Here is a 102723-nt window from a genome sequence, read left to right on the forward strand (position 1 = left end):
GGACGACCGTCGAGGTCGTCCGGCCCCGGCGGTTCCGTGTCCGGCTCCTGAGAACGGTCAGTGAGGCCGGTCGTCCGGGCCCGTGTTCAGCCAGGCGCCGATCCTGGGCAGGGCCTCGGGGCCGCTGTCCTCCTCCACCGACGCGGCGAGGTCCGCGATCGTGACGGCGGCCAGCGACGCGCGCCACGCCGCGTCGGCGGCTCCCATCGCCCGGGCGATCGGGCACCGCTTCGTGCACTGCTCCGGCGGCGTCCCCAGCGGTCCGCGCTGGCGTATCTCGGTGCAGACGAACGCGGGGTTCGCCCCGTCGACGGCCTGCACCACGTCCAGCAGGCTGACCTCCTCGGGCTTCCTGGTGAGGACGTAGCCGCCGGTCTTGCCCTGGATCGAGTGCACCAGGCCCGCGCGGGACAGCGCCTGCATCTGCTTGGCCAGGTAGCTCGGCGACACGTCGTGCAGCGCGGCCAGCCGGGCCGCCGGCACCGGATCACCGGCCGCGGTCAGCACCACGCAGCAGTGCAGCGCCCACTCCACGCCACCGGACAGTTTCATGCCACCTCCACTTGACTCGGACACAGGATATCCGAGTAATATCTCGGATATCAGGTATCCGAGTTTGCGGGGGCTCGGCTCACGGACTCGCGAAGGAAGGCGCACCATGAAGATCACCGTCATCGGCACCGGACTCATCGGCTCGCAGTTCGCCACCGAGCTGACCGCACGAGGCCACGAGGTCACCGCCGCGTCCCTGTCGTCCGGCGTCGACCTGCTCACCGGGGCCGGCCTCGACGGCGCGCTCGCCGGCGCGGAGGCAGTGGTGAACGTGACCAACTCCCCCACGTTCGACGAGAAGTCGATCGAGTTCTTCCGGACCACGGTGGGCAACCTCCTCGCCGCGGGCGAGCGGGCCGGCGTACGCCACCAGGTGGTCCTGTCCATCGTCGGCGTGGACCAGGTCCCCGAACTGGACTACTACCGCGCCAAGACGCTCCAGGAAGAGCTGCTGCGCAACGGTCCGACGCCCTACTCGATCGTGCGCGCCACCCAGTTCTTCGAGTTCATGGAGCCGACCATGTCGTGGACCTCGGACGAGACCGCGGTGCGGCTGCCAGCGACGCCGCTCCAGCCGATCGCCAGCCGCGACATCGTCGACGTCCTCGCGGACGTGGCCACCGGCACGCCGCTCGACGGGATCCTCGACATCGCGGGCCCCGACACGTTCACGCTCGACGAGATCGGCCGCATGACGCTGGCCGCGCGGGGCGACCGGCGCCCCGTCGTCGTCGACGACCAGGCCGGCCTGTTCGCCGCCGTCCACGGAGACGTCCTCACCCCGGGCCCCGGCGCCCGCCTGGCACCGACCCGCTACCAGGACTGGCTCAAGGGCTGACACTCCCGGCGGCGCGCGGAACGGCGCCGCACACCACGGGCACTCCGGACCGGGCAGGGCGCGCTGGGTTGTCGAGCGCGCCCCGCCCGGCCGGGCAGGGGATTCCAGGGTTTACGGCTGTCCCGGGTCGTTGGGGTGGGGTTCGAGGGCGGTCACGGTGAGGGTCATCCACGGGCGCAGCGGGAGGGTGCCGAGCACCTCGTCGTGCAGCTCGCGCTCGTCGGCGGCGCGCCAGAGGCCGATGCTCCGCAGTTCGCCGACCGGGCGCCAGAGGCGGGCCAGGTGGCCGGCGGCGGCGAGTTCGCGGGCGCGGACGGCTTCGGCGGCCCGGCGGCGGTCGACCTCGGCGGGGGCGGTGCCGTCGGGCACGGTGGTGGTGATCTCGACCAGGAACTCGCGCATCGGACTCCTCGCTGGACGCCCCGGCGAAGGGCCGGGGTGCTGTGGGGTGCGCCGCGGTTCCGGCGCACCGTCGTGACCTCATGGTGCGTCGGAGCCGGCGGGGACGCCACGAGCGGCGGGGCTGGCTGGCCGGTGCGCCGGCCGTGCTCGACCTGCGCCGTGCCCACCGCGGCCGGGGCACGGCGGCGGTGGGCACGGCGGCCGGTCAGCGGTCGGTGTGGACCCCCGCGGTGTGGACCTCCGCGGTGTAGCCGCCCGGGAACCGCACCATCGCGCTGTCCCGGCCGCCGGCGGAGACCGGTCCCCACAGCACGGACGCCCCGGCGGCCTTCGCCCGCGCCAGGGTGGCGCCGAGGTCCGCCACGCCGTAGCCGGTGAGCTCGCGGCCGAAGGGGTACGGCAGGTGGCCGTCCGTCACGGCGACCGTCGTGGTGCCGAAGCCGGAGGTGAGGCGCAGCAGCCGGTAGGTGGTGCCGGGCAGTCCGATCGCGGCGCCGTCGGCACGGCGGTCGTCGGAGACGATCCGTCCGCCGGTGAAGGGGAGGAAGCTGCGCAGGAAGGCGCCGACCTCGTCCGGTGACAGGTAGAGCCGGTTCTCCGGCACGCTGGCCAGTTCGGGGTAGGACGGCGGCGTGGTGTGCACGTAGAGCTGGGCGTTGACCCCGCCGGGGAACCGGATGACGGCGTCGCGGCCGATCGGGTCGGCGAAGGGTGCCACGGTCACGGCGGCGCCGTCGGCCCGGGCGGCGCGGACGGCCTGGTCGAGGTCGGTGACCAGCCAGCCGGTGCGCTCGGTGCCGAACGGGTACGGGACGGGCGTGGTGAAGTCGAACACGGACAGCGTGCCGACCGGGGAGATCACCAGCTCGGAGAGCGTCCGGCTGGGCGTGGGCGTCACCTGTGTGGCGTTCGGCCCGATCGTCGTCCCGCCGAAGGTGGCCACCCAACTGGCCGCGAACGCCTGCTCGGTGCCCGGTTCGACGTACACGTGGGTGGAGTCGTACTGCGGGCCGACGGCCAACTGCCGGTGCGAGGCGGTCGGCGTGGCCTGGGTGCCCTGGGCCAGTGAGGCGGTGGGGACCGCCGTCAGCGCGACGATGGCCGCCACCAGCAGGACCAGCCGTCGGGTGAGGCGTCGGGTCAGGCGTCGGGTCGGGCGTCGTTTCATCGGGTGACCTCCCGGTCATGGTGCGCACCCGGCCTCCGAGCGAGGGACACACCGGGCGCGCGGTTGTCGTGGGTACCTTTCAGGCCGGTCCCCGCCGTTCAGCCCGTCGGCGCGGCCCAGGGCGCGTCGGGGGCCGAGACCCGGTGGGCGGCCACCGCGGTGGCCAGGAGCAGCAGGGCGGCGAGGGCGAGGGCCGCGGCGAGCGGTCCGTTCAGGACCAGGGCCGCGCCCGCGAGGCCGCCGAGCAGCATCGCCAGCGCGGAGAGGATCCGGCGCCCCGGCCGCGGTGCCGCGCCGCCGGCCGGGGTCGAGTCGGCGGCGAGGCCGGTCAGGGTGAGGGTGAGGACGGTGGTGGTCAGGTCGGGTACGGCGAGCCTCCGGACCACCGCGTTCTGCAGCCCCATGGCCAGGCCCAGCAGGACGATCAGGGCGTAGTCGGCGCCGCCGTCCGCGATCGCGGCGGTGACGGCGGCGCCGGCGGTGAGGACGGTCTGGGTGCCGGTGGCCGCGGTCAGCAGGCGCCCGCGGTGGGCCGCCAGTCGGCTGCCGAGCCGTCCGCCGGCGAGCGCGCCGGTCAGGAACGCCGCAAGGGAGACCAGCGAGGCGGTGGCCGACAGGCCCGGGGCGCCCGCCAGGGCGAAGCCGAGGAAGACCACGTTGCCGGTCATGTTGGCCACGAAGACGTGGCCGAGGCCCAGGTAGCTCACCGCGTCGACCACCCCGGTGGTGACCGTCAGCAGCAGCATCAGCGGCGGCAGCGGACCGTGTCGGTCGGTGCGCGGCGGGGCGACGGCCCGCAGGGCGTCAGTCAGCAGGGCGCGCACTGGCGGTGGCCTCCTCGGGCGTGGGCGGGCGGTGCAGGGCGAGCCGGGTGAGCAGCCCGCTCGCCGGGCCGAGCACCAGGGCCGCGACCGACAGCCAGAGCGGCCAGGCGCTCAGGCCGGCGGCGTGGTCCACGGACCAGCGGCCCGGGCCGGTGAGGGCGAGCGCTCCCGTGACGACGACCAGTACCAGCGGGTACTCGTAGCCGTCGTCCTGCACCCAGAGCCCGTGCGGCAGCTTGACGGTGATCGCCACCGTCATCACGCCCATGGCGACCATGGCCGCCGGCGGCGTGAGCGCGCCCAGGGCCAGGAACAGGCCCGAACCGATCTGCCCGGCGCCCGCGGCGAGCGCGGTGAGCGCCCCGCCGCGGAAGCCGTCGTGCCGGAACTCCTCGGTGCCGCCGGCGAGGCCGCGGCCGCCGAGGCGGTGGCTCACCTTCTGTGTTCCGTGTCCGGCGATGAGCAGGCCCACCACCACGCGGAGGATCAGCAGTCCGGTATCCATCGTGTCCTGTCCCTGGTCCCTGTTCTGATGCGGTGTCGCCGGAGCGGGTCAGCCGGCGGCGTGCTCGCCGATGACGGCCTGGGCGTAGACGACCCCGAGGCCGTACGCGCCGGCGTGCTCCTTGACGATCTCCATGACGGCGCCGTAGGTCTCCGTCCGGGCCCAGTCACGCTGGAGTTCGAGCAGCACCTGGACCCAGGTGACCGGCACCGCGCCGGCCTGGGTCATCCGCTGGACGGCGTGCTCGTGGGCCTGCGGGGAGACGCCGCCGGAGGCGTCGGTGACGACGTAGACCTCGTAGCCCTGGTCGATCATCGACAGGACCGGCAGGACCAGGCAGACCTCGGTCCACAGGCCGGCGATGACGACCTTGCCGCGCCCGGTGGCCTTGACCGCCTCGACGACCGCCTCGTCCTCCCAGGCGTTCATCGAGGTGCGGTCGAGGATCTCGGCCTTGGGGAAGACCGCGGCCAGCTGCGGCAGCAGCGGGCCGGAGAAGGACTCGGCGGCGACGGTGGTCAGCACGGCGGGCACGTCGAAGGCGCGGGCGGCCTTGGCGAGGCCGACGGTGGCGTTGATGATCGCGGTGCGGTCGCCGCTGCCGGTGCCGAAGAACATCTGCGGCTGGTGGTCCACGAACAGCACCACGGCGTTGTCGGGGGTCAGCAGGTCGGGGCTGGGGGTGGCGCGGACCTGGGTGAGGTCGACCATGACGGGGTTCCCTTCGGTTGTTTCGGTGAGTCCCCCGCGCGGTGGTCCGCGCGGGGCTGGGGCAGGTGGTGAAAGTGGTCAGAGGAGGAAGCAGGGGTCGAACGGCTGGTGCTGTCCGGCCGCGAGACCGCGTTCGACGCGCCACCGGCGGTGCAGCTCGGACTCGGCGACGACCTCGCCGAGCAGCTCCGCCTGGCGGGCGCCCGCGGCGGAGGTGCTGCCGGAGGTGCTGCCGGAGATACGGCCCGAAGTACCGCCCGGGGGACGGCCGGAGGCCTGGTAGCCGCCGAAGTGGGCGACCGGGCTCCAGTCCGGGCTGACCGCCGGGAGTTCCTCGTCCATGCCCTCGTACTCGGCCGCCGCGTGGACGATCCGGCCGCCGACGACGGTGAGCAGGGACTCGATGGCCGGGATGTCCGGCTCGGGCACGGTGAAGTAGTCCTCGGACAGGACCGCCAGGTCGCCGTAACAGCCGGGCCGCAGCACACTCTTGACGTCCTGCTCGCCGGTGAGCGCGGCGCCCGCCGTGGTGTACATCGCGAGCGCGGTCGCCCGGTCCACCCGGTTCTGCGGCGGCCGGATCGCCAGGCCGCCGACCGTGCGGCCGGAGACCAGCCAGTGCAGGGCGACCCACGGGTTGTACGAGGACACCCGGGTGGCGTCGGTGCCGGCCGCGACGGCCAGCCCGCGGTCCAGCATCGCGCGGATCGGCGGCGCCTCGGCGGCCGCGCCGAAGCCGTACCGGCGGGTGAACGCCTCGCCCTGGAAGGAGAGCCGGTTCTGCACCGAGAGCGAGCCGCCGAGCGCCGCGATCCGGTCGAGGCTCTCCGGGGAGACGGTCTCCGCGTGGTCGAACAGCCACCGGTTGCCGGCCGGGAAGAGGCCCTCGGCGGCCAGCTTCTCGAACACCGCGAGGTCGCGCCGGATCGTCTCGTCGTAGGTCGCGTGCAGCCGGAAGCCCCAGCCGTTCTCCATGAGCAGCCGGACGGCCTTCTCGAACTCGGCTTCGTAGCCTTCGAGTTCGGGCCGGGGTTCGGCGAAGTTCTCGAAGTCGGCGGCGGCCCAGGTGAGGTTCTCGCCGGCGCCGTTCAGCCGCAGCCACTCGTCGCCGTCCCCCGGGCGGACCGTCTCGATCCACCGGGCGAGGTCGTCCAGTTCCTGGCCCGCGGTCTGCGGGAACAGGTGGTAGGCGATGCGCAGTGAGAGCAGCCCCTCGCGGGCGAGTTCGGTCACCGTGGCGTAGTTCTCGGGGAAGTTCTGGAACCCGCCGGCGGCGTCGATCGCCGAGGTCAGCCCGAAGCGGTTCAGCTCGCGCAGGAAGTGCCGGGTGGACGTCCGGCGGTCCTCGCCCTCCAACACCGGGGCCTTGGCCAGCGTGGAGTAGAGGACCAGGGCACTCGGGGCGGCCAGCAGCATGCCGTTGGGCTCGCCGCCGCGGCCCCGGACGATCCGGCCGCCCCTCGGGTCGGGGGTGTCCCGGGTGTAGCCGGCGGCCTTCAACGCCGCGCGGTTGAGGATCGCCGACTGGTAGAGGTGCAGGACGAACACCGGGGTGTCCGGCGCGGCCTCGTTCAGCTCGGCGGGCGTCGGCAGCCGCCGCTCGGCGAACTGCTCCGCCGACCAGCCGCCCACCACCCGCACCCACTGCCCCGCGGGGGTGCGGGCGGCCTGCTCCCGCAGCATCGCCAGGGCCTGGCGCAGCGAGGTGACGCCGTCCCAGCGCAGCTCCAGGACGTAGTTGAGGCCGCCCCGGATCACGTGCAGGTGCGCGTCGTTGAGCCCGGGCACCACGCGCCGCCCGAGGGCGTCCACCACGGTGGTGGCCGGTCCGATGAGCGGGGCGACGTCCGCGTCGTCCCCGACGGCGGTGATCAGGCCGTCGCGGACGGCGAGGGCGCCGGCCTGTGGACGGCGGGCGTCCCCGGTGTAGATCTTCGCGTTGCGGACGACGACGTCGGCGGCGTCGTCGACCGCGCGGGGAACCAGCCCGCCGACCGGCATTGCAGGCACCTCGACAACCTCCTGTGACGGGTTCGGGCCGCCGCACCGGTGCGGGCGGCGACGTGGATGTCCGAGCGGGCGGAGGTCACGGGCCCGTCCCGCTCGGACACATGACAGGACGTTAGGTCGGCGGTCCGTACCGGACTTGGCTCCCAGCGCACCGTCTCCGTTCCGACAGCGCACCGCCCCACGGTGCGCTGTGGAGCGATGCGCCGTCGGGCGGTGTTTCGTCGGCGGACTCGCCTTCGGACGGCCCCCCGGACGTCGCGGGTCACCCCCGGCGTCGGCAAGGGTCGCTCAACTCGTCAGCCCCCGTGGGATGTTGCTCACCCGGAGGTCGATCGGGGGCATGTTGAGCGCTACCCTGAGCCACGACTCCGATGAGCGGGATCGGCCCTCGGGGGTGCCGGGTCAGCCGGCCGGGCCGGGCCGGGTGCCCGGTGGCGGCAGTTCGAGCAGGGCCCTGGCGCGGCGCTCCGTCAGGATCGGGATGAACGCCCGGACCTTGGCGTCGCGCAGTTCGGCGTAGGCGCCCGCGACGAGGGCGTCCACGGTGGCGGGGTCGGCCGCGGGGTGAGCGGACTTGAGCCGGGTGGCGACCAGCCGCATCGCCTCCGCGTCCTCGGGCGAGGCCCAGGTCACGGTCGCCACGTCCGCCGCGACAGCCACGTCCGACACGTCCGGCCGCGGCAGGTCCGGTCGGCCGCCCAGTCCTCCACCGCCGCCGTCCGCACCGAGCCCACGCCCCTTCGCATCCGCCTGAGAGCCGACCCCCGTCTCCAGCATTCTCCGACTGCCCGGACCGGAGCGCCTGCCGGTGCCGGGTAGCGCTCACTCCCACGCCCGGATCGGCCACCGCCGCCGTGACGGGACCCACCGCGCTTGAGAAACGGACCAGCGGTCCGTATGCTACGAATCAAAGCGGACCGTTGGTCCGTTTCATGCCGTCGAGCAGAACGGAAACCTTGACCATGACAGTGCCGATGACAGCCGCGGAGCTGTACCACCACGGGTTGCGACTGCTGCTGGAGAAGGACGTCTCCGGCTGGGTGGACCTGTGGGACGAGGACGGCGTGCTTGAATTCCCCTTCGCGCCCCAGGGCTGGCCGACCCGCCTGGAGGGCAAGGCCGCGGTCGGCGAGTACATGCGGCACTACCCCGACCACATCGACCTGCACGACTTCCCCGAGGTGACGATCCACCAGACCGTCGCCCCCGGGACGATCGTGGTGGAGATGCGCGGGGTCGGCCGCCTGGTGGCGACGGACAGCCCCTTCGACCTGACCTACATCGCCGTGGTCACCGTCAAGGACGGGCGCATCACCTCCTACCGCGACTACTGGAACCCCCTCGCCGTGGCGCAGACCGGCGCCGACTTCCTGGCAGCGACCCGATGAACGCACCCGGCACCACCCTGGTCATCGGGGCCACCGGCACCACCGGCCGCCGCGTCGTCGCCGGACTGACCGCCGAGGGGCATCGCGTCAAGGCCGCCGGCCGGACCGCCGCCGCGGTGACGGGAGCCCGGGCCGTCCGCTTCGACTGGGACGTTCCCGCGACCTGGAGCGAGGCCGTCGACGGCGTCGACCGCGTCTACCTCGTCCCGCCCATCGGATCCGCCGAGCCGGCCGCGGTCATGCTGCCCTTCCTCCGCCAGGCCCGTGCGGCCGGCGTGCACCGCGCCGTGCTGCTCAGCTCCTCGGCGATCCCCGTCGGCGGTCCGGCGGTGGGCCGGGTCCACCAGGAGCTGCCCGGCCTGTTCGAGCAGTGGGCGGTGCTGCGGCCCTCCTGGTTCATGCAGAACTTCACCGGCTCCATGCCCCACGCGCGCAGCATCCGCGAGGACGGCGCCGTCCTGACGGCCACGGGGAACGGCCGCGTCGGGTTCGTCGACGCCGAGGACATCGCCGCCGTCGCCGTCCGCGCCCTGACCGACGACCGGTCCCCCGACACCGACCTGGTCCTGACCGGGCCGGAGACGCTCAGCTACGACGACGTCGCCGCGACCGTCGCCGCGGTCACCGGCCGTCCCGTCGTCCACCGGCACCTGACGTACGAGCAGCTGCGCGACCGCTGGGCGGCCGAGATACCACCGGCCTTCGCCACCATGCTGGCCGGCATGGACCGCGCCATCGCCGCCGGCGCGGAGGACCGCACCACGGACACCGTCCAGCGCCTCACCGGCCGCCCCCCGGGCACCTTCCGCGCCTTCGCCGAACGGGAGCTGTCCGGAAGCCGTTGAGGTCCACGACGGTCCGCCGGCCGGAGGAGGAGCGCGGGGCCACCCGGGCGCCCGCCGGCCGGCGGTAGCGCGTATCGTCGGATGGCGCGACGGCACCATCCGACCCGCTTCGCGCCACGCGCGCCCACCGGACACCGTGAACCCGCCCGGGGGCCGCGACAGGCCGAGGACGAAGGAGGAAGCGTGGCCCAGCGCACGGAGCGCGAGGAGCGCACTGACCGTACGGGGCGCACCGACCGTACGGGGCGCACCGAGCGCGCGGACGCCCTGCGCAACCGGGAGGCCGTCCTGGCCGCCGCCGACGCGCTCTTCGCCGCCAGCAGCAGCCCCCACAGCGTGTCGATGGACGACATCGCGGCAGCCGCGGGCGTGGGCAAGGGCACCCTCTTCCGCCGCTTCGGCGACCGCGCCGGCCTGATCGGCGCCGTCATCGCCTCCCGCCTGGAACCCCTCCGGAAAGCACAGGACGCGGCGGCGTCCGCACCACGGCAGCGGGTGCTGGACCTGCTCGACGCCGCGCTGCGCTTCAAGATCGAGAACCGGAACCTGATGGCGGCGGCGGAGGGCGCCGGACTCGGCAGCCCCTACCAGGCCGCGCACTACGCCTGGTGGCACGAGACGCTCCGGGCGGCCCTGGACCAGGTGCCCGGCGTCCGCGCCGCGGACTTCACCGCCCACGCCCTGCTGGCCGCCCTCCGCGCGGACCTCGTGGCACACCTGATCGACGATCGGAAGATGACGCCCGAGGCCCTGCGCTCCGCGCTCGCGGCCCACCTCGACAACGTCCTCGGCAGCAGCTCCGGTCCGCCGGAGTCCACGCCCAAGGAGGCCTGAGGGGCCGGCCCCGCTCCCCAGACCGCCGGCCGGGGGTGCTCAGCCGCCGTCCCGGACCGCGGTGAGGCACTGCTCGCAGAGGTCCGCCAGATCGAGTCGGCCCTCGTGCCCGGCCCAGATCTCGGTGGCATCGGCCTCAGGAAGCGGGGACGGGCTCCAACCGGTAGGCGTCCCCGTGGGCGACCACGCGGCCGGCGGTGGGCGGGGCGAAGTGGGTGCCGAGGAGGAGGGTGTCCGTGCCGACGAGGGAGCCGAGCAGCGTGCGGCGGGTGGCCTCGGACTTCCGCGGGTCGATGTCGACGCAGGCGCCGATGGCGGGGTGGGCGAGCTGGACGGGGTGGTGGACGCAGTCGCCGGAGATCAGCGCCGTCTCCCCCTGGCTGGTCAGTTCCACCGCGACGTGGCCGGGGGTGTGGCCGGGGGTCGGGATCAAGCGCAGGCCGGGGGCGATCTCGGCCCCCTTGTGCGGGACGTCGACCGTGCTCAGCAGACCCGCCCGTTCGACCGGGATCACGGAGTCGCGGAACATCTGTTCGCGTGCCTCCTCCATGTCGTACGTGGCCCAGAACTCCCGCTCGGCGCGGGAGGTGAGGTAGCGGGCGTTGGGGAAGGTGGGGACCCATTCGCCGTTCACCTGCCGTGTGTTCCAGCCGACGTGATCGGCGTGCAGGTGAGTGAGGATCACCAGGTCGACGGAGTCCGGGGGGAAACCGGCGGCGGTGAGGCGCTCCAGGAAGTCGGTCCGCAGGTTGTGCCAGGCCGGGTTGGCCCGCTCCTTGCCGTTGCCGATGCCGGTGTCGACGAGAACGCGCAGCCCGTTCACGACGAACGCGAAGCTGTGGCTGTCGATGTGCAGGCTCCCGTCCCGGCCGGCGAAGTGGGGGTGCAGCCAGTCCTGGGCGGTCACCACCTCAGGGGTGGCGTCGGGCAGCAGCCAGGGTCCGGTCGCGGGCGGCAGGGCGACCTCGTCGACGCGGTGGACGGTGACGCCGCCCACGGTCCAGGAGGGAATGGGGGTGGCGGCGGGGGAGGTGTGCATGGTGTGTCGGTTCCTTTGTTCTCTTCAGTGGGAGCGGTCGGCTTCGGGGCGGGCCGCCCCGCGTCGTGACGCGGTGAGCGCCGCCAGGGCCGCTAGGGCCAGGAGGGCGGCGGTGATGGCGTAGGCGTGACGGTGACCGTGGGGGCGTCGGACATGACGTCGGGCATGGGACTCCTTCCGCAAATGCAACACATTTGCTTTAGTGCGACCATAGGGCCTACGGTCGCACTAAAGCAAACTGTTGGCTTTTAGTGCGGGGGCGCTTCGCTGCCACGCCCCCTGACCAGGAGAAACCACGTGCCCTCCGCTGAACTCACGCCGCCCGAGGCCGCCCGCTGGGCCGCCCGTGCCGGACTTCCGCTGCCCGACGACCGCCACGCCGCGGTCGCCGCCACCGCTGACCACATCCACTCCGTCGTCGCGGTCCTGCGCGAGCTGGACTTCGGGGACACCCCGCCCGCCAGCGCCTACCGCGCCGGAAAGGAGAAGCACGATGCAGCCGTATGAGCTGACCCTGGCCGACGCCGCGCAGCAGATCCGGGCCCGCCGGCTGTCCCCCGTCGAGCTGGTGGACTCGGTCCTCGACCGCATCGACCAGGTGGACCCGCACGTCGGGGCGTACGTCGCGGTCACCGCCGAGCAGGCCCGCGGCGCGGCGCGGGAGGCCGAGCAGGAAGCGGCCCGCGGCGTGTTCCGGGGGCCGCTGCACGGCGTCCCGGTCGCGCTCAAGGACCTGATCGACGTCGCCGGTTCGGCCACCAGCGCCAGCTCCCGGGTCCGGGCCGGCCACCGCGCGGCCGCCGACAGCACGGTCGCCGCCCGGCTGCGGGCCGCAGGCTCCGTCCTGGTCGGCAAGACCCACACCCACGAGTTCGCCTACGGCCTGACCACCCCGCAGACCGGCAACGCCTGGGACCGCGGCCGGGTCGCGGGAGGCTCCAGCGGCGGGTCCGCCGTCGCGGTGGCGGCCGGGGCGGCGACCTTCGCCCTCGGCACCGACACCGGCGGGTCGATCCGGGTGCCCGCCGCGCTGAACGGGGTCGTCGGCTTCAAGCCCACCTACGGGCTGGTGCCACGCCACGGCGTCACGTCGCTGTCCTGGTCACTGGACCACGTCGGACCGGTCACCCGCACCGTCGAGGACGCAGCCCTGGTCCTGACCGTCCTCGCCGGGCACGACCCGCGTGACCCCGCCGCGCTGGACACCCCCGCCGTCGACTACCGGCCGGAACCGGAGCCGGACCTGACGGGCGTGCGCGTCGGGGTACCGCGCAACTACTACTTCGACCATGTCGACGCGGAGGTGGAGACCACCGTCCGCCGGGGCATCGCGCAGCTGGAGACGCTCGGCGCCCGTCTCGTCGAGATCGACATCCCGATGACCAGGTACATCCAGGCCACCCAGTGGGGGCTGATGGTGCCGGAGGCCACCGCCTACCACGAGGGCACGCTGCGTACGGTCCCCGAGCTGTACCAGGCGGACGTCCGCATCCTCCTGGAGGCCGGTGAGCTGATGGGCGCGGGCGACTATCTGCGTGCCCAGCGCTCCCGGACGCTCATGCGGGAGGAATGGGCCCGCGTTCTGGAGAAGGTCGACGTGATCGCCGCCCCGGCGGTCCCGATGACCGCGGTGAAGGCCGGTCAGGACAGTGTCACCTGGTCCGACGGCACGGTCGAGAGCGTCTCCGACGCCTACGTGCGTCTGTCCTCCCCGGCCAACATCACCGGAGTACCCGCCCTGTCCGTCCCGGTGGGCCACGACACGGCGGGCCTGCCGATCGGCATGCAGCTGCTCGGACGGCCCCTCGGCGAGCGGCAGCTGCTGCGGGTGGGCCACGCCTACGAGCGGACGCAGTCCGCCCGACCGCTCGCGCCGACCGCCTGAGAACGGCATACGGGCCGGGCCGGAACCGTCCGGCCCGGCCCGGCCTGTATGCGTTCGGCTCCGGTCGGGATCAGGACCGGATGCCCGCAGCGAGGAGATCGGCAAGGGGGGCCTGGCGCCGCCGTCGAGCCGGCATGCTCCTCCTAAACGCAATATCCGTGCTTTAAGATGGAGTCATGAGTCGCAAGCCGATGGCGCGCCCCGGCGGGCGCAGTGCACGGGTCCAGGCTTCGGTGCACACCGCCGTCCGCGAACTCCTGTCGGAGCAGGGCCGCGACGCGGTGACCGTCCCGCTGGTCGCCCAGCGCGCCGGAGTCACCCCCTCGACGATCTATCGCCGCTGGGGCGACCTTCAGGAGCTGCTGTCGGACGTCGCGGTGGAGCGCCTGCGGCCCGACACAGCGCCGGAGAACCACGGCGACCTGCTGTCCGACCTGACGGCCTGGGCCGAACAGTTCCTCGACGAGATGTCGTCCCCCTCCGGCCGCGCCTACATCCGTGACGCTCTGCTCGGCGACCGGGACGGCAGCAACGCCGGCCGGTGCTCGGCCTACGCGGCCGAACAGATCGACGTCATGCTCGCCCGCGCGATCGGTCGCGAGGAGAAAACCCCCGACGTCGAGACGGCGATGGATCGCGTGGTCGCCCCCATGATGTACCGCATCCTCTTCCGCCCGGCCGGACTCGACGCCGCGTACGCCCGTCGGCTCGTGACCGACCTCCTCGACGCCGGCGAAAAACACCCCCTCCCATGATCCCGCGCAGCACGAGGAAGTCGGGTACGTGCCGGCGTGGACGGCCGTCGACGGCAGTGGACAGGAGGAACGGCCGGGCGAAGAGGGCCGTCAGCCACCGGTCCCGCGAACGTCACCGTCACCATCGGGGAAGCGACCTTCGGCATCACCGGTGACCGGCGCCACGGCACGGAGACGGTCCAGCCCGCGGGATCGGCCCAGTGCTCAGCGCCGACATGGGACCCGAAGGCCGACTACGACAAGGGGGCGGTCGTCACGCACAAGAACCACCGCTGGGTCGCCCAGTACTGGGCCGACAAGGGCGGTGAACCGGGCGTCGCCCCGGTCTGGAGGAACATCAGCCCCCACGACTGACCACCGACAGAGAAGCATGATGAGGGTGCCCAGAGGACGGTCGTGCCGACCGTCCTCTGGGCACCCTCATCGCCACCGGCGAGCAAGGACCCCGCCAAGCGCCGCGGTGTGCTCTTCACCAATCCGGGCGGCCCCGGCGTCCCGGGACTCGGCTACCCGACGGCCCTCGTCGCCGCGGGGCTGCCGAAGGACGTCGTCGACTCCTACGACCTGATCGGTTTCGACCCGCGGGGCGTCGGCCGCAGCACGCCGGTCACCTGTGACCTGACACCGTGGCAGCAGCAACGCGGCAGCAGCAACGCGGCAGCTTCCCGCCGTACGCGCACACCGCGGCCGACGTCGCCCGGGAGGCGGAGAACGCGCGGGCCGTCGCCCGGCAGTGCGCCGCCTCGCGGACCGGGTGGATGCTGCCGCACACCACCACCGCGAACACCGCACGCGACATGGACCGGATCCGCGCGGCGCTGGGCGAGCCGAAGGCCTCCTACTTCGGCACCTCCTACGGCAGTTACCTCGGCGCGGCCTACGCCTCGATGTTCCCCGAGCGCGGCGACCGGATCCTGCTCGACAGCAACCTCGGCCGCCGGAGTCTTCACGTACAAGACGGTCCAGCAGGGGGCGGCCACCAGCATGGTCGCGGCCGTCGCCCCGGAGTTCGCCCACTCCGGGGGCCACTACCTCGACGACGCGCGAGAGGCCTACACCGTGCCGAACGACGCCGACCTCGCGCAGCACCCGCACGGTGTCAAGGAATGGGCGCTCGATCCCGCCGTCGCCGAGCGCCTCTGGGCGGTCTCGACCGACCTGCTCCGCGCCTGAGCTCTCGAGCCTCTCGACGCCGCGACACCCCGCGTCGATCGCGGGCTCGGCTGAACGGGAAACCACCGCGAAGACGCTCGTCGAAAAAAATTCTGCGCGGATACGTCCGCCGTGTCGATCCGCGGTCGCGCCGTTCGACCTGGGAGTGAGAGGGTCGACAGAACGACCCTCCCCGAACAAGGAGAACGGCCATGGCGAAGTACATGCTGATCATGCGGGGCACGGACGAGTCCGTGGCCAAGATGATGGAGACGCCCTTCGAGGAGATGCTCGAAACGGTGGGCCGCTTCAACGAGGAGCTGATCCGGGCGGGCGTGCTCGTCGCCGCCGAGGGGCTGGACGACCCGTCCCAGGGCGTGGTGGTCGACTTCGACGGGGAGACCCCGGTGGTCACCGACGGCCCGTACGGTGAGACGAAGGAGCTGTTCGGCGGCTTCTACCTGATCGACGTCGCCTCCAAGGAGGAGGCGGTCGAGTGGGCCAAGCGGCTCCCGGCCGTCGCCGGCTCGAAGTGCGAGGTCCGCCGGGTGCCCGGTATCGAGGAGTTCCCGCAGGACAACGAGTGGATCGTCAAGGAGCGGGCGTGGCGCGAGCGGACCGGCCAGCTGTGACACCCGAGGCCGCCGACGGCCCGCCGGTCGCCGAATCGGCGCGGCGGGCCGTCGAGGCCGTCTGGCGGATCGAGTCCGCACGGATCGTCGGTGCGCTGGCCCGCTACACGGGGGACTTCGCGCTCGCCGAGGACGTCGCGCAGGAGGCGCTCGCGGAGGCGCTCGTCGCCTGGTCGCGCGACGGGGCGCCGGCCAGTCCGGTGGGCTGGCTGCTGGCGACCGCCCGGCGGCGGGCCATCGACGCCTTCCGCCGCAGGTCGGCGCTCGACGAGCGGTACGCCGCGCTCGCCGGCCCGCTGGCCGACGGCGAACTCAGCTCGGGCGCGGCCGGCGCGCCCGAGCGGGCCGACGACCTGCCGTGGGACCCCGACCGGGTCGACGACGACGTCCTCGCGCTCATGTTCACCGCCTGCCACCCGGTGCTCTCGCCCGAGGCCCGGGTGGCCCTCACCCTGCGCGTGGTGGCCGGGCTGTCCAGCGAGGAGATCGCCCGCGCCTTCCTCGTGCCCGTACCGACCGTCCAGGCCCGGATCACCCGGGCGAAGAAGACCATCGCCGCGGCGCACGTCCCGTTCGAGCTGCCGCCGCCCGAGGACCGGCGCGAGCGGCTCGGCGCCGTCCTGAGCGTCCTGTACGTCATCTTCACGGAGGGCTCGACGGCCACGGCCGGCGAGGACCTGCTGCGCGTCGACCTCGCGTACGAGGCCGTGCGGCTGGCCCGGATGCTGGCCGCCCTGCTGCCCGCCGAGCCGGAGGTGTACGGCCAGCTCGCGCTGTTCGAACTCACCGCCGCGCGCTTCCCGGCCCGCACCGGGCCCGACGGAGAGGCGGTGCTCCTGGAGGACCAGGACCGCCGCCGGTGGGACCGCTCGGCGATCCGCCGGGGCCTGGCCGCGCTCGGCCGGGCCTCGACCCTCGGGCGGGGCCTCGGACCGTACGGTCTGCAGGCCTCGATCGCCGCCTGCCACGCGACGGCGCCCTCGGTACGGGAGACCGACTGGGAGCGCGTCGTGCTCCTCTACGAGGCGCTCGGCCGGGTGGCCCCCTCACCCGTCGTCGAGCTCAACCGGGCCGTGGCCGTCGCGATGGCGAGCGGGCCGGAGCAGGCGCTGCGCACGGTCGACGAACTGGCCGTCTCCGGCCGCCTGTCGGGGTCGCACCTGCTCCCGACCGTACGCGGCGAACTGCTCACCCGGCTCGGCCGCACCGCCGAGGCCCGGGCCGAGCTGGAACTCGCCGCCCGGCTGTGCCGCAACACCCGCGAGCGGTCCGTACTGCTGCGCAAGGCGGCCGCGCTGGGGTGACGTCCTCGTGGGGCGGCCCCGGCGGACCGCCGGGGCCGGCCACGGCCCCCGAGGACCCGTTGTTCACGCGTCACAGGTGGGCGCCGTTCACACGGCGGCGCGCGCCTGGTCGAGGTCCACGACCTCACCGTCAGGCCCGAACTGGTCCAGGTCGCCGCCCGGCGCCTCGATGCGTCCGGCGGCGGCCGGACCGCCGGCCTTCACCGGGTCGAACCCGGCCGCCCGGATCAGCCGCTCGGCCGTCGCCGCGGCGCGCTCGCGATCGCGTCCTGCACGGAGGCGGCGCGGGCGAGCGGCGCGGGCGAGCGGCCCTAGCTCGTCCGCGAGTTGAACTTTTCGTGGCGCGGATTGGTCACCCGCACGGGCGCGCCGCCCGGTCGGCAGCCGACGCCGCTTCCGCCGCAGGACCGAGGGGCTGCCCCGGGCTCGGTGTCCGGCAGGACGACGGATCGGACGGGACCGGACAGGCGAATCAGCACCAACGCTTGGGTGTGTCCCCGGTCCGAGGGCGCCGAGCGGCCCGCCGACCGGCGGATGCTGGGGGCTTCACCCCCTCGCTGGAAGGCACCGTCATGAACGAACCGCACCCCGTCATCCCGCGGTACCGGCGCTCCGGTGCCGTCGCCGCCGTCCCGGCGCGGCCGCGGAGCCTGGCGGGCACGCGGTGAGCGCGGCCCGCTTCGACCTGGGGCTCGCCGGGCAGCGCGTCGTGGTCACCGGCGCCGGCCGCGGTATCGGGCTCGCCGTCACCGAGGGCTTCCTGGCCGCCGGGGCCCGGGTGGTCGCCGGGAGCCGGGGACGCACCGACGCGCTGGACGAGCTGATCCGGCAGGGTGCCGAGCTGACCGTCGTGGAGGTCGACCTCGCCACGCCCGAGGGCCCCGCCGAGCTGGTCGCCGCCGCGGTCGCCGCGCACGGGGGCGTCGACGTCCTGGTGAACAACGTCGGCGCGGTCCGGCCCCGACTCGACGGCTTCTCCGCCATCACCGACGCGGACTGGGACTGGACGCTCACCCTCAACCTCATGACGGCGGTACGGGCCACCCGTGCCGCGCTGCCGCACCTGACCGCCGCCGGCGACGGCAGGATCGTCACCGTCTCCTCCCTCAACGCGCGGCTGCCCGACCCGCTGGTCCTCGACTACAGCGCCGCCAAGGGCGCCCTCACCAACTTCTGCAAGGCGCTGTCCAAGCAAGTCGGGCCGCAGGGCGTCCGCGTCAACTGCGTGAGCCCCGGCCCGGTCGAGACCGCGCTGTGGAAGGGCGCCGAAGGCATGGCCGCGACCGTCGGCCACCGTCTCGGCGTCGATCCGGACGAAGTCGCCAGGAACGCCGGGGCCCAGGCCGCGACCGGCCGCTTCACCAGGCCGACCGAGGTCGCCGACCTCGTCCTGTTCCTCGCCAGCCCCCGCTCCGGCAACGTCACCGGCGCGGACTTCGTCATCGACGGCGGCATGATCGACGGCCTCTGACCCCGCGCGGCATCAACCGCCACCGGAACCGCACCGCGAACACCCCCGCCGCACTCCGCTCGATCCGCGTCACCCGCCCCGACCGCGCCCCGGTCCACGTGACCGACTCCAGGAGCCCGCACTTCTTCACGCTGGAGTGCGGTGCCTTCGCGGTCGCGGTGCCCCGGAGCGGGTCAGGCGCTTCTGCACCCGCGCCGCCGCCGGGGCGTTCCTCCGACCCGTCCCGTCGACGTCGGCGGGATCGCCGACGACGCCCTGTCACTGCCCCGGGTCCAAGTGATCGACCTGATCAACACCGCCTATCGGGAGTCGGGTATGCGGGCCTTCCACTGACGCCGGTCCGGTCGGCTCTCGGGATCCCGCTCACCGCCATCAGCGCGCGGACGTCGGCCGTGACCTCGCCGAGGCCCCAACTCACGGGCTCCGCCCCGTCCGTGTGCCGGATCACCCGCCCGTGGCCCCGGCCGCCTGCGGCAGCGGCAGGACCCGGGCGACGAGGAGGGCGATGTCGTCGTTGCCGCCGCGGTGGCGGAGGGCGCCGAGGAGGAGGTCGCAGGTCTCCTCCGGGGATCTGCGGGGCCCGCCGAGGAGGTCGGTGAGGGCCGCGAGCCGTACGTCGATGTCGTGGTCCCGGGTCTCCACCAACCCGTCGGTGTAGAAGACGACTTCGTCCCCGGTCGCGAGGTCGACCGGGGTGTCGTCGAAGGCGACGCCGCCGACGCCCAGGGGTGCGCCGGTCGGCAGGTCGAGCAGGGCCGGCGGGCGGCCCAAGCGGGTGTGGACCGGGGGCAGGTGACCGGCGTTGGCGATGCGGCAGCGGTGGTGGCGGGGATCGTAGAGGGCGTAGACGCAGGTGGCGATGGATTCCCCGAGGCCGGCGGCGATCCGGTCCAGGTGGGTCAGCACGGCGGCGGGCTCCAGGTCGAGGCCGGCCAGCGTCCGTGCCGCCGTACGGAGTTGGCCCATCGTGGCGGCGGCGGTGATGCCGCTGCCCATCACGTCGCCGACGACCAGGGCCGTCCGGTCCGCGGGCAGCGGGATGACGTCGAACCAGTCGCCGCCGACCTCGCCGACGCCGGGGGCCGGCTGGTAGCGGTAGGCGACCTCCAGCCCGGGCGGCTGCGGCGGCGGGCCGGGCAGCAGGTGCCGTTGGAGGGCGAGCGCGGCGTGGCGCTGGCGCTGGTACCAGCGGGCGTTGTCGATGGCGACGGCGGCGCGGGCGGCCAGTTCACCGGCCAGGACCACGTCGTCGTGGTCGAACGGCTGCTCGGTGCGGGCGCGTTTGAGGTCGAGTGCGCCCAGGACCCGGCCGCGGGCGCGCAGCGGCACGGCCAGGTAGGAGTGGATCCCGGCCTGGCGGAGCAGTTCCACGCCCTCCTCGTCGCGGGCGATGCGGGGCAGGTCACGGTCGGTGACGTGGGCCAGCAGGACCGGACGGCCGGTCCGGACGCAGCGGGCGACCAGCCGGGTCGCGTCGTAGCGGGCGATCTCCCCGACCGGGTCGGCGGCCTCGGCGGCGGGCGTGGGGTGGGCGGCCTTGACCGCGAGGGCCCGGAACAGGGCCGGGCGGTTGCGGTCCGTCGTCGGCTCGCTGTCGGTCAGGACGTCCTCCAGGATGTCGACGGCCGCGATGTCGGCGAACTCCGGCACCAGGACGTCGGCGAGCTCGCGGGCGGTCACATCGAGGTCGAGCGTGGTGCCGATCCGCTCGGAGGCGTCGGCGATCACGGTGAGGCGTCGCCGGGCCGCCGCCGCGGCACTGGCCGCCCGGTGCTGCTCGGTGACGTCGAGGACCGAGACGGCGACGCCGAGCACCCGGTGGGCGGGGTCCTCCAGCCGGTAGAAGGACCCCGACCACGCGTGTTCGACCCCCGGGTCGGCGGGGGTGCGTCCGGTGGTGAACTGGTTCAGCAGCGGCCTCCCGGTGGCCAGCACCTCCCGCATGGCCGCCTCGATGGCCGCGGTGTCCAGGAACGGCAGGGCCTCCCGGACGGTACGGCCCAGGCACTCGGCGGCGGGCAGGCCGTTGATGCGCTCCAGCGCCGGGTTGACCAGGACGAAGCGCAGGTCGGTGTCCATCAGCGACAGCCCGATGGGCGACTGCTCCACCAGGCGCAGCGACAGCGCGAGGTCCCGCTCCAGGCGCCGCAGCGTGGCCTGGTCCGAGGCCAGGCCGAGCGCGTAGAACCGGCCGTGCTCGTCCTCCAGGCGCATGTTCCGGAACTCGGCGAGCAGCGTGGACCCGTCCTTGCGCCGCACCGGGAAGACCCCGGCCCACGCCCCGCCGCCGGCCATCACCCGCGCGAACAGCTCCAGCACCAGGTCCAGGTGCCGCTCGTCGACCAGCACCCGGGCGGCAGGGCGCCCGAGCGCCTCGGCCGCCGGATAGCCGAACAGCTCCTCGGCCTGCGGACTCCACAGCGCGATCCGCCCCTCCGCGTCCAGCACCACCGCGGCGACGCCCAGGACGTCCAGCAGGCCGCCGGCCTGCATCGCCGGATCCCGCCCCGGCGGCGCGGCACCCGGCTGCCCCGCGTGTCCGGCTCCCATCCGGCCACCTCCTCCCGCCACGCTCGAAGGGTCGGATCCACTCCATCGTCCCGCCTCGAACCCCGACCGCCAGCCGGGCGGATCCGGCCCGCGGGCGGACCTGGCCTTCGGGCCCCACTCCCCCGTGCCGCACAGCGCGCGGGCCGGGCCGGACGGGCGGGTTGCCGCATCACCGTCCGGCCGGTCCCGGCGGGCACTATCCTCGGGTGCATGCCGAGCCCTGATGCGCTGCTTGTCGACATCGCCGCCATGGTGGAGTCCGAGCGCAGCAACCAGATGCCCCTGACCGTGGTCGTCCCGGGAGCGGTCATCACCGGCCGTCTGGCGCCGGAACGCCTGTGGCACGAGCGGGTGGCCGAAGTCCTGGCCGCCTCCGACCACCTGAAGCCCTTCGCCGCGCTGTTCACGGCACCCGCCGCCGAGGGCGGAGAGACGGGTCCGCGCCCCGGCCGCCCCACCCACCTGCACCTGCACGTCGCCCGCATCCTCCAGGGCAGCTACGGCCTGCCGCACACCGGGGGCATGTACCGCATCGCCATCGCCGACGTGAGCAGCTGGACCGTGGGAGACCTCAGCTACTCCGACCAGTGACACCTCGGCCGCCGGCCCCCACCCGGGCGCGGGCCGGCGGCCGCACCCGCGCCCGGGCGAGGCGCCGGAGTGATCTGTTCGAATCGTCCGGGTGAGGGGCCGGGGCACGACGACCGGAGGCAGCAGCGGAGGGGATACGGGAGACACCCCTGCTCGTCCCCGTTCCCCCGGAGGAAGCGTTGAGAAGAACGCGAGCCCTGACCGTACTGATCGCCCTGATCCTCTCCCTCGCGGCGCCGCCCGCCGCCGCCCGGGAGTCCGGCCCTCCCCCGGCGCGCCCGCCCGCCGCGCCGGCGGAGGTACTCACCCAGGTCATCGGTGATCCGGTGGCCGTGCCCCGGAGCAACGTCCACGTCTTCTACGAAGCGAGCGTGACCTGCCCGGCCGGGCAGACCCCGACCGGCGGCGGACCGAAGGTCTCCCCCTACGACAACCCGCTGGAGATGATCAGCTCCTACCCCCGCGGCAACGGCTGGGTCGTCACAGTGGACGGCGGATCGGACGTCGACGCGACCCTGTGGGCGACGGTGATCTGTTCCACGGAGCCGCACACCCAGGTCTCCAACGGGCCCGTCACGATTGCGCCGCAGAGCGAGGGCGGCCTCTCGGCGACCTGCCCGGCCGGCCAGTACGCCACCGGGGGCGGCGGGCTCGTCGACCTCGGAGTCGTCCATGTCTACGAGTCCTTCGCCGGCGGGAACGAGGCGAACGACCGCTGGACCTACTACATCAACAACCCGGCCGGTAGGCCCCTGGAGTTGAGGCCCTTCGTGATCTGCTCGACCTCGCCCCATCACCACTACTGGGGCGACGGCACGAAGCTCCCCTTCTCCCACGGGACCGCCCACGACCTGAAGTACTGCCCGTCGGGCACGGTCACCGGCGGAGGCGCGCTCGCCATCGGAACGGCGGTCTACGAGTCCAGCTTCTGGGGCAACGGCTGGCTGGCCCAAGCCGTGAACTACTCGGGGGACCATCCGGAAGTGCGCGCGAACGTGGTCTGCAAGGACTGAGTCGAACGGATCGATACGGAGTGGGAAGTCAGCGGATCCGACGTCCCACTCCGTCGTTGAAGCCCGTCATCAGCACATGAGACGGCCCGGCGGCGAGAGCGCCGCCGGGCCGCTGGTGCGTCGTGCGGTCACTCGCAGGCGACGCCGTCGCCGTCGCGGTCGAGTGCCGGGCGGTAGCCCGCGTCGCCCCGGTGCAGCGGGGCCGCCCCGGCCGCGCGGGCCGCGGCGCAGTTGGCGTAGTACGCCGCGCCGCCGCCGGAGGACGAACCGCCGCCGGTGCCAGCGCTGGTGGAGCCGCTGGTGGAGCCGCCCGAGGTCGTGCCGCCGGTCGTGGACCCACCCGAGCCACCGGTCGTCGAGCCCCCGCTCGTGGACCCTCCGCTCGTCGAGCCGCCGGTGGAGCTCTTGCCGGAGTGGGGTTCGCAGGCGACGCCGTCGCCGTCCGCGTCGAGATCCGGGCGGTAGCCCGCGTCGCCGCGGTGCAGCGGGGCCGCTCCGGCCTTCTCGGCCGCCGTGCAGTTCTCGAAGTAGACGGCGGTCGGCGCGGCCGGGGTGGGCGTCGGCGCCGGGGGCAGCACGGGGGGCGGAGTCGGGGTCGGGGTCGGCGTGGGCGTCGGGGTGGGCGTGGGCGTCGGGGTGGGCGTCGGGGTCGGCGTGAGCGTCGGGACCGGCGCCATCGCCGCGGCGGGCGTCGCGGTGGCCGCGGCCGGCTGGGCCGAGGTGCCGGGGTTGGGCTTCGGGTCCGCCAGGACTGCCGCCAGCCAGATCAGGCAGTAGATCCCGCCGATCACGCTGACCGCGATCTTCACGGGCCGCTGCCAGAGCGAGGTCCACACCAGCGCCAGACCGATGGGCGGCACGAAGAGCAGGGCGATGACGATCACCGCGGGTCGACGCCACCACGGGCGGGCGGGAGCGGCGGCCGGCGGCGGGTACGCGTAGGTCATTGCGCCATCAGATCACCGCCTGCACACCTCCCGAGCCAAAATAGATCACATTTCAACTACAACCGGGCCGGACTCCGTGCCCCGGCCGCCCGGTCCCCTGTGCCGGGCGGACGGGACACGGAGTCCAGTGGTCGTCAGGAGTGGGCTTCCGCCGGCCGTCCCTGTTCGAAGCGGAGGTAGCGTTCGACCGAGCGGGCCAGGACCCCGTTGCCGTCGGCGGCGACGACGCCGTCCCACCAGGCGCCGTAGATCCGCTCGAAGCGGTAGCCGCCGAGCAGTTCGCCGGCGGCGCGCACCGCGTCGGGGCGCTCCGGGATGTGGTTGGCGTAGCTGTACATGATGCTGACCCAGCGGCGGTCCGGGCAGACGTTGACGACGTCGCCGCTGAACAGCGCGCCCTCGCCGGTGCTGTCGTGCATGACCGTGCTGCCGGGGAAGTGCACGCCCGGGTTGATCAGCGTCAGTTCGTCGGTGAGCCGGTGGGTCCGTCCGTTCCAGAACCGGATGGCGGGGTCGGGGCGGGCGACCCACCGGCGGTCGGCCTCGTGCAGGTGGACGGGGGCGTCGAAGGCGTGGGCCCAGTCGACCATGGCGGAGTAGAAGTGCGGGTGGCTGACGGCGATCGCGCTGATGCCGCCGAGCGCCCGCACCTCCTCGATCATCGCGTCGTCGAGGTAGGGGACGCAGTCCCACAGCACGTTGCCGGAGGGGGTGCGCAGCAGCAGTGCGCGCTGGCCGATGGCGAAGGAGGGGGTGCAGCCGATGCCGAGGACGCCGGGGCCCTGTTCCTCGAAGCGGCCCTGGTGGCCCTCCTCCCGCAGCTCGGCCAGGCTGGTCCACCGCTGGCCGTCGGGCCTGACGTACTGGCGCTCGTCCAGGCAGACCGGGCAGTCGGGGCGCGGGGCGGCGTACTGGGTACCGCAGGTGCGGCAGACGGGCAGGGTGAGGCCCGCGAGTTCGGTGCGGTCACTGAGGCTGCTGGGGCCATCGAGGCCGCTGGGGTCATTGGGGTCATTGGGGTCAGCCACGGTCGCCTCCGGCGGCGTCGGTCAGGTCGGTCTGGTCGGTGAGGTCGGTCAGCGGGTGCGGGCGGACGGGCCGCCAGCCGAGTTCGGTGACGGCTCGGCGGCCGGCGACCACCTGATGGAGGGCCAGGGCCTCGGCGAACGGCGCGCCCACCGCCTCGGCGGCCCGCTCCACCGGCCAGGGCTCGGCCCGGCCGGTGCCGCCCGCGGCGACGTCGGCGGCCGCGGCCAGGGCGGCGACCGGCACCGCCCGGTGGGCCACGCCGTGCAGCACGCTGCCGGCCTCGGCCTTGGTCAGGGTCAGCGCGAACAGGTCGGCGAGGTCGTCCACGTGCACCATCGGCCAGCAGGTCGCCGCCGAACCGACGTAGCGGCCCGTGCCGTGCTCGCGCGCCCAGCCGGTCATCAGGCCGGGGATGCCGCCGCCGCGGCCGTACACGATGCCGGGCCGCACCACGACGGCCCGCACCTCGTTCCCGGTGCTCGCCAGTACCCGCCGCTCGATCCGCGGGCGGTGGCCGACGATGGGGATCGCGTTCACCGGCGCGTCCTCGTCGACCGCCTCCGCGCCGGTGGCGCCGAGCACCCACACGCCGCTGGCGTAGACGAACGCCCGGCCGCTGCCGTGGAGTTCACCGGTCAGCGCGTCCGCGGCCGCCGCGTCCACCGCCTCGTCGCCGGTCGGGGTGGCGAGGTTCAGGACGGCGTCGATGTCGTCGGTGACGGCGGCCCGCAGCGAGTCCGGGTCGGCCAGGTCGCCCACCCGTACCGGCACCTCGGGCGCGAACCGGCCCGCGTCCCGTACGAAGTGGACCACCTGGTGGCCGTCCGCCGTCAGCCGCCGCGCCACCGCCGATCCGACGTAGCCGGTGGACCCCAGCACAAGTACCTTCACATCCGCTCCCGTTCGCGTTCCCGATCGCAGGCAGCCGGCGGCCGCCCGTACGGTGGGCACCCGGTACGGACGTCGCTTCGGCGCTGCCGACGCCAGGAGAATCTAGGGCCGTTCCTTCGACCCCGGTCGACCTTGCGTGCGCGATCGCTCGACTCCGCGTGCACCGTCCGTGCCCAGGGCGCGCCGGCGGTGCTCGGTGGGCGTGCGCCCGAACTCCTGACGGAAGGCGCGGCCGAAGACGGTCGGACTGGTGAAGCCGGAGCGGACGGCGATCGTCTGGACCGGCAGGTCGCGCAGCTCGGGGCGGGCGAGGTCGTCGCGGCAGCGCTCCAGCCGGCGGCGCCGGATGAGGGCCGCGACGCCCTCGGGCTCGTCCCGGAACAGCGCGTAGAGGCTGCGCAGCGAGACGTTGAGGCGGGCGGCGACCACGCCGGGGGTGAGTTCCGGGTCGCCGAGGTTGCGTTCGATGAAGGTCTTGGCCTGTTCCAGGGCGGCGCGGGCGCGCACCTCGGGCCCGGTGGCCGCGAGGGCGCCGAGCTGGTCCGCCAGGTAGGCCGTGGCCAGGTCGAGGGCCACCCGCCCGAGCACCGGGAGCTCCTCGGGCCGGCAGTCCGGGCCGTTGTCGCGCACGCTGGTCATGAAGTCGGCCATCACGGCGCCGAGCCCGGTCCGGGGCAGCCCGGCGACCACCAGCCGGTCGGCCCGCTCGGCCCGGAGCGCCAGTTCCGACCTCGGGATCTGCAGCATGACCACCCGGGTCGGGCGGTCGTCACCGCTGTTGTCGCAGGCCAACGGAGCCGAGGTGTTGGTGAGGACGAAACCGTCGACGACCGGCCCGGACTCCCGCCCGAACTGGCAGGTCCTCATCGCGCTGACCTCGACCAGGGCGAGCTGGTACTGCTCGGGATCCCCGCGCCTGATGTGGGCCGGGGTGCGGCGCGACCGCAGCGGCGAGAACTCGTACGCCGACAGCTTGGCCGTCCCCAGGTCGAGCTCCCCCAGCCAGGCGTCGAAGTCCCCCGCCCGCTCGGTGTCGATCGCCACGGGCATCAGATCCGTGGACACCGTCTCGGTGAACCACTCGAACCTGTCCTCGACCGGCACGTCGGCCGCGGACACACTCGTCCACATCCCCACTCCCCCCGTATCACAACGATCTTGATGATACGTCCGGCGAACGGGCGGACGGGCTGACGGGCTGACGGGCGGGCTCCGGACGGAGGGGTATCGCCACTCCACTCTTTGCTACTGGCCGGTAATTTGGCTGATCATCATCTCCTCTGCGGCTTCATCAGCTCGCTAGGCTCCGGCAGTCGAGCGGTTCGAGCACAGATGGAGCACGTGATGGAACGACCCACCCCCAGCCGTGGACGCCGGACGGCGAGCGCCGTCCTCGCGGCGGCCCTCGTCCTCGGCGGGGCCGCCGTCGCCCGGCCCGCCGTCGCGGACGCGTCGCCCGCGGCTTCGGTGGGGGCCGGGTCGTTCCGGCTGGCCGACATCCCGGCGAAGGACGGCGTCGTTCTCAAGGCCGACGTGTTCACCCCGGCCGCCGGGACGCCGTGGGCCGATCCGCGCGGGCGCTACCCGCTGGTGGTGCAGCCGGCCAGCTGGGGACAGAACGACCTGGAGTACGTCGCGCAGGGCCGGGCGCTCGCCGCCGAGGGGTACGTCGTCGTCACCTACACGGTGCGGGGCTTCTGGGGCTCCGGCGGGGAGGTCGACGTCGCCGGGCCCAAGGACGTCGCGGACATCTCCACGGTGATCGACTGGGCGCTCGCGCACACCCCCGCCGACCCGGACCGGATCGGCATGGTCGGGCTCTCGCTGGGCGGCGGCCTGACCCTGCTCGGCGCCGCCGCCGACCCGCGGATCAAGGCCGTCGCCTCGCTCAGCGGCTGGGCCGACCTCACCGACTCGCTCTACAGCGGGCAGACCCGGCACCTCCAGGCGGCGGCCGTGCTCGCCGGCATCCAGGCGCCGACCGGCCGCAAGAGCCCCGAGTTCGCGCGGGTCCTGGACGACCTGTTCGCCGACCGCGACCTGCCCGGGGTCGTCGACTGGGCCGACGCCCGCTCCCCCGCCCGCCGGCTCGACCGGATCAACGCCAACGGCACCGCCGTCCTGATGGCCAACGCCTGGGGCGACAGCTTCTTCAACCCCAGCCAGGTCACCGACTTCTACCAGCGGCTGACCGGCCCCAAGCGCCTCGAACTGCGCCCGGGCGACCACGCCAGCCAGGAGTTCACCGGACTGCTCGGCCTGGACAACGCCACCTGGAACAGCGCGCGCCGCTGGCTCGACCGGTACGTCAAGGGCGACCCGGCCGCGGACACCCGCACCCAGCCGGTCCAGCTCGACGTCCGCCCCTCCGGCACGACCGAGAGCCACCCCGACTGGCAGTCCGTCAGCTCCCGGACCGAGCGGCTCGCGATCGGCGCCGACGGCCTCGCGGCCGCCCCCGGCGGTCCGGCCGTCGGTCCGGCCGACGCGGACTGGCGGACCACCGTACTCGGCGACACCCCCTCCGGCGCGAGCGGCGGCCTCGCCCTGCTGTCCGGGCTGGTCGACCAGACCGTGCACCAGCCGCCCACCGTGGTCGTCCCGCTGCTGGCCCGCCCGGCCGCCGTCGTCCGCCAGTCGCAGCCCTACCCGCAGGGCCTGTCGCTGCGCGGCGCCGCCCGGGTGCACACCACGGTCACCTCGACGGCCCCGCAGGGCACGGTCGTCGCCTACCTCTACGACGTGGACGCGCTCGGCATCGGCCGGCTGGTCTCGCACGCCCCGCGGAGCTGGTCCGGGCGGACCCCCGGACAGCCCTTCCCCCTGGACCTCCCGCTCTTCACCACGGCGTACGACCTGCCGGCCGGCCACCACCTGGCCCTGGTGCTGGGCACCCGGGACGCCCTGTACGGCGGGGAGACCCCGCTCGGCTCCCGGGTCACCTTCGGCTCCTCCGCCGCCGACCCGGCCACCCTGACCCTGCCGGTGCGCTGACCGTCCGGCAGCCTTGTCGCCCGTCGTCCCGGGGCGTGCCGGGACGACGGCATTCGGCCACTGTTCAGCACCGCGTGACCACCTGGATGACCTGCGACAAGGTTCGGTTCCTAGCGTCTGGGGACACCCCACTCGCTTTGGAGCGATCATGCACGAATTCCACCCGTCCGACGCGTGTGCCTGCCCCCGTACCGCGGACCTCGACGGGCACGGGACGGCGGCGGCGAGCCGGCGGCGGTTCCTGCGCGGGGCCGGGCTGTTGGGGGCCGGGGTGAGCGCGGCGGGGCTCGGCGTGTTCGGCGCGGCCGGTCCGGCAGAGGCGGCGGCCGACGCACCCAAGCCTCCCCGGGACCGCACCCGCCGGAACGGCTGGGAGCCCGATCCCGACAGCCGGCGGTTCACCTTCGTCGTCATGCCGGACACCCAGTACCTGTTCGACGAGGACCGGATCCACCCCGCCCCGCTGGAGGCGTCCTTCCGCTACGTCCTCGACGGCGGGACGAACCGCGAGGGTGGCGGGGACGACAACATCGTCTTCCTCGCCCACCTCGGCGATGTCACCGAGCACGGACTGCCCACCGAGTACGCCGCCGTGACGAAGTCCTTCGCCATGCTGGACGACGCCGGCGCCGCGTACGGCGTGCTCGCGGGCAACCACGACGTCCGGTCCTCGACCGACGACCAGCGGGGCAGCACCCCGTACCTGCAGACCTTCTCCCCGGCGCGGGCCGCCCGCACGCCCGGCTACCGGGCCTCCAGCCCCGACGGGTACAACACCTGCCACGTCTTCAAGGCGGCCGGCCGCGAGTGGATGGTCCTCTCGCTGGACTGGCGCCTGTCGGACGCGGGCTTCGCCTGGGCCAACAGGATGATCGCCGCGAACCCGAAGCTGCCGGTCATCCTCACCACCCACGAGCTGGCGTACGCGGACGACAGCGGCAAGGCGACGCTCTCCGACTACGGGCACCGCCTCTGGGACAAGCTCGTCAGCGGCAACGACCAGGTGTTCCTCACCGTCAACGGGCACTACTGGCCGCCCGGCCGCACCGTCCTCAAGAACAAGGCCGGGCACGACGTCCACGTCCACATCACCAACTACCAGGACCGCTACTACGGCGGCGCGGCGATGATCCGCAGCTACCGGTTCGACCTCGACCGGAACACCGTCGACGTGTCGACGTTCTCGCCCTGGATCCTGGAGACGGCCGCCGAGGAGCGCAACGCCCTCGCCGCCCAGGAGGCCGAACTGACCTCCGACGTCGACCGGTTCTCGATCCCGATCGACTTCGAGCAGCGCTTCGCCGGCTTCGCCCCCGCCCCGCGCCGCCCGGCCCGTCCCGCGAGTGACCTGCTCGTCCGCGACACCCTCGCCTACTGGCGCTTCGACAACGGCGGCAAGGCCGGCACCGGGCTCCCGGACCGGCAGGTCGTCCGGGACCTCAGCGGGCAGGGCAACGACCTGGTCCGCCAGGCCACCCCGGGCGCGCCCGACACCGCGCTCACCTGGTCGTCCGACCACCACCCGGACCAGCCCGGCCACGGCAGCCTGCTCTTCGACAGCCGTAACAAGCCGCCGGTCGGCGCGTACCTCGAGACCGTGCCCACCGCGCCCGTCAACCGCGAGACCTTCGAGCGCGGTTACACCGTCGAGGCGTTCTTCAAGCTGCCCGCCGACTGGTCCCCGGGGCAGAACGCGTGGTCGGCACTGCTGAGCCGCTGGGGCATGAGCGGCGAGGCGGGCAAGAGCGGCGACTCGACCGACCCGCAGGAGCCGGTCGTCACCCTCAGCCTCTCCGACGCACCCGCCCTGCAGTGGTGCGTCTACCCGCTCAACCAGACCGGCGCCTCGACCTGCTGGGGCCACCAGCTGCCGCTGGACCACTGGTGGCACGTCGCCGTCGTCAACGACGGCCGGCTCAACCGGATGTACGTGGACGGCTGCGAGGTGGCCCGCAACCCGTCGACCCCGGCGGTCGGCCTCACCGCCCTCGGGCGGCCGTGGATGCTCGGCGGGTACGAGTACGCCGGCGTGCTGGACAAGATCCTCCACGGCTGGATCGGCGACGTGCGGATCGTGCGGCGTGCGCTGTCGACGGAGGAGTTCATGATCTCGTGACGCCGGAATGCCCCGGGAGACGCGGGAATGACGCCGCGCGCCACCGCGCCCCACCTCGTCGGTTGTGCGAAGCAGCGGCTCCTCCGGGCTCAGGCCCCGGGCAGGTGGTGTCCGTCGACCATCGTCCGTACCGGCGGCGGCAGCCAGTCGTCGACCGGGGCCTGGACCCCGGAGAGCTGCCGGAGGACGTCGGACGCGGTGGGCCGGCGGCCGGGGTCGTGGTCGAGGCAGCGCGCGATGATCCCGGCCAGCTGGGTGGGGAGCATGCCCAGGGCCGACTCCAGCGACGTGCCCTGGGGGAAGGGCGCGGCGCCGGCGGCGTGGCAGAGCACCATGCCGAAGGCGTACAGGTCGACGGCCGAGGTGACCGGTGCGCCGGAGAGCTGCTCGGGTGCGACGAACCCCGGTGTCCCGATGACGAAGCCGGTGGAGGTGAGCTGGGTGCCGTCGGCGAGCTGGGCGATGCCGAAGTCGATCAGCCGCGGGCCCGTCCCGGAGACGATGACGTTGCTCGGCTTGAGGTCGCGGTGGATCACCCCGCTCCCGTGGATCTCGGCCAGCGCCTCGGCGATGCCGGCCGCGAGCGCGTGCAGGGTCCGTACGGGCACCGCGCCGTGCCGCTGGAGGACCTCCTGCAGCGACGGGCCCGGGATGTACTCGGTGGCCAGCCACGGCGGATCCCCGTGCGGGTCCGCGTCGACCACGGGGGCCGTGTGGAACCCACCGACCGTGCGGGCCGCCTCGACCTCCCGGGCGAAGCGCCGCCGGAAGCCGGGGTCGACGGCGAGCTCGGGGTTGATGACCTTGACGGCGACCGGGCGACCGCCGGGCGTCAGGCCCAGGTAGACCGTGCCCATGCCGCCCTGGCCCAGCCGCGCCGTCAGCCGGAACCGCCCGAGACTGCCCAGGGCGGGCGGGGCGGGCGAAGCACTTTGTACGGGCCGGTGGGCGGGCGGGGCTGCCCCGAACACGGGCGGTGGGCCGACGCCCGGAGCGTGCCGCGGCGCCGCGAGGAGGCCGGCGTGCTCCTGCTCCGCGTGCCGTCGACGCTTCGCCCGCCGACGCGCCGACCTCACCGAGACCGTGACCGCCAGCACCAGGACGACCAGGGAGACCAGGACCACCGGTTCCATCCGAACTCCCCTGCCACCGACCGACAGTGGCCGCGCACCGTGCCACCCGACGGAGTCTCCCAGATCCGCCGCACACCGCGACAGGGATTGGGGACATCGGTGCGCGGGCCGTTCCGTCAGCCGAGGCGCTCGGCGGCGTCGGGGCCGACGTGGAACATGCCGGTGGGGCTCGGGGCGAATCGGACGCGTACGGGACGGGGTGCCTCGGTCATGGACGCAGGGTAGCGGTGACGGGCCGTGACCGAGGGCGATTTTCCCTGGCTCCGCGCCGAGGACCCGACGGCTACGGGTGGACCTCGGGACCCGTGGGCGCGGGTGCCCGGTGGTCGGTGGTGCGGCGGGCGCGGAGCGGCAGCCGGCGCAGGGCGGCGTCGAGGGCCGCGGCCGGGTCCGCGGGGCCGGTGGTCGTCGGGTCGGTGGTCGTCCCGTCGGCGGCCGCCCGGCCGGTGGAGCGCCAGGCGATGTGGCCGTCGAGGCGGACGAGGACGGCGCCGTCGGGGGCGGTGCCGGTGAGGGCGGCGAACTCGGGTCCGGGGTCGGCGTGGCGCAGGCCGGCGGTGTCGGCGGGGCGGTGCCAGGCGGGTGGGCCGAGGAGGATCCAGTCCCCGGCGGGCAGGTCGAGGGTGGAGCGCGTCCGGGCGGGGTCGGTCCAGGCGTGCGGGAGGCGGGTGCCGGGGCTGCCGTCGAGGTCGGTGGCGACGGGGTCCGCCGGGTCCGCCGCGCCGGTGAGGACGGCGGTGGAGCGGTAGCGCTCGCCGAGGCCGTGCGCGGCGGGGGTGGTCCAGTCGGGGTCGGGTGTGGGGCTGCCGGGGGTCATGGCCCGGGCGTTGGCGCCCGAGGCGGCGACGGCGTGGACGGCCGCGGGGTGGCGCTCGTCCTGGTAGGTGTCCAGCAGGGTCTCGTCCGCGCGGCCGCCGAGGACGGCGCCGAGCTTCCAGACGAGGTTGTGGACGTCGGCGATGCCGGTACTGGCGCCGCGGGCGCCGGCCGGGGGCATCTGGTGGGCCGCGTCGCCGGCGAAGAACACCCGGCCGGCGCGCAGCCGGTCGAGGGTGCGTTCGCGGGCCTCCCAGGGCAGGACGCTGACCACCTCGGGCTCGGCGCCGGGCACCCCGAGGACGTCCCGCAGGATCTGCTCGCACCGCTCGGGCGGGTAATCGGCGGGGCTTTCGACGGCCGGGTCGTAGCGCAGGTGGAAGGCCCAGCGGGTGCGGGCGTCGATGGCGGTGAGCATGCCTCGTACGCCGGGGCGTGCGATCAGGACGACGCTGAACTCCCTGTCCCGGACGAGCTGTTCGAGGTCGGCGCGGAACAGGATGTTGAGCTGGTGCCCGTGGCTCGGGCCGTACGTCGAGGAGACGCCGAGTTCGTGGCGCAGCGCGCCGCCGGCGCCGTCGGCGGCGATCAGGTAGTCGGCGGTGACGGTCTCGGTGGCGCCGGTGGCCAGCTCCGTCAGGTCGACGGCGAGGTGGTCGCCGCCGTGGCGCAGGCCGGTGCGCAGCGTGCCGAAGCGGATCTCGGCCGGTCGGCGGCGGGCCGCCGCGAGCAGGACGGGTTCGACGGCGTCGAGGGTCGCGCGACGGCCGGTGGCCGGGCTCCAGCGGGCCATCGCGGCGGGGGCGAAGATGCTCGCGGGCCGGTCCCCCGGGTTCGGTCGGCGCGGGACGTCGGCGAGGGCGGTGGCGAGGTCGGGGCCGCGGTGGAGCCCTTCGGCGCGGGCCAGTGGGGCGCCGGCCTCGCGGACGGCGTCCGCCACCCCGAGTTCGCGGTAGATCTCCATCGCGCGGGCGTTGAGGCTGCGGGCGCGCGGGTGGTCGTGGGTCGCGGGGTGGGCTTCGACCAGGAGGGAGGGCACGCCGTGGTGGGAGAGGGCGAGGGAGGCGGTCAGGCCGACGATGCCGCCGCCGACGACGAGGACGGGGTAGTGCTTGCCGGTGTGCATGGGCTCTTTTCCGGGGTGGTGTTGAGGCGGGTTCAGGAACGGCTACCGGTGCGGCCCGGCAGGAGCAGGGAGGTGAGCGCGCCCAGCAGGCTGAGGGCCGCGGCGGCGAGCAGCGCCGCGCGGGAGCCGTGCAGGAGGGCGGTGGCGGTGGCCGTACCGGAAGCCGCGGAAGCCGCGGTGTCGGCCGTGCCGCCGGTGACGGACTGGGCGATGGCGCCGAGCAGGGCGAGGCCGAGGGCGCCGCCGAGTTGGCGGGAGGTGTTGAGCAGGCCCGAGGCGAGGCCGGCCTCGGCGGGCGGGACGGCGGCGGTGGCCGCCGTGGTGGCGGACATCAGCATCAGGCCGAGGCCGGATCCGGTCAGCAGCAGCGGGCCGAGCAGGTCGGCGGTGTAGCGGGGGTCGGCCGGCAGGGCGGCGAGCCACAGCAGTCCGGCCGCCGCGACGGTGCCCCCGTACAGCGGCAGTCGGCGCGCCCCGGCGTCCAGCAGGCGGCGGGAGATCAGCGCGGCCGCGGCCAGGCACACGCCCATCGGCAGCATCGCCAGTCCGGTCTGCTGGGCGGAGTAGCCGAGGACCTGCTGCATCAGCTGGGAGACGAGGAAGAGCGACGCCGTCAGGCTCGAACCGAGCAGGAGGACGACGAGGTTCCCGGTGGTGACGCCGGGCAGGCGGAAGACCGGCAAGCGGACCAGCGGGTTCGCGCTGCGCGCCTCGACGCGGACGAAGACGGTGAGCAGCAGGGCCGCGGCGGTGAGGGTGGCGAGGGTGGTGGGGGACGTCCAGCCGCGCTCACCGCCGCGGGTGAGGCCGAACAGGAGCAGTCCGACGCCGGTGGTCGAGACGAGGGCCCCCGGCAGGTCGAGGCGGCCCAGGGAGCCGCGGACGTCGGCGGGCCGCAGGCAGAGGTGGACGGCGGTCAGCAGTGCGATGCCGATGGGCATGTTGACGTACATCACCCAGCGCCAGCCGGCGTGTTCGGTGAGGACACCGCCGAGCAGCACGCCGAGTGCGGCGGCCGACGAACTCGACGCCGCCCAGGCCGACATGGCGCGTCGGCGCAGGTGTGGCCGGTCGGCGGTGGCGGCGAGGACGACCCCGAGGGTCGAGGTCGCCAGTGCCGAGGCCCCCAGGCCCTGGGCGGCGCGGGCGGCGATCAGGGCCGGGCCGTTGTCGGCGAGTCCGCCGAGGGCGCTGGCGGCGGTGAACAGCACCAGGCCCGCCCGGAGGGTGGCCCGGCGGCCGAAGAGGTCGCCGGCGCGGGCCGCGAGCAGGGTGAAGCCGCCGAGCACCAGCAGGTAGGCGTCCACCACCCAGCGGGCGGCGGCGGATCCGAGTCCGAGGTCGGCGCTCATCGCGGGCAGGGCCACGTTCACGATGGCGCCGTCCGTCACGACCATGAACGACGCGGTGCAGGCGATCGCCACGGCCGCCGCGACGGGGAGGCCGGGCCGCAGCAGGCGCGGTGGCCCGGGCGGTGGCGGGCCGGCGGGCGGCGGCGCGGCGGGCGGAGGTGGTGCGGCGGGGTCGCCGGCGGAGGAGGGCAGGGGCATGTCGACTCCTAACCTGAACAGTGTTCTAGTAGAACGGTGTTCAGGTTAGGGTAGGCTCAACGGCGTGTCAACGCGGGTGGCCATGGTCCGGAAGCCGGCCCAACCCGCCTTCCCAGCAAGGAGATCCGCGTGCGCCTGCACCGCGAGGACGTGCTCGCCGGAGCCCTCGGCCTGCTCGACCAGGACGGCCTGGACGGGCTCACCATGCGCCGCCTCGCCACGTCCCTGGGCGTCGGCCCCAGCGCCCTGTACTGGCACTACCGCGACAAGCAGGCCCTGCTGGAGGCCATCGCCGAGGAGATCATGAGCGGCGTCGCCGACGTCGACCTCGCACTGCCGCCGCGCGAGCGGACCGCCGAACTCGCCCGGCGCCTGCGGCGCGCCCTGCTCACCCGCCGCGACGGCGCCCGCGTCCTGTCCGGCACCTACGTACGCCGACCCAACACCCTCCGCTTCGGCGAGGTCGCCGTCCAGACCCTCGCCGCCGCCGGGGTGCCGGAGACGGAGACCGCGCTGGCCTTCTTCACCGTCCAGGACTACGTCCTCGGTCACGTCATCGAGGAACAGAGCCGCGAGCACCAGTTCGCCACCACCGACCGCACCCCGACCCCGGACGCCGCCGCCACCGGCGACTACCCGGCCATCGGTACGGCGATCCGCCACTGGGCCGCCCACACCCCGGACGACCGCTTCGAGTACGGCCTGCGGCTCCTGCTCGACGGCCTCGACCGCCGCACCGGCGCCTGACCGCCTGCCGCCCCGCGGCCGCCCTCCCCATGCCGGACAGGTGAGCACGGCCGAAGACGGCCCACGGCGGTTGCCGCCGTGGGCCGTCTTCGGCCGCTGCCTCACCGCACCGCTCGTCCGCTTCCCGCGCGAAGGCCCCGCCCATCGGATCGGCGGACGACAGCGAGACGGCTCGTCACACCTCGCCGGTCGGCCGCAGTTCGCGTTCGAGGGCGGAGAGGGCGAACGCGTCCGCGGAGGCGTGCTGCCAGCGCGGGCGTCCGAACATCACGTCCCCGGAGAGCCCGTTGAGCATGGCCACGGCCCTGATGACGAACTCGGTCGGGTCCACGTCGGCGAACCGCCCCAGGGCCCGGCCTTCGAGGAGGATGGCTTCCAGACGCTCCTCCCACGCGTCGGAGAGCGCGGTGAGGAGCTGCCGGCCGGCGTCGTCGTGGTGCTGGGCGAGCACGTGCGTCCACAGCGCGTAGCGCTCGTCACCCTGGTGGCGGGGCAGGTAGAAGCGGACGAACAGGGCCAGCTTCTCGGAGGGGGAGGCGGCCTGGTCCGCGGCCTGCTGGAACCGGGCCAGGAGGTCCGCTTCGCTCCATGCGAGGACTTCGAGCAGGAGGCGGTCCTTCTTGCCGAAGTGGTACAGGATGTGCCCGGTGCTCATCCCGGCCCGCGCGGCGATGTCCGACATCCGCACGGCGGCGGGGCCCTTCTCGGCGATGGCGCTGATCGCGGCCCGCATCGCCCGTCCCCGCGCTTCGTCGCCGCTGGGCTGGCGCTTCCGGTCGGCCGAGGCCAGGGCCGGCTGCGGGGTGGCACCGGGCTCCGCGTTCGGCGCGAGCCCGGTCGTGCCGTCCGGCGAGCGGAGTGGCTGGGGCCGGGCGGGCTCGGTCTCTGGCGTCGGCATGGCCTCACCTCGCGTCTGGGGATCTAGATCCGTAGTCTAGACTGAAAATCTAGACAGTGCGATTGGAGCCCGAAGGCCGCGTGAGCGCGGTCCCGACGCCCAGTGACTCCGCTTGTCCGACCCACCCGCCTGTCCGACCCACCCCCCCTCAGGAGGCACCCGCATGACGCGCGGATTCGACGTTGTGGAGACCTGTATCGCCGACCTGCGCGCGGCGCTGGAGAAGGGCGAGACCACCTCGGTCGACCTGCTCGACGCGTACCTCGCGCGGATCGACGCGTACGACCGGCCCGGCACCGCCACCGCGCTCAACGCGATGGTCGTGATGAACCCGGACGCCCGCGCCGAGGCGGAGGCCTCCGACGCGCGCCGCGCGCGCGGCGAGACGCTCGGCCCGCTGGACGGCATCCCGTACACCGCGAAGGACAGCTACCTCGCCAAGGGCCTGACGGCGGCGGCCGGTTCCCCGGCGTTCGAACACCTCGTCGCCCAGCGCGACGCCTTCGCCATCGAGCGGCTGCGCGCGGGCGGGGCCGTCCTCATCGGCCTGACCAACATGCCGCCGATGGCGAACGGCGGTATGCAGCGCGGCGTGTACGGCCGCGCGGAGAGCCCGTACAGCGCCGACTGGCTCACCAGCGCCTACGGCTCCGGCTCCTCCAACGGCTCGGGCACCGCGACCGCGGCGTCCTTCGGGGCCTTCGGCCTCGGCGAGGAGACCTGGTCCTCGGGCCGGGCACCCGCGTCGTACAACGCGCTGTGCGCCTACACCCCCAGCCGCGGCGTGATCTCGGTGCGCGGCAACTGGCCGCTCGTCCCGACCATGGACGTCGTCGTCCCGCACACCCGCAGCATGGCCGACCTGTTCGAACTGCTCGACGTCGTCGTGGCCGACGACCCGGAGACCCGCGGGGACCTGTGGCGGGCGCAGCCGTGGATCCCGCTGCCCGCCCCCTCCCAGGTGCGTCCCGCCTCGTACCCCGCACTCGCCCCCGCCGACGCCGCGGCGGCGCGGGCCGCCCTCGCCGGAAAGCGCGTCGGCGTCCCCAGGATGTACATCAACGCCGACCCGGACGCCGGGACGAACCCCGGCGGCGGCATCGGCGGCCAGACCGGGCAGCGGATCGACACCCGCCCCTCGGTGATCGCCCGGTGGGAGGCGGCTCGCCGCGACCTGGAGGCGGCCGGCGCCGAGGTGGTCGAGGTCGACTTCCCCGTCGTGTCGAACTACGAGTCCGACCGCCCCGGCGCGCCCTCGCTGTCCACCCGCGGCCTGGTCGGCGCCGACTTCCTCACCGTCGAGATCGAGGACCTGTCCGCCTGGGCCTGGGACGACTTCCTGCGCGCCAACGGCGACCCCGCGCTCACCACCCTGACCGAGGTCGACGGCGACCGCATCTTCCCCAAGCACCCGGGCGAACTCCCCGACCGCTACGCCGGCTTCGACGACACGATCGGCGACTACCCGCGCTTCGTCCGCGAGCGCCCGTACGCGTCCTTCACCGACATGCCCCACCTGGAGGAGGGACTGCGCGGCCTGGAGGAGACCCGCCGGGTCGACCTGGAGCTGTGGATGGACGGACTCGGCCTGGACGCCGTGGTGTTCCCCGCGGTCGCCGACGTCGGCCCCGCGGACATGGACGTGAACGAGGCCTCCGCCGACCTCGGCTGGCGCAACGGCGTCTGGGTCGCGAACGGCAACCTGGTGCCCCGTCACCTCGGCATCCCCACGGTGACCGTGCCCATGGGCACCATGACCGACACCGGCATGCCCGTCGGGCTGACGTTCGCGGGCCGCGCCTACGACGACAACGCCCTGCTCGCCCTCGCCGCCGCCTTCGAGGCCACCGGCAACCGGCGCACGGAGCCGCCCCGCACGCCCCGGCTGGCGGCGGAGTGACCTGAGGACGTCCGGGAGGGCACGAAGTCGCGGGGGGGGTGCCGCAGCGGAACGTGAGCGGCGGGCCTCAGCCGGCCACCCCGAGCCCCGCTCCCGTTACGGCCGCACAGCGGTCGCACGGGGGCGGGTCTCGTCCTACCCGGCCGGGGCCGTCGCCGGGGAGGCCGGCGCCAGGGGCCCGTCGTGGCGGGCGCTGGCGCGCCAGTCGGCGACGCGGACCAGGGTTTCGAGGAAGGCGAGGCGGAACGGGCCGAGACCGGGGGCGTCGCGCAGGGACAGGGCCCGTTCGGTCCAGGCCGCCGGGAAGGCGGCGGTGCGCAGGGTCCGGGCGGGGAAGTGCTCGCCGGTGGACAGCCGGATCGGCGGGGTGCGGTCCCCGTCCGCGACGCCGAGCAGCAGTGGGGCCTCGTCGCCGCGCGGGCGCACGGTGAGCCGGACCTGGCCGTGGTGGGCGGCGGCGAGGTACGTCACGAGCGGGTGGTGACCGCCCTCCCAGAGCAGCAGGGCGCTGACGAGCTCGTGCCGCAGGTAGGGGCGCGGCGAGTGGTAGGGCGGCAGGGGGTCGGCGCCGTTCCTGGACTTGGCGAGCAGGCCGCCGGGTGGGTCGGTGCGGCCGGCCCGCAGCTTCTCCTGGAAGGCGTCGTGGCACTTGCCGAGGTCGTGGAAGCGGGCCGCCTCGACCACGGCCTCCCGCAGGCCGGTGGGGAGCGCGGGCAGCGCGGCGAGCAGCGACTCCGCCTCCTGCGCGGTCTCCTGGAGGTGCTGGTCGAGGCCGACCCAGGCAGTGCAGCCGTAGGCCGGCCGCCCGGGGACGGCGGCCTCGCAAGCCACCGGGGCCGGACTCGCCGGGGTCCAGCCGCGGTCCGGGAGGTAGCCGCCGGTGCGGGCGTCCAGGAGCAGCCGGACGCCGGGCCGCAGGTCCTCCGGCCGCGCGGGGCGCCAGCGGCGGTCCAGGGTGTCGCGCAGCCAGGCCCGCCCGGCGGGAAGCCGCCGGAGCTCGCCGAGCGGCACCGGGCAGAGTTCGGCGCCGCTCGGGTCCGGCTCGTCCTCGCCGGGCTCGGCGCGGTCCCAGGCGCGCCAGGCGACCAGGGCCGGGAGCGAGTCGGCCTGCGCCGGGTCGCGGATCCAGTGGTCCACCCCGGCGGTGTCCCCGGCGGTGTCGTCGGCGGGCGAGTCGAAGAGGGCCAGGACGTCCTCCCGCCCCGGCCCGGGCGGCGCAAGCGGTACGGGCTGTACGGGCGCCGCGGCCGGCGCGTCGACGTCGGCCGTCAGCAGCTCGCCGGGGGTGACGGCCCGGCCCTCGTGGGCGGTCAGCCAGCGCGCGGTGGCCGCGTCACCGCCCTCGGGGGGCGTGCACCACAGCAGGTCGCCCCCGTCCGGGTGCTCGCCGTGGCGGTTGCAGCGGCCGGCGCGCTGCACGAGCGAGGCCCAGGGCGCGAGTTCGGTGACCAGGGTGCGGCTGGAGAGGTCGAGCCCGGCCTCCAGGGCGGGGGTGGCGACGAGGACGAGGTCGCGCGCGCCCTCGGCGGCGGCCAGGGCACGGTCGAGGTCGGCGCGCCGGAAGTGCGGGTGCAGCAGCAGTGCCTCGCACCTCCGGGCGGCCAGGGCGGCGTGCACGGCCCGGGCCCGTCCTGGGGAGTCGAGCACCACGACGGTCCGGGTGCCCGGCACGTGCGCGGCGGTGACGGCCTCGGCGAGGGCGGTGACGTAGCGCCCCGGCGGAAGGTCGAGACGGCCGATGCGCCGCACCGTCCCGGTCGTGTCCGGCGCGCGCACCGTCCTCCCGCCGAGACCGCCCGGCCCCCGGACCGACGACATCCACATCGTCCCGGTCGCCGCAGCCGTCCCCAAATCGTCTCGTAGACACTGGAGTTGCACACCGGTGGCCAGACCGGGCCCGAGCAGGCGCGCCTCGTCGAACACCCACTGGGCGTCGGTGTGCAGCAGCGCGTACGAGACCGGCGCCATCGTCGGCGCGTCCGCGTAGCCGCGCATCAACGCCCGGCTGAGCACCATGTCGTGGGTGCCGACCAGGATCGCGCTGCGCTCGGGGCGCCGCAGCCAGCCGCCCTCCTGCGCCGCGGCGCCCGCGAGCAGGTGCAACCCGACCTCGTCCGCGCGGCCCAGGCGCGCCAGCCACTCCCCGATCCGGTCGACGGCCTGGTCGGCGAGGCTGTGCCGGGGCAGCACGTACACCAGCCGGCGGGGCGTGGCCCCCGGCGCGGCGATCAGCCGCCGGTACAGCCACGGCAGCACGGCGGCCACCGTCTTGCCGGCCCCGGTGGGCGCCTCCAGCAGAGTGGGCAGTCCCTCGGCGGCCAGCGCCGACTGGTAGGGGTAGGGGGTGAAGCCGGTGGCGGTGCGCGCGAAGGTCTCGTAGGTCTCGCAGGTCTCGAACTCGGCCGTCATCGGGCCAACCTACGGCCAAGCCGGTCCGGTGGACAGCACGGGGACCGGCGGACGGCTCGTCCCGTGGTCCACGCGCCCGAGGGCGTCATCATCGAATCCTCATCCGGCCCCGGCCAAGCTCCTCCCACAGCAGAACGGTGCGAACGGGCGGAGCTGGACGGTGCGGAAATCCCTTCTCGGCAGGGCCGGCTGGTCGTCCGTCGTCCCGGCGGCGGCCCTGGTGACGGTCCTGGCCACCGGGGCGGCGACGGCGGCCCAGCTCGTCGCGGACGCGGGCGTCAGCCCGGCCGGCGTGGTCTGCGAGCGCCTGCGGGTGGTACGGCACCACCGGCTGGTGGCACAGCACTGCCCTCCCGCGCCGGACGAGGGCGCTCACCTCGGCGCTCACCTCGGCGCTCACGACGGCGCTCCCGGCGAAGCGCCCGGCGGCACGCCTCACCCGCCTCATCGAATCCTCAGGTTCCCCCTGTGATGCTGTTCGCGGTCGACGGCGGCGCCTCCCCGGTCCCCCACGGAGGGGGAGGCGCCCCGTCGCCGCGGCCGACGGCTCCGCCGCAGGTCACGGCTATCCTGGCCGGCATGCGCGTACTGGTGGTCGAGGACGACGATGACCTGCGGTTCGCCGTGGCCGCGGCTCTGCGCGGCAGCGGCCTGGCCGTCGACGAGGCCGGGGACCTGCCGGCCGCGGACGAGGCGTTGTTCGTGACCGCCTACGACTGCGTGGTCTTCGACCGGATGCTGCCCTCCGGCGACTCCGCGGCCTACGTGCAGCGGATGCGCGCGGACGGCCGGACGGTGCCGGTGCTGTTCCTCACCGCCCGCGACACCGTCGCCGACCGGGTCGAGGGCTTCGCCACCGGCGGCGACGACTACCTGGTCAAGCCCTTCGCCGTGCCCGAACTCGTGGCCCGGGTACGGAACCTGTGCCGGCGCACCGCCGTCGCCCGGCCGCCCGTGGTGCGCTGCGGCGGGCTGGAGATCGACACGGCCCGCCGTACGGTGCACCGCGACGGCGTCCTGCTGTCGCTCACCACCAAGGAGTTCGCCGTCCTGGAGACGCTCGCCGCCCGCCCCGCGGAGGCGGTGCGGCGCAGCGAGCTCGTCGAGCGCTGCTGGGACGAGCTGACCGAGCCCAACTCCAACGTGGTCGAGGTGCTGGTGTCGCAGCTGCGCCGCAAGCTCGGCGAGCCGCCGCTGATCCACACCGTGCGCGGGGTCGGCTACCGGCTGGAGGAGCAGCCGTGAGACGGGACGGGCCGCGCAGGGGGCAGCGGGGGCGCAGGCCCCCGACCCCGGCGGGCCGGATCCGCCGGCTGCGGCGGCGGATCACCCTGCTGTTCGCCCTCGTCAGCGCCGCGGGCCTGGTCGGCATGGCCGTCATCGCGGTGCACGCCGACGACTCGTCCTGGCGCGCCCAGGTGGACGCCGATCTCAAGCTCAGGACCAGCGAGTTCTCCGCCGACCTGCGCTACGACGAGCAGGGCGCGCTGGAGTACCCGGATCCGAAGGAGGGCGTCTACGACTGTCCCCCGGTGACCCTGTTCACCGGCACCGGTGGCCAGGTGACTCCCCTGGCCGGCCCGCACCGGCCGTGCCTGGCCGTCCCCGGACCGGCCCTCCAGGCGGTCGCCGAAGCGGCCGGCCGGGACGGGGACCTCGTCCGGGCCACCGTCACCGCGGCGAACGGCCACCGGCTGCGGCTGTCCGCCCAGGCCTTCACCGGCCCGGCCGCGGAGAACGCCGACGGCGTGGTGGTCGCGGCCGTGGACACCTCCGGCAACCTGGACGACCACGAGCGGCTGACCGTACTCCTCGGCGTCGCGTGCGCCGTCCTGGTCGCGGTGTCGGCCCTGGCCGGCCACTGGCTCGCCGGGCGGGCCGTCCGGCCGGCGCTGACCGCGCTCGACCAGCAGGAGGCGTTCTTCGCCGACGCCGCCCACGACCTGCGCACCCCCGTCACCTCCATGCGGCTGCTCGCCGAGACCGGGCTGCGCGGCGAGGCGGACGGCCGGGAGGTGCTGCGCCGCACCCTGCGCCAGTCCACCCGGATGAGCGAACTGGTGGACGACCTGCTGACCCGCGCCCGGCTGATGGCCGGTGCCGTCCCGCTGGACCGGGAGCCGCTCCGGCTCGACCAGCTGGTCGACGCGGTCGTGGCCGACACCCCGGCCGAGGGGCACCGGGTGACCGTCCGGGCCGAGCCGGTGGTCGTGCTCGCCGACGCGTCCCTGCTGCGCCGGGCCGTCGCCAACCTGCTGGGCAACGCGCTCGCCCACGGGCACTCCCCGGGCGAACCGGCCGACGTCGAGGTCACCGTCGGCGCGGACGGCACCGTCGCGGTGGACGACGCCGGCCCCGGTGTTCCGCCCGAACAGGCGAAGTCGCTGTTCGAGCGCTTCCGCAGCGGCGCCGGCTCCAGCGGCCTCGGGCTGTCGATCGCCGCCTGGGTCGCGCACGCGCACGGCGGCTCGCTCGCCGTGGAGCGCGGCACCCGCGGCGGCGCCCGCTTCCTGCTGCGCCTCCCGGTCCAGAAGCAGCCCTGACGCCCTGACCCGGTCTCCGGTCCGGAGGCAGCCCTGACCTCCCGGGACGGGCCGGCCCTCACCGATTCCTCAGCTTGGCCCGGCCACACTGCCCGCAGTCCCCGCACAGCGAGCAGCGAGCATGGACCGTGCCCCTCCGGCCCTTCGGGACGGGGAGAGGAGGGGCACGGCAGGAAATCGGACACATGACCCAGGTAAGGGCACACTCCGTCGGCGATCTGGTGGCCGGACGGTTCGAACTCCTGGCGCGGTTGGGTGCCGGCGGCATGGGCACGGTGTGGCGCGCCCACGACCTGCTCCTCGAACGCGAGGTCGCGGTGAAGGAGATGCGCTCCCCCATCGGCTCCCCCGCGGTCTCCGCCACGGGCTCCCCCACGGACTCCCCCACGGACTCCTCCGCCGAGGAGGACCCGAGCCGGGCCGTCCACACGCGGGCGCGGGTCCTGCGGGAGGCGCGCGCCCTCGCCAGGGTGAAGCACCCGAACGTGGTCACCGTCCACGAGGTACTCGACCAGGAGCCCTGCCCGTGGCTGGTGATGGAACTGGTGACCGGCCGTTCCCTGGACGCCGTCCTGCGGGACGGCCGGCTCGGTCCCGTCCGGGCCGCCCGCATCGGCCTGGACCTCCTCGGCGCCCTGCAGGCCGCGCACGCGGCCGGAGTCCTGCACCGGGACGTCAAGCCGGGAAACGTCCTCATCCGCCAGGACGGCACCGCCGCGCTCACCGACTTCGGAATCGCGGCCCTGCAGGGATGGCAGACACTCACCGCCCCCGGCGACATCGTCGGATCCCCGGAGTACATGGCCCCGGAACGGATCTGCGGCGGCGCCGTCGGCCCGGCCTCCGACCTGTGGTCCCTGGGCATGCTGCTGTACGTGTGCGTCGACGGCGACAACCCGGTCCGCCGCGACTCGGTGTGGCAGACCCTCCTGGCCGTCTGCGACCTGCCCATCCCGGCGCCGCCGGCCGAGGCGGGAGCGCTCGCCGAGGTGATCGGCGCCCTGCTGGCCCGCAGGCCGGAGGACCGCCCCTCCGCGACCCGGCTCGCCGGCCTGCTGGCCGCCGTCGCCGAGAGCGAGGCGCGCACGATCACGATCACCCGTCAGCCGACCCCGACGCTCGTCGAGGGACCGGCCGAGGCGGCCGCCGAGCTCCCGGCCCCGGCCCCCACCCCGGCGGCCCCGCGCGGGCGCCGGCGCGGGCGCCGCCGGCTGTCTCTCGTGCTCGCGGCCGTGACGGGCGCGGCTCTCGCGTCCGCCGCCGCGGTCACCCTGCCCGCCCTCCGGCACGGTCCCGCGCCCACCGCGGCCGAAGCCGACAGCGAGGCCGACACCACCAGTGACACCAACGCCGACGCCCGACCGCCGAGCACCGGAGGAGACGGCTGGATCGCCCAACTGGCCCGGATCCCGCACACCGCGGGCCCAGACCGGCGGGACCGGGAACTCACGGCGCTCCAGCGGCAGGTGCCCGGCGCCACCCTGCTCGACAGCGACAACTGGCCTTCGCTGCCCCCGGGTTACTGGATCGTACGGGCCCCCGGCAGCTTCGCCGACGGCTACGAGGCACTCGACTTCTGCACCGACCACGGCGGCGGGCAATGCTCCGGCCGGTACCTCAGCGGCAGCGCCGCCGACCGCGGCTACCTCTGCGAAGCCACCCCCGCCCCGGACCCCGCCACCTGCCGCCGCCCCGGCGACCGGGCCTGAACGTCGCCGTGCCGGGCCCGGCTCCCCACCGCCCTCAGCAATTCCTCACGTCGCCCCGGCCATGCTTCTGCCCGTACCCGAACGCCCCGAACACCCCGAACACCCCGGACGAAACGGAAGCAGCGCAGTGCACGGAACCGCCCGGCCCCCGCACCACCCCACGGACGCCCCGACCGACACCCCCGCGGACGCCCGCACCGCGGGCGCCCCCGTGGCAGGCGCCCGACGCGGCGGCGCCGTACGGTTCGGCGTCCTGACCCTCGCCGTGGCCGCGCTGGGCGCCACCGCGCTCACCGGCTGCGGTCCCGACCGGGCGCGGCAGCACATGGCGTTGTCGGCGCCGCCCGCGGCCACCGAACCGGCCGACCGGCCCGCCCTGCGGTCCTTCTACCAGCAGAAGCCGGCCTGGAGCGCCTGCGGCGACCTCCAGTGCGCGACGCTGACCGTCCCCATGGACTACGACCACCCGCAGGACGGCAAGACCTTCACCCTGCCGCTGGTGCGCGCGGCCGCCACCGACCCGGGCCGCCGGATCGGGTCGCTGGTCCTCAACCCCGGTGGCCCCGGCGGCTCCGGGGTGGAGACCGTGAAGTCCGGCGGCGCGGACTCCTTCGGCAAGCAGGCCCGGGCGCACTTCGACCTCGTCGGCTTCGACCCGCGCGGCGTGGCCGGCAGCAGGCCAGCCGTGGACTGCACTCCGCCCGACAGCGCCCCCGACCGCGCCCCGGACGGCGCATCCGACCAGGCCGCGGACGGCACCGACGCGACCGCCTCCCCGCTCTACCCGCGCACCGACGCCGAACGCCGGGCCGCCCTCGCCGAGGCCGAACGCACCACCGCGGACTGCGTCGCCCGCAGCGGCGACCTCCTGCCGCACGTCGGGACCATGGACGCCGCCCGGGACATCGACGTCCTGCGCGCCGCCCTCGGCGACGACAAGCTCACCTACCTCGGCTGGTCCTACGGCACCTGGCTCGGAACGGCCTACGCCGAGCAGTTCCCGCACCGGGTGCGCGCGCTGGTCCTCGACGGCGCCGTCGACCCCGCCCTCGACTGGTCCCAGCGCGCCCTCACCGGAGGCCGCGCCTTCCGCAAGGCCGTCGACGACTACGCCGACAACTGCGCGAAGGTCGTCAAGCGCGGCTGTCCCGCGAACACCCCGGACGGCATCCGCCGGCTCGTCGCCGACCTCTACGCCAAGGTGGCCCGGCACCCCCTGCGGATCAAGGGCAGCACCGACCGCCTCGACGAGAACACCCTGCACAGCGCGATCGTCCTGTCGATGTACACCCCGGAAGCCCAGTGGCAGGACCTCTCCGACGGGCTCACCGCCGCCGCCAAGGGCGACGGCGGCAAGCTCGCCGCGGTCGCCGGGGCGACCGCGACCCAGGGCGACGACTCCTCCGACGCCGCCCCGGACGACCGGCCCCGCGACAACAGCAGCGACATCCTGACCGCCGTCAACTGCCTCGACGTGCCGCACCCCGTGGACCCGCAGGCCTACTGGGAGGTCCTCGACCGCGCCCACCAGGAGTCCGGCGTCTTCGGCAGCTCCGGCGTCCTCGCCGAACTCAACTGCCGCACCTGGCCCGCCGGCCCGACCCGGCCCCACCGGGTCGAGGCCGACGGTGTCCCGCCCGTCCTGGTCATCGGCACCACCGGCGACGCCGCCACCCCGTACGAGGACGCGAAGAGCCTGGCCTCCCAACTGCCCGGCGGCATGCTGCTGACCTACCGCGGCCTCGGCCACACCGCCTACGGCCGCGGTAGCGCGTGCGTCACCGACGCGGTGGACGACTACCTCGTCCGCCTCACCCCCCTGCCCGCGGGCACCACCTGCTGACCCGCGCCGACCGCCGCCGAGCGCGCCCATCGCGGCGGCCCGATGCGGCGCGGGTCCGTAAGCAGGTCCGTACCCGGATCCGGACGCGGGTCCGTGCCCGGGTCCGGGCGGGCGTCGGTCGGGGCGGTGACGGGGTGCGGGTGCTTCGCGGCGTCGACGGCTCCGGGCCCGTGGAGGGTGAGCTCGAAGTCCTGGTGCGCCTTGGCGTCCAGGGCCAGCGGCACCCGGATGTGCCCGGACCCGGCCAGGCGTCGGACCGCGGTGCGGCTGAGGCCGAGCCCGAGCATGAGCAGCCGCTCGACCCGGACCGGCACGGGCAGCTCGAAGCCGACCAGCACCGTGAGCGGTGTCGGGTCGTCGAGTGCGTAGAGGGGCGTCCGGGTCTCCAGCGCCCAGGTGCCGGTCCAGTCGAGGCGGTAGCCGTTCCGGGTGGCGAGCGACGCACTCATCGTCAACTCGCGTACCACGGCGGGGTCGTTGTTCTCGTACGCCACCAGCCGGGCGGGATCCAGCGACGAGACGTGGACGCGCTCGTGGACGGGCACCTTCGAGGTCCGGTCGCAGGCCGCGCAGCTCAGGAGCAGCCAGACGTCGAGGAGTTTGCCGCTCGCGTTGACCCGGACCTTGCCCGAGGGACGGTGACGGGTGCCGGAGCAGTCCGGGCAGGGTCGTACGACAGCGGGCAGGGCGGACTGGCGCACGGCCCAGAGGGCCTTGCGGTCGGTATTCATATGGTTGTGGTCGCCTTCAGGACTCAGCAGGAGCTCTCGCGGGCCGGCCGCGGCTCCTGGGATATGACGGATGCACACGAGGGCGCGGGTCGTCGCCTCGGAGCCGAGTGGTCAGGCTCAGAGGTCGACCGCGCGACAGGTCGGTCGTTGCTACGTGGCAGCCGTTACTTGTCCATGCGGCGATCATGCGCGTGGCCGCGCCCGGCGGGCAACTCATTTTCCGCCGGGCGCGGGCCGGGGAGCCTCAGCCGGACGACGTCGGCGACCCGGTCACCTGGTCACCCGGTCAGCCGGTCTTCCCGATGGCCTGGGTGAGCCAGGTGAACACGGACGGCACGAGGGGTTCCCAGGTGGAGGTCAGGTGCGGGCCGCTGACCTCGACCGGGGTGACGGCCGTCGGGGCCTTGGCGTTCTTCTGCAGCGCGAGGGCGTCCTCGTACCCGTCGCCCTTCTTCCCGGTCGCGTACAGGAGGACGTCCGGCGGCGTCTGCGCGTGCTGGAGCAGGTAGAGGGGGTTGGAGACCTCGCGCAGGTGCGCGTCCTTGGCGGTCAGCGAGGCCGGCTCCCCCATCGGGTCGTTGTACCCGGACAGGCTGACGGCGGCGTGGTAGCGGTTCGGGTGCGCCAGCGCGAGCCGGGCGGCGCAGTGCGCGCCCGCCGAGTAGCCCGCCACGGCCCACCGCTCGGGGCCGGTCTCGGCGCGGAAGTTGTCGAGCACCATCTGCGGCACGTCGCGCGCCAGCCAGGTCTCGGCGTTGACCTTTCCGGGCACGTCCGCGCAGCCGGTGTCGAGGTGCGAGCCGAGCAGCACGACGCGCGGGGCGACCAGGATGAACGGCGCGATCTGACCGGACTTCATCAGCGGCGCCAGCTGCTTGGAGACGTTCATGCTGCCGAACCAGGCGCTGGACGAGCCGGGGAAGCCGGCGAGCAGTTCGACGACCGGGAACTTCCGGTCCTTGAAGGCCGGGTCGTCGTACTGCGGCGGCGTCCAGACCAGGACCTCGCCGTCCACACCGGAGACCCGCCCCTTCAGGTCGGTCGTCCGCACGTCCTTCGGCACGGCCTTGTCGTCCACCGGCCCGAACTGCTGGACCACCTTGGGCTGCTCGGGCCCGTTCGCGGCCGCCGTCGCGTCCGCCGCGGGCGGGACGGGAACCGCCCGGACGTGGTTCCCGGTCCCGAGCAGGTCGTCCCAGGTGCCGTACAGCTGGTTGTCGTTGTTGACGATCACGAACACCAGCGTCACGGCCGTGAACTGGGCGAACGCCACCAGGAGCAACCGCGCCCCGAAGCGCAGTGGCCGCGGCCCGCGGACCCGGTTCCACAGGTACATCAGAAGTCCTATGGAGAGCGGGACGAGGAGGACCGAGAGGACGAAGAACGTGGTGCCTGTCAGTTTCACGTCACCTGATACGTGCCGGTACGGCCGTTCGGTTGCGTCCGCCCGCGCACACCCGCTCGACGGTCCCACCGACCGCCCGGTTCGCCGCCGCCCGCGGGGTGGGCGGCGGCGGGCGCGGTGGGGTCAGGCGGACTTGGCGGTGGCGCGGACGCCGAAGTGGACGTAGCGGGTGCCGTCGGCGAGGGCGTAGAAGACGACCGGGATCCAGGCGTCCTTGTCGTTGCGGCGGCCGGCGAAGACGGTCCTGTCGGGGGTGTCGGAGACGGGCGTGAGGTGCCAGACCAGCGGGTCGAAGGTCCCGGCGAGGCCTTCGACGCCCTCGTACCGCAGGTCCAGCACACCCTCGCCCGCTTCCGCATCCGCGGACTCGGTGCGGGCGGTGATGGTCATCAGGAAGCCCTCGCGCTTGTAGCGGCCGGTGAAGGGCTCGGTGTCGACGGCCGGGGGCGGGTCGGCCGGTCCGAACGCGGGCATGGCCACTCCGGCGAACTCGGCGCTCAGTTCGCAGCACAGGGCCTCGTGGACCTTCGGCGCGGCGCCTCCGCCGTTGGTCAGCAGGGCGATGGCGAGGCCCTTCTCCGGGATGGCCCGCAGGTAGGCGAGCTGGCCGAAGGTGCTGCCGTCGTGGCCGAAGCCGCGGGCGCCGTCCCATTCGAACAGGCCCCAGCCGAGGCCCCAGTGGGCGCCGAGGAACCACTGGTCGGGCATCTCCACCTCGCGGGTGAGCATCGCCTCCACGGCCGCGGCGGAGAGGACCCGGGTGCCGTCCGGCGCGGTCCCGCCGTCGATGAACATCCGGGCGAAGCGGACCACGTCGGCCGCGGTGGCGCTGATGCCGCCGTACGGTCCGGCGGAGCGGGGCAGCATGTTCCACAGCGGGGTGGGGGTCGGGACCTCGCCGGGCTCGCCCATGTGCCCCATCGCGGCGCGGAAGCGCAGCACCTCCTCGGGCAGCGTCATGGTGTGCTCGAGTCCGAGCGGGTCGCAGATCAGCTCCTTGAGCGCCTCGTCCCAGCTACGGCCGGTGACCACCTCGACGATCCGGCCGAGGACGTTGTAGGCGGTGCTGGAGTAGGACATGGTGGCGCCGGGCGGGTTGGTGAGGCCGACGTCGCGGGCGCCGTCGACGTAGCGGGCCAGGCAGTCGTCGCCGCGGCCCGTGTCGTTGACGTAGTCCCCCTCGATCCCGCTGGTGTGGTTGAGGAGTTGACGCGGGGTGATGACCCGGGCGGCCTCGGCGTCGGCGAGGGCGAAGTCCGGCAGGACCGCCGTGACGGGTGCGTCCAGGTCGAGCTTGCCGGCGTCGGCGAGGCTCAGGACGAGGGCGGCGGTGTAGCCCTTGCTGACCGAGCCGATCTGGAACACCGAGTCGGTGGTGGTCTCGACACCGGTGCCGGTGTGCAGGACGCCGCTGGCCAGTTCGTGGACCTCACCGCCGGTGAGCACGGCCAGCACGGCGCCGGGGATGCGGTGGGCGGCGAGCAGCTCGTCGAGCCGGCGCTGCCAGTGGGCGGTGTCGAACGCCGCCGTGGCGGGCGTCCTGCCCAGCGCCCGGTCCACGGCCTGCGCGGCGTCCCGGTTGGCCCGGTCCACGAGCTTGGCGACCTCGCGGTCGACGTTGTCCGAGAACTCCTTGTAGCTGTCCTTCGACACTGTTCCCCCTCCGTGGTGACAGGTGGTGAAGGGTCACCCCACCCGTTCTAACGGTGTTTGAAACGATCTCGGGAGGACCCTGGTTCCCGCTGCGAGACCGTCAGTTCCCGGAAGGCGCCGAGCCCGTGGCGGTGAGCACCGAACCGGTGGCGGTGAGCACCGGGCCCGCCGCCGTGAGCGCGGTGCCGGTCGCGGTGCGCAGGTGGACGGCGGTGCGGCCGGTGCGCCGGGTGGCGACCAGGCCCGCGGCGCGCAGGGCGCCGAGGTGCTGGGAGACGGCGCTGGGGGTGACGCCGAGCCGGGTGGCGAGGTCGGGGGTGGTCAGGGGTTCGCCGAGGGCTTCGAGCAGGGTGGCGCGGGTGCGGCCGAGGACCGCGGCGAGGCCGGCCCGGGTCGCGGCGGGCTCCTCCCAGAGCAGGCCGACGCCGGCCGCCGGGTAGCGGATGGAGGCGGCGGTGCGCGGGTCGTGGTCGACGATCACGTCCGGCCAGGCGAAGACCGAGGGCATCAGCACCAGGCCGTGTCCGCCGGCCTCGACCGTCCAGGCGGCGCCGGAGCCGCGGCGCCCGTGCACCACCAACTCGCCCTCGCGCCACACCACGTCGCCGTGCAGCTGGGCGAAGAGCCCCTCCACCCCGCCGTCCACCAGGGCCACCGCCCGGCGGCCGAGGTCGGCGTCGAGGACGGCGCGCATCCGCCCCCAGTGCGGGGCGATCAGCCGGGCGTGGCAGCGCTCCAGGAGGTCGGCGGTCCCGCGCAGCAGCTCGGCCGGTCCGGGCAGGTTCGCGGCGCGGCCGCCCAGGGCGGCGGCGCACTCCGCGGCGACGTACGCCGGGTCGGTCGCGCGCAGGCCCGCCAGCTCCGCCTCGAAGGCGGGCAGGCGTTCCTCCGGCACCGGGAAGAGGAAGGCGGGCAGGCAGCCCTCCAGCAGGGCGCGCAGCAGCGGCGCGCCGGGGTCGCGGGCCAGCACCGGCCGGGCCTGCCGCACCCACGACCGGTGCACGGCGTGCCCGCCGATGCCCAGGGCGGCGCGCAGGCCGAGCACCGTCTCGGCCAGCGGCGACACGGCGAACCGGACCCTGGCCACCTCGGCCGCGGACAGCCGGATCTCCACCGCCACCATCGCCCCCTCACGGATCATGCAGCTGATCATGTAGCTGTGGCTGAACAGTAGCCGGGCCGGGCCGCCCGCCCGCAGGGTGTCCGGCATGGAAACCTCCACGACCACCACCTTCACCTCGTACGACGGCACCCGGCTCGCCTTCCGCACCCTCGGCGACGGCCCGCCGCTGCTCTGCCTGCCGGGCGGCCCCGGCCGGGCCGCGGAGTACCTCGGCGACCTGGGCGGGCTCGGCGCCCACCGGACGCTCGTCCTGCCGGACACCCGGGGCACCGGCGCCTCCGCCCCGTCCGCCGATCCGGCGAGCTACCGGGTGGACCGGCTGGTCGCCGACGTCGAGGCACTGCGCCGCCGGCTCGGCCTGGACCGGGTCGACCTGCTCGGCCACTCCGCCGGCGGCAGCCTGGCCCTGCTCTACGCCGCCGCCCACCCGGACCGGCTGGCGAGCCTGACCCTGGTCACGCCCTCGTTCGCGGCCGTCGGGCTGCCCTCCGACACCGGCGCCGAGGAGGTGATCACCGCCCGCGCCGCCGAGCCCTGGTACCCGGAGGCGGTGGCGGCCTACCGGCGGATGAAGGCGGCCCGGTCCTTCGCCGAGGCCGCGCCGCACCGGCTCGCCTTCGAACCGCTGATGTACGGCCGCTGGGACGCCGCCGCGCGGGCCCACGCCGCCGCCGACCCGGCGCAGCGCTCGCTGACCGTCAGCGAGCACTTCTACGCGGGGTACGAACCCGATGTCGAGGACCTGCGGCGCCGGCTGGCCGCCCTGCCCTGCCCGGTGCTGCTGGTGGCCGGCGAGCTGGACCTGTGGCCGACCGCCGCCGCGGCCGCCGACGCCGCCGCGCTGTTCCCGGCGGCGACGGTCACCGTGCAGCCGGGCGCGGGCCACTACCCGTGGCTGGACGACCCGCGGGCGTTCACCGCCGGCGTCGAGCGCTTCCTCGCCTCCGGAAGGGAGACCACGGCAGCCCCCAGCCTGTGAGCCGGACTCACAGGATCACCGCCTGTCTGGCTGGGCGCCGCACCGGTCCGCAGGATGGCCGCATCGGACGTCCCGTCAGCCGTCGCGGCCGCCTGCGCCTGCCGTCCGAGGGCCCGGCCGCGTCCCCGTACGTGAAGGTGGTACTTCGCCGTGAGCAGCATCTCCGATCCGCCCCGGTCGACCGACGAGGCCGAGGAGGTCCCCGAACTGCCCGCCTCGGCGCGGGGTTTCGACCGGTGGCGGTACGCCGGGGTGTTCCTCCTGCTGTTCCTGTTCGGCACCGAGACCTTCCTGGTGTCGCCGCTGCTGCCGACGATCGCGGACTCGGTCCACACCAGTGAGGCGGCCGCCGCGTCGAGCGTCACCGCCTACGTGCTGGTGTACGCGGTCGCGGCGCCGTTCCTGGGGCTGCTGAGCGACCGGCTCGGCCGTCGCCGCACCCTGCTGGTGGGCACGCTGCTGTTCGTCCTGTCGAACGCGGCGGCGGCGCTGTCCACCGGGCTGACGCTGCTGGTGGTCTCCCGGGCGGTGGCCGGGCTGGCGGCAGCCGCGGCCGGGCCGGCGATCTGGGCGCACATCGCCGAGACCGCGCCGGAGGCCGTGCGCGGCCGGGCGCTGGGCCTCGGCATGGCGCTGTTCTCCCTGGGCCAGGTGATCGGGGTGCCGCTGGGCGGCTTCCTGGCGGGGCTGGCGGGGTGGCGCTCGGCGTTCTGGGCGCTGGCGATCGGCACCGCCGCGGCCGTCCCGCTGCTGCTGCGCCAGGTCGGGGCCGCCGCGGCGCCGGCACCGGCGGCGCGGGTCGGGGCCGTCCGGGCGATCCTGGCCGGCTGGGCCGATCCGACGCTGCGCCGGGCCCTGCTGGTCAACACCGTCTTCAACACGGCCAACCTGGGGGCCTACACCTTCCTCGGCGCGCTGCTGGTGCAGCGCTTCGACCTGTCGGTGCAGGCGCTCGGCCTGGTCGGCGTACTGGTCGGCGCGGGCAGCATGACCGGCTCGCTGCTGGGCGGTCGGCTCGGCGACCGGGCCAGGACGGCGGGCCGCTCGGACCTTCCGCTGCTGCCGCTGTGGGGCCTGCTGCTGGCGGTGGGCATCGCGGTGGCGGCCGAGGCGCCGGGCCTGGTGCTCGCGCTGGCCGGGGTGACGGTCTGGTTCGTGGCCTCGGGCGGCTTCGTGACGGACCAGCAGACGCTGGCGGGCACCATCGCGCCGGAGCTGCGGGCGACGTCCAGCGCGTGGCTGACGTCGACCATGTACGCGGGCACCGGGGTCGGCGCCTGGGCGGTGGGCACCTTCGGCGACGTCGCGGACGGCACCCTGCTGGTCGGCGCCGGGCTGGCGCTGGTGGCCGCGCTGGGCGGTCTGGCGGTCAGCCTGGGCCTGCGCCGCGCCGCGGCCGCGACGGCCACCACTCCGGGCGCCTGAAGACGGGGCTCAGCCCACCCGGCGCTCCGCCTCGGCGCCGCCGACCGCGCGCAGCGGGTGTTCGACGAGTTCGGACATCCGCGCCCGGTCGGCGGCGCCGTTCGGCGTGAACAGCAGGACCGTCGCCGTGGGGTCGTCCACCGGGTGGAAGGAGGACAGCATCAGCCGGACCGGGCCGAGGCCGGCCGGTTCGACGGTGACGGTACGGACGGTCAGCTCCGCCACCGAGTGGCACCCCCACCAGTGGCGGAGCTCCGGCGCGTCCTGGTCCAGGTGCCGGTAGACCTCCGCGGTGCGGGGCTCGGCCAGGGCCGGGCCCGCCTGGGCGCGGAAGTGCTGGAAGACGTTCATCGCGAGCGGTTCCCAGTCCCGCAGCACGGCGCGCACCCGGTGGTCGGCGGCCATCACCCACATCAGGTTGCGGCGCTCGCCGGGCACGAACTCGGGCGCGCCCCAGAGCGCCGTCCAGGCCGCGTTCCAGCCGCGCAGGTCGAAGTGGCGGTCCAGCAGGACGGCGGGGCTGGTGGGCCAGGAGTCGAGGACGGGCTGGATGGCCCCGGCGAGCCGGTCGGTGCCGTCCGGGCCGCCGGCCGGGGCGGGCTCGTGGTACCCGGCCAGGCGCAGGGCGTGCCGCAGCCCGGCGTCGTCCAGCTTGAGCACCCGGGCGATGGCCTCCAGCACCTGGCGGGAGGCGGCGACCCTCCCCTGCTCGACCCAGGTGTACCAGGCGAGGCCGACGCCGGAGAGCGAGGCGACCTCCTCGCGGCGCAGGCCGGGGGTGCGGCGCCGGGTGGTGGCGGTGAGGCCGACGTCGGCGGCTTGAGGAGCTCTCGGTGGGCGCGCAGGAAGGCGCCGAGTTCCCGTCCGGCGGTGGGAGTTGACACGGTTGGGCTCCTCGGCCGTGGTCGGTGCTGCGGACTGTCGGGGGTACCGCGGATCGTGGTGAGCGGTGCGGACGAGCCCAGCGTAGGCGTATGCCCGCCGCTCCTCCCAGGGATGAGCGGCGGGCTACACACGCTGTTAACGGAAGGCCGGCTTGGCCGGCTACCGGGCGGTCAACGTCCAGAGCCGGACCGGCATGTGGCTGACGTGCCCGCGCTCGCGCCGGCGCCGCCAGGCGCTCTCGCCGACGGCCCGGAAGAACGCGGCCCGCCGCTCCTCGGGCACCAGGCGGCTGTAGTAGTCGCCGAAGGTGGCGGCGTGGAAGTGCTCGTACTGGGCCGCGCTGTCGACCGTGACGACGGCGTCGCGCTCCAGGTGGCCGGCCACCCTCAGGTGCGGGCCGATGACGGCCGTGAGGTCCTCGACGGTCCTGGTGCGGGTGGCGATCGGCAGCACCCCGCCGCGCGCGAACAGGCCGGGCACCTCCTCGTACGGGGTGCCGAGGGCCACCAGGGCGTCCCGGACCAGTTCGTCCTCGCCGCCGAGGCCGTGCTCGTCCCGGGCGGGGTGGTACGTGGTGAGCAGGAACCTGCCGCCGGGGGCGAGGTGGGCGGCGGCCCAGGCGAAGATCCGCTCCTCGTCCGGGTAGAGCCAGTGCAGCACCGAGGTCTGGGTGATCAGCTCGGCCCGGAAGGGCAGCGGTTCGGGCGCGGTGAGGTCGGCCCGGTGCAGGGCGGCCCGCTCGCCGTACGGCCGCAGCCGCTCGGTGGCCTCGGCGATGCGGTGTTCGGAGCGTTCCAGGCCGACGGCGCGCCGCAGACCGGGGAAGCGTTCCAGGGCCTCCTGGAGCAGCTGGCCGATCCCGCTGCCGAGGTCGATCAGGGACTCGGGGGCGTCGGTGACCTGGTCGAGCACCCAGTCGCGGTCCTGGACCTGGCGCAGCCGGCTGGCGTCGGCGTACCCGGCGAGGGTACGGGCCTGGATCTCGACGGCGGACGTGCTCACGACTGCTCCTCCTCGATGCCGGTGGTGCCGGTGGTTTCAGTGGTGCCCGTGGTACCAGTGGTGCCGGTGGGCCGGTCGACCAGCCGCAGCAGCCGCTCGCGGGCCTCGCTCTGGTCGTACCGCTTGAAGACGTTGATCCGGTTGCGGGCCAGGTCGCCCCGGTGGACGTACTCGTAGAGGTCCTGGCGCTGGCCGAAGCCGTCGCCGGTGAGCTCCCAGGCGATCCGGAACAGCCGGGACTTGCGCTCGGCGTCGATGCCCCGGCCGCGCATGTAGCGGTCCAGGTGGGGGCGGAGCCGCGGGTGGGCGAGGTCGTCGGCGGTGGGCTGGATGAGCAGTCCGGAGGCGCCGATACGGCGGACGATCTCGACGGCGCTGCCGGCCACTTCGGCGGACCAGACCCGGGAGGCGGCGGTGTCGCCGGGGGCGAACAGGCCGCCGTCGGTGACACCGCCGCGGGCTTCGGCGGCGTCCAGGAAGTACTCGGTCAGTTCGGCGTAGCCGGCGAGCCGGCCGAGGTCCTCCTGGATGTTGCGGAAGCCGTCCACGCCGATGGATTCGGCGACGAGGGTGGCGGTGGCGAGCAGGGTGCGCAGCCGCTCGCGGTAGCGGATGTGGCCGACGTAGGCGCTCCAGGCGTTGATCCGGCCGAGGCCGAGCCGGGCGAGGCCGGCGTCGCGGAGCAGGAAGACGCGGTCCCAGGGCACCAGGACGTCGTCGAAGAAGAGCATCGCGTCCTGCTCGTCGTACCGTGCGCCGAGCGGGTGGGCGTGGCCCCAGGGGGCGCTGCCGAGCGGTTCGCGGGCGAGGGTGATCAGGCCGGGGGTGTTGAGCGGCAGGGCGAACCAGCTGACGAACTGCTCGCCGCGGCCCTCGGTGAAGGAGGCGGAGAGGTAGACGAGGACCTCGTGGGCGAGCGGGGCGAGGGTGGTGAGCTGCTTGGCGCCGCGCACCACGATGCCCTTGTCGTTCTCCTCGACGACGCGCAGGGCGAGGTCGGGGTCGTCGACCGGGTCGGCGGAGCGGTCGATCTGCGGGTCGCCGAGGGCGTGCGAGAGGACGAGGTCGTTGGTGGCGCAGTACCGGTACCAGGCTTCGGCGTTGGCGCCGAAGCGCGGGTCGGCGGCGGCCAGCCGGTTGCGGAAGTCGTGGACGCCGACGGCGATGGAGGCCATGAAGGCGGGTGAGCGGCCCTGTTGTCCGAGTGCCTCGGCGTGCCAGAACTCGGCGCTGCGGCGCTGGAGCCGGAGGTCTTCGAGGGTGCGCGGGGGCTGGTAGGCGCGGGCCAGCCGCAGGCCGCTGTCCGGGTCCTTCCAGGTGAGCAGCTCGCGGTGGTCGGGGTCGTGCTGGAGGTCGAGCAGGCGGGCGAGTTCGTCGACGGCCGGGCGGAAAGCGGGGTGTTCGGCGGGGTTCGCGATCCGCTTGCCGTCGAGGTACAGCTCGCGCCCGTCGTCGAGTTCGGACCGGTAGCGGTCGCCGGTGAGCAGGCCTCGGGCGGTGGCGGGCGCGCCGCGACCGGTGACGGTGTCCAGCAGTGTCATGCGCCAACTCCGTTGGTGTTCAAGGAGGTCGGGGCCAGTACCCGGTACTGGCCGTCGTGGTAGAGGAGGGGTGCGCCGGTGCCGCGGGCCGCGGCGGCGACCCGGCCGACCAGGATGGTGTGGTCACCGCCGGGCAGGTCGGCGTGCAGCCGGCAGTCGAACCAGGCCAGGGCGGATTCGACCAGCGGGGCTCCGGTGGCGGCGGTCCTGGTCGGCACGGCGGTGAAGCCGCCGAGGGCACGCCCCGCCCCGGGGGCGGCGAACCGCCGGGCGACGGATTCCTGACGGTCCGTCAGGACGGAGAGCCCGAACCGTCCGGAGGTCCGCACGGCGGCCACCAGCGGACTGTGCCGGCCGATCGCGACGGTGACCAGCAGCGGGTCGAGGGAGAGGGTGCTGAAGGAGGAGACGGTCTTGGCGAAGACCTCCTCGCCCGCCCGGGTGGTGACCACCGCGACCCCGCTGGTCCAGCCGCGGGAGGCGGCCCGGAAGTCCTGGTCGGTGACCTGCGCGTCCCGCACGGCCGGCGCGGTGCCGCTCATCGCAGCCCCACCCGGTAGGCGCGCAGCCACTCGTCGACCTGGACCAGGTGGTCGAGGCCGCCGACCGGGTTCGGCGCGGTGCGCGGGCTGGGCAGCGGGCGGCCCTCGGCGAGCAGCCGGCGGACCGTCTCGCGGTCCACCAGGTCGAAGACCGGCGCGTTCGGGTCGGCCAGCAGCTCCTGCGCCCGGGCCGTGAGCACCTCGGTGTAGCGGACGGCCGGGGTGGACGGGTAGCCGCTCTTGGGCCGGTCGGTGACCTGCGGCGGGAGCAGGTCGCGGACGGCGTCGCGCAGCAGCCCCTTGGACCGTCCCTCCGGCGCCTTGAGCGCCCAGGGCACGTTCCACAGGTATTCCACCAGGCGGTGGTCGCAGAACGGCACCCGTACCTCCAGGCCGACCGACATCGACACCCGGTCCACCCGGTCCAGCAGCGGGGGCAGCCAGCGGGTGAGCGCGAGGTGGAAGACCTCGCGGGTACGCGCCTCGGCGGCCGACTCCCCGGCCAGTCGCGGCACTTCGGCGAGCGAGCGCCGGTAGGCGTCGGCGGCGTACTCCTCCGGGCGCACCTCGGCCCGGACGTCCGGGCGCAGCAGGTCCGCCGGGGTGGCCTTGCCGTGCAGCCACGGGAAGGTCGGGGCGGCGAGCGCGGCGGCGTCGTGGAAGTAGGGGTAGCCGCCGAAGATTTCGTCCGCGGCCTCACCGGAGAGCGCGACGGTGGAGCGCCGCCGCACCTCGCGGAAGAGCAGGTGCAGCGAGGCGTCCATCTCGCCCCAGCCGGGGCGGTCGCGGGCTCGCAGGACGGTGTCGCGGGCGTCCAGCAGGTCGTCGTCGGGCACCAGGACGGTGGTGTGCAGGGTGCCGATGTGGTCGGCGGCGGCCGCCACGTACGGGGCGTCGCGGGTGGTCCGCCAGGCGTCGGGGGTGCGGTCGGCGCTGCCGGGGAAGTCGACGGAGAAGCTGGCGATCTTCCCCTGGCCGGCGCGTTCGCGGGCGGCGGCGGCCAGGGCGGTGACGGCGCTGGAGTCGACGCCGCCGGAGAGCAGGGTGCACAGCGGCACGTCGCTGATCAGCTGCCGTTCGACGGCGTCGGCGAGCAGCTCCCGGACGGTGCGCCGGGTGGTCGCGGCGTCGTCCCGGTGCTCGGCGGACTCCAGCCGCCAGTACCGGAGTTCCCGGGTGGCGGCGCGGGCGACGACCACCAGGTGGCCGGGCCGGACCTCGTGCAGGCCGCGGAAGACGCCGTGGCCGGCGCTGGGCGCGGCGGGCAGGGCGAACAGCTCGGCGATGCCCTCGGCGTCGAGTTCGGGGCGGAACAGCGGGTTGGCGAGCACCGCCTTCGGCTCGGAGCCGAACAGCACGCCGCTGCGGTGGGCGTGCCAGTGGAGCGGCTTGATGCCGAGGTGGTCCCGGACCAGCAGCAGCTCCTCGCGCCGGGCGTCCCACAGGGCGTAGGCGAAGATGCCGTTGAACCTGGCCGGCGCCTCCCTGCCCCACTGGAGGTGGGCGCGCAGCACCACCTCGGTGTCCGAGCGGGTGCGGAAGGCGTGGCCGAGGGCCTCCAGTTCGGCGCGCAGCTCGCGGTGGTTGTACAGCTCGCCGTTGTAGGCGAGGACGGCCCCGGCCTCAGGTCCGGGGCGGTCGGCGAGCGGCTGGACGCCTCCGTCGAGGTCGATGACGGAGAGCCGGCGGTGGCCGAGGGCGGCGTGCCGGGACAGCCAGACGCCGTCGGCGTCCGGGCCGCGGCAGGCGAGGGTGGCGGTCATCTCCCGGACGGTCCGGGCCTGGTGGAGCAGGTCGGTGTCCCAGTCGATCCAGCCGGTGATTCCGCACATCTCAGGACTCCCCGGGTTCGTCGGTGGCGGTGGGCGCGGCGGGCTCGGCGGGCGGCGCGGCGGGCTCCGCAGGCCGCGCGATGGTGACGTCGACGGGCCCGGGCGCGGCCGTGGACTCCCAGCGGCAGCCGTGGCCGGTCGGGCCGTGGGTGAGCCGGTGCGCGGGCCGGTAGCCCTTGGCGCGGATGTTGGCGGACAGCGCCTCGGTGCAGTAGGTGCAGGGCGAGGCGAGGGTCAGCCGGACGCCCGAGCGCCGGGCCTTCTCCCGGTAGTCCCAGATCGCGCAGTGCGTGATGGTGAGCGCGGCGTGCTCGGGGCCGGGTGCCGCATCGTCGTCGAACTCGTAGTCCGAGCCGTACAGTTCGGCCTGCCGGGCGATCCGGTGGATCGGGTCGGCGGCGCCCCGGCCGTGGTCGGGCTCGACCTCGCGGTGCACCTCGGCGTTGGACCGGGCCCATTCCCCCAGCACCTCCTCGCCGTAGCGCAGGACGAGGAAGCGTTCCATCAGCGCCTGGTCGCGGAAGAACACCCGCTGCCACTCGACGGCCGGGGCGTCCGGCACGGGCAGGTCGGCGAAGAGCTCGGACTGCAGGACGAACCAGTCGGTGAGGTGCAGTTCGTCGCCCCGGGACACCAGGTACCGGGTCAGCCCGGCCTCGGCCTCGTGCAGCCGCTGCCGCCAGAGCGCGGACCGCTCGGCGTCCGACATCGCGCGGTACGGGGACCTCGGCTGCTCCACCCCGGGGCCCGGTCGGCTCGTGGCGGCGGCCAGCACCGCCGTGCGCGGGCCGGTCTCGCCACCCGGCCGGCCACCGGCACCGGCCCCGGCACTGGTCCCGGCCCCAGCACCGGCACCGGCACCGGCACCGGCACCGGCACCGGCACCGGTCGGACTGCCGGTCGGAGCGCCGGTCCCGTCGGACACACCCCCCATCGGGCCATCTCCCTTCGGCTGAACGATCCTTCGGACCGTCGTGTCGTCGTCGTTCCCGCCACGCTACGAAGCGGTCCGTGCACCCCGGTAGCCCCGAAAGGCGCCGGTCAGGGCGCCGATCGTCGCCGTGGGCATGCTCCGAAGGTCGCCCCGCGCGGCACCGGGGACGCGCCCCGGGCACGACGAGGAACGGGCCAGGGCACGACGAAGGGCGGGCCCCGCACACCGGCGGGACCCGCCCTCGGGCGGTGTGGACGGACGGAGGACCTACCCGGCGAGCCCGTGCCGGTGGGCGTACAGCGCGGCGCGCAGCCGGTCGGGCTGCCCGATCTTCCGCATCGCCTGGGTCAGGTGCTTCTTCACGGTGGCTTCGGCCAGGGCGAGTTCACGCCCGATCTCGGCGTTGCTCAGCCCCTGCCCGAGCTTGACCAGCACCTCCCGCTCGCGCTCGGTCAGCCCGGCCTGCTGCGGTGGCAGCTCGCCGAGGTGGCGTGCGGGGGCCACCGCGTGGGTCCGGGCGGGCGGCGGGGCCGGCAGGAACACCGACCCGCCGGCCGCGACGAGTTGGACGGCGCCGATGATCCGCTCCCCGGCCAGGTCGAGCGGGAAGCACCCGCTGGCCCCGGCGAGCAGCATCCGGCTCGCCTCGGCGGTGGACTCGGCGCGGCGCAGCAGCAGGACCCGGGCGTCGGGCGCGCCGTCCGGTCCGCGCAGCGCCACCACGGCCGCCAGGTCCTCCTCCAGGCTCGCGCCGCGGCCGAGCAGGACGACGTCGGGGGCGACCCGGTGCACGGCGGCGACGGCGCGCAGCGGGTCGCCGGTGGAGCCGACCACCGTCAGTCCGGGCGCTGTGGCCAGCACGCTGCGCAGTCCGGCGCTGGTCACCGAGTTCCGCTCGACCAGGAACACCCGGGCGAGTCCGGTGCGGTCGCGCGGCCCGTCCACGCACATCGGGTGGCCGCAGTCGCAGCCGCCGTCGGCCCGGGCCGGGACGGGCTGGGCCGGTTCGGCCAGCAGCTGGTGACCGGCGATCAGGTCGAGCGGGTTGTCGATCTCGGCGTGCAGCCCGGCGACCGGCCCGGCGGAGGAGTCCCCGGCGGAGGAGTCCCTGGGGCCGGTGCCCGGGCCGGTGACCGGGCCGGTGCCGCCGCAGGCGCCGCGGCGGGCGGGGAGCCGGCGGCCGCGCGGGCCGGCCGGGGCGGCGAAGGTGCTCACTGCTGCCATCGGGCGCCTCCGGGAGCGGAGGCAGGACGTCTGTGGTCGGGCATGGCTTTGCGGTCCCCCTAGCTGGTGGCTGGTCGGCCCCGTGGACGCGGAGTGCGACTCGCTGTGCGACGCGCCGTGCGAACCGGGGTTCGGCACGGCCTTCGACGCGAGGTGCGAGGTGCGGGGCGTCCTGCGACGCTGCGCGCCGCGACGGGGATCGGCCGACGACGCGGACGGGCGTCGGGCGTGGATCCGGGTGAGGAGGGTGCGCCGACCGCGGCGGCTGTGGACCGGGGCGGTCAGCGCGTCACGCGCGGTCGACACAGCTCGTCGAAGCACCTGCGGTGCCACGAGCCGCCGATCCCGACCAAGGTGAAGTCGGTCCGCCGAATAGCCATGTGGGGAGCGTAGGTCCGGTTCCTTGTGCGGGTCAAGGAAAGGACCGGGTCCCGGTGCCCCGGGCAGCGGCGCTGCGGCCACCGCTGATGCTGTGACCTGAAGTAACAGCATCAGGAGCTGACTGGCTGTCCGGGCCGTCCGTCCGCAACGCTCCTCCAAGCGGCCGTGGCCGTCACGGCGGTGCCCCCCCTGACGCCCGGTGACGGCCGCCGCCCGCGTTCCGGACGCCCGTCGTTCCCGTGCCGAACACCCGGCCACGAGGCCCTGATGACGGCCCGCCACGCCCGACTTCCCCGGCCCCCTTGATCGAAGGAGCAGCAGCGCCATGCCCGCCCCGCCCCACCGGCCCGCCGCCGGCCCGCTCGGCGCCCCGCCCCGGAGGGCCGGCGGGTGACCCGGTTCCTGTTGCGCCGCCTCCTGCTGGCCGTCCCCACGCTGTTCGGCGTCACCGCCGTCGTCTTCGCGACCGTGGCGCTCGTCCCCGGCGACCCGGTGGCCGCCTTCCTCGGCCCGGGCGCACCGCCCGAGGCCCGCCGGGAGCTCACCGAACGGCTCGGTCTGGACGAGCCGTTGCCCGTCCGCTACGTCGACTGGCTCGGCCACGCGCTCAACGGCGACCTCGGCACCTCCGTCGCGGGCCAGCGTCCGGTCGCCGACCTGCTGCTGCCGGCGCTCGGCCAGACGCTCACCCTGACCGCGGCCGCGTTCCTGCTGGTGCTGCTGGGCGGGGTGGCGCTCGGCGCGCTCGGCGCGCTGCGCCCGCGCGGCCCCGGCGGGCGGATCTCCGGCGCGCTGTCCACCCTCGCGGTGTCCGCCCCGCAGTACTCGGTGGCCCTGCTGCTGATCGCCGTGTTCGCGGTCGGGCTGCGCTGGCTCCCGGCGGGCGGGACGAACGACGCCTTCGGGCCCGGCGGTCCGGCCGATCTGGCCCGGCACCTGGTCCTGCCGGCGGTCGCGGCGGCGCTGGTGCCGCTCGGGCTCACCGCCCGGGTGTTCCGGGCCGCGCTGGGCACCGTCCTGGCCGGTGAGCTGGCCGACTCGCTGCGCGCCCGGGGTCTGCGCCCGGCGGCCGTGCTGCGGCACTGCGTGCACAACGCCTCGCCCGCGCTGCTGACCATCGGCGGGCTGCAACTCGCCTACCTGCTGGAGGGGGTGGTCTTCGTGGAGACCCTGTTCGCCTGGCCCGGCGTCGGCCGGCTGCTGTACGACGCGCTGACCGCCCGCGACCTGCCGCTGGTGCAGGGCGGGGTGCTGGTGGTGGCGGTCGCCTTCGTCGGCGTCAACATCCTGGTGGACGCGGCGCACGCGGCGATCGACCCGCGGGTGAGGGTCTGACATGGCCGCACGCCTCCTCGCCCGACGGAACCTCGGCCTGGTCGTCCCCGGCGCCCTCGCCGTCCTGCTCGTCCTGCTCGCCCTCGCCGCGCCGCTGCTCGCCCCGTACGACCCGGCCGCCGGACGGCTCGCGGACCGGCTGCTCGACCCCGGCAGCCCCGGCCACCCGCTGGGCACCGACGGCCAGGGCCGCGACCTGCTGAGCCGGCTGCTCTGGGCCGGGCGCGCCTCGCTCACCGGCGGGCTGGTGCCGGTCACCGTCGCCACCGTCGCCGGCACGCTGCTCGGCATCGCGGCCGGGCTCGGCGGCCGGTTCACCGAACAGGCCCTGCTGCGCGCGCTGGACGTGCTCTACGCCTTCCCCGGGGTGCTGCTGGCGATCGCGATCGCCTCGCTGCTCACCCCCGGCCTGGGCGCGACCGTGCTGGCGCTGTCGGTGGTGCTCACCCCCGCGGTCGCCCGGGTCGCGTTCACCGAGACCCGGCGGATCCGCACCGCCGAGTACCTGGAGGCCGCCCGGGTCAGCGGCGCGGGCTGGGGCGCGCTGGTGCTGCGCCAGGTCGCCCCCGTGGTGGCGCCGGTGGTCCTGGTGTACGCCTCCTCGCTGGTGGGCCTGGCCGTCGTGTACGCCGCCGGGCTGTCCTTCCTCGGGCTCGGGGTGGCCCCGCCGACGGCCGAGTGGGGCGCGATGCTGGACGAGCTGCGGCCCGCGCTGCTCACCCACCCCTGGGTGGCGGTGCTGCCGGCGCTGGTGATCCTCGCCGTCTCGGTCGTGTTCAACACCCTCGGCGAGGCGCTGCGCACCCGGGTCGGCGACGCCGCCGCGCAGCTGCCGCGGCCCGTACCGGCCCGGGCGGCCCGGGCGCCGAAGCAGGTGAGCCGGTGAGCGCGCTGCTGGAGGTCGACGACCTGGGCGTCGAGTACCCGGGCGGTGTCCGGGCCGTGGACGGGGTCTCCCTCGCTTTGCGGGCCGGCGGCGCCCTGGTGCTGCTCGGCGAGTCCGGCAGCGGCAAGACCACCGTCGCCCGGACGGTGCTCGGGCTGCCCGGGCGCGGCGCCACCGTGACCGGCGGCGTCCGGCTCGCCGGGACGGACCTGCGGGCGCTGGACGAGCGCGCGCTCTCGGACGTCCGCGGCCGCCGCGTCGGCTACGTCCCGCAGGACCCGAGCGCCTCGCTCGACCCGCTGCGCCGGATCGGCCCGCAGCTCGCCGAGGTGCTGCGCCGGCACGGCGTCGCCGACGGCCGCCGGGCCGCCCGTGCCGCCGTGCCCGGGCTGCTCGCCACCGCCGGTGTCCCGGATCCGGAGCGGGTCGCCCGGGCGTACCCGCACGAGCTGTCCGGCGGTCTGCGCCAGCGTGCCGCGATCGCCCTGGCGATCTGCTGCGGCCCGGAGCTGCTGATCGCCGACGAGCCGACCACCGCGCTGGACGCCCTGGTGCGCGGCCGGATCCTGGACCTCTTCGCCACCCTGCGCGCCGACTGCGGCATCGCGCTGCTGCTGGTCACCCACGACCTCGCGGTGGCCCGCCGGATCGGCGGCACGGTCGCGGTCATGCGGGCCGGCCGGGTGGTCGAGCGCGGCCCGGCCGAGCGGGTGCTCGGCGAGCCCGAACACGCCTTCACCGCCGCCCTGGTGGCCGCCGAACCGGGAGCCCGCCGATGAGCACCGCCCACGACGCCGCGAACCCGCGTCACGACGCCCCGAGCCCGCTCCACAACGCCGAGCCCCCGCTGCTCACCCTGGAGTCCGTCGGCAAGCGCTACCGCGGCCGCCCCGCCCTGGACGGCGTCAGCCTCGCCGTCGCGCCCGGCGAGACCGTCGGCCTGGTCGGCGAGTCCGGCTCCGGGAAGTCGACCCTGGCCCGCCTCGCCCTCGGGCTGCTCGCCCCCGACACCGGCACCGTCCGCTTCGCCGGGCGGGACCCGTACCGGCTGCGCGGCCGGGCCGACCGCGCGCTGCGGGGCCGGCTGCAGTTCGTCCCGCAGCACCCGCGCGGCTCGCTCAACCCGAGCCTGCGGGCCGGGGAGGCGGTCGCCTTCGCCCTGCGGCTGCACGGCACCCCGCGCGCCGAGCGGGCGGCGGCCGTCGCCGGGCTGTTCGAGCGGGTCGGGCTGGAGCCCGCGCTCGCCGCCCGCTACCCGCGCGAGCTGTCCGGCGGGCAGCTGCAGCGGGTGGCGGTGGCCCGGGCCCTGGCCACCCGGCCGTCCCTGCTGGTCTGCGACGAGCCGACCTCCGCCCTGGACCGCGCCGTACAGGCCCGGCTGCTCGACCTGCTCACCGAACTGCGCGAACGCACCGGCCTGGCCTACCTGTTCATCTCCCACGACCTCGCCGTGGTCCGCCGGCTCGCCGACCGGGTGCTGGTGCTGCGGCACGGCCGGGTCGTCGAGGAGGGCCCCGCCGACCGCCTCTGGGACTCCCCCGAACACCCGTACACCCGGGCACTGCTGGACGCCGCCACCGGCGCCGCCCCGCCCGCGAACTAGCACCTCTCCCGCACCGCACCCCGTACGACCGAACCACAGAGGAATCACCATGACGCGCACCGCCCGTACCCGCTCCAGAGCCGTCGCCCTGCCGGCCGCCGCCGTCCTGCTCGCCGCGGCCGCCGGCTGCGCCGGCTCAGGCGGCACCACGGGAGCGGGCGGCGGCGACGGCCGCGGCGGGACACTGGTGATCGGCGCCACCGGCAAGCTCCCCAACACCGACACCGTGATCGGCGGCGCGGGCTTCGAGGGCAAGCGCCTGGTCTCCTTCCAGCTCTACGAGGGCCTCACCCGTTACGAGTTGCTCCAGGGCACCGACAAGCCGCCGGTCGTCACCGGCGCGCTCGCCACCGACTGGCAGGTCGCCGCCGACCGCAGGACCTGGACCTTCACCCTCCGCAAGGGCGTGAAATTCCAGGACGGCACCCCCTTCGACGCCGACGCGGTGGTCTTCAACCTGGCGCGCTACCTCGACAAGGGCAGCCCCGAGTACACCGACGCCCTCGGCGCCGCCGCCGCCGAGTACGCGGGCGACATCGCCTCCTACCGCACGACCGACGCCGACCACGTCGAACTGGTCACCAAGGAGCCCAACGGGCACTTCCCGGAGGACCTGGCACACGTCCTGATCGCCAGCCCCACCGCCGTCCGGAAGACCGGTTCGGCGAACTTCGCCCAACACCCCGTCGGCACCGGGCCGTTCAGCTTCGTCTCGCAGACCGAGGGCCAGCAGATCGAACTCGCCGCCAACAAGGACTACTGGCGCGGCGCCCCCAAGCTGGACCGGCTGGTGGTCAAGGCGTTGCCGGACGCCGCCGCCCGCACCGCGGCCCTGCGCTCCGGCGGCGTGAACTGGATCGAGTACCCGAACCCGGACGACATCGACAGCCTCAAGGCTGACGGCGTCACCCTCGCCACCAACAGCTACGACCACCTCTGGTACTGGATCCTGGACACCTCCAAGGCCCCCTGGAACGATCCGCGGGTGCGCAGGGCCGCCAACTACGCGATCGACCGCAAGGCCATCGCCGACAAGCTGCTGCACGGCACCGCGGACCCCGCCTTCCAGGCCGCGCCGCGCGCCACCGCCGCCTACGACCCCGCCGGGGACGTCTACTCCTACGACCCGGCCAAGGCACGGCAGTTGCTCGCCGAGGCCGGCGTCCCGAACGGCTTCGCCACCTCCGTCACGGTGCCCACCGGCGGCAGCGGCAACCTGCTGCCGGTGCCGATCGCCGAGGCCCTCCAGCGGGACCTCGCCGCCGTCGGCATCAAGGTCGAACTGCGCACCACCGACTGGACCACCCTGATCGGCGCCGAGGCCAAGGGCCAGGTGGCGCTCGGCTCCGACGCCGTCGCCCAGTCCACCACGCTGTTCCAGTCCGAGGCGCTGCTGCCGCTGTTCATCGGCTCCAAGAGCCCGTTCTGGACCGGCCACTACGCGAACCCGCAGGTCGACGAGTTGCTCGCCGGCTCGGCCGCCGACGCCGACCAGGCCGCCCGGCAGGCCGGCTACCGCAAGGCCCTCACGCTCGTCACCCAGGACGCGCCCTGGCTGTTCGTCGTCAACGACCGCAACCCGCGCGCCCTTTCGCCGAAGGTGCACGGGCTGGTCCAGCCGCAGTCCTGGTTCCTCGACCTGACCACCGTCCGGGTCCGCTGAACAGCGCCCACCGCCCCCGCCCCGAGCCCTCCAGAACGGACACCCGCCCGATGACCACCCCGCACCCCCCGCACCACCCCGCCGAGACCGAGCCGCCCAAGTGGGGCATCACCCTGCCCCTGCCCGGGCTGACCATCGACCGGCACCGCTTCCTGGTCGAGCGCCTGCCCGACCTCGGCTACACCGACGTCTGGAGCGCCGAGGGCGGCGGCACCGACGCCTTCACCCCGCTGGCCGCCACCGCCGCCTGGTCCCCGTCGCTGCGGATCGGCACCGGCATCGTCCCGGTGCACACTCGCGGCCCCGCAGTGCTCGCCCAGACCGCCGCCACCCTCGCCCAACTCGCCCCCGGCCGCCTCCTGCTGGGCATCGGCGCCTCCGTCCCCGCGCACGTCACCGACATCAACGGCATCCCCTTCGACGAGCCGTTCAAGCGGACCCGGGACGTGCTGCGCTTCGTCACCCGGGCGCTGCGCGGCGAGTACGTCACGGGCGGGTTCGACACCTTCGACATCACCGGCTACCGGCTGCCGCACCCGCCGGCCGACCCGGTCAAGGTGATCCTGGGCGCGCTGCGCCCCAACATGCTCCGGCTCGGCTTCACCGAGGGGGACGGCGCCATCACCAACCTGCTGTTCCCGCACGACGTGCCGAAGATCCTGGAGACCGTCGGCCCGCAGCCGCCCGGCAAGGAGCTGGTGGTCAAGGTCTTCGTCTGCCCCACCGAGGACACCGACTACGCCCACCGCGCCACCCGGCCCTTCCTGGCCTGGATCCTCAACCGCGAGCCGTACCGGAAGTTCCACGAGTGGCTGGGCCACGGCGAGTTGCTCGCCGAGACGCACCGGCTGTGGGCCGAGGGGGATCCGGAGGGCGCCCAGAAGGCCCTGCCGGACGAGGTCGTCGACGGGCTGTTCGTCAGCGGCTCCCCCGAGGAGTGCCGGGAGCGCATCCTCGCCTACCACCGCCCCGGCGTCACCACCGTCCAGCTGTACGTGTCGCTGCCGCCCGAGGTGTTCGTCAGCCGGGCCAAGCTGCTCGACACCCTGGCCCGGCTCGGCCCGGCCGCCCGCTGACCGCGCCCTCCGAGATCCTCCGAGATCCTCCAAGTTCCTCCGCCACCCTCCGACACCCTCCGCCACCCTGCGACACCCGAGGAGATGCCGTGCCCCTGGAGATCCGCGGCGGGGTCCGCGCCGCCCCCGTGCCCGGCGACACCCCGCAGGAGCGCCAGGCCCTGCGCTGGGCCCCCGACGCCCGCGACCGCACCGCCGACCCCGCGTACGTCGCCCGTACCGCCCGCGAGAACGAGGAGGACGGGCTGGACAGCGCCCTGGTGGTGCAGTCCAGTTCCTGGCCCGACCCCTGGCTGGTGGCCTCCTGGGCGCTGGCCGCCACCAGCCGGCTGCGGATCGCCGTGGCCCACCGGGTCGGCACCACCGCGCCGACCGTCGCCGCCCGCTCGCTCGCGACGCTGGACCGCCTCTCCGGCGGACGGGCGGCGGCCCACGTGATCATCGGCTCCAGCGACCGCGACACCGCCCGCGACGGCGACCACCTCGACAAGGCGGAGCGCTACCGCCGGGCCGAGGAGTACCTCGACCTGTTCACCCGCTACCTGACCGCCGACCAGGACATCGACCACAAGGGCGAGTTCTACACCGTGGCCGCCGCCCGCCCCGGCCTGCACCCCAGACCGGGCGGCGAACTGCTCTCCTTCGGCGGCTCGTCCCCGCAGGGCCTCGACCTCGCGGCCCGCTACGCCGAGGTGTACGCCGTCAGCCCGCTGCCGCTGCCCGACACCCGTCGGCGGATCGCCCAGGCCCGGGCCGCGGCCGCCGCCCACGGCCGCACCCTGCGGATCTGGCGGCACCTCACCGTCGTCCTCGCCGACTCCGACGAGGACGCCCGCGAGCGGGTCCGCCGGCTGCGCCGGGAGGCCCTGCGGCTCACCGCCGGCGGTGCGGGGGGCCGCTGGCGGGAGGCCGTCCAGCTCGACCGGGACCGCGAGCGCGGCAGCTCCGACCCGGCCCAGGGCGAGGAACAGGTGGCCGCCTACGTCCGCCGCTCCCTCACCGCCGCCTACGCGGGCTCCCCCGCCACCGTCGCCGCCCGCATCGGGCTGCTCCGCTCGGCGGGCGTCGACATCGTCCAGCTCGACCTCCCGGTGGAGACCGACCACGACCGCGAACTCCGCCGCACCCTCGTCCGCCACCTCCGCACCGGCCACGGCACCCCGGCCGACCGCCGCAACTGGTAACCACACCCCCGCCCAGGGCCCCGCGGTCACCCGTAGACCGCCACCCGGGGCCGCACCGTTCCCGCAGCGGCCTTCACCGACCACGACCGCGAGCTCCGCCGCACCCTCATCCGCCACCTCCGCACCGGCCACGGCACCCCGGCCGACCGCCGCAACTGGTAACCACACCCCCGCCCAGGGCCCCGCGGTCAGCCGTAGAGCGCCACCCGGGGCTGCACCGTTCCCGCGGCGGCCTTCACCACGGTGAGCCGGTAGTACTGGGTGAGCGTGTGGTGGCTGTGGAGGACCAGCTTCGCCTGGCCGAGGTCGGTGTAGAGGGTGCCGGTCTGGCTGCCGAGCGGCACCGTCTTCCAGTGGCCGCCGGTCAGGATCTCCAGCTTGACATCCGCCGGGGCGAGGAAGGGCCCCCGGTCCGGCGAGACGAGGAGGACCTGCGGGGCGATGGTCTGGTCCGCCGCCGTGGGGTTGCGGTAGGTGACGATGATCCGGTGCGCCGCGTGGTCGGACGGCAGCGGGGTGGCGGGCAGGTCGACGAAGGAGGCCGGCGCGGCGGCGGCCGCCCCGGCCTGCGGGGCCGCGGTCACGGTGGCCGCCGCGGGCGAGGGCGCCGTGAGCACGGCGGCCGGCAGGGCGGCGAGGGCGGTCAGGGCCAGGGCCCGGCCGAGGATCTTCCTGGTCGGCATGGCGCCTCCTTGGGTGGTCTTCGGCTCCCCGGGCAGTCCGCCGGTCGCCGCGCCGTACCCGTCCACCCTGCACTCCGACGGAGCAGCGCGCATCCGCTCCGCGCTCCCGGCGGGCCCGGCCCGGGGCCGCGCCGCACCCGGTCGGTAGCATCGCTCCCCACGACCCACCGAGGGAGCACCCGTGCCCGACCGCCGCAGCCTGCTGTACGTGACCGACCTGGCCTACCCGGCCCGCGGGCGCCGCTACGGCGACGAGGACGTCTTCCTCACCTCCCGGCTGCGGGAGTGGTTCGACCTGGCCCTGTGCCACCCGCTCGACGCCGCCGCCCTGATGGCCCGCTTCGACGGGGTCGTGGTGCGCAACAGCGGGCCGGTGCTGCACTACCGCGAGGAGTACGCGCGCTTCCGCGACCGGGCCCTGGCCGAGGGCGTCCGGGTCTACAACCCGCTGACCGGGCGCGGTGACATGGCCGGCAAGCGGTACCTGCTGGATCTGACCGCGGCCGGCCACCCGGTCATCCCGACCGTCGACCGGCCGCAGGACCTCCACCTGCTGCCCGCCGCCGACCGGTTCGCGGTCAAGCCCGAGGAGGGCGCCGACAGCATAGGCCTGCGCTTCCTCACCCGTGCGGAGCTGGCCGGCCTGGAGTGGGGCGGGGTGCTGGTCCAGCCGCGGATCGACTTCCGGTACGAGGTCTCGTTCTACTTCGTGGACGACGCCTTCCAGTACGCCCTGCACGCCCCCGATCCGGCCGCGCGCTGGGTGCTGGAGCCGTACGAGCCGAGCGGGGACGACCTCGCGTTCGCCCGGCGGTTCATCGCCTGGAACACGCTCGACCACGGGATCCAGCGGGTGGACGCCTGCCGGGCGCCGGACGGGCGCCTGCTCCTGGTCGAGCTGGAGGACCTCAATCCCTACCTGTCCCTCGACCTGGTCCCCGAGGAGACCCGGGAGGGCTTCGTCCGGGCCATGGCGGACTCCCTGCACCACTTCCTCGCCTGAACGCCTGGCACCCGGTGCTGCTCCGCGGAAGTTCGCCGCCATCTCCGCGTCCCAAGTCGCCCGCATCCTCGCCGACTTGGACCTCACGTCGCGCCGGGCACCGGGCTGGCTCACCCGCCGTGACACGCCCGGCTTCTGGCGGCGGGCCGCCGCGATCTGCGGTCACCTGATCAGCCCCGACACCCCAACGTGAACCTACGCGGAACCGCACTGGTCCGTTGCGGGCTCGGCCAGGATCAGATCGAGGAGACCGGGGAACCGCCGGTCGAATTCAGGGCGGCGGAGCCGGTTGAGCCGGCGTGGTCCCTCGTCGCGCTGCTCGATGAGGCCGGCGGCACGCAGCACGGCGAAGTGGTGGCTGCGCGTCGCTTTGGTCACCGGAAGGTCGAACGTGCCGCAGGCGCGGGTCCAGTCAGGGGCGCCGGCCAACTCCCTGAGAATGGCGCGTCGCACGGGGTCGCCGACCGCGTCGAGCGCGTCCTGGAGCGACACCTCGGTCGGATGGGCGTGGGTGAGGCTGCGGGTGCGCGCGGACATGGATCGATCCTCTGCAGAGTGTTCGACGAGCACCGTACACTGATATGGTCGATGTTTATCGAACACTGTAGCCGGGCCTTCCGGAAAGCGAGCGTTCTCATGCCTCTGGTCCGCATCGACCTGTCCGCTACCCGGCCACCCGCCATCCGACGCGCCATCGCCGACGGCGTGCATCAGGCCCTCGTCGACGCCATCGGCATCCCGGCCGGTGACCGCTTCCAGATCGTCACCCCGCACGATCCCGAAGAGCTGATCTTCGACCCGACCTACCTCGACGTGGCCCGCCAAGACATCGTCTGCGTCCAGATCACCCTGGTGGCGGGTCGGCCTCGGGAGCTCAAGCTCGGCCTGTACCGGCGGATCACAGCCAACCTGACCGACGTCGGCGTGCGGCCCGAGGACGTGTTCGTCACGCTCATCGAGAACGCCCTCGACAACTGGTCGGTGGGCAACGGCAGGGCGCAACTGGTCGACCTGGGCACCGTGGCGGGAGCGCGCGTCGAGCCGTGATTCGTCGCATCACACCTGTCGTGCGCGCCGTGGCCGCAGGGCGGACTCTCAACACCCCCACACGAACTTCTGCGGAGCAGCACTAGTGCGGCACGCCCCCGACGAAGTCCTTGAGGGCGTCCATCCGGGTCCGCCGGCCGGGCGGGTAGCGGCGCAGCGCGCGCTCGGCCCGGCGGGAGTCCGGCGGGTAGCGCCAGCGGGCCCACGGCGAGTCGGGTTTGGCCAGGCGCAGGCAGGCGATCAACGCGACCAGGGGCACCAGCAGGCCGATCACCCCGGTCGCCGTCTTGCCCTTGAGGATCGCCCCGACGGCGAACACCACGTCGACCAGCAGCAGTACGGCGAAGGCCAGGTGGGCCGCGGGCCCCTGGCCGGTGTCGGAGAACGGGTTGAACCCGGCGACCAGCAGCAGGCCGACCGCCACCGCCAGGAAGGCCGCGTCGACGGACTTGCGGCCCTCCTGGGACCAGTAGACGTCCTCCAGGTGCAGCCAGAGCGCGTACTCGTCCAGGGTGAGCGCGGCGCCGGCGCCGAACAGCGCGGCCAGGATCTGCACGCCGGGGGTGTCCGGCCGGTAGGCGAACTCCATCGCCCCGGCCACCAGCATCGCGAGGATGCCGTACACCTGGTGGTGCACATGGGTGCCGCCGACCTCGACGTTGCGGAAGGGTCCGCGGCCGGCCCGGATCAGCCGGGTGATCACCCGGGTGCCCACGAAGGTGACCACGAAGGCGCCGACCATCCACAGGCCGATGCCCTGGTTGGGTACGGTCACCACCACGTCGACCTCGGTGTCCGCGGTGCCCACGGCCGCTCCCCGGTCAGCCGCCGTGCGCCGGGGCGCCGCACGCCCCGTACAGCCCGCTAGCCTCCGGCATCACGCACCTCCGCACCTGCCGTGCCCGGCCCGCCCGGGGGCGGGCCGGGCACGGGGGGCTCCTCCGCCCAGCGTATCCGGATCACGCGGAAGGGGCCCGCACGGGCGGGCCCCTTCACGATCGATGGGGGTGACAGCGGGACTACCAGGGGACTACAGGTTCGAACACTGCCCGAGCCGCTGCCCGCTCACCGTGTTCGGGTGCCCGTCGTTGGTGGGCGCCGGGTTGTTGCCGGAGCAGAGGAGGGCGCCGCCGATGGTGTTGCCCTCGATCTCGGTCCGGGTGTCCTCGGGGAACGGTCCGGTGCCGGTGGTGCCCTGGACCTGCACGGAACCGCCGACCTGGTTGGCGACGACCTCCAGGCCGCCGTGGTTGTCGCCCAGCAGCAGCGAGCCGCCGATCCGGTTGCCGGCGCAGCCGTCGTCACCCGGGTCGCCGACCAGCACGAAGCCGGAGGCGTCGTGGACGTTGGTCGTGCCCGTCACGGTGCTCCCGCACATCCCGAACAGGGTGCCCCCGGAGAAGAGGACGGCGCCGTGCACGGTGGAGCCGCTGATGTACAGCGCACCGTCCCTGGCGTCGTGCACGGCCCCGTGGACGGTGGCGCCGACGATGCAGGTGCTGTCGCCGCTGGTGAACAGCTCGCCGACGTCACCGGTGATGGTCCTGGTGCAGCTGACGGTCTCGGTGACCGACTCCAGGTCGGGGGTCAGGTAGTTGTCGTCGCCGCTGTACTGGGCGGTGACGGTGTGACTCCCCGGCAGCAGGTTCGCGAAACTCACCTGGGTCTGGGCGCAGTTGGTGCCGCCGCCGGGGGCCAGCGTGCGTGCCCCCGCCCGTGACACGCGCCCGCCGCCCCGGGATCCGGTCCCGGGGCGGCGGGTACTCACGCGGCGTCAGCAGATCCGCGGTGTCAGCAGATCCGCGGCAGCTGCTCGCCCATCGGCAGGTCCACCACCCGGGTGCCGCCGAAGCCGGTCCGGGCGACGACCATGCCGAGGTGGTCCTCGACGCACTCGCCGATCACCACCGCCTCCGCGCCCAGCGGGTGGGCGCGCATGGCGGCGAGGACCGCCTCCGCCTCCCGGCGCGGGACGAAGGCGACGAGCTTGCCCTCGTTGGCGACGTACAGCGGGTCCAGGCCCAGCAGGGCGCAGGCGTTGGCCACCGCCTCCGGGACGGGGACGGCCCGCTCGGTCAGCCTGACGCCGACCCCGGCGGCGGTCGCGATCTCGTTGAGCGCCGCCGCCAGCCCGCCCCGGGTGGGGTCGCGCAGCACGTGCAGGTCGGGGGTGACGGCGAGCATGGCGTCGACCAGGCCGCCGAGCGCCGCGCAGTCGCTGCGCACCTCGACCCCGAACTCCAGGCCCTCCCGGACGCTCATGATGGCGACCCCGTGCAGCCCGATCGGCCCGCTGAGGATCACCACGTCGCCGGGGGCGGCCCGCTGCGGGCGGATGTCGACGCCGGGGGCGACCAGCCCGATGCCGGCGGTGTTCAGGTAGATCCCGTCCCCGCGCCCGGCCTCGACCACCTTGGTGTCCCCGGTGGCGACCTCCACCCCGGCGGCGCGGGCGGCGGCTCCGAGCGCCCTGGCCACCCGGTCGACCACGGCCGTCTCCACCCCCTCCTCCAGGATGAACCCGCAGGACAGGTACGCGGCCCGGGCCCCGCTCATCGCGAGGTCGTTGACCGTGCCGTTGACGGCGAGGTCGCCGATGCTGCCGCCCGGGAAGAACAGCGGCCGCACCACGTAGGAGTCGGTGGAGAAGGCGAGCCGGGCCCCGCCGAGCTCCAGGACGGCGGAGTCGGCGAGCCCGGCGAGGAGCGGTCCGCCGAAGGCCGGCGCGAAGACGTGCTCGACCAGTTCGGCGGAGAGCGCCCCGCCACCGCCGTGCCCCATCACCACCCGGGGGTGGTCGCGCAGCGGCAGCGGGCAGCTCCAGCCGGAGAAGTCCGGTGCGGGGGTGAGGGTTTCGGTGTCAGCCAACGGGGCTCGCCTCCTGGGCGGCGGCCGGCGTGCCCAGCCGCCGGTAGAGGTAGTACGCGGCGCAGGCCCCCTCGCTGGAGACCATGGTGGCGCCGAGCGGGGTTCGCGGGGTGCAGACGGTGCCGAAGGCCTCGCACTGGTGCGGCTTCAGCAGGCCTTGCAGCACCTCGCCGCTGCGGCAGGCGGCGGGCTCGCGGGTGGCGATCCCGGTGACGTCGAAGCGGTGCTCGGCGTCGTGGTCCCGGTAGCGCGAGGAGAGCCGCCAGCCGCTCCGCGGGATGACGCCGATGCCCCGCCAGGCGCGGTCGGCGACCTCGAAGACGTCCTCCAGCATGGCACGCGCCGCCGGGTTGCCCTCCGGCCGGACGGCTCGCTCGTAGGCGTTCTCGACGGTGTGCTCCCCGCGCTCCAACTGCCGTACGGTGAGCCGGATCCCCTCCAGGATGTCGAGCGGTTCGAAGCCGGTGACGACGATCGGCACCCGGTGGCGCTCGGCGAGCTCGGGGTACTCGTCGGTGCCCATCACGCTGCACACGTGCCCGGCGGCGAGGAAGCCCTGGACCCGGCAGTCCGGCGAGGCCATGATCGCGTCGATCGCCGGGGGCACCCGGACGTGCGAGACCAGCATGCTGAAGTTCCGCAGGCCCTGCTCACGGGCGAGGTGGACGGCCATCGCGTTCGGCGGCGCGGTGGTCTCGAAGCCGATGCCGAAGAAGACGACCTCCCGGTCCGGGTTCTCCCGGGCGATCCTCAGCGCGTCCAGCGGCGAGTAGACCACCCGGACGTCGCCGCCCTCGCTCCGGACCCGGAACAGGTCGCGGTCGGTGCCTGGCACCCGCAGCATGTCGCCGAAGGAGCAGAAGACCACCCCGGGCCGGGCGGCGATGGCCAGCGCCCGGTCGATCACCTCCAGCGGGGTGACGCACACCGGACACCCCGGGCCGTGGATCAACTCGACCTCCTCGGGCAGGAGTTGGTCGATGGCGTGGCGGATGATGCTGTGCGTCTGGCCGCCGCACACCTCCATCAGCGCCCACGGCCGGGTGACCGTCGCCCTGATGTCCGCGAGCAGGCCCGCCGCCAGCTCCGGGTTCCGGAACTCCTCCAGGTACTTCACCGTCCGGCCTCCTCGGCTGCCGTCGCCTCTTCCGCTCCGACCCACTGCCCCGCCGCTTCCCACGGGTCGCCGAACTCCTCTTGGAGCAGGCCGAGTTCCTCGAACAGCGCGAGGGTCCGGCGGGCCGACTCCTCGTCCAGCCGCTGCAACGCGAAGCCCACGTGGACGATCGCGTAGTCGCCCACCGCCAGGTCGGGCAGGTACTCCAGGCACACGTCCTTGACCACCCCGCCGAAGTCCATCACCGCCATCCGGGTCCCGTCGCGCTCCCCGATCTCCGTCACCCTTCCGGGCACCGCCAGGCACATCCGCTCTCACTCCTCCCGGGCGGCCGCCACGCGGGCGGCCACCATCAGCTGGCCGAGCGCCAGCCCTCCGTCGTTGGGCGGCACCCGGCGGTGCCGCAGCACGGTGAAGCCGTCCTCACCGAGGCCGCGCGCGCAGGCCGAGGAGAGCAGCGCGTTGGCGAAGACGCCGCCGCTGAGCGCCACCGTGGTGGTGCCGTACCGCTCCCGGACGGCCGCACAGACCCGCCGGGCGAGGTCGGCCACCGCGGCGTGGAAGCGGGCGGCGACCAGCCCGGCGGGCGCGCCCGCGGCCACGTCGGCGACCACCGCGGCGAGCACCGGCCCGGGGTCGGCGGTCCAGCCGTCGCCCCGGGCGGGCAGCCCGAAGCGGTAGGCCCCCGCCGGGCCGAACTCCGCCCACCCGAACTCCGCTGCCGCCGCCTCCAGTTCGACCGCCGCCTGGGCCTCGTAGCCGGCCCGGTGGCAGATCCCGGCGAGTGAGGAGACCGCGTCGAACAGCCGGCCCATGCTGGAGGTCGGCACGCAGTTCAGCCCGAGCTCCAACTGCCGCTCCAACAGGCGCAGTTCCTCGCCGGGGCAGGCCTCGACCGCCGGCAGTCCGGCCGTCCAGGGCAGCCCGGCGGCCCGCAGGTGCGCCAGCGCCGTCCGGTAGGGGCGTTCGACCGCCGCGTCCCCGCCGGGCAGCGGCACGTAGCCGAGGTGGGCGAGCCGGCGGAAGCCGTCGTAGTCGGCCAGCAGCACCTCGCCGCCCCAGATCGCGCCGTCCTCGCCGTAGCCGGTGCCGTCGAAGGCGAGGCCGAGCACCGGCCGGCCGCCGTCCAGGCCGTGCTCGGCCATCACCGCGGCGATGTGCGCGTGGTGGTGCTGCACCCGGCGCACCGGCCGCCCGGCGGCGTTCCGCTCGGCGTGCCGGACCGAGCGGTAGCCGGGGTGCCGGTCGGCGACCAGCAGCTCGGGCCGCACCCCGCTGACCGTGCCGAGCTGCTCCACCGCGCGGTCGAAGGCGCGCAGCGTGGCCAGGTCGTCCATGTCCCCGATGTGGCCGGAGAGCCAGGCGTAGCCGTCCCGGGCCAGCGCGAAGGCGTTCTTCAGGTCGCCCCCGACGGCCAGCGCCGGGCGGACGGGCACCGGCAGGGGCAGCGGCAGCGGCGCGTACCCGCGCGAGCGGCGCAGCGGCAGCTGCTCGCCGTCCACCACCCGCACCACCGAGTCCTCGCAGGGCACGTGGATCGGCCGGTCATGGGTGAGCCAGCCGTCGACCAGCGGGGCGAGCCGCTCCAGCGCCTCCCGGTCGTCGGTGACGATCGGCTCGCCGGAGAGGTTGGCGCTGGTCATCACCAGCAGGTCCGGCCCCGGTGCGGCGAGCAGCAGGTGGTGCAGCGGGGTGTACGGGAGCATCACCCCGAGGTCGGGGCTGCGCGGGGCCACCGCGTCGACCGCGGCCGAGGGCGCGCCGGTGCGGCGCAGCAGGACGATCGGCCGGACCGGCCCGGTGAGCAGCTCCCGCTCGACCGGGCCGAGCGGCAGCAGGCCCTCCACCGTGGCGAGGTCACGGGCCATCAGGGCGAACGGTTTGTCACCGCGCCGCTTGCGCCGGCGCAGCAGGCCGACGGCGGCGGCGTCGCGCGCGTCGCAGGCCAGGTGGTAGCCGCCGATGCCCTTGACGGCGAGGACCGCCCCGGCGGCCAGCAGCCGGCGGGCCCCGGTGAGGGCCTCCTCCCCGGCGAGGCGGGCGGCGCGCCCGGGCCGGACCAGCGCCAGCGTCGGCCCGCAGGCGTGGCAGGCGACGGGCTGGGCGTGGAAGCGGCGGTCGGCCGGGTCGGTGTACTCCCGGGCGCAGTCCGCGCACATCGGGAATCCGGCCATCGTGGTGTCGGCGCGGTCGTACGGCAGGCCGGTGACGATGGTGTGCCGGGGGCCGCAGTTGGTGCAGCTGATGAACGGGTGCCGGTGCCGGCGGTCGGCCGGGTCGGTGAGTTCGGCGAGGCAGTCGGCGCAGACGGCGACGTCGGGCGGGATCAGGGTGGCCCGGGGGCCGTCGGTCCGGGACGGGGTGATGGCGAAGCCGGTCGCGCCGGTGGCGGCCAGCGGCTCGTGTTCCACGGAGGCCACCTGGGCCAGTGGCGGCGCGTCACCGGCCACCCGTCGGCAGAACGCCTCGACCGCCTCGCGGCTGCCCTCGACCTCGGCCAGCACGCCCTCGCCGGTGTTGGTGACGCTGCCGGCCAGGCCGAGTTCACCGGCCAGGGTGAAGACGAAGGGCCGGAAGCCGACGCCCTGCACCAGGCCGCGGACGGCGACCCGCCGACGCTCCCGCTCCGGCGCCGGGTGACCGGCCGTCACGGGGTCTCCCCGGCCACCACGTGCTCGTGGCCGTGCCCGTCCTCGTGCCCTTCACCGTGCGAGTGCGAGTGCGAGTGCCCGTGCGGCGCGGCCGCCATCACCGGCCGGTGCGGTTCGGCGCCGCCCAGGACGGCCAGCGCCCGGTCCAGCAGCGCGCCGACGCCGTCCCCGGTGCGGGCCGAGGTGTGCACCACCTCCACCCCGGGGTTGACCCGCCGGACGTTCGCCGTGAACGCCGCCTCGTCGAACTCGGCCGCCGCGGCGAGGTCCTTCTTGGTCACCAGCACCAGGTTGGCCAGCCCGAACGCGGTGGGGTACTTGAGCGGCTTGTCCTCGCCCTCGGTGACCGAGGCCAGCACCACCCGCAGGGACTCCCCGAGGTCGTACGAGGCCGGGCAGACCAGGTTGCCGACGTTCTCCACGAACAGCAGCCGGCAGTCGTCCGGCAGCCAGCCGTCCAGGTGCCCGGCGAGCATCCGCGCCTCCAGGTGGCAGAGCCCGTCGGTGAGCACCTGCTTCACCGGCGCGCCCGAACGGGCCAGCCGCAGCGCGTCGTTCTCGGTGGCCAGGTCCGCGGTCAGCGCGGCGACCGGCACCCCGCGCCGCCGGGCCAGCCCCAGCTCGGCCTCCAGCAGCGCGGTCTTGCCGCTGCCCGGGCTGGAGAGCAGGTTGACCGCGACCGTCCCGCGCCCGGCCAGCGCGGCCCTCAGCTCGCGGGCGCTGTCGTCGTTGCGGGCGAGGACCGCCTGGCGGAAGTCGACCGTGCGGCACATCGGCATCAGCCTTTCTGTTCGGCCGGGCGGTGCGGGTGCCCGGCCCACTCGACGTCGAGGATCTGGAGCTCGCGCCCGGACAGCAGCTCGACGCCGCCCCCGGAAACGCCGCCCCCAGGGACGCCGACCCCGAGGACGCCGCCGGAAGAGCCGCCGGAGCAGCTCGGGCAGCCGAGGTCCGGCGGCATGCCGACCTCCCACTCGGTGGCGCAGGACCCGCACCGGGCCCGCGCCGCGACCTGCTCGGTCTCCAGCACGGCGCCCTCCACCAGCGTTCCGGCGCAGGCCAGTTCGAAGCAGAAGTCGAGGGCCTGCGGCACGACGCCCGCCAGCTCCCCCACCTGCAGCCGCACCCGCGTCACGCCGGGGGCGCCGTGCTCGCGCGCGGCCGCGTCCACCTGCTCCACGACGGCGGCGGCGATCGACATCTCGTGCATCGGTCCCTTCCCACGGCGGGCGGCAACGGGCCAGGCTTCCAGGGCGCGCCCCATTACAAGGCGCGATGGCGGCGGCGGCTCGAAGCCGCGCCGCCACCGCGCCCGGGGCTGCGCCGTTCGCAGCAACGCGCGGCTCACATCCGCGAGATCTCCAGGTACCGCTTGATGTCCGGCAGGCTCTGCCAGACCAGTGCGCCGATCCCCGCCAGCAGGGCCGCGCAGAACAGTTTCCTCAGCATGGTGTCGTCTCCCTCTCCGGTTGGGTGGCCTCGTCCACGACCCGCAGGACCATCTGGACCGCCTCGTCGACCGCGGCGGCGACGGGGGCGCTCAGCCCGATGCCCTCCTCCAGCGAGGCCGGCTCGCAGCCGACCACCAGCACCCGCCCGGGCGGGTCGCCGCCGGTGCCGGCGGCGAGGGTGGCGAGCAGTGCGAGCACGGCGTCCGGCCCCATCCGGTGCCCGTCCAGCACCGGTGCCTCCAGCGGCTCGGCGGCCGCCTCGATGAGGTAGACCGTGCCGGGCGCGCCGCCGCGGCAGGTGGCGTCGACCAGGACGGCGGTCCGGTAGCCGTCGAGCAGCCGGTACGCCAGGTCCACGCCGCGCACGCCGACGTCGACCGCCTCGACGCCCTCCGGCAGCCGGTGCGCGGACAGCCGCCGGACGGTCTCCACGCCGAATCCGTCGTCGCCGAGGAAGATGTTGCCCACCCCGGCGACCAGCACCTTCGCCCCGGTCACGGCAGCTCCGCCCGGTCGGCACCGTCCAGCGGGGTGACGTCGTCGAGCGCGGTGACCTCGTCCAGCGGGGTGACATCGTCGAGCGGGGTGACCTCGTCCGGCTGGAAGTAGCGGAACCGGCCCTGGGCGCGCCACAGGTCGGCGCCCGGGTCGTCCTCCACCGTGACGGCCAGGTGCACCGAGCCGTCGACGTCGTGCAGCACCGCCTCGACCACGCCGGTGCGCCCGGCCAGGAAGAGGTCCTGGGCGTCGGTGCGCCGTCGTCCGGGCCGCAGCAGGACCCGGCTGCCGGCGCCGACCGACCGACCGTCGACCAGCACCCGGTCCCGTTCGGGGTCGACCGTCGGGTCGCCGCCCGGGTCCCACCAGGGCTGTTCCGCCTCGGCGGCGCCGCCGGTGATCTCGCGCAGCCCGCGGACGGCGCCGTGCAGCCGCTCCAGCACCTCGGGCGGCATGGACTCGGCGAGGTCGATCACGGCCGCGGCCCGCTCGTCGGTGCCCCGGGCCTCGCGTTTCTCCTCCTCCGTCAGGGCCGCCGTGCGCAGCGCCAGGATCTCGTCGATCTCGGTGGCGTCGTACAGGGTGCCCAGGCTCTCCGGGGCCACCGCGGGGTGGTCCTCCAGGATGATCGGCGAGGACAGCACCACCCCGCGCTCGCCCTCCGGCCCGGCCAGCACCGGCCAGGTGTGCCGGCTGCGGCAGCGCTCGACGGCGGGCCGGGCCCACTCTGGCGGGTCGGTGGCCGAGACGAACCGGCCGTGTTCCAGGCCCAGCAGCAGGTGGGCGGAGACCAGGGAGCGCGGCAGTGCCTCCTCGCGGCTCGCCCGCCGGGGCGGCATCCAGGCGGAGACGTTCTCCACCACCACCGTCAGCCGCTGCGCCCGGTAGGGGCCGGGCAGTTCCTCGACGGTCAGCCGCACCAGGCCGTCGACCTGTGCGCGCCGCCGTACCAGCCGTCCGACCGGTGTGCCGTGCTCGCGCAGCAGCTCGGTCTCGCCGACTCCGGGCAGCCGGAACGCCCGCTGCACCCCTTGGCCGGTCAACTCCTGGACGGGGACCAGAAGTTCGATCCGCTCTTCGACGCCCTCGTCCCAGTCGACGAGCACCCGGTCGGTGAGCTCCAGCCGTTCCACCGGTTCGAAGCCGCCGGTGGCGGTGGCCTGTTCGACGGTGCGCCGCTGGACCCGCAGGAAGCGCAGCTCGACCGCCAGCCGGTCCTCGCCGCGGGCCTCCATGACGCACTCGGTGCGCTGGTGGGAGTGCTCGCCGCCCTGCGCGGTGTACTCCGGCGGCACCAGCACGCCGAACTGCCAGCGCAGCCGGTTCTTCGCCGCCGAGGCGCGGTACGGGTAGAGCACGTAGCCCTCCAGCAGCACCGCGTCGGCGATCTGCCGGGCGGCCGCGAAGCCGCGTTCGATCCCGGCCGGGAAGCCGCTCACCGGCAGGCCGCTCACCGGGGCGCCGGTCTCCGCGAGGCCGCTCACCGGACCGGCTCCGCGACCTCGGCCGCCGCCAGCAGCTCGCGCACCGTCGCCTCCCAGGAGGGCAGGGCGCGGCGGGAGCGGTAGGCCAGCAGCCCGTCCATCAGGTCGTCGGGCAGCCGCAGCCAGCCGCAGCCGGGGAAGTGCTGGTCGATCGCCTCCCGCCAGACCCGGACCGGCATCCGTACGGAGGCCTCCTTGTCCCAGGGCACCGGGGTGACCTGGAAGCCGCCGGGGCCGGCGAAGGCGGTGCCGGAGAAGAGCAGCAGCACCGGGACGTCGCCGCCGTCGAGCGCCCGGAAGTAGCGGGCGGAGGCCACCTCCAGGTCGTAGCTGCACGGCACCGGGAGGTCGGTCTCGGTCTCGCCGGTGAAGCCGGGCACCAGCAGCGGCACGGTGGCGAACTGGATCGGGTGGAGCGTGTTCGCCCAGCGTTCCCGCTCGCCGAACAGGTCGGTCAGCCGCTCGCCCTCCGGTACGGCGTAGGAGCGGCGGCCGGGCTCGATCCGCAGCTGGCACCGGAGCGCGAGGGCGTGCACCCGGGTGTCGGCCGGCGCGGTGATCCGCAGCCGGAACACCAGGGTCGGCACGGCCGCGTACGGGTCGGCGCGCACGCCGGTGCAGGTGAAGGAGAGTGCCGTCATGCCGTCACCGCCGCGGGCAGCGGGCGGGCCCGGGCGGCCAACCGGGCGAAGAACGCGTCGAGTTCGGCCCGTGCCTCGGCGCCGCCGTCGAAGCCGTGCCAGCACCGGCGCAGCCGGCCGACCAGCTCGTAGCAGACGTCGATCGGCACCAGGTAGCACTCGACCCGCCGGTCGGTGCGGCGCAGCAGCAGCGCCTCCACGTCCGGTTCCAGGGCGGCGGCCAGCCGGCTGCCGCCGAGCGCGCTCTCCCAGGTGTCCTCGTCCAGCTCGCTCTCGGTGGCGCCGGCCGGGCCGGGGTAGAAGGCGAGCAGCTGGTCCAGGACGGTGTTGCGGAACAGGAAGGCGGTGCCGACCGGGATGCCCAGCACCGACCAGGCGCGCTCGTCCAACGCGCCCGCCGGGTCGGCGAGGTAGCGGTCGGGCACGGTGCGGAAGCGGCCGCCGGCCGCGCCGGGCTGCTGGAACAGCAGTCCGCAGGCGGTGCAGGTGCAGGCCAGGGCGCGCTCCTCGACGTCCACCAGGTGGCGGTGGCCGGGCGGCAGGTCGCGGCCGCAGAAGCCGCACTGCTCGGGCCGCGGCGGCGCGGGTTCACGCAGCCGGCGCAGCAGGGCGGTGCCGTCGCGGGAGATCCGGCGGGTGTTCATCGTGCCTCCGCGGTCAGGGGCGGGCGGGTGCCGATCTGCAGCAGTTGCGGGGCGCGTTCGAGTTCCACGGCCGTCACTTCCGGGGCGTGGCAGGCGAGGGCGGCCTCGACGTCCCCCGCGCCGCAGCCGCAGCCTCCCCCGGTGCGGCGCAGCCGCAGGACGCCGGTGCCGGGGTCGAAGCCGAGCACCTCGACCCGCTCGGGCAGCGAGGCCAGGGCCCGGTCGATCCGGGCGGTGACGGGCTCGGGGTGCAGGTCGTGCAGGAGCAGCGGCCCGGCCACCGCCGGGTCGTCCAGCATCCGGTCCAGGGCGGGCGGGGGCAGCAGGGGGACGATCCTGGCCAGCCCCTGGCCGTAGAAGTCCATCAGGTCGCGGACGAGCTGTTCGCCGGCCTGCTCGGCGCCGCTGCCGGCCAGCGCGTCCAGGGCCTCCTGGATCCGCAGCCCGGTCTGCTCGGCCGTCATGCGGTGAGCCCGCTGAGGCCGGTGGGCACGTGCATGGTCTGCAGGGTGCGGCCGTTGCCGACGTACATGTGCACGCCGCAGGGCAGGCAGGGGTCGAAGCTGCGCACCGCGCGCATGATGTCGATGCCCTTGAAGTTCTCCGGGGAGTTCTCCTCGAAGATCGGCGTGTTCTGCACCGCGTCCTCGTACGGGCCGGGGGTGCCGTAGCTGTCGCGGACGCTGGCGTTCCACGGGGTGGGCGGGTAGGGGTGGTAGTTGGCGATCTTGCCGTCGCGGATCACCATGTGGTGCGAGAGCACGCCGCGCACGGCCTCGGTGAAGCCGCAGCCGATGGACTCGTCCGGCACCTCGAAGCGCTCCCAGGTCTGGCTGCGCCCGGCCCGCACCTCGTCGAGCGCCTTCTCGGCGAAGTGCAGGGCGGCGGCGGCCGCGTACGCCTGGAAGTAGGTGCGGGCGCGGTTGCGTTCGAGGGCGTTGCTCCACTGCGGGATCTTCCACTCGAAGGTGACCTCGGGCTTGGTCATCGAGCGGGGCAGGTTGATCACGACGCTGTGCCCGGTGGCCTTGACGTAGCCGATGTCGACCAGCCCGGACAGCGCGGTGGACCACAGCCGGGCGATCGGGCCCCCGCCGGTGTCCAGGGCGAGGTGGTCCTTGCCGTCGAACCAGCGCGGGGACATCACCCAGCTGTACTTGTCGTCGAAGTTCCGCTTCTGCGGCTGCGGGATGGTGTGCTGGTTCCAGGGGTGCCGGGGGTCGACCGGGTTGCCCAGCGGGTCGTGGGTGACGAAGAGCTCCTTGCCCTGCCAGTCCTCGTAGTAGGAGCTGCCGAGCAGGATCCGGATGCCGAGGTTGATCTGGGTGAGGTCGTTGGTGACGAGCTTGCCGTCCACGACGACGCCGGGGGTGACGAACATCCGCCGGCCCCAGTCCGTCATGTTGCGGTACGTGAAGTCGCAGTGGTCCGGGTCGTTGAGGCTGCCCCAGCAGCCGAGCAGGATCCGCCGCCGGCCGACCTCCTCGTAGCCGGGCAGGGCTTCGTAGAAGAAGTCGAAGAGGTCGTCGTGCAGCGGCACGACCTTCTTCATGAACTCGACGTAGCGCATCAGCCGGGTCAGGTAGTCGGTGAACAGCTGCACCGTCGCGACGGTGCCGACGCCGCCCGGGTAGAGCGTGGAGGGGTGCACGTGGCGGCCCTCCATCAGGCAGAACATCTCCCGGGTGTACCGGCTGACCTGCAGGGCCTCGCGGTAGAACTCGCCCTCGATCGGGTTGAGCGAGCGCATGATGTCGGCGATCGTCTTGTACCCGTGGTCGCCGGCGTGCGGCGCCTCGGTGCGCTCGGCGAGCTCCAGCACGCCCGGGTTGGTCTCGCGGACCATCTTCTCGCAGTAGTCGACCCCGACCAGGTTCTCCTGGAAGATGTTGTGGTCGAACATGTACTCGGCGGCCTCGCCGAGGTTGATGATCCATTCGCCGAGGTGCGGGGGCTTCACCCCGTACGCCATGTTCTGGGTGTAGACCGAACAGGTGGCGTGGTTGTCGCCGCAGATCCCGCAGATCCGGCTGGTGATGAAGTGCGCGTCGCGCGGGTCCTTGCCGCGCATGAAGACGCTGTAGCCGCGGAAGACCGAGGAGGTGCTGTAGCACTCCGCGACCCGCTTCTGCTTGAAGTCGATCTTCGTGTGGATGCCGAGGCTGCCCACGATCCGGGTGATCGGGTCCCAGGACATCTCGGTCAGGCCGCTGCCGTCGCCGGCCGCCCTGGTCGTCGGTGTTGCCATCGTGTCTGTCGTGTCCTTCGCTGAACGGGGGCGGGGGGCGGGCGGCGGCGACGGGCCGCACACCGCGGAGGTGTGCGGCCCTCCGGCGTCACCAGGGCGGGCGGTAACCCGTGGTCAGGTGGCGGCCGGTGTGGCGCCACTTCGGTTCCTTGTCGACGGTCTTCAGCGTGATCGCGCGCAGCCGGCGGATCAGCGAGCCGTACGCGCTGCTGACGCCGCTGGACACCCGCGAGCCGGGCGGCGGGTCCATGAAGGGCATGAACTTGTCCGGGAAGCCCGGCATGGTGCAGGCGATGCAGATGCCGCCCACGTTCGGACAGCCGCCGATGCCGTTGGTCCAGCCGCGCTTGGTGACGTTGCACTTGACGACCGGTCCCCAGCAGCCGAGCCGCACCAGGCACTCGGGCGTGCCGTAGTCGGTGGCGAACTGGCCCTGCTCGTAGTAGCCGCCGCGGTCGCAGCCCTCGTGCACGGTGGCACCGAACAACCAGGCCGGCCGCAGCTTGTCGTCCAGCGGGATCATCGGCGCGGAGCCGGCCAGCTGGTACAGCAGGTAGGTCAGCGTCTCGGCGAAGTTGTCGGGCTGGATCGGGCAGCCCGGCACGCAGACGATCGGCAGCCCGGCCTTGGACTTCCAGTCCCAGCCCAGGTAGTCCGGCACACCCATCGCACCGGTCGGATTGCCGGCCATCGCGTGGATTCCGCCGTACGTGGCGCAGGTGCCGATCGCGACCACACCGGTCGCCTTGGGGGCGAGCCGGTCCAGCCACTCACTGGTGGTGATGGGCTGGCCGGTGGCGGGGTCGTCGCCGAAGCCGCACCAGTAGCCCTCCTTCTTGATCTTCTCGTTGGGGATGGACCCCTCGACGACCAGGACGAACGGCTCGATCTCGCCGCGCTCGGCCTTGAAGAACCACTCGACGAAGTTGTCCGCGCCCTGGACCGGGCCGCACTCGAAGTCGATCAGCGGCCAGTGCACGGCGACCTTGGGCAGGCCGGGCAGCGCGCCGGTGACGATCTCCTCGATGCTGGGCTGCATCGCGGCGGTCAGCGAGACGGAGTCGCCGTCGCAGCTGAGGCCGGCGTTGATCCAGAGAATGTGCACCACGTCGGTGTCGGTTGTTGCAGCTGTTGCAGCTGTTGCAGCACCCATGAGGATGCCTCCTCGGGGATGGGAGCCGGACGAAATGGCTCAAAGACAGTCATAGCAACAGTCCGGACCGCCCGCCGGTCCACCCGGTCCGGCCCGGCCGCCCGGGCGCGCAAGCCGGCCGGGCCGTTCGGGTCACGTCCGGGCCGTCAGCCCGGCGGGCGCGGGGTGCTTGCGGACGAACGCGGAGCGCAGCGCGTGGTACGGCGATTCGGGGGTGAAGAACTGCCGGCGCATCACCGCCAGCTCCTCCTCCCGGTAGGCGGCGAGCGGCTTGGCCGCCTCGTCCGCCGCACGGGCGGCCTTCTTCGCGGCGATCCGCCACGGGGTGGCGGGCGAGGCGGCGAGCAGCCCGGCCAGGCGGGCCGCGGCCGGCCCGAACTCCCCCGGTCCGTGGTCCAGGACGCGGTCGACCAGGCCGATCCGCTCGGCCGCCGCGGCGGACACCGGCAGCGCCTGCTGGGTCAGCCGCTCGGCCCGCGCCGGGCCCACCCGGCGCGGGAGGGTGTACGTCCAGTACTCCGAGCCGTACAGCCCCATCAGCCGGTAGTGCGGGTTGAGGACGGAGCCCGCGCGGCACCACACCTCGTCGGCCGCCAGGGCCAGCATCACCCCGCCGGCCGCCGCGTTCCCGCCGAGGGCGGCGACCACCAGCCGGTCGGTGGTGGTGAGCACCTCGGCGACCAGGTCGTCCATCGCGGTGATGTTGGCCCAGGACTCCGCGGCCGGGTCGGGCGAGGCCTCGATCACGTTGAGGTGGATGCCGTTGGAGAAGAAGTCCCGGCCACCGCCGAGCACCAGCACCGAGGTCGGGCGGCGCAGCGCGAAGCGGTACGCCGCCAGCAGCCGGCGGCAGTGGTCGGTGGCCATCGCGCCGCCGGGGAAGGAGAACCGCAGGAAGCCCACCGGGCCCTCCTCCCGGTACTCCAGGTCCGTCCAGGTGCGCTGCCCGTCCTCCTCGGCCGTCAGCGGCGCCGGCACCTCCGGTAGCGCGGGCAGCAGGGCGCCGAGCGCCGTCACGGCCGGGAGCTTGAAGGTCTCGGGCCCGCCGGGCCGACGCCGGCGGCGCAGTTCGGGGATCCACACCGCGCCGTCGGCGGTGGCCCGGCACACCGCCCCGGCGCGGGTGGCGACCAGCTCGCCGGGGCGGCCGCGCAGCACCGGCTCGGAGTGCCCGCCGTGCAGGTACCACGCCTCGCCGGCCAGGGTGTCGAGCACCCCGGGCTGGGAGTCCGCGGCGCGGAGCCTGCGCAGGACGGCCTCGGTGGGGTCGGCCGCCCAGTCGATCCGGCGCTCCTCCTGCCGCAGGTACGGCCGTACCCGCACCGGCTCCCGCCAGGAGGGCCCGTGCTGCGGCCGCGGCGCGTACGAGCCGGCGGCGAAGCGCTCGACGGCGCGCAGCGCGGCCCGGACGGCGGCGTCGGCGACCTCGTTGCGGTACAGGTCGCTCTTGCCGAGCGCGGGCAGCCGGCAGGGCTCCCAGGCCCAGACCGGCCCGGCATCCATCTCCGCCTCGGCCTGGAGCACCGTCACGCCCCAGTCGGCGGTGCCCTCCTGGACCGCCCGGTCCAGGGAGGAGGGGCCGCGGTCGCCGGGCGGGCCGGGGTGGACGACCAGGCAGGTGAGCGCCGACCAGACGTCCTCGGGGATCGCGGTGCGCAGCATCGGCGCCAGCAGCAGGTCCGGCGCGAGGTCGCGCAGCGCGGCCCGCAGCTCCTCGTCGTCCCCGGCGAGCCGGACCTCCACGGTGTGCCGGCGGTCCCGCAGTTCGGCGTGCAGGCGCTGGCTGAGGCTGTTGAAGGCGCTGGCGAGGAGCAGGATCCGCATGTCTGGCTCCGGGGGTGCGGGCGGCCGGGATTCCGGCGATCATCGCCCCCGGCCCGGCGGCGCCCCGGCCGGTGGAGCGTGCCGCGCCGCCCGTTCACCCGAGCGGCCGCCGGGGCCAGTGCAGCGGGCCCGGTCAGCGGGCCGGGGTGAAGTCCGGCAGGCGCTCCAGGCTGTCGGCGACGGCAGCGAAGCCGTACTCCAGCATCCGCTGCTCGTACTGCTCGACGGCGGCCGGGAGTTCGGCCGTGCCCCGCTGGACGGCGGTGAGCGTGCGGGCGAGCAGGGCGGCGTCGCGCAGCGCCGTGTTGGCGCCCTGGCCGCCGCTCGGCGGCATGGGGTGGATCGCGTCCCCGAGCAGGGTGACCCGGCGGCGGCCGGCCCAGTGCGGCACCGGCTCGGCATAACGGACCGTCAGGGGTGAGCTGTTGACGACGTCGGCGGCGCGGACGAGGTCGACGAGGTCCGGGTGCCAGCCGTCGAGCAGGGCGAGCAGCTCGGCCCGCACCGTCTCCCAGGGCCGCGGACCGGCGGGCAGCGACTCGGACGGCATCACCACCCAGCGCAGATAGCTCCCGGTGTCCGGCAGCCGGACGTCGGGGGCCAGTTCCGCGGCCGCGAGCCGCGGCGGCCGGCGGAACTCCATCCGGCCGAGCAGCATGCTCGCGCGGTCGCCGTGGACGTCGGTGCCGTGGACGACGGTGCCGTAGCCGGGGACGAGGGCGGCGGACCGCTCGGTGAGCGGGGTGCGCCCGAGGACGGCGTTGCCGGGGAGGGTGACCACCCGGGCGTCGGGCAGCAGTTGGCGGCGCACCGCCGAGCCCACGCCGTCCGCGCCGACCAGCAGGTCGCCCACCGCGCGGCCGCCGTCGCCGAGGTGCGCCTCCACCGTACCGTCCGCCCGCTCGGTGTAGCCGGTCACCGGCCTGCCGAACTCGACCCGGTCGCCCAGCCCGGCCAGCAGCAGCCGGCGCAGCACGTACCGGTCGGTGGCGGTGCCCTCGTCGACGCCGCCGAGCCGGCGCAGCTCGCGCAGCTCCTGGTCCACCACCCGCCGTTCGCCCGCCAGCGGACCGGAGACGGCGGCCAGCAGGGCGTGCAGCCGCTCCGGCAGGCACGCGTGCAGAGCGGCCAGGCCGTGGGCGTTCAGGGCGATCCGGAAGCCCTGGTAGCGGCTGTCCGGGCCGTCCTCCCGCTCCAGGACCCGGACGTCCACGCCCGCCCGCAGCAGTCCGTGCGCCAGGCAGAGCCCGCCGAGTCCGGCCCCGGCCACCAGTACCTTCATGTCCCGCTCCCCTGTCCGTCCCGCCGATCGCGGCCTCTGTCACGGCGTCGATCGGTGCGCCGACCGTGCCGTCGGGGTCGAGCCTGCCGCAGCGGGCCGGCCCGGGGTCAGTGAATTCTGTGGCCGGAAGTGGATGACAGAAGTCACCGGTCCGGCCGGGCGGGCGCGGCCCGTACCATGACGGATTCGAACGCAAGCGCTGCGAGGAGAGGAACGGGACGTGCGCGGGGGCGAACTGGTGGGCGGTCTGGGGCGGCTGGTCGGGGCGGCGACGGGCGCGGCGGCGCAGGCCGCCGCCGGGCTGGGCGAGGCCGGGCGACAGGTGGTCCGGCGGGGCGGGCAGGGAGCGGCGGCCGGCGGGCGGTGGGTACACACCGCCCTCGCCTCCGTCGCGCCGCCGGCGGTGCCGGCCACCGAGCCGTGGAAGCTCTCGGTGGGCACCCTGATCGGCCGCCACCCTCTCACCCCGGCCGTGGTGCACAAGCTGCTCGGGCTGCTCGACGGCCTCGGCGCCGTCCACCTGGGGCCGTCGAAGGCCGGCTTCGACGGCGAGGAGATCGAGTGGGACAAGGTCGTCGAGATCCGCACCCGCAACGCCTTCGAGGTGCTGACCACCACCGCCCTGGAGCAGGAGGTGGACCGGATCCGGGAGCTCCTTCCGCCGGTGCCGGGCCGCAAGTGGGTCGTCACCAAGGCCGGTGAGGCGCTGACCACCGTCGTCCTCGCCGCCCTCGAACGCGCCTCGGCCGACCAGCGCCTGGACGAGCTGACCGTCCCGGCCAGGATCGTCCACCGCGGCCTGCTCGGCCGTCAGCGCACCCTGGACGCGGGCGCCTTCGCCGCGGCGGTGCTCGTCGTCACCGACCGGGCCGGCGAGAGCCTGATCGCCACCGCCCGCAAGCGCGGCATCCCGGTCCGGCCCGCCGAGGAGCTCTCCGGGCCGACCGACGCCGCCCGGGTCGCGGCGCTGCGGGAACGCACCGACTCCGTCGCCCGGCTGCTCGGCCGCATCGAGCAGAGCGACCCGGAGGCGCCGGACGCCGTCGAGGCGGCTCCGCAGCCCCCGTTGTCGCTCGACAAGGGTGCGGGCGACAACGGCGGCGCACCCCACGGCGGTTGAGCCCCGGGCCGGGCGGCGGCGGTCAGTGGCCGCCGCGCGGCTCCTCGCAGCCGGTGCCCTCCGCGTAGCCGGCGAAGGCCTCCACCGTGGTGGCCTCGCCGGCCGTCGAGCCGGACAGGCAGAGCCCGGTGGCGTCGATCAGGAACTCGCCGCCGCGCTGGACCTTGACCTTGTCGGCCGGGTAGCCGAGGCCGACGAGCGCCTTGCGGATCCCGTCCGGGTCGACCTGGTAGCGGGCCCGGACGGGTTCGAGCGCGGCCTTGATCCGTCGGACGGCCTCCAGGCCCTCGCAGCGGCGCTCGCCGTGCAGCGGGAGCGGCGCCTTGAAGGCGTGGTTCTCGGCGTAGTGGTCGGTCACCGGGCCGGTCGCCTCCGCGTTGCTCGCGGTCGCGGTCGGGGTCCTGGTCGGCGTCTCGCCCGGGCAGGGGTGGTCCCCCTGGGCGGTCGCCACCGCGGTCGCGGCCGGCGTCCGCGCGGCCGTTCCGCCGGGCGCGTCCACGTGCGTCGTCCCGCACCCCGCCGCCAGTACGGCCAGGGCCGCCACCGCCGGGATCCGGAGGCGCCCCCACCTGGTCCTGATCGTCGTCATCCCGCGATGATGCCCCGGCGGCGGGCCCCACGTCATCCCGGAGAGGCCCGCCCCGAGCTGACCAGCCCGATAATCCCGACGGGCCGGCGCGCCGCTCGGCTAGCCTCGGGGATCATGACCTGGTTGCCTGCCGATTTCGTCCACCCCGTCCACGTTCCGCTCCCCGGGGGCGGTTACCACCTGCGTCCCATCGCCGGGACCGACACCGAGCTCGACTACCCGGCCGTGATGGGCTCCCGGGAGCGGCTCTGGTCCATCTACGGCGAGGCCTGGGGCTGGCCGTCGGCCACCATGAGCTACCAGGCCGACTTCGACGACCTGGTGCGGCACGAGCGGGAGATCGCCGCCCACGAGTCGTTCAACTACGCGCTGTTCGACGAGGCGGAGACGGCCCTGCTCGGCTGCGTCTACATCGACCCGCCCCAGAAGGCCGGTTCGGACGCCGAGATCTCCTGGTGGGTGGTGGACGACCGGGTCGGCACCGAGCTGGAGCGGGCGCTGGACGCCCTCGTCCCGCGCTGGATCGCCGAGCAGTGGCCGTTCCGGCAGCCCTGCCTCATCGGCCACGAGGTCTCCTGGAAGGAGTGGCTGGCCCGCCCGGCCGCCGACGCCTGAGCCGCATCGCCCCCGCCTGATGCGGGCGGCTCCCGTCACCGCGCCAGGACGGCCTTCAGTGTCCGCGCGGTGGCCCGGGGGAAGGCGGTGTTCCCGTTGTGGCCGCCGGGGAGGACGGCCGGCTCCGCGCCCAGCAGCTCCGCCAGCGCCACCGCGCAGCGGCGGGTGTGGACGGCCGGCCCGGTGCTCTCACCGACGGCCGGGACGATCCGGGTGCCACCGGCGGTCGCGGCGGCCCGGGCGATCGCGGCCGGGGCGAGGCCGTCCGTCGTGACCGCCGGGAACTCCGTCCCGATGAAGAACCCGAAGTTCGCCAGCCGGCGGGGCGTCAGGGGCTGCGGGGTGAGGCCCTCCTCGGTCCGGTCGTGCGCCGGGTCTATCCCGAGGTGCCGGGCGATCGCCGGGAAGGCGGCGGCCGCGCCCCCGTCGAGGTAGGCCTTCCGGATCTCCGTCAGCTCGGCCACGTGCTCCGCCCGTCCGTCCGCCGGCAGCAGGTTCGGCACGACGGGCTCGTGGGCGATGAGTGTGTCCAGCACGCCCGGGTACCGCACGGCGACCTGGAGGCCGATGGCCGCACCCATGCTGAACCCGGCCATCAGCGCCGGCCCGTCGGCCACCTCGGCGAGCAGCCGGGCGACGTCGTCGGCGTGGTCGGCCATGGTGACGGGGGCGTCCGGCCGGTCGAGGGTGCTGCGGGACAGGCCCCGGCGGTCGTAGGTGACCACGGTGAAGGTGTCGACGAGGTGCGGGACGAGGTCGACGGTGCGGTCCGCGTCGCCCTCGCCGCTCTGCGCCAGCAGCAGCACCGGCCCGCTGCCCTCGACCCGGTAGTGCAGCGTGGCGCCCGGGACGGCGAGCGTACGGACGGTGGCTGCGGTCGGGCTGGTGGTCATGGTGTGGTTCCCCTCGGTCGGTCGCGGGCGGCGCTTCCCGCCCGGCATGACGACAATAATCCATCGAAGTAGATACATCAAGATAGATGCATCGATCTCGATGTACTCTTGCGGGCATGAACGGAGTAGAGCTCTTCCTCCTGGGCCGCACCCTGATGAAGATCGGCGAACAGGCGATGCCCGAACCGGACCGGCCCGAGGCGGCGGCCCGCGGCTCCGTCCGCCCGGTCCTGGTCACGCTCGGCGACGTCCTCGCGCACCCGGGGGCGACCGTCGGGGAGATCGCCGCCCGCACCGGCCTGCCGCAGAGTCAGGTCTCCACCGCCGTCGCCCGCCTGGTCGAGGCGGGCTCGGTCGACACCGAACCCGACCCCGCGGACCGCCGCCGCCGGCTCGTCCGCGCCGCCGCCCAGCCGTCCGCCCGGGTCGCGGAAGTCCGCTCCACGACCATCGACGACGCCCTCACCGCGGCCCTCGCCGGCCCCGACGGCACCGCCCCGGACCCGCGACTGCTGCACGAGGTCTCCACCGCCCTCGACACCCTGGCCCGCCACCTCACCCCCACCGCCGCGCGCCCGCGCTGAAGCGCCGCCGGCCGGCCGGACGCCGCGGGCCCGTACCCGTTCCCGTTCCCGTTCCCGTTCCCGCACCCGTTCCGCCGTCGGAGTGATCTGCCGCCGCGCGCCACGGGAACGGCAGCGCTCGTACCGCTCCGCGCGCGGCGGCTCCCACTAGGTTGCCTGGCGTGGACGAAACCAGGGCGTCGGGCGGGCGCGAGCCGTCGGCCGGCGAGCGCGCGGCGGTCGGTCTGGACAAGCGGCTGCCGGTCATGGAGGCGGGGCGGGAGCTGCTGCGCAAGGTGTTCCCGGACCACTGGTCCTTCCTGCTGGGCGAACTCGCCCTGTACGCCTTCGTCGTCCTGCTGCTGACCGGCGTCTACCTGACCTTCTTCTTCGACCCGAGCATGAGCGAGGTCGTCTACGACGGCGCCTACCTGCCGCTGCGCGGCGTACGGGTGTCCGAGGCGTACGCGTCGACGCTGCACATCAGCTTCGAGGTGCGGGGCGGACTGCTGATCCGCCAGATCCACCACTGGTCGGCGCTGCTGTTCGTCTCGGCGATCGGCGCGCACCTGCTGCGGGTGTTCTTCACCGGGGCCTTCCGCCGGCCGCGCGAGCTCAACTGGGTCATCGGGGTGACACTGTTCAACCTCGCGCTGCTGGAGGGGTTCTCCGGCTACTCACTGCCGGACGACACCCTGTCGGGCACCGGGCTGAGGATCGCCGAGGGCGTCCTGCTCTCGGTGCCGCTGGTCGGCACCTATCTGACCTTCTTCGCCTTCGGCGGCGAGTTCCCCGGCCACGACATCGTCCCCCGGCTGTTCAGCCTGCACGTCCTCCTGGTGCCCGGCCTGCTGCTCGCCCTGGTCGGGGCCCATCTGACGCTGGTGGTGGTGCTGAAGCACACCCACTGGGCGGCCCCCGGCCGCACCAACCGCAACGTCGTCGGGATGCCCTTCTTCCCGCAGTTCCTCACCCGTACGGTGGGCCTGACCTTCGCGGTGGCCGGCGTCATGGCGCTGTCGGCCTTCCTCGCGGAGATCAACCCGGTCTGGCGCTACGCCTCCTACCGGCCCGACGTGGTGGCGGCCGGCGCCCAGCCGGACTGGTACATCGGCTTCATCGAGGGCGCCCTGCGGCTGATGCCGGGCACCGAGACCCGGCTGTTCGGGCACACGGTGTCCTGGAACGCCTTCCTCCCGGCCCTGGTCGTACCCGGACTGCTGTTCGCGGTGCTCTACGCCTACCCCTTCGCCGAGCGGTGGCTCGACCCCGACATCGGCGAGCACCACCTGTGCGACCGGCCGCGGAACAAGCCCACCCGCACCGGGCTGGGCGTCGCCGGGATCACCGCCTACGCGGTGCTGCTGGTCGCCGGCGGCAACGACGTGATCGCCTACACCTTCGGCCTCACGGTCGAGGCGCTCACCCTCGTCCTGCGGGCTGCCCTGATCGTGCTGCCGCCTGTCGCCTTCCTGCTCACCCGGCGGCTCTGCCTCGCCCTGCAGGCCAGGGACCGCGACCGGCTGCTGAAGGGCGACGAGATCGGTCGGATCGACCAGTCCCACGACGGCGGCTTCACCGGGCACCACCGCCCGCTGCCCGCGGACGAGCGGTTCGTGCTGCTGGCCCGGTCCTCGCCTACCCCGCTCCCGGCGGCGGACGGGGCGCCCCGGCGCGCGCGGGTGCGCGCCGCCGCGAGCTCCTGGTTCTACCGCGACCGGGTCGAACTCCCCTCCACGGAAGCGGAGTCGGCGCACATCACGGGCGTCCTCACCGCCCCCGCCCACCCCGCCGCCCCGGCCGACCAGCCTCCCCCGCCCGACCGGACCGGCCCGGTCCGCCGGCTGCTCCGCCGGCTCACCCGCCGTCGTGGTCGCGGTACTGGAAGATGAAGCCGAACACCGCGTACCCGAGCACCAGCGCACCCACGACGACCAGCCACCGGGCGAAGACCAGGCCGAGCGCGAGGACCGTCACGCCGACCGCCGTCAGCGCCGGATAGCCGCTGCGGGCCGGGAAGAACCCCACCGGGCCCGCGGCCTCCGCGATCTCGGCGTCCCCGCGGTCCTGCGCCCGGCCGCCGCCGCGCCGCCGGTGCTGGACGAACCAGAACAGCGCGATCAGCCCCGACATCAGGAACGCCACCGCCAGGATCGCCTTGCCGGCGGGCTCCCGCGCCCAGAAGCCGTAGACCAGCCCGGTCACCGCGAAGAACGCCGCCATGCCGGCGAACAGCCACCCCTCCGCCTTCATCGCCCGGCCCCCCGCCCGCCGGTACGGCCGGAGGCCCCGCTCGACGACTCCTCCGTCTCCACCTCCGGGTGGTGCAGGTCGAAGGCCGGCGACTCGGAGCGGATCCGTGGCAGCGCCCGGAAGTTGTGGTGCGGCGGCGGACAGGACGTGGCCCACTCCAGCGAGCGGCCCCAGCCCCACGGGTCGTCCTCGGTGACCTTCTCGCCGTACCTGGCGGTCCTCCAGACGTTGTAGAAGAACGGCAGGTTGGAGGCCCCCAGGAGGAAGGAGCCGGCCGAGGCGCACACATTGAGGGCGGTGAAGCCGTCCACCGCCAGGTAGGTCGCGTAGCGGCGCGGCATGCCCTGGACGCCCAGCCAGTGCATCACCAGGAAGGTGGTCTGGAACCCGACGAACAGGATCCAGAAGTGCGCCTTCCCGAGCCGCTCGTCGAGCAGCTTCCCGGTCAGCTTCGGCCACCAGAAGTAGAACCCGCCGAAGGTCGCGAACACCACCGTGCCGAACAGCACGTAGTGGAGGTGGGCCACCACGAAGTAGCTGTCGGAGACGTGGAAGTCGATCGGCGGCGCGGCCAGCAGCACCCCGCTCAGCCCGCCGAACAGGAAGGTCACCAGGAAGCCGACCGACCACAGCATCGGGGTCTCGAAGGACAGCGAGCCGTCCCACATCGTGCCGATCCAGTTGAAGAACTTCACCCCGGTCGGCACGGCGATCAGGAACGACATCAGCGAGAAGAAGGGCAGCAGCACCTGGCCGGTGACGAACATGTGGTGCGCCCACACCGACATGGACAGCGCGGTGATGGCGATGGTCGCGCCGATCATCCCGTAGTAGCCGAACAGGGGCTTGCGGCTGAACACCGGAATGATCTCGCTGACGATGCCGAAGAACGGCAGCGCGACGATGTAGACCTCCGGATGGCCGAAGAACCAGAACAGGTGCTGCCAGAGCAGTGCCCCGCCGTTCGCCGCGTCGAAGGCGTGCGCGCCGAACTTCCGGTCCGCCTCCAGACAGAGCAGCGCGGCCGTCAGCACGGGGAAGGCCAGCAGCACCATGACGGAGGTGAACAGCACGTTCCAGGTGAAGACCGGCATCCGGAACAGCGTCATACCGGGCGCCCGCAGACAGGTGATGGTGGTGATGAAGTTGACCGCGCCGAGGATGGTGCCGAGGCCCGCCACCACCAGGCCGAACGCCCACAGGTCCCCGCCCGCGCCCGGCGAGAACAGCGGCCCGTTCAGCGGCGCGTACGCGAACCAGCCGAAGGCGGGCGCCCCCTGGGTGGTGAGGAAGCCGCTGAGCACCGTCAGTCCGCCGAGCAGGAAGGCCCAGTAGGTGAAGGCGTTCAGCCGGGGGAAGGCGACATCCGGCGCCCCGATCTGCAGCGGCATGATCGCGTTGGCGAACCCGGCGAAGGTCGGAGTGGCGAACAGCAGCAGCATGACCGTGCCGTGCATGGTGAACATCTGATTGAAGCGCTCGTTCGACAGGAAACCCGTGTCGGGCCCCATCAGTTGAGCGCGCATCAGGAGCGCCAGTACCCCGCCGACCAGGAAGAAGCCGAACGCCGTCGCCAGGTAGAGGTTCCCGATCACCTTGTGGTCGGTGGTGAACAGCCAGCGCAGCAGCGTGCTGCCCCGGCGGACCCTGGCCCGGGTACGACGCGACGCGGTGGACGTGGCGCTCATGGAACCTCCGCAGCGGAGCCGGTGACGCCCCCGGGCGGCGTCGCCGGCACCCCCCGCACCCGGCGGAGGGCCCACCCCCGCGAGCCATCGCCGACCCTAGCGGCGACCGCCCGGCCCACCGGGGCGCCACGCGGTGCGGCGCCCCGGTGGGGCGGAGGCTCAGCGCTCGCGCAGGTCGGGGACGACCTCGCGCAGCCGCTCGGCGCTGATCGCGCCCGCGCGCAGCAGGACGGGCACCTCGCCGGTGACGTCCACGATCGAGGACCCCACGGCGGCCTCGGTCCGGCCACCGTCGAGGTAGACGGCCACCGAGTCGCCCAGCATCTCCTGAGCCGCGTCGCAGTCCTGCGGCGAGTCCTTCCCGGTCAGGTTGGCGCTGGAGACGGCCAACGGACCGGTGGCGTTGAGCAGTTCGACGGCGACCGGGTGCGCGGGCATCCGGACGGCGACCGTTCCGCCGGTCTCGCCGAGGTCCAGCTCGACCGACGGCAGGTGGCGGGCGACCACGGTCAGCCCGCCCGGCCAGAACGCGGCCACCAGGGCCCGGGTGCGCTCCGTCACCTCGACCAGTTCGTCCAGGCCCTCCGGGGAGCCGACCAGGACGGGCGAGGGCATGTTCCGGCCCCGGCCCTTGGCCGCCAGCAGCCGGGCGACCGCCTCCGGTACGAAGGCGTCCGCGCCCACTCCGTACACCGTGTCCGTGGGCAGCACGACGAGTTCGCCACGGCGCACCGCGGCCACGGCCTCGCGCAGCCCGGCTGCGCGCTCGGACGGGTCCGAGCAGTCAAAACGACGAGTCATCAGGGATCTCCACCAGCGGGCCGCCGGCCCGCACCGTTCACGCGGCCCGGCCACCTCACCGGCCGGGCACGACCCGGCCAGCCTACCGGGCGGCCCCCGCTCCCCCGTCGAGCCCTCCGCCGCTCGGGTGGAACACCCCGGCGCCGGACCGCGCCGGGCCGCCGTCCTCGGGGGCGGGCGGCACCGGGCGGACGTAGGTTGCGCACATGACCAGTGACGAGACGATCCCGGCCGTGGGCGTGCGCCCGCTGGACGAGGTGTTCGCCGCGATCGACACGGCCAACCGACGCCCCCGGCCGTGGACCGGCTTCGAGCACGGCGTGCTGGGGGCCTACCGGTGGGCCGCCGGGGCCCAGATCGCGGCGCCGGTCACCGCCACGGCCGCGGTCGGCACCGCCGAACCGTGCCGGGCACAGCTGCTGGCGGAGTGCCAGGCCGCCGCCGTACGCCTGCGCCGGGCCCTGACCCAGGGCACGGACCACGCCTACGTGCTCGGCGCCCACCAGGCACTGGCCTGGCTCTGCGGGCTGCACGAGGACTGCCCCTGAGGGTGCGGGCCCGTCCGTCCCGGTCTCATAGGTCGGGGCTTCGCGGGCCGGAGGTTTCGCGGGACGGGGTTTCCCGGGCCCGCCCCGGCGGCCATATCCTTGCGGCGTGGAAACCGGCCCGGCGACGGCGCGGCAGTGGACCTTCCTGACGAACCACGCCCGCGTACTCGTCCAGATCGCACGCGACCCCGGCATCCGGGTGCGCGACATCGCCGCCCAGTGCCTCCTCACCGAGCGCGCGGTGCAGCGGATCATCGCCGACCTGGAGGAGGCCGGCTACCTGACGCACGAACGGCGCGGCCGCGCCAACCACTACAGCGTGATCGACGGCAAGCAGCTGCGGCACCCGGCCGACGCCGGTCCGACCGTCGCCGAGCTGCTCGCCGTGCTGTTGCGCTGAGCCGTGCCGGTGCGCTGGTGAGCTGAGCGGTGCTGTCGCACTGCTGAAGGGGGATCGGTCAGTAGTAGTGGCGGCGTCCGCCGACGGCGTGCCCGAGGGCGCCGACCACCCACAGGACCACACCGATGAGCAGCAGCACGATCCCGATGGTCCAGAGGATCGAGATGCCGGTGACGAAGCCGATGATGAGCAGGATGACACCGAGGACGATCACGGGAACCTCCCTGGTTCGATGAGGGGCGGGTGACGGACGGTCTCGCGGCCGCCCGTCCGGGCCCCGGTGCACAGCCCCGCGTCTACCGCCACGGCACCGGCGCAAACCCCGTGGGCCGCGGCGGTTTCGGTGCCGGGTCACCGGCGGTGGCGGCCGCCGCTCCGGCGTAGGGCTCCCGGGACGGGCGGGGGCGGGTGCGGAGTGATTCGCGCGGGCTCCTCCGGGTACACGCATGCGCGCAACGCCCCCGGACGAGGAAGGTGCGCGATGACCGTCCCGACGCCCCCGGACCCGGACACCCGGCCGGTCCCCCACCCGAACCCCGCGCCGGGGCCGGGCGGTCCCGATCCGGCACCGCCGCCGATACCGCCGTTCCCGCCGCCCGAGCCGTTCCCGGACGATCCCGGCCCGGTGCCGCTCCCCCTGCCGGACGCCGGACGGGCGGCGAACGGCGCCTCGGGGGCGTCCGGGGCGCCGGGGGCGTTCGGCGGGAGCGCGGCGCAGGCGTCCAGCAGGGTGCGCATGATCCGGTCGGCGAGGGCGACGGTGTCCTCGGGCGCGCGGTAACCGGGGACGGGGGTTCCGTAGACCAGGAAGTACCGCTGGGGGTCCGCCAGGGCCCGGCCGCGCAGGGCGCGGGCGAGCCCGGCGAGGTCGGCACCGTCGGCGGCGGCGTCGGCGAGGGTGTCGGCCAGGCTCCGGTAGGCGTCCCGGACGAGTTCGGTGATCAGCTCGTCGCGGCCGGCGAAGTAGCGGTAGAGCGTCGACGCCGCCGTCCCCGCGGCGACCGGCATCCTCCGCCAGGGCCTCGAAGGCCGGCTGCACGACCTGAAGACCACCCCCGAGGCCCGCCCGCAGACGGACTGAACGGCACCACGCGGCGCACGCCCCCGCGCCCGTCGGCCGGGTTCAGGCCCGCCGGACCCGGACGCCGCAGTCGGCGATGGCCCGCTCCTCGGCGTCCGGGAGCCCGGCGTCCGTCACCAGGTCGTGGACGTCGGCGAGCGGGCAGATCGAGGCGAAGGTGACCCGGCCGACCTTGGTCCGGTCGGCGAGGACGACCGTACGGGCACTGCTGCGCAGGAAGGCGCGGTCGGTCTGGGCCTCCATCTCGTCGTGGGTGGTGCAGCCCTGACGGACCGTCAGACCGTCCACGCCGATGAAGGCGAGGTCGAGGTGGTAGCGCTGGAGCGTGCTCTCCGCGGCCGGGCCGACCAGCTCGTAGCTCGCCGTCCGGGCGATGCCGCCGATCACGACCAGGCGGATCTCGGGACGCACGATCAGCTCGGCCGCGATGTTGACGGCGTTGGTGACCACGGTGACGTTGCCCCGCTCGGCCAGCACCCGGGCCAGCTCCGTGGCGGTGGTGCCGCCGGTCAGGCCGACCACGGCGCCCTCCGGCACCAGGTCGGCCGCCGCCCGGGCGATCCGCTTCTTCTCGTCCGGCTGCTTGCCGCTGCGGTGCCGCAGCGGGAGTTCGAGGTTCACCGAACCGGTCACCGCACCGCCGTGGGTACGGTGCAGCAGGCCCTGCTCGTGCAGTTCCTGCAGATCGCGGCGCACGGTCGCGCCCGACACGCCGAGCAGCTCGGAGAGCGCGTGCACGTCCGCGCTCCCGGCCTCGGCGATGTGCGACAGGATCCGGGCGGCACGATCAGCTTTGAGCATGGACGGAGTGTAGGTCAGGCCCGGCGGCCGGGCCCAACAGCCGGGTGCTCCACCGGAGGAGCGGAGTCGGAGCCGGAATCGGCGCCGGAACCCGAACCGGAGGCAATCTGCTCATTCGCGATTAGAATTCCCAGTATTCGCACAACAGTGAGCATCCTGGGAGCGGGAACATGACCGTCACGGACCGTATCGCCCTGGCCGGAGCCCGCCTGGTCCTGCCCGGCGGCGTCGTCGAGGGCGACCGCCTGTCCGT

Annotated in this window: 99 protein-coding genes and 3 pseudogenes; 41 read left to right on the plus strand and 61 right to left on the minus strand. The window is 74.6% G+C overall.

The features are described 5' to 3' along the window. Nucleotides 1-57 precede the first annotated feature (57 nt). Nucleotides 58-552 (minus strand): RrF2 family transcriptional regulator, encoded by a 495-nt coding sequence (locus IE332_RS27720; protein WP_189921534.1) that lies wholly within the window; start codon nt 550-552, stop codon nt 58-60. Nucleotides 553-658: 106 nt separating this feature from the next. Here IE332_RS27720 and IE332_RS27725 point away from each other — a divergent pair, with 106 nt between their 5' ends. Continuing rightward, entirely contained in the window at nt 659-1390 is a 732-nt protein-coding gene (locus IE332_RS27725; RefSeq protein ID WP_189921536.1) for an SDR family oxidoreductase, read from the plus strand. A 111-nt stretch (nt 1391-1501) separates the two neighbouring features. On the opposite strand, the gene IE332_RS27730 is transcribed toward IE332_RS27725, so the two are convergent. The 7 genes from IE332_RS27730 to IE332_RS27760 all read right to left on the minus strand — a co-directional run bounded on the left by IE332_RS27730 (nt 1502) and on the right by IE332_RS27760 (nt 7670). After that, nucleotides 1502-1792, minus strand: coding sequence for a muconolactone Delta-isomerase family protein (locus IE332_RS27730; protein ID WP_189921538.1), 291 nt, complete (start codon nt 1790-1792; stop codon nt 1502-1504). 205 nt (nt 1793-1997) lie between these two features. Further along, the gene (locus tag IE332_RS27735; protein ID WP_189921540.1) at nt 1998-2960 is read right to left on the minus strand and encodes a VOC family protein; all 963 of its coding nucleotides are present in this window, start codon (nt 2958-2960) and stop codon (nt 1998-2000) included. Nucleotides 2961-3058: 98 nt separating this feature from the next. After that, on the minus strand, nt 3059-3784 hold the full coding sequence (locus tag IE332_RS27740) for a YoaK family protein (protein WP_229928961.1): 726 nt from the start codon (nt 3782-3784) through the stop codon (nt 3059-3061). Then, nucleotides 3765-4289: a DoxX family protein gene (locus tag IE332_RS27745; protein ID WP_189921542.1), complete on the minus strand. Its 525-nt coding sequence runs from the start codon at nt 4287-4289 to the stop codon at nt 3765-3767. Before IE332_RS27745 ends, IE332_RS27740 begins: the two co-directional genes overlap by 20 nt. A gap of 48 nt (nt 4290-4337) precedes the next feature. After that, on the minus strand, nt 4338-5000 hold the full coding sequence (locus IE332_RS27750; protein ID WP_189921544.1) for a hydrolase: 663 nt from the start codon (nt 4998-5000) through the stop codon (nt 4338-4340). A gap of 78 nt (nt 5001-5078) precedes the next feature. Then, a complete protein-coding gene (locus tag IE332_RS27755) occupies nt 5079-7001 on the minus strand; it encodes an amidohydrolase (protein WP_189921700.1) in 1923 nt (640 codons plus the stop codon). A 411-nt stretch (nt 7002-7412) separates the two neighbouring features. Continuing rightward, nucleotides 7413-7670, minus strand: a complete 258-nt coding sequence (locus IE332_RS27760; RefSeq protein ID WP_189921546.1) for a three-helix bundle dimerization domain-containing protein — start codon at nt 7668-7670, stop codon at nt 7413-7415. A gap of 302 nt (nt 7671-7972) precedes the next feature. On the opposite strand from IE332_RS27760, the gene IE332_RS27765 reads away from it, so the two are divergent. From IE332_RS27765 to IE332_RS27775, 3 genes are all read left to right on the plus strand, one after another. Further along, nucleotides 7973-8398, plus strand: coding sequence for a nuclear transport factor 2 family protein (locus IE332_RS27765; RefSeq protein WP_189921547.1), 426 nt, complete (start codon nt 7973-7975; stop codon nt 8396-8398). Further along, the gene (locus tag IE332_RS27770; RefSeq protein WP_189921549.1) at nt 8395-9243 is read left to right on the plus strand and encodes an NmrA family NAD(P)-binding protein; all 849 of its coding nucleotides are present in this window, start codon (nt 8395-8397) and stop codon (nt 9241-9243) included. The genes IE332_RS27765 and IE332_RS27770 overlap by 4 nt, the downstream gene beginning before the upstream one ends. A gap of 183 nt (nt 9244-9426) precedes the next feature. After that, nucleotides 9427-10077 carry a TetR/AcrR family transcriptional regulator gene (locus IE332_RS27775; RefSeq protein ID WP_373313856.1) on the plus strand — a complete coding sequence of 217 codons (651 nt, stop codon included), beginning with the start codon at nt 9427-9429 and terminating at the stop codon, nt 10075-10077. A 136-nt stretch (nt 10078-10213) separates the two neighbouring features. Here the strand turns inward: IE332_RS27775 and IE332_RS27780 are convergent, their stop codons facing one another. Further along, nucleotides 10214-11116: an MBL fold metallo-hydrolase gene (locus IE332_RS27780; protein ID WP_189921553.1), complete on the minus strand. Its 903-nt coding sequence runs from the start codon at nt 11114-11116 to the stop codon at nt 10214-10216. 297 nt (nt 11117-11413) lie between these two features. On the opposite strand from IE332_RS27780, the gene IE332_RS27785 reads away from it, so the two are divergent. The 9 genes and pseudogenes from IE332_RS27785 (at nt 11414) to IE332_RS27825 (ending at nt 18315) form a co-directional block, all read left to right on the plus strand. Next, entirely contained in the window at nt 11414-11623 is a 210-nt protein-coding gene (locus IE332_RS27785; RefSeq protein ID WP_189921555.1) for a hypothetical protein, read from the plus strand. After that, nucleotides 11610-13001, plus strand: a complete 1392-nt coding sequence (locus IE332_RS27790; protein WP_189921557.1) for an amidase — start codon at nt 11610-11612, stop codon at nt 12999-13001. Before IE332_RS27785 ends, IE332_RS27790 begins: the two co-directional genes overlap by 14 nt. Before the next feature lie 176 nt (nt 13002-13177). After that, nucleotides 13178-13756: a TetR/AcrR family transcriptional regulator gene (locus IE332_RS27795; RefSeq protein WP_189921559.1), complete on the plus strand. Its 579-nt coding sequence runs from the start codon at nt 13178-13180 to the stop codon at nt 13754-13756. A 36-nt stretch (nt 13757-13792) separates the two neighbouring features. Continuing rightward, nucleotides 13793-14110 carry a hypothetical protein gene (locus tag IE332_RS27800; RefSeq protein ID WP_189921561.1) on the plus strand — a complete coding sequence of 106 codons (318 nt, stop codon included), beginning with the start codon at nt 13793-13795 and terminating at the stop codon, nt 14108-14110. 78 nt (nt 14111-14188) lie between these two features. Beyond that, nucleotides 14189-14691 (plus strand): annotated as a pseudogene (locus tag IE332_RS27805) (alpha/beta fold hydrolase); the annotation flags it as partial. Next, nucleotides 14681-14929: pseudogene (locus tag IE332_RS27810) on the plus strand (SDR family NAD(P)-dependent oxidoreductase); the annotation flags it as partial. The pseudogenes IE332_RS27805 and IE332_RS27810, both read left to right, overlap by 11 nt. A 191-nt stretch (nt 14930-15120) precedes the next feature. Beyond that, entirely contained in the window at nt 15121-15540 is a 420-nt protein-coding gene (locus tag IE332_RS27815; RefSeq protein WP_189921563.1) for a YciI family protein, read from the plus strand. Beyond that, on the plus strand, nt 15513-16844 hold the full coding sequence (locus IE332_RS27820) for an RNA polymerase sigma factor (protein WP_189921565.1): 1332 nt from the start codon (nt 15513-15515) through the stop codon (nt 16842-16844). Before IE332_RS27815 ends, IE332_RS27820 begins: the two co-directional genes overlap by 28 nt. Nucleotides 16845-17508: 664 nt before the next feature. Further along, nucleotides 17509-18315, plus strand: a complete 807-nt coding sequence (locus IE332_RS27825; RefSeq protein WP_189921566.1) for an oxidoreductase — start codon at nt 17509-17511, stop codon at nt 18313-18315. 444 nt (nt 18316-18759) lie between these two features. On the opposite strand, the gene IE332_RS27830 is transcribed toward IE332_RS27825, so the two are convergent. Continuing rightward, nucleotides 18760-20865: a SpoIIE family protein phosphatase gene (locus tag IE332_RS27830; protein WP_189921568.1), complete on the minus strand. Its 2106-nt coding sequence runs from the start codon at nt 20863-20865 to the stop codon at nt 18760-18762. 210 nt (nt 20866-21075) lie between these two features. Here IE332_RS27830 and IE332_RS27835 point away from each other — a divergent pair, with 210 nt between their 5' ends. Beyond that, nucleotides 21076-21456 carry a GvpU-like protein gene (locus IE332_RS27835; protein WP_189921570.1) on the plus strand — a complete coding sequence of 127 codons (381 nt, stop codon included), beginning with the start codon at nt 21076-21078 and terminating at the stop codon, nt 21454-21456. 179 nt (nt 21457-21635) lie between these two features. Further along, on the plus strand, nt 21636-22469 hold the full coding sequence (locus IE332_RS27840; protein WP_189921572.1) for a hypothetical protein: 834 nt from the start codon (nt 21636-21638) through the stop codon (nt 22467-22469). Nucleotides 22470-22597: 128 nt separating this feature from the next. On the opposite strand, the gene IE332_RS42265 is transcribed toward IE332_RS27840, so the two are convergent. The 4 genes from IE332_RS42265 to IE332_RS27860 all read right to left on the minus strand — a co-directional run bounded on the left by IE332_RS42265 (nt 22598) and on the right by IE332_RS27860 (nt 26467). Continuing rightward, a complete protein-coding gene (locus IE332_RS42265) occupies nt 22598-23416 on the minus strand; it encodes an excalibur calcium-binding domain-containing protein (RefSeq protein WP_308437608.1) in 819 nt (272 codons plus the stop codon). Between the two features lie 134 nt (nt 23417-23550). Beyond that, entirely contained in the window at nt 23551-24444 is an 894-nt protein-coding gene (locus tag IE332_RS27850; protein ID WP_189921574.1) for an MBL fold metallo-hydrolase, read from the minus strand. Further along, entirely contained in the window at nt 24437-25336 is a 900-nt protein-coding gene (locus IE332_RS27855) for an NAD-dependent epimerase/dehydratase family protein (protein ID WP_189921576.1), read from the minus strand. Before IE332_RS27855 ends, IE332_RS27850 begins: the two co-directional genes overlap by 8 nt. A gap of 102 nt (nt 25337-25438) precedes the next feature. After that, complete coding sequence (locus IE332_RS27860; RefSeq protein ID WP_189921577.1) at nt 25439-26467, minus strand: helix-turn-helix domain-containing protein; 1029 nt, start codon at nt 26465-26467, stop codon at nt 25439-25441. A gap of 213 nt (nt 26468-26680) precedes the next feature. On the opposite strand from IE332_RS27860, the gene IE332_RS27865 reads away from it, so the two are divergent. Together IE332_RS27865 and IE332_RS27870 are read left to right on the plus strand one after the other, a co-directional pair. After that, complete coding sequence (locus IE332_RS27865; RefSeq protein ID WP_189921578.1) at nt 26681-28330, plus strand: CocE/NonD family hydrolase; 1650 nt, start codon at nt 26681-26683, stop codon at nt 28328-28330. Between the two features lie 148 nt (nt 28331-28478). Beyond that, nucleotides 28479-30446: a LamG-like jellyroll fold domain-containing protein gene (locus tag IE332_RS27870; RefSeq protein WP_189921580.1), complete on the plus strand. Its 1968-nt coding sequence runs from the start codon at nt 28479-28481 to the stop codon at nt 30444-30446. Between the two features lie 89 nt (nt 30447-30535). Here the strand turns inward: IE332_RS27870 and IE332_RS27875 are convergent, their stop codons facing one another. The 4 genes from IE332_RS27875 to IE332_RS27885 all read right to left on the minus strand — a co-directional run bounded on the left by IE332_RS27875 (nt 30536) and on the right by IE332_RS27885 (nt 35071). Continuing rightward, entirely contained in the window at nt 30536-31579 is a 1044-nt protein-coding gene (locus IE332_RS27875; RefSeq protein WP_189921582.1) for a serine/threonine-protein kinase, read from the minus strand. Between the two features lie 116 nt (nt 31580-31695). Then, entirely contained in the window at nt 31696-31791 is a 96-nt protein-coding gene (locus IE332_RS41255; RefSeq protein WP_229928962.1) for a glutamate--tRNA ligase family protein, read from the minus strand. Between the two features lie 71 nt (nt 31792-31862). Then, the gene (locus tag IE332_RS27880) at nt 31863-33521 is read right to left on the minus strand and encodes an FAD-dependent monooxygenase (protein WP_189921584.1); all 1659 of its coding nucleotides are present in this window, start codon (nt 33519-33521) and stop codon (nt 31863-31865) included. Between the two features lie 32 nt (nt 33522-33553). Next, nucleotides 33554-35071, minus strand: a complete 1518-nt coding sequence (locus IE332_RS27885) for a DHA2 family efflux MFS transporter permease subunit (RefSeq protein WP_189921586.1) — start codon at nt 35069-35071, stop codon at nt 33554-33556. Between the two features lie 129 nt (nt 35072-35200). Here IE332_RS27885 and IE332_RS27890 point away from each other — a divergent pair, with 129 nt between their 5' ends. Further along, nucleotides 35201-35818: a TetR/AcrR family transcriptional regulator C-terminal domain-containing protein gene (locus IE332_RS27890; RefSeq protein ID WP_189921588.1), complete on the plus strand. Its 618-nt coding sequence runs from the start codon at nt 35201-35203 to the stop codon at nt 35816-35818. 175 nt (nt 35819-35993) lie between these two features. On the opposite strand, the gene IE332_RS27895 is transcribed toward IE332_RS27890, so the two are convergent. Beyond that, a complete protein-coding gene (locus tag IE332_RS27895; RefSeq protein ID WP_189921590.1) occupies nt 35994-36716 on the minus strand; it encodes a TetR/AcrR family transcriptional regulator in 723 nt (240 codons plus the stop codon). Nucleotides 36717-36879: 163 nt separating this feature from the next. On the opposite strand from IE332_RS27895, the gene IE332_RS27900 reads away from it, so the two are divergent. After that, complete coding sequence (locus IE332_RS27900; protein ID WP_189921592.1) at nt 36880-38616, plus strand: amidase; 1737 nt, start codon at nt 36880-36882, stop codon at nt 38614-38616. A 135-nt stretch (nt 38617-38751) separates the two neighbouring features. On the opposite strand, the gene cas3g is transcribed toward IE332_RS27900, so the two are convergent. Beyond that, nucleotides 38752-41025: a type I-G CRISPR-associated helicase/endonuclease Cas3g gene (gene cas3g, locus IE332_RS27905; protein ID WP_189921594.1), complete on the minus strand. Its 2274-nt coding sequence runs from the start codon at nt 41023-41025 to the stop codon at nt 38752-38754. A 160-nt stretch (nt 41026-41185) separates the two neighbouring features. On the opposite strand from cas3g, the gene IE332_RS27910 reads away from it, so the two are divergent. From IE332_RS27910 to IE332_RS27930, 5 genes are all read left to right on the plus strand, one after another. Further along, nucleotides 41186-41497, plus strand: a complete 312-nt coding sequence (locus IE332_RS27910; RefSeq protein WP_189921596.1) for a hypothetical protein — start codon at nt 41186-41188, stop codon at nt 41495-41497. A 107-nt stretch (nt 41498-41604) separates the two neighbouring features. Continuing rightward, nucleotides 41605-42270 carry a response regulator transcription factor gene (locus IE332_RS27915; RefSeq protein ID WP_189921598.1) on the plus strand — a complete coding sequence of 222 codons (666 nt, stop codon included), beginning with the start codon at nt 41605-41607 and terminating at the stop codon, nt 42268-42270. Beyond that, nucleotides 42267-43568: a sensor histidine kinase gene (locus IE332_RS27920; RefSeq protein WP_229928963.1), complete on the plus strand. Its 1302-nt coding sequence runs from the start codon at nt 42267-42269 to the stop codon at nt 43566-43568. The genes IE332_RS27915 and IE332_RS27920 overlap by 4 nt, the downstream gene beginning before the upstream one ends. 185 nt (nt 43569-43753) lie before the next feature. Then, a complete protein-coding gene (locus IE332_RS27925; protein ID WP_189921600.1) occupies nt 43754-45277 on the plus strand; it encodes a serine/threonine-protein kinase in 1524 nt (507 codons plus the stop codon). A gap of 127 nt (nt 45278-45404) precedes the next feature. Beyond that, on the plus strand, nt 45405-47120 hold the full coding sequence (locus IE332_RS27930; RefSeq protein ID WP_229928964.1) for an alpha/beta hydrolase: 1716 nt from the start codon (nt 45405-45407) through the stop codon (nt 47118-47120). Here IE332_RS27930 and IE332_RS27935 read toward each other — a convergent pair. The 4 genes from IE332_RS27935 to IE332_RS27950 all read right to left on the minus strand — a co-directional run bounded on the left by IE332_RS27935 (nt 47075) and on the right by IE332_RS27950 (nt 52119). Further along, nucleotides 47075-47851, minus strand: a complete 777-nt coding sequence (locus tag IE332_RS27935; protein ID WP_229928965.1) for a DUF1062 domain-containing protein — start codon at nt 47849-47851, stop codon at nt 47075-47077. The two genes, IE332_RS27930 and IE332_RS27935, sit on opposite strands and share 46 nt — an antisense overlap. A 286-nt stretch (nt 47852-48137) precedes the next feature. Next, the gene (locus tag IE332_RS27940) at nt 48138-49256 is read right to left on the minus strand and encodes an alpha/beta hydrolase (RefSeq protein WP_189921604.1); all 1119 of its coding nucleotides are present in this window, start codon (nt 49254-49256) and stop codon (nt 48138-48140) included. A gap of 123 nt (nt 49257-49379) precedes the next feature. Next, a complete protein-coding gene (locus IE332_RS27945; protein WP_229928966.1) occupies nt 49380-50909 on the minus strand; it encodes a serine hydrolase domain-containing protein in 1530 nt (509 codons plus the stop codon). Nucleotides 50910-51009: 100 nt separating this feature from the next. Then, nucleotides 51010-52119: an ArsR/SmtB family transcription factor gene (locus IE332_RS27950; protein ID WP_189921606.1), complete on the minus strand. Its 1110-nt coding sequence runs from the start codon at nt 52117-52119 to the stop codon at nt 51010-51012. On the opposite strand from IE332_RS27950, the gene IE332_RS27955 reads away from it, so the two are divergent. Then, a complete protein-coding gene (locus tag IE332_RS27955) occupies nt 52118-53011 on the plus strand; it encodes an alpha/beta fold hydrolase (protein WP_189921608.1) in 894 nt (297 codons plus the stop codon). The two genes, IE332_RS27950 and IE332_RS27955, sit on opposite strands and share 2 nt — an antisense overlap. A 150-nt stretch (nt 53012-53161) precedes the next feature. Continuing rightward, nucleotides 53162-54436 carry an MFS transporter gene (locus IE332_RS27960; protein WP_189921610.1) on the plus strand — a complete coding sequence of 425 codons (1275 nt, stop codon included), beginning with the start codon at nt 53162-53164 and terminating at the stop codon, nt 54434-54436. A 9-nt stretch (nt 54437-54445) separates the two neighbouring features. Here IE332_RS27960 and IE332_RS27965 read toward each other — a convergent pair whose 3' ends face one another. From IE332_RS27965 to IE332_RS27995, 8 genes and pseudogenes are all read right to left on the minus strand, one after another. Continuing rightward, nucleotides 54446-55117, minus strand: coding sequence for an MmyB family transcriptional regulator (locus tag IE332_RS27965; protein ID WP_189921612.1), 672 nt, complete (start codon nt 55115-55117; stop codon nt 54446-54448). A 6-nt stretch (nt 55118-55123) separates the two neighbouring features. Then, a pseudogene (locus IE332_RS42480) lies at nt 55124-55207 on the minus strand (XRE family transcriptional regulator); the annotation flags it as partial. 273 nt (nt 55208-55480) lie between these two features. Beyond that, nucleotides 55481-56323 carry a class I SAM-dependent methyltransferase gene (locus tag IE332_RS27970; protein ID WP_189921614.1) on the minus strand — a complete coding sequence of 281 codons (843 nt, stop codon included), beginning with the start codon at nt 56321-56323 and terminating at the stop codon, nt 55481-55483. Continuing rightward, on the minus strand, nt 56320-57864 hold the full coding sequence (locus tag IE332_RS27975; RefSeq protein ID WP_189921616.1) for a 4-hydroxyphenylacetate 3-hydroxylase family protein: 1545 nt from the start codon (nt 57862-57864) through the stop codon (nt 56320-56322). Before IE332_RS27975 ends, IE332_RS27970 begins: the two co-directional genes overlap by 4 nt. Then, nucleotides 57861-58406 (minus strand): flavin reductase family protein, encoded by a 546-nt coding sequence (locus IE332_RS27980; protein ID WP_189921618.1) that lies wholly within the window; start codon nt 58404-58406, stop codon nt 57861-57863. Before IE332_RS27980 ends, IE332_RS27975 begins: the two co-directional genes overlap by 4 nt. Next, nucleotides 58403-60238: an asparagine synthase (glutamine-hydrolyzing) gene (gene asnB, locus IE332_RS27985; protein WP_189921620.1), complete on the minus strand. Its 1836-nt coding sequence runs from the start codon at nt 60236-60238 to the stop codon at nt 58403-58405. Before asnB ends, IE332_RS27980 begins: the two co-directional genes overlap by 4 nt. Nucleotide 60239: 1 nt before the next feature. Then, on the minus strand, nt 60240-60977 hold the full coding sequence (locus tag IE332_RS27990; RefSeq protein ID WP_189921622.1) for a hypothetical protein: 738 nt from the start codon (nt 60975-60977) through the stop codon (nt 60240-60242). A 462-nt stretch (nt 60978-61439) separates the two neighbouring features. Continuing rightward, nucleotides 61440-62396, minus strand: coding sequence for a LuxR C-terminal-related transcriptional regulator (locus IE332_RS27995; protein WP_189921624.1), 957 nt, complete (start codon nt 62394-62396; stop codon nt 61440-61442). Between the two features lie 771 nt (nt 62397-63167). Here IE332_RS27995 and IE332_RS28000 point away from each other — a divergent pair. From IE332_RS28000 to IE332_RS28025, 7 genes are all read left to right on the plus strand, one after another. Then, the gene (locus IE332_RS28000; RefSeq protein ID WP_189921626.1) at nt 63168-64112 is read left to right on the plus strand and encodes an ABC transporter permease; all 945 of its coding nucleotides are present in this window, start codon (nt 63168-63170) and stop codon (nt 64110-64112) included. Between the two features lies 1 nt (nt 64113). Beyond that, entirely contained in the window at nt 64114-64998 is an 885-nt protein-coding gene (locus IE332_RS28005; protein WP_189921628.1) for an ABC transporter permease, read from the plus strand. Beyond that, a complete protein-coding gene (locus IE332_RS41260) occupies nt 64995-65777 on the plus strand; it encodes an ABC transporter ATP-binding protein (protein ID WP_229928967.1) in 783 nt (260 codons plus the stop codon). The genes IE332_RS28005 and IE332_RS41260 overlap by 4 nt, the downstream gene beginning before the upstream one ends. Then, nucleotides 65774-66601, plus strand: coding sequence for an ABC transporter ATP-binding protein (locus IE332_RS41265; protein WP_229928968.1), 828 nt, complete (start codon nt 65774-65776; stop codon nt 66599-66601). Before IE332_RS41260 ends, IE332_RS41265 begins: the two co-directional genes overlap by 4 nt. Nucleotides 66602-66650: 49 nt before the next feature. Next, nucleotides 66651-68264, plus strand: a complete 1614-nt coding sequence (locus IE332_RS28015; protein WP_189921630.1) for an ABC transporter substrate-binding protein — start codon at nt 66651-66653, stop codon at nt 68262-68264. Between the two features lie 50 nt (nt 68265-68314). Continuing rightward, complete coding sequence (locus tag IE332_RS28020) at nt 68315-69340, plus strand: LLM class F420-dependent oxidoreductase (RefSeq protein ID WP_189921632.1); 1026 nt, start codon at nt 68315-68317, stop codon at nt 69338-69340. 89 nt (nt 69341-69429) lie between these two features. Further along, nucleotides 69430-70524 carry an LLM class flavin-dependent oxidoreductase gene (locus IE332_RS28025; protein ID WP_189921634.1) on the plus strand — a complete coding sequence of 365 codons (1095 nt, stop codon included), beginning with the start codon at nt 69430-69432 and terminating at the stop codon, nt 70522-70524. A 188-nt stretch (nt 70525-70712) separates the two neighbouring features. Here the strand turns inward: IE332_RS28025 and IE332_RS28030 are convergent, their stop codons facing one another. Beyond that, the gene (locus tag IE332_RS28030; RefSeq protein WP_229928969.1) at nt 70713-71207 is read right to left on the minus strand and encodes a hypothetical protein; all 495 of its coding nucleotides are present in this window, start codon (nt 71205-71207) and stop codon (nt 70713-70715) included. Between the two features lie 181 nt (nt 71208-71388). Here IE332_RS28030 and IE332_RS28035 point away from each other — a divergent pair, with 181 nt between their 5' ends. After that, a complete protein-coding gene (locus tag IE332_RS28035; RefSeq protein WP_189921636.1) occupies nt 71389-72210 on the plus strand; it encodes an ATP-grasp domain-containing protein in 822 nt (273 codons plus the stop codon). A gap of 195 nt (nt 72211-72405) precedes the next feature. On the opposite strand, the gene IE332_RS28040 is transcribed toward IE332_RS28035, so the two are convergent. Further along, the gene (locus IE332_RS28040; protein ID WP_189921638.1) at nt 72406-72747 is read right to left on the minus strand and encodes an ArsR/SmtB family transcription factor; all 342 of its coding nucleotides are present in this window, start codon (nt 72745-72747) and stop codon (nt 72406-72408) included. 18 nt (nt 72748-72765) lie between these two features. Between IE332_RS28040 and IE332_RS28045 the strand changes: the two genes are divergently transcribed. Further along, nucleotides 72766-73257 carry a tautomerase family protein gene (locus IE332_RS28045; protein WP_229928970.1) on the plus strand — a complete coding sequence of 164 codons (492 nt, stop codon included), beginning with the start codon at nt 72766-72768 and terminating at the stop codon, nt 73255-73257. Nucleotides 73258-73339: 82 nt separating this feature from the next. Here the strand turns inward: IE332_RS28045 and IE332_RS28050 are convergent, their stop codons facing one another. From IE332_RS28050 to IE332_RS28130, 18 genes are all read right to left on the minus strand, one after another. Beyond that, complete coding sequence (locus IE332_RS28050) at nt 73340-74065, minus strand: hypothetical protein (protein ID WP_229928971.1); 726 nt, start codon at nt 74063-74065, stop codon at nt 73340-73342. Between the two features lie 222 nt (nt 74066-74287). Next, entirely contained in the window at nt 74288-74980 is a 693-nt protein-coding gene (locus IE332_RS28055) for a hypothetical protein (RefSeq protein WP_189921640.1), read from the minus strand. A 68-nt stretch (nt 74981-75048) separates the two neighbouring features. After that, nucleotides 75049-76125, minus strand: a complete 1077-nt coding sequence (gene hypE, locus IE332_RS28060; protein WP_229928972.1) for a hydrogenase expression/formation protein HypE — start codon at nt 76123-76125, stop codon at nt 75049-75051. Then, nucleotides 76118-77242, minus strand: a complete 1125-nt coding sequence (gene hypD, locus IE332_RS28065) for a hydrogenase formation protein HypD (protein ID WP_189921642.1) — start codon at nt 77240-77242, stop codon at nt 76118-76120. Before hypD ends, hypE begins: the two co-directional genes overlap by 8 nt. Next, nucleotides 77239-77550: a HypC/HybG/HupF family hydrogenase formation chaperone gene (locus IE332_RS28070; protein WP_189921644.1), complete on the minus strand. Its 312-nt coding sequence runs from the start codon at nt 77548-77550 to the stop codon at nt 77239-77241. The genes hypD and IE332_RS28070 overlap by 4 nt, the downstream gene beginning before the upstream one ends. A gap of 6 nt (nt 77551-77556) precedes the next feature. After that, nucleotides 77557-79893, minus strand: a complete 2337-nt coding sequence (gene hypF / locus IE332_RS28075) for a carbamoyltransferase HypF (protein WP_189921646.1) — start codon at nt 79891-79893, stop codon at nt 77557-77559. Then, nucleotides 79890-80666: a hydrogenase nickel incorporation protein HypB gene (gene hypB / locus IE332_RS28080; RefSeq protein ID WP_189921648.1), complete on the minus strand. Its 777-nt coding sequence runs from the start codon at nt 80664-80666 to the stop codon at nt 79890-79892. Before hypB ends, hypF begins: the two co-directional genes overlap by 4 nt. A gap of 5 nt (nt 80667-80671) precedes the next feature. After that, entirely contained in the window at nt 80672-81103 is a 432-nt protein-coding gene (locus IE332_RS28085) for a hydrogenase maturation nickel metallochaperone HypA/HybF (RefSeq protein WP_189921650.1), read from the minus strand. Between the two features lie 134 nt (nt 81104-81237). After that, entirely contained in the window at nt 81238-81342 is a 105-nt protein-coding gene (locus tag IE332_RS42485) for a DUF6893 family small protein (protein ID WP_373313858.1), read from the minus strand. Continuing rightward, nucleotides 81336-81842: a hydrogenase maturation protease gene (locus IE332_RS28090; protein WP_189921653.1), complete on the minus strand. Its 507-nt coding sequence runs from the start codon at nt 81840-81842 to the stop codon at nt 81336-81338. Before IE332_RS28090 ends, IE332_RS42485 begins: the two co-directional genes overlap by 7 nt. Then, nucleotides 81839-83287 (minus strand): hypothetical protein, encoded by a 1449-nt coding sequence (locus IE332_RS28095; protein WP_189921714.1) that lies wholly within the window; start codon nt 83285-83287, stop codon nt 81839-81841. Before IE332_RS28095 ends, IE332_RS28090 begins: the two co-directional genes overlap by 4 nt. Nucleotides 83288-83322: 35 nt before the next feature. Then, complete coding sequence (locus tag IE332_RS28100) at nt 83323-83967, minus strand: DUF6084 family protein (protein ID WP_189921655.1); 645 nt, start codon at nt 83965-83967, stop codon at nt 83323-83325. Further along, nucleotides 83964-84611: a DUF5947 family protein gene (locus IE332_RS28105; RefSeq protein ID WP_229928973.1), complete on the minus strand. Its 648-nt coding sequence runs from the start codon at nt 84609-84611 to the stop codon at nt 83964-83966. Before IE332_RS28105 ends, IE332_RS28100 begins: the two co-directional genes overlap by 4 nt. Continuing rightward, nucleotides 84608-85075 (minus strand): NifU-related iron-sulfur-binding protein, encoded by a 468-nt coding sequence (locus IE332_RS28110; RefSeq protein ID WP_189921657.1) that lies wholly within the window; start codon nt 85073-85075, stop codon nt 84608-84610. The genes IE332_RS28105 and IE332_RS28110 overlap by 4 nt, the downstream gene beginning before the upstream one ends. Then, nucleotides 85072-86859, minus strand: a complete 1788-nt coding sequence (locus IE332_RS28115) for a nickel-dependent hydrogenase large subunit (protein ID WP_189921659.1) — start codon at nt 86857-86859, stop codon at nt 85072-85074. The genes IE332_RS28110 and IE332_RS28115 overlap by 4 nt, the downstream gene beginning before the upstream one ends. A gap of 88 nt (nt 86860-86947) precedes the next feature. After that, nucleotides 86948-88012 (minus strand): NADH-quinone oxidoreductase subunit B family protein, encoded by a 1065-nt coding sequence (locus tag IE332_RS28120; protein ID WP_189921661.1) that lies wholly within the window; start codon nt 88010-88012, stop codon nt 86948-86950. A gap of 132 nt (nt 88013-88144) precedes the next feature. After that, on the minus strand, nt 88145-89836 hold the full coding sequence (locus tag IE332_RS28125) for an enoyl-CoA hydratase-related protein (RefSeq protein ID WP_189921663.1): 1692 nt from the start codon (nt 89834-89836) through the stop codon (nt 88145-88147). A 133-nt stretch (nt 89837-89969) separates the two neighbouring features. Next, nucleotides 89970-91118: an FAD-dependent oxidoreductase gene (locus IE332_RS28130; protein ID WP_189921666.1), complete on the minus strand. Its 1149-nt coding sequence runs from the start codon at nt 91116-91118 to the stop codon at nt 89970-89972. Between the two features lie 220 nt (nt 91119-91338). On the opposite strand from IE332_RS28130, the gene IE332_RS28135 reads away from it, so the two are divergent. Continuing rightward, nucleotides 91339-92238 (plus strand): hypothetical protein, encoded by a 900-nt coding sequence (locus tag IE332_RS28135; protein WP_189921668.1) that lies wholly within the window; start codon nt 91339-91341, stop codon nt 92236-92238. A gap of 22 nt (nt 92239-92260) precedes the next feature. Here IE332_RS28135 and IE332_RS41270 read toward each other — a convergent pair whose 3' ends face one another. After that, complete coding sequence (locus IE332_RS41270; protein WP_229928974.1) at nt 92261-92827, minus strand: hypothetical protein; 567 nt, start codon at nt 92825-92827, stop codon at nt 92261-92263. Nucleotides 92828-92941: 114 nt separating this feature from the next. Between IE332_RS41270 and IE332_RS28145 the strand changes: the two genes are divergently transcribed. Next, nucleotides 92942-93442, plus strand: a complete 501-nt coding sequence (locus IE332_RS28145) for an N-acetyltransferase (RefSeq protein WP_189921670.1) — start codon at nt 92942-92944, stop codon at nt 93440-93442. A gap of 35 nt (nt 93443-93477) precedes the next feature. Here IE332_RS28145 and IE332_RS28150 read toward each other — a convergent pair whose 3' ends face one another. Then, nucleotides 93478-94335, minus strand: a complete 858-nt coding sequence (locus IE332_RS28150; RefSeq protein WP_189921672.1) for an alpha/beta fold hydrolase — start codon at nt 94333-94335, stop codon at nt 93478-93480. A gap of 116 nt (nt 94336-94451) precedes the next feature. Here IE332_RS28150 and IE332_RS28155 point away from each other — a divergent pair, with 116 nt between their 5' ends. After that, nucleotides 94452-94919: a MarR family transcriptional regulator gene (locus tag IE332_RS28155; RefSeq protein ID WP_189921674.1), complete on the plus strand. Its 468-nt coding sequence runs from the start codon at nt 94452-94454 to the stop codon at nt 94917-94919. Between the two features lie 245 nt (nt 94920-95164). Then, nucleotides 95165-96790: a cytochrome bc1 complex cytochrome b subunit gene (qcrB, locus tag IE332_RS28160; protein WP_189921720.1), complete on the plus strand. Its 1626-nt coding sequence runs from the start codon at nt 95165-95167 to the stop codon at nt 96788-96790. Here the strand turns inward: qcrB and ctaF are convergent. The 3 genes from ctaF to IE332_RS28175 all read right to left on the minus strand — a co-directional run bounded on the left by ctaF (nt 96756) and on the right by IE332_RS28175 (nt 99640). Further along, a complete protein-coding gene (gene ctaF, locus IE332_RS28165) occupies nt 96756-97151 on the minus strand; it encodes an aa3-type cytochrome oxidase subunit IV (protein ID WP_189921677.1) in 396 nt (131 codons plus the stop codon). The two genes, qcrB and ctaF, sit on opposite strands and share 35 nt — an antisense overlap. Beyond that, nucleotides 97148-98839 carry an aa3-type cytochrome oxidase subunit I gene (gene ctaD, locus IE332_RS28170; RefSeq protein WP_189921679.1) on the minus strand — a complete coding sequence of 564 codons (1692 nt, stop codon included), beginning with the start codon at nt 98837-98839 and terminating at the stop codon, nt 97148-97150. Before ctaD ends, ctaF begins: the two co-directional genes overlap by 4 nt. 159 nt (nt 98840-98998) lie before the next feature. Continuing rightward, entirely contained in the window at nt 98999-99640 is a 642-nt protein-coding gene (locus IE332_RS28175) for an L-threonylcarbamoyladenylate synthase (RefSeq protein WP_189921682.1), read from the minus strand. 206 nt (nt 99641-99846) lie between these two features. Between IE332_RS28175 and IE332_RS28180 the strand changes: the two genes are divergently transcribed. Then, nucleotides 99847-100188 carry a hypothetical protein gene (locus IE332_RS28180; RefSeq protein WP_189921684.1) on the plus strand — a complete coding sequence of 114 codons (342 nt, stop codon included), beginning with the start codon at nt 99847-99849 and terminating at the stop codon, nt 100186-100188. A 106-nt stretch (nt 100189-100294) separates the two neighbouring features. Beyond that, nucleotides 100295-100588, plus strand: a complete 294-nt coding sequence (locus IE332_RS28185) for a helix-turn-helix transcriptional regulator (RefSeq protein WP_189921686.1) — start codon at nt 100295-100297, stop codon at nt 100586-100588. A 58-nt stretch (nt 100589-100646) separates the two neighbouring features. Here the strand turns inward: IE332_RS28185 and IE332_RS28190 are convergent, their stop codons facing one another. From IE332_RS28190 to IE332_RS41280, 4 genes are all read right to left on the minus strand, one after another. Then, nucleotides 100647-100802, minus strand: coding sequence for a DUF6131 family protein (locus tag IE332_RS28190; RefSeq protein WP_189921688.1), 156 nt, complete (start codon nt 100800-100802; stop codon nt 100647-100649). Nucleotides 100803-100939: 137 nt separating this feature from the next. Continuing rightward, complete coding sequence (locus IE332_RS41275; protein ID WP_229928975.1) at nt 100940-101596, minus strand: TetR-like C-terminal domain-containing protein; 657 nt, start codon at nt 101594-101596, stop codon at nt 100940-100942. A 115-nt stretch (nt 101597-101711) separates the two neighbouring features. After that, entirely contained in the window at nt 101712-102470 is a 759-nt protein-coding gene (locus IE332_RS28200; protein ID WP_189921690.1) for a DeoR/GlpR family DNA-binding transcription regulator, read from the minus strand. A gap of 14 nt (nt 102471-102484) precedes the next feature. Beyond that, nucleotides 102485-102723, minus strand: a 239-nt coding sequence (locus IE332_RS41280; RefSeq protein ID WP_229928976.1) for a hypothetical protein, incomplete at its 5' end; no start/stop codon positions are given.

Origin of the sequence: Kitasatospora xanthocidica (genome assembly GCF_014656195.1) — a bacterium.
GTDB classification, from domain to species: domain Bacteria; phylum Actinomycetota; class Actinomycetes; order Streptomycetales; family Streptomycetaceae; genus Kitasatospora; species Kitasatospora xanthocidica.

Bases quoted from the DNA above. Each gene is read 5' to 3' on its own strand.
- IE332_RS27720 (WP_189921534.1), bottom strand. From the start codon at position 552: ATGAAACTGTCCGGTGGCGTGGAGTGGGCGCTGCACTGCTGCGTGGTG.
- IE332_RS27725 (WP_189921536.1), top strand. From the start codon at position 659: ATGAAGATCACCGTCATCGGCACCGGACTCATCGGCTCGCAGTTCGCC.
- IE332_RS27730 (WP_189921538.1), bottom strand. From the start codon at position 1,792: ATGCGCGAGTTCCTGGTCGAGATCACCACCACCGTGCCCGACGGCACC.
- IE332_RS27735 (WP_189921540.1), bottom strand. From the start codon at position 2,960: ATGAAACGACGCCCGACCCGACGCCTGACCCGACGCCTCACCCGACGG.
- IE332_RS27745 (WP_189921542.1), bottom strand. From the start codon at position 4,289: ATGGATACCGGACTGCTGATCCTCCGCGTGGTGGTGGGCCTGCTCATC.
- IE332_RS27750 (WP_189921544.1), bottom strand. From the start codon at position 5,000: ATGGTCGACCTCACCCAGGTCCGCGCCACCCCCAGCCCCGACCTGCTG.
- IE332_RS27755 (WP_189921700.1), bottom strand. From the start codon at position 7,001: ATGCCGGTCGGCGGGCTGGTTCCCCGCGCGGTCGACGACGCCGCCGAC.
- IE332_RS27765 (WP_189921547.1), top strand. From the start codon at position 7,973: ATGACAGTGCCGATGACAGCCGCGGAGCTGTACCACCACGGGTTGCGA.
- IE332_RS27770 (WP_189921549.1), top strand. From the start codon at position 8,395: ATGAACGCACCCGGCACCACCCTGGTCATCGGGGCCACCGGCACCACC.
- IE332_RS27780 (WP_189921553.1), bottom strand. From the start codon at position 11,116: ATGCACACCTCCCCCGCCGCCACCCCCATTCCCTCCTGGACCGTGGGC.
- IE332_RS27790 (WP_189921557.1), top strand. From the start codon at position 11,610: ATGCAGCCGTATGAGCTGACCCTGGCCGACGCCGCGCAGCAGATCCGG.
- IE332_RS27795 (WP_189921559.1), top strand. From the start codon at position 13,178: ATGAGTCGCAAGCCGATGGCGCGCCCCGGCGGGCGCAGTGCACGGGTC.
- IE332_RS27815 (WP_189921563.1), top strand. From the start codon at position 15,121: ATGGCGAAGTACATGCTGATCATGCGGGGCACGGACGAGTCCGTGGCC.
- IE332_RS27830 (WP_189921568.1), bottom strand. From the start codon at position 20,865: ATGGGAGCCGGACACGCGGGGCAGCCGGGTGCCGCGCCGCCGGGGCGG.
- IE332_RS27835 (WP_189921570.1), top strand. From the start codon at position 21,076: ATGCCGAGCCCTGATGCGCTGCTTGTCGACATCGCCGCCATGGTGGAG.
- IE332_RS42265 (WP_308437608.1), bottom strand. From the start codon at position 23,416: ATGACCTACGCGTACCCGCCGCCGGCCGCCGCTCCCGCCCGCCCGTGG.
- IE332_RS27860 (WP_189921577.1), bottom strand. From the start codon at position 26,467: ATGTGGACGAGTGTGTCCGCGGCCGACGTGCCGGTCGAGGACAGGTTC.
- IE332_RS27865 (WP_189921578.1), top strand. From the start codon at position 26,681: ATGGAACGACCCACCCCCAGCCGTGGACGCCGGACGGCGAGCGCCGTC.
- IE332_RS27870 (WP_189921580.1), top strand. From the start codon at position 28,479: ATGCACGAATTCCACCCGTCCGACGCGTGTGCCTGCCCCCGTACCGCG.
- IE332_RS27875 (WP_189921582.1), bottom strand. From the start codon at position 31,579: ATGGAACCGGTGGTCCTGGTCTCCCTGGTCGTCCTGGTGCTGGCGGTC.
- IE332_RS41255 (WP_229928962.1), bottom strand. From the start codon at position 31,791: ATGACCGAGGCACCCCGTCCCGTACGCGTCCGATTCGCCCCGAGCCCC.
- IE332_RS27880 (WP_189921584.1), bottom strand. From the start codon at position 33,521: ATGCACACCGGCAAGCACTACCCCGTCCTCGTCGTCGGCGGCGGCATC.
- IE332_RS27885 (WP_189921586.1), bottom strand. From the start codon at position 35,071: ATGCCCCTGCCCTCCTCCGCCGGCGACCCCGCCGCACCACCTCCGCCC.
- IE332_RS27895 (WP_189921590.1), bottom strand. From the start codon at position 36,716: ATGCCGACGCCAGAGACCGAGCCCGCCCGGCCCCAGCCACTCCGCTCG.
- IE332_RS27900 (WP_189921592.1), top strand. From the start codon at position 36,880: ATGACGCGCGGATTCGACGTTGTGGAGACCTGTATCGCCGACCTGCGC.
- cas3g (WP_189921594.1), bottom strand. From the start codon at position 41,025: ATGACGGCCGAGTTCGAGACCTGCGAGACCTACGAGACCTTCGCGCGC.
- IE332_RS27915 (WP_189921598.1), top strand. From the start codon at position 41,605: ATGCGCGTACTGGTGGTCGAGGACGACGATGACCTGCGGTTCGCCGTG.
- IE332_RS27925 (WP_189921600.1), top strand. From the start codon at position 43,754: ATGACCCAGGTAAGGGCACACTCCGTCGGCGATCTGGTGGCCGGACGG.
- IE332_RS27935 (WP_229928965.1), bottom strand. From the start codon at position 47,851: ATGAATACCGACCGCAAGGCCCTCTGGGCCGTGCGCCAGTCCGCCCTG.
- IE332_RS27955 (WP_189921608.1), top strand. From the start codon at position 52,118: ATGGAAACCTCCACGACCACCACCTTCACCTCGTACGACGGCACCCGG.
- IE332_RS27950 (WP_189921606.1), bottom strand. From the start codon at position 52,119: ATGCCGGACACCCTGCGGGCGGGCGGCCCGGCCCGGCTACTGTTCAGC.
- IE332_RS27975 (WP_189921616.1), bottom strand. From the start codon at position 57,864: ATGACACTGCTGGACACCGTCACCGGTCGCGGCGCGCCCGCCACCGCC.
- IE332_RS27980 (WP_189921618.1), bottom strand. From the start codon at position 58,406: ATGAGCGGCACCGCGCCGGCCGTGCGGGACGCGCAGGTCACCGACCAG.
- asnB (WP_189921620.1), bottom strand. From the start codon at position 60,238: ATGTGCGGAATCACCGGCTGGATCGACTGGGACACCGACCTGCTCCAC.
- IE332_RS27995 (WP_189921624.1), bottom strand. From the start codon at position 62,396: ATGGCAGCAGTGAGCACCTTCGCCGCCCCGGCCGGCCCGCGCGGCCGC.
- IE332_RS28005 (WP_189921628.1), top strand. From the start codon at position 64,114: ATGGCCGCACGCCTCCTCGCCCGACGGAACCTCGGCCTGGTCGTCCCC.
- IE332_RS41265 (WP_229928968.1), top strand. From the start codon at position 65,774: ATGAGCACCGCCCACGACGCCGCGAACCCGCGTCACGACGCCCCGAGC.
- IE332_RS28015 (WP_189921630.1), top strand. From the start codon at position 66,651: ATGACGCGCACCGCCCGTACCCGCTCCAGAGCCGTCGCCCTGCCGGCC.
- IE332_RS28020 (WP_189921632.1), top strand. From the start codon at position 68,315: ATGACCACCCCGCACCCCCCGCACCACCCCGCCGAGACCGAGCCGCCC.
- IE332_RS28030 (WP_229928969.1), bottom strand. From the start codon at position 71,207: ATGCCGACCAGGAAGATCCTCGGCCGGGCCCTGGCCCTGACCGCCCTC.
- IE332_RS28040 (WP_189921638.1), bottom strand. From the start codon at position 72,747: ATGTCCGCGCGCACCCGCAGCCTCACCCACGCCCATCCGACCGAGGTG.
- IE332_RS28070 (WP_189921644.1), bottom strand. From the start codon at position 77,550: ATGTGCCTGGCGGTGCCCGGAAGGGTGACGGAGATCGGGGAGCGCGAC.
- hypB (WP_189921648.1), bottom strand. From the start codon at position 80,666: ATGTGCCGCACGGTCGACTTCCGCCAGGCGGTCCTCGCCCGCAACGAC.
- IE332_RS28085 (WP_189921650.1), bottom strand. From the start codon at position 81,103: ATGCACGAGATGTCGATCGCCGCCGCCGTCGTGGAGCAGGTGGACGCG.
- IE332_RS42485 (WP_373313858.1), bottom strand. From the start codon at position 81,342: ATGCTGAGGAAACTGTTCTGCGCGGCCCTGCTGGCGGGGATCGGCGCA.
- IE332_RS28100 (WP_189921655.1), bottom strand. From the start codon at position 83,967: ATGACGGCACTCTCCTTCACCTGCACCGGCGTGCGCGCCGACCCGTAC.
- IE332_RS28105 (WP_229928973.1), bottom strand. From the start codon at position 84,611: ATGAACACCCGCCGGATCTCCCGCGACGGCACCGCCCTGCTGCGCCGG.
- IE332_RS28110 (WP_189921657.1), bottom strand. From the start codon at position 85,075: ATGACGGCCGAGCAGACCGGGCTGCGGATCCAGGAGGCCCTGGACGCG.
- IE332_RS28115 (WP_189921659.1), bottom strand. From the start codon at position 86,859: ATGGCAACACCGACGACCAGGGCGGCCGGCGACGGCAGCGGCCTGACC.
- IE332_RS28120 (WP_189921661.1), bottom strand. From the start codon at position 88,012: ATGGGTGCTGCAACAGCTGCAACAGCTGCAACAACCGACACCGACGTG.
- IE332_RS28125 (WP_189921663.1), bottom strand. From the start codon at position 89,836: ATGCGGATCCTGCTCCTCGCCAGCGCCTTCAACAGCCTCAGCCAGCGC.
- IE332_RS28130 (WP_189921666.1), bottom strand. From the start codon at position 91,118: ATGAAGGTACTGGTGGCCGGGGCCGGACTCGGCGGGCTCTGCCTGGCG.
- IE332_RS41270 (WP_229928974.1), bottom strand. From the start codon at position 92,827: ATGACGACGATCAGGACCAGGTGGGGGCGCCTCCGGATCCCGGCGGTG.
- IE332_RS28145 (WP_189921670.1), top strand. From the start codon at position 92,942: ATGACCTGGTTGCCTGCCGATTTCGTCCACCCCGTCCACGTTCCGCTC.
- IE332_RS28150 (WP_189921672.1), bottom strand. From the start codon at position 94,335: ATGACCACCAGCCCGACCGCAGCCACCGTCCGTACGCTCGCCGTCCCG.
- IE332_RS28155 (WP_189921674.1), top strand. From the start codon at position 94,452: ATGAACGGAGTAGAGCTCTTCCTCCTGGGCCGCACCCTGATGAAGATC.
- qcrB (WP_189921720.1), top strand. From the start codon at position 95,165: ATGGAGGCGGGGCGGGAGCTGCTGCGCAAGGTGTTCCCGGACCACTGG.
- ctaF (WP_189921677.1), bottom strand. From the start codon at position 97,151: ATGAAGGCGGAGGGGTGGCTGTTCGCCGGCATGGCGGCGTTCTTCGCG.
- ctaD (WP_189921679.1), bottom strand. From the start codon at position 98,839: ATGAGCGCCACGTCCACCGCGTCGCGTCGTACCCGGGCCAGGGTCCGC.
- IE332_RS28175 (WP_189921682.1), bottom strand. From the start codon at position 99,640: ATGACTCGTCGTTTTGACTGCTCGGACCCGTCCGAGCGCGCAGCCGGG.
- IE332_RS28180 (WP_189921684.1), top strand. From the start codon at position 99,847: ATGACCAGTGACGAGACGATCCCGGCCGTGGGCGTGCGCCCGCTGGAC.
- IE332_RS41275 (WP_229928975.1), bottom strand. From the start codon at position 101,596: ATGCCGGTCGCCGCGGGGACGGCGGCGTCGACGCTCTACCGCTACTTC.
- IE332_RS28200 (WP_189921690.1), bottom strand. From the start codon at position 102,470: ATGCTCAAAGCTGATCGTGCCGCCCGGATCCTGTCGCACATCGCCGAG.